At 72.5% G+C, this 114,451-nt stretch carries 92 protein-coding genes, 1 pseudogene and 1 riboswitch; of the genes and pseudogenes, 44 read left to right on the top strand and 49 right to left on the bottom strand.

Annotation, left to right across the window (positions count from 1 at the left end):
* Positions 1-192 precede the first annotated feature (192 nt).
* Positions 193-564, bottom strand: a complete 372-nt coding sequence (locus ACFVGW_RS32825) for a cupin domain-containing protein (protein ID WP_383221733.1) — start codon at positions 562-564, stop codon at positions 193-195.
* 272 nt (positions 565-836) lie between these two features.
* Here ACFVGW_RS32825 and ACFVGW_RS32820 point away from each other — a divergent pair, with 272 nt between their 5' ends.
* The 5 genes from ACFVGW_RS32820 (at position 837) to ACFVGW_RS32800 (ending at position 4,655) form a co-directional block, all read left to right on the top strand.
* Positions 837-1,271, top strand: a complete 435-nt coding sequence (locus tag ACFVGW_RS32820; protein ID WP_385854518.1) for a VOC family protein — start codon at positions 837-839, stop codon at positions 1,269-1,271.
* Positions 1,272-1,504: 233 nt separating this feature from the next.
* Positions 1,505-1,948 carry an SPW repeat protein gene (locus ACFVGW_RS32815; protein WP_352189232.1) on the top strand — a complete coding sequence of 148 codons (444 nt, stop codon included), beginning with the start codon at positions 1,505-1,507 and terminating at the stop codon, positions 1,946-1,948.
* Positions 1,949-2,160: 212 nt separating this feature from the next.
* Complete coding sequence (locus ACFVGW_RS32810; protein WP_383221735.1) at positions 2,161-2,517, top strand: DUF805 domain-containing protein; 357 nt, start codon at positions 2,161-2,163, stop codon at positions 2,515-2,517.
* Positions 2,518-2,718: 201 nt separating this feature from the next.
* Positions 2,719-4,011: an ATP-binding protein gene (locus tag ACFVGW_RS32805; protein ID WP_383221738.1), complete on the top strand. Its 1,293-nt coding sequence runs from the start codon at positions 2,719-2,721 to the stop codon at positions 4,009-4,011.
* A 65-nt stretch (positions 4,012-4,076) separates the two neighbouring features.
* On the top strand, positions 4,077-4,655 hold the full coding sequence (locus tag ACFVGW_RS32800) for a YdeI family protein (protein WP_385854517.1): 579 nt from the start codon (positions 4,077-4,079) through the stop codon (positions 4,653-4,655).
* 19 nt (positions 4,656-4,674) lie between these two features.
* Here the strand turns inward: ACFVGW_RS32800 and ACFVGW_RS32795 are convergent, their stop codons facing one another.
* Positions 4,675-5,175, bottom strand: a complete 501-nt coding sequence (locus ACFVGW_RS32795; RefSeq protein ID WP_383221740.1) for a GNAT family N-acetyltransferase — start codon at positions 5,173-5,175, stop codon at positions 4,675-4,677.
* A 140-nt stretch (positions 5,176-5,315) separates the two neighbouring features.
* Here ACFVGW_RS32795 and ACFVGW_RS32790 point away from each other — a divergent pair, with 140 nt between their 5' ends.
* Positions 5,316-5,966 carry an NADPH-dependent F420 reductase gene (locus ACFVGW_RS32790; protein WP_385854516.1) on the top strand — a complete coding sequence of 217 codons (651 nt, stop codon included), beginning with the start codon at positions 5,316-5,318 and terminating at the stop codon, positions 5,964-5,966.
* Between the two features lie 13 nt (positions 5,967-5,979).
* On the opposite strand, the gene ACFVGW_RS32785 is transcribed toward ACFVGW_RS32790, so the two are convergent.
* Positions 5,980-7,158, bottom strand: a complete 1,179-nt coding sequence (locus tag ACFVGW_RS32785; RefSeq protein ID WP_385854515.1) for a hypothetical protein — start codon at positions 7,156-7,158, stop codon at positions 5,980-5,982.
* Between the two features lie 198 nt (positions 7,159-7,356).
* Here ACFVGW_RS32785 and ACFVGW_RS32780 point away from each other — a divergent pair, with 198 nt between their 5' ends.
* The gene (locus tag ACFVGW_RS32780; protein ID WP_385854514.1) at positions 7,357-8,826 is read left to right on the top strand and encodes a PP2C family protein-serine/threonine phosphatase; all 1,470 of its coding nucleotides are present in this window, start codon (positions 7,357-7,359) and stop codon (positions 8,824-8,826) included.
* Positions 8,827-8,999: 173 nt separating this feature from the next.
* On the opposite strand, the gene ACFVGW_RS32775 is transcribed toward ACFVGW_RS32780, so the two are convergent.
* Complete coding sequence (locus tag ACFVGW_RS32775) at positions 9,000-10,493, bottom strand: hypothetical protein (protein ID WP_385854513.1); 1,494 nt, start codon at positions 10,491-10,493, stop codon at positions 9,000-9,002.
* 234 nt (positions 10,494-10,727) lie between these two features.
* Between ACFVGW_RS32775 and ACFVGW_RS32770 the strand changes: the two genes are divergently transcribed.
* The 3 genes from ACFVGW_RS32770 to ACFVGW_RS32760 all read left to right on the top strand — a co-directional run bounded on the left by ACFVGW_RS32770 (position 10,728) and on the right by ACFVGW_RS32760 (position 16,456).
* Positions 10,728-11,852 (top strand): aminoglycoside phosphotransferase family protein, encoded by a 1,125-nt coding sequence (locus ACFVGW_RS32770; RefSeq protein ID WP_352189241.1) that lies wholly within the window; start codon positions 10,728-10,730, stop codon positions 11,850-11,852.
* A 332-nt stretch (positions 11,853-12,184) separates the two neighbouring features.
* Positions 12,185-14,107 (top strand): N-acetylmuramoyl-L-alanine amidase, encoded by a 1,923-nt coding sequence (locus ACFVGW_RS32765; RefSeq protein WP_385854512.1) that lies wholly within the window; start codon positions 12,185-12,187, stop codon positions 14,105-14,107.
* A gap of 159 nt (positions 14,108-14,266) precedes the next feature.
* On the top strand, positions 14,267-16,456 hold the full coding sequence (locus tag ACFVGW_RS32760; protein WP_385854511.1) for a germacradienol/geosmin synthase: 2,190 nt from the start codon (positions 14,267-14,269) through the stop codon (positions 16,454-16,456).
* A 66-nt stretch (positions 16,457-16,522) separates the two neighbouring features.
* On the opposite strand, the gene ACFVGW_RS32755 is transcribed toward ACFVGW_RS32760, so the two are convergent.
* From ACFVGW_RS32755 to ngcE, 3 genes are read right to left on the bottom strand one after another with little or no spacing between them, the layout of a single operon-like run.
* Complete coding sequence (locus ACFVGW_RS32755; RefSeq protein ID WP_385854510.1) at positions 16,523-17,446, bottom strand: carbohydrate ABC transporter permease; 924 nt, start codon at positions 17,444-17,446, stop codon at positions 16,523-16,525.
* Between the two features lie 19 nt (positions 17,447-17,465).
* Positions 17,466-18,377, bottom strand: a complete 912-nt coding sequence (locus ACFVGW_RS32750) for a carbohydrate ABC transporter permease (protein WP_385854509.1) — start codon at positions 18,375-18,377, stop codon at positions 17,466-17,468.
* Positions 18,378-18,390: 13 nt separating this feature from the next.
* The gene (gene ngcE / locus ACFVGW_RS32745; RefSeq protein ID WP_385854508.1) at positions 18,391-19,821 is read right to left on the bottom strand and encodes an N-acetylglucosamine/diacetylchitobiose ABC transporter substrate-binding protein; all 1,431 of its coding nucleotides are present in this window, start codon (positions 19,819-19,821) and stop codon (positions 18,391-18,393) included.
* 274 nt (positions 19,822-20,095) lie between these two features.
* On the opposite strand from ngcE, the gene ACFVGW_RS32740 reads away from it, so the two are divergent.
* A complete protein-coding gene (locus ACFVGW_RS32740) occupies positions 20,096-21,244 on the top strand; it encodes an ROK family transcriptional regulator (RefSeq protein ID WP_385854507.1) in 1,149 nt (382 codons plus the stop codon).
* A gap of 47 nt (positions 21,245-21,291) precedes the next feature.
* Positions 21,292-22,545: a Gfo/Idh/MocA family protein gene (locus ACFVGW_RS32735; RefSeq protein WP_383296175.1), complete on the top strand. Its 1,254-nt coding sequence runs from the start codon at positions 21,292-21,294 to the stop codon at positions 22,543-22,545.
* A gap of 9 nt (positions 22,546-22,554) precedes the next feature.
* Here the strand turns inward: ACFVGW_RS32735 and ACFVGW_RS32730 are convergent, their stop codons facing one another.
* The 9 genes from ACFVGW_RS32730 to ACFVGW_RS32690 form a co-directional block, all read right to left on the bottom strand.
* Positions 22,555-22,920: an RNA-binding S4 domain-containing protein gene (locus ACFVGW_RS32730; protein WP_385854506.1), complete on the bottom strand. Its 366-nt coding sequence runs from the start codon at positions 22,918-22,920 to the stop codon at positions 22,555-22,557.
* A gap of 16 nt (positions 22,921-22,936) precedes the next feature.
* On the bottom strand, positions 22,937-23,437 hold the full coding sequence (locus tag ACFVGW_RS32725) for a hypothetical protein (RefSeq protein WP_352189247.1): 501 nt from the start codon (positions 23,435-23,437) through the stop codon (positions 22,937-22,939).
* A gap of 244 nt (positions 23,438-23,681) precedes the next feature.
* On the bottom strand, positions 23,682-26,813 hold the full coding sequence (locus ACFVGW_RS32720) for an ATP-binding protein (protein ID WP_385854505.1): 3,132 nt from the start codon (positions 26,811-26,813) through the stop codon (positions 23,682-23,684).
* A gap of 111 nt (positions 26,814-26,924) precedes the next feature.
* Positions 26,925-27,335, bottom strand: coding sequence for an ACT domain-containing protein (locus tag ACFVGW_RS32715; protein ID WP_385854504.1), 411 nt, complete (start codon positions 27,333-27,335; stop codon positions 26,925-26,927).
* A 56-nt stretch (positions 27,336-27,391) separates the two neighbouring features.
* Entirely contained in the window at positions 27,392-27,634 is a 243-nt protein-coding gene (locus ACFVGW_RS32710) for a DUF397 domain-containing protein (RefSeq protein ID WP_352189250.1), read from the bottom strand.
* 78 nt (positions 27,635-27,712) lie between these two features.
* Positions 27,713-28,879 carry a thiolase domain-containing protein gene (locus ACFVGW_RS32705; RefSeq protein WP_352189251.1) on the bottom strand — a complete coding sequence of 389 codons (1,167 nt, stop codon included), beginning with the start codon at positions 28,877-28,879 and terminating at the stop codon, positions 27,713-27,715.
* Positions 28,872-29,948, bottom strand: coding sequence for a thiolase domain-containing protein (locus ACFVGW_RS32700; RefSeq protein ID WP_383221760.1), 1,077 nt, complete (start codon positions 29,946-29,948; stop codon positions 28,872-28,874). Before ACFVGW_RS32700 ends, ACFVGW_RS32705 begins: the two co-directional genes overlap by 8 nt.
* On the bottom strand, positions 29,945-30,904 hold the full coding sequence (locus ACFVGW_RS32695) for a Zn-ribbon domain-containing OB-fold protein (protein WP_385854503.1): 960 nt from the start codon (positions 30,902-30,904) through the stop codon (positions 29,945-29,947). Before ACFVGW_RS32695 ends, ACFVGW_RS32700 begins: the two co-directional genes overlap by 4 nt.
* 99 nt (positions 30,905-31,003) lie before the next feature.
* Complete coding sequence (locus tag ACFVGW_RS32690) at positions 31,004-31,804, bottom strand: crotonase/enoyl-CoA hydratase family protein (protein WP_383221763.1); 801 nt, start codon at positions 31,802-31,804, stop codon at positions 31,004-31,006.
* 176 nt (positions 31,805-31,980) lie between these two features.
* Between ACFVGW_RS32690 and ACFVGW_RS32685 the strand changes: the two genes are divergently transcribed.
* The gene (locus ACFVGW_RS32685) at positions 31,981-33,618 is read left to right on the top strand and encodes an acyl-CoA synthetase (RefSeq protein WP_385854502.1); all 1,638 of its coding nucleotides are present in this window, start codon (positions 31,981-31,983) and stop codon (positions 33,616-33,618) included.
* A 269-nt stretch (positions 33,619-33,887) separates the two neighbouring features.
* Here ACFVGW_RS32685 and ACFVGW_RS32680 read toward each other — a convergent pair whose 3' ends face one another.
* Positions 33,888-35,408, bottom strand: a complete 1,521-nt coding sequence (locus tag ACFVGW_RS32680) for an alpha/beta fold hydrolase (RefSeq protein ID WP_385854501.1) — start codon at positions 35,406-35,408, stop codon at positions 33,888-33,890.
* Between the two features lie 101 nt (positions 35,409-35,509).
* Here ACFVGW_RS32680 and ACFVGW_RS32675 point away from each other — a divergent pair, with 101 nt between their 5' ends.
* Positions 35,510-36,316 carry a pentapeptide repeat-containing protein gene (locus ACFVGW_RS32675; protein WP_385854500.1) on the top strand — a complete coding sequence of 269 codons (807 nt, stop codon included), beginning with the start codon at positions 35,510-35,512 and terminating at the stop codon, positions 36,314-36,316.
* A 59-nt stretch (positions 36,317-36,375) separates the two neighbouring features.
* On the opposite strand, the gene ACFVGW_RS32670 is transcribed toward ACFVGW_RS32675, so the two are convergent.
* Both ACFVGW_RS32670 and ACFVGW_RS32665 read right to left on the bottom strand, forming a co-directional pair.
* Complete coding sequence (locus ACFVGW_RS32670; RefSeq protein WP_385854499.1) at positions 36,376-37,152, bottom strand: GNAT family N-acetyltransferase; 777 nt, start codon at positions 37,150-37,152, stop codon at positions 36,376-36,378.
* Positions 37,153-37,294: 142 nt separating this feature from the next.
* Positions 37,295-38,110, bottom strand: a complete 816-nt coding sequence (locus ACFVGW_RS32665) for a DUF4239 domain-containing protein (protein WP_385854498.1) — start codon at positions 38,108-38,110, stop codon at positions 37,295-37,297.
* A gap of 161 nt (positions 38,111-38,271) precedes the next feature.
* Between ACFVGW_RS32665 and paaK the strand changes: the two genes are divergently transcribed.
* On the top strand, positions 38,272-39,561 hold the full coding sequence (gene paaK / locus ACFVGW_RS32660) for a phenylacetate--CoA ligase PaaK (RefSeq protein ID WP_385854497.1): 1,290 nt from the start codon (positions 38,272-38,274) through the stop codon (positions 39,559-39,561).
* 36 nt (positions 39,562-39,597) lie between these two features.
* Here the strand turns inward: paaK and ACFVGW_RS32655 are convergent, their stop codons facing one another.
* From ACFVGW_RS32655 to ACFVGW_RS32635, 5 genes are all read right to left on the bottom strand, one after another.
* The gene (locus ACFVGW_RS32655; RefSeq protein ID WP_385854496.1) at positions 39,598-41,100 is read right to left on the bottom strand and encodes a fatty acyl-CoA synthetase; all 1,503 of its coding nucleotides are present in this window, start codon (positions 41,098-41,100) and stop codon (positions 39,598-39,600) included.
* A gap of 138 nt (positions 41,101-41,238) precedes the next feature.
* Entirely contained in the window at positions 41,239-42,336 is a 1,098-nt protein-coding gene (locus ACFVGW_RS32650; RefSeq protein WP_385854495.1) for a calcium:proton antiporter, read from the bottom strand.
* A 92-nt stretch (positions 42,337-42,428) separates the two neighbouring features.
* Complete coding sequence (locus ACFVGW_RS32645) at positions 42,429-43,454, bottom strand: aldo/keto reductase (protein ID WP_385854494.1); 1,026 nt, start codon at positions 43,452-43,454, stop codon at positions 42,429-42,431.
* 68 nt (positions 43,455-43,522) lie between these two features.
* Positions 43,523-45,070, bottom strand: coding sequence for an acyl-CoA synthetase (locus tag ACFVGW_RS32640; RefSeq protein ID WP_385854493.1), 1,548 nt, complete (start codon positions 45,068-45,070; stop codon positions 43,523-43,525).
* On the bottom strand, positions 45,067-46,176 hold the full coding sequence (locus tag ACFVGW_RS32635; RefSeq protein ID WP_385854492.1) for an NAD(P)H-dependent flavin oxidoreductase: 1,110 nt from the start codon (positions 46,174-46,176) through the stop codon (positions 45,067-45,069). The genes ACFVGW_RS32640 and ACFVGW_RS32635 overlap by 4 nt, the downstream gene beginning before the upstream one ends.
* Before the next feature lie 170 nt (positions 46,177-46,346).
* On the opposite strand from ACFVGW_RS32635, the gene ACFVGW_RS32630 reads away from it, so the two are divergent.
* Entirely contained in the window at positions 46,347-48,137 is a 1,791-nt protein-coding gene (locus ACFVGW_RS32630; RefSeq protein ID WP_385854491.1) for a serine hydrolase, read from the top strand.
* A gap of 159 nt (positions 48,138-48,296) precedes the next feature.
* Here ACFVGW_RS32630 and ACFVGW_RS32625 read toward each other — a convergent pair whose 3' ends face one another.
* From ACFVGW_RS32625 to ACFVGW_RS32590, 8 genes are all read right to left on the bottom strand, one after another.
* On the bottom strand, positions 48,297-49,196 hold the full coding sequence (locus ACFVGW_RS32625; RefSeq protein ID WP_385854490.1) for a proline iminopeptidase-family hydrolase: 900 nt from the start codon (positions 49,194-49,196) through the stop codon (positions 48,297-48,299).
* Between the two features lie 81 nt (positions 49,197-49,277).
* Positions 49,278-50,186, bottom strand: a complete 909-nt coding sequence (locus ACFVGW_RS32620) for a LysR family transcriptional regulator (protein ID WP_383221789.1) — start codon at positions 50,184-50,186, stop codon at positions 49,278-49,280.
* 4 nt (positions 50,187-50,190) lie between these two features.
* On the bottom strand, positions 50,191-51,390 hold the full coding sequence (locus ACFVGW_RS32615) for a glycine C-acetyltransferase (RefSeq protein WP_385854489.1): 1,200 nt from the start codon (positions 51,388-51,390) through the stop codon (positions 50,191-50,193).
* A gap of 20 nt (positions 51,391-51,410) precedes the next feature.
* Positions 51,411-52,439: an L-threonine 3-dehydrogenase gene (tdh, locus tag ACFVGW_RS32610; protein ID WP_352189275.1), complete on the bottom strand. Its 1,029-nt coding sequence runs from the start codon at positions 52,437-52,439 to the stop codon at positions 51,411-51,413.
* Positions 52,440-52,607: 168 nt separating this feature from the next.
* The gene (locus ACFVGW_RS32605) at positions 52,608-54,146 is read right to left on the bottom strand and encodes a phytoene desaturase family protein (protein ID WP_385854488.1); all 1,539 of its coding nucleotides are present in this window, start codon (positions 54,144-54,146) and stop codon (positions 52,608-52,610) included.
* Positions 54,147-54,237: 91 nt separating this feature from the next.
* Positions 54,238-56,544, bottom strand: coding sequence for a tetratricopeptide repeat protein (locus ACFVGW_RS32600; protein WP_385854487.1), 2,307 nt, complete (start codon positions 56,542-56,544; stop codon positions 54,238-54,240).
* Positions 56,526-57,422 (bottom strand): oxygenase MpaB family protein, encoded by an 897-nt coding sequence (locus ACFVGW_RS32595; protein WP_385854486.1) that lies wholly within the window; start codon positions 57,420-57,422, stop codon positions 56,526-56,528. Before ACFVGW_RS32595 ends, ACFVGW_RS32600 begins: the two co-directional genes overlap by 19 nt.
* 136 nt (positions 57,423-57,558) lie before the next feature.
* Entirely contained in the window at positions 57,559-58,653 is a 1,095-nt protein-coding gene (locus ACFVGW_RS32590; protein ID WP_385854485.1) for a GNAT family N-acetyltransferase, read from the bottom strand.
* Between the two features lie 236 nt (positions 58,654-58,889).
* Between ACFVGW_RS32590 and ACFVGW_RS32585 the strand changes: the two genes are divergently transcribed.
* Genes ACFVGW_RS32585 through ACFVGW_RS32575 form a run of 3 tightly spaced genes read left to right on the top strand, consistent with a single transcriptional unit; the run spans position 58,890 to position 61,815 of the window.
* Positions 58,890-59,156 carry a ferredoxin gene (locus tag ACFVGW_RS32585; protein WP_385854484.1) on the top strand — a complete coding sequence of 89 codons (267 nt, stop codon included), beginning with the start codon at positions 58,890-58,892 and terminating at the stop codon, positions 59,154-59,156.
* Positions 59,146-60,540 (top strand): NAD(P)/FAD-dependent oxidoreductase, encoded by a 1,395-nt coding sequence (locus ACFVGW_RS32580; protein WP_385854483.1) that lies wholly within the window; start codon positions 59,146-59,148, stop codon positions 60,538-60,540. Before ACFVGW_RS32585 ends, ACFVGW_RS32580 begins: the two co-directional genes overlap by 11 nt.
* A gap of 24 nt (positions 60,541-60,564) precedes the next feature.
* The gene (locus ACFVGW_RS32575; protein ID WP_385854482.1) at positions 60,565-61,815 is read left to right on the top strand and encodes a cytochrome P450; all 1,251 of its coding nucleotides are present in this window, start codon (positions 60,565-60,567) and stop codon (positions 61,813-61,815) included.
* Between the two features lie 9 nt (positions 61,816-61,824).
* Here the strand turns inward: ACFVGW_RS32575 and ACFVGW_RS32570 are convergent, their stop codons facing one another.
* Both ACFVGW_RS32570 and ACFVGW_RS32565 read right to left on the bottom strand, forming a co-directional pair.
* Complete coding sequence (locus tag ACFVGW_RS32570) at positions 61,825-62,715, bottom strand: aminoglycoside phosphotransferase family protein (protein WP_385854481.1); 891 nt, start codon at positions 62,713-62,715, stop codon at positions 61,825-61,827.
* Between the two features lie 152 nt (positions 62,716-62,867).
* Positions 62,868-63,497 (bottom strand): TetR/AcrR family transcriptional regulator, encoded by a 630-nt coding sequence (locus tag ACFVGW_RS32565; RefSeq protein WP_385854480.1) that lies wholly within the window; start codon positions 63,495-63,497, stop codon positions 62,868-62,870.
* Between the two features lie 89 nt (positions 63,498-63,586).
* Here ACFVGW_RS32565 and ACFVGW_RS32560 point away from each other — a divergent pair, with 89 nt between their 5' ends.
* The gene (locus ACFVGW_RS32560; protein WP_385854479.1) at positions 63,587-64,000 is read left to right on the top strand and encodes a DUF4345 domain-containing protein; all 414 of its coding nucleotides are present in this window, start codon (positions 63,587-63,589) and stop codon (positions 63,998-64,000) included.
* Positions 64,001-64,060: 60 nt separating this feature from the next.
* Here ACFVGW_RS32560 and ACFVGW_RS32555 read toward each other — a convergent pair whose 3' ends face one another.
* A complete protein-coding gene (locus ACFVGW_RS32555) occupies positions 64,061-65,239 on the bottom strand; it encodes an acyl-CoA dehydrogenase family protein (protein WP_385854478.1) in 1,179 nt (392 codons plus the stop codon).
* A gap of 230 nt (positions 65,240-65,469) precedes the next feature.
* Positions 65,470-65,670, bottom strand: coding sequence for a hypothetical protein (locus ACFVGW_RS32550; RefSeq protein ID WP_383221816.1), 201 nt, complete (start codon positions 65,668-65,670; stop codon positions 65,470-65,472).
* Positions 65,671-65,865: 195 nt separating this feature from the next.
* On the opposite strand from ACFVGW_RS32550, the gene ACFVGW_RS32545 reads away from it, so the two are divergent.
* The gene (locus ACFVGW_RS32545) at positions 65,866-66,756 is read left to right on the top strand and encodes a siderophore-interacting protein (RefSeq protein ID WP_385854477.1); all 891 of its coding nucleotides are present in this window, start codon (positions 65,866-65,868) and stop codon (positions 66,754-66,756) included.
* A 60-nt stretch (positions 66,757-66,816) separates the two neighbouring features.
* Here the strand turns inward: ACFVGW_RS32545 and ACFVGW_RS32540 are convergent, their stop codons facing one another.
* Positions 66,817-70,266 carry an ATP-binding protein gene (locus tag ACFVGW_RS32540; protein WP_385854534.1) on the bottom strand — a complete coding sequence of 1,150 codons (3,450 nt, stop codon included), beginning with the start codon at positions 70,264-70,266 and terminating at the stop codon, positions 66,817-66,819.
* 96 nt (positions 70,267-70,362) lie between these two features.
* Between ACFVGW_RS32540 and ACFVGW_RS32535 the strand changes: the two genes are divergently transcribed.
* Both ACFVGW_RS32535 and ACFVGW_RS32530 read left to right on the top strand, forming a co-directional pair.
* Positions 70,363-72,450, top strand: a complete 2,088-nt coding sequence (locus ACFVGW_RS32535; protein WP_385854476.1) for a SpoIIE family protein phosphatase — start codon at positions 70,363-70,365, stop codon at positions 72,448-72,450.
* Between the two features lie 13 nt (positions 72,451-72,463).
* The gene (locus tag ACFVGW_RS32530) at positions 72,464-73,477 is read left to right on the top strand and encodes a PHP domain-containing protein (protein WP_383221822.1); all 1,014 of its coding nucleotides are present in this window, start codon (positions 72,464-72,466) and stop codon (positions 73,475-73,477) included.
* 165 nt (positions 73,478-73,642) lie between these two features.
* Here ACFVGW_RS32530 and ACFVGW_RS32525 read toward each other — a convergent pair whose 3' ends face one another.
* On the bottom strand, positions 73,643-75,034 hold the full coding sequence (locus tag ACFVGW_RS32525; protein WP_383221824.1) for an NADP-dependent succinic semialdehyde dehydrogenase: 1,392 nt from the start codon (positions 75,032-75,034) through the stop codon (positions 73,643-73,645).
* A gap of 242 nt (positions 75,035-75,276) precedes the next feature.
* Positions 75,277-75,957: a ThuA domain-containing protein gene (locus ACFVGW_RS32520; RefSeq protein ID WP_385854475.1), complete on the bottom strand. Its 681-nt coding sequence runs from the start codon at positions 75,955-75,957 to the stop codon at positions 75,277-75,279.
* Positions 75,958-76,100: 143 nt separating this feature from the next.
* Here ACFVGW_RS32520 and ACFVGW_RS32515 point away from each other — a divergent pair, with 143 nt between their 5' ends.
* Positions 76,101-76,907 carry a class II aldolase/adducin family protein gene (locus ACFVGW_RS32515; protein ID WP_383293125.1) on the top strand — a complete coding sequence of 269 codons (807 nt, stop codon included), beginning with the start codon at positions 76,101-76,103 and terminating at the stop codon, positions 76,905-76,907.
* Between the two features lie 27 nt (positions 76,908-76,934).
* Here the strand turns inward: ACFVGW_RS32515 and ACFVGW_RS32510 are convergent, their stop codons facing one another.
* Complete coding sequence (locus tag ACFVGW_RS32510) at positions 76,935-77,555, bottom strand: TetR/AcrR family transcriptional regulator (RefSeq protein WP_385854474.1); 621 nt, start codon at positions 77,553-77,555, stop codon at positions 76,935-76,937.
* Positions 77,556-77,645: 90 nt separating this feature from the next.
* On the opposite strand from ACFVGW_RS32510, the gene ACFVGW_RS32505 reads away from it, so the two are divergent.
* The 3 genes from ACFVGW_RS32505 (at position 77,646) to ACFVGW_RS32495 (ending at position 82,193) form a co-directional block, all read left to right on the top strand.
* A complete protein-coding gene (locus ACFVGW_RS32505) occupies positions 77,646-80,414 on the top strand; it encodes an FHA domain-containing protein (RefSeq protein ID WP_385854473.1) in 2,769 nt (922 codons plus the stop codon).
* 103 nt (positions 80,415-80,517) lie between these two features.
* Positions 80,518-81,189, top strand: a complete 672-nt coding sequence (locus ACFVGW_RS32500; RefSeq protein ID WP_383221834.1) for a hypothetical protein — start codon at positions 80,518-80,520, stop codon at positions 81,187-81,189.
* Positions 81,189-82,193 (top strand): serine/threonine-protein kinase, encoded by a 1,005-nt coding sequence (locus tag ACFVGW_RS32495; protein WP_385854472.1) that lies wholly within the window; start codon positions 81,189-81,191, stop codon positions 82,191-82,193. The genes ACFVGW_RS32500 and ACFVGW_RS32495 overlap by 1 nt, the downstream gene beginning before the upstream one ends.
* An 18-nt stretch (positions 82,194-82,211) precedes the next feature.
* Here the strand turns inward: ACFVGW_RS32495 and ACFVGW_RS32490 are convergent, their stop codons facing one another.
* The gene (locus ACFVGW_RS32490; RefSeq protein ID WP_385854471.1) at positions 82,212-83,180 is read right to left on the bottom strand and encodes an NAD(P)-dependent oxidoreductase; all 969 of its coding nucleotides are present in this window, start codon (positions 83,178-83,180) and stop codon (positions 82,212-82,214) included.
* Between the two features lie 49 nt (positions 83,181-83,229).
* Between ACFVGW_RS32490 and ACFVGW_RS32485 the strand changes: the two genes are divergently transcribed.
* Complete coding sequence (locus ACFVGW_RS32485) at positions 83,230-83,817, top strand: TetR/AcrR family transcriptional regulator (protein ID WP_385854533.1); 588 nt, start codon at positions 83,230-83,232, stop codon at positions 83,815-83,817.
* 64 nt (positions 83,818-83,881) lie between these two features.
* On the opposite strand, the gene ACFVGW_RS32480 is transcribed toward ACFVGW_RS32485, so the two are convergent.
* Positions 83,882-85,219: a streptophobe family protein gene (locus tag ACFVGW_RS32480; RefSeq protein ID WP_385854470.1), complete on the bottom strand. Its 1,338-nt coding sequence runs from the start codon at positions 85,217-85,219 to the stop codon at positions 83,882-83,884.
* Between the two features lie 119 nt (positions 85,220-85,338).
* Here ACFVGW_RS32480 and ACFVGW_RS32475 point away from each other — a divergent pair, with 119 nt between their 5' ends.
* Positions 85,339-86,658: a DUF6777 domain-containing protein gene (locus tag ACFVGW_RS32475; protein ID WP_385854469.1), complete on the top strand. Its 1,320-nt coding sequence runs from the start codon at positions 85,339-85,341 to the stop codon at positions 86,656-86,658.
* Between the two features lie 7 nt (positions 86,659-86,665).
* Entirely contained in the window at positions 86,666-87,205 is a 540-nt protein-coding gene (locus ACFVGW_RS32470; RefSeq protein WP_385854468.1) for an FBP domain-containing protein, read from the top strand.
* A 31-nt stretch (positions 87,206-87,236) separates the two neighbouring features.
* On the opposite strand, the gene ACFVGW_RS32465 is transcribed toward ACFVGW_RS32470, so the two are convergent.
* Positions 87,237-88,442, bottom strand: coding sequence for an acyl-CoA dehydrogenase family protein (locus tag ACFVGW_RS32465; protein WP_385854467.1), 1,206 nt, complete (start codon positions 88,440-88,442; stop codon positions 87,237-87,239).
* 144 nt (positions 88,443-88,586) lie between these two features.
* On the opposite strand from ACFVGW_RS32465, the gene ACFVGW_RS32460 reads away from it, so the two are divergent.
* The 5 genes from ACFVGW_RS32460 to ACFVGW_RS32440 all read left to right on the top strand — a co-directional run bounded on the left by ACFVGW_RS32460 (position 88,587) and on the right by ACFVGW_RS32440 (position 93,447).
* Positions 88,587-89,762 (top strand): CaiB/BaiF CoA transferase family protein, encoded by a 1,176-nt coding sequence (locus ACFVGW_RS32460; RefSeq protein WP_385854466.1) that lies wholly within the window; start codon positions 88,587-88,589, stop codon positions 89,760-89,762.
* 93 nt (positions 89,763-89,855) lie between these two features.
* Positions 89,856-90,521: a GntR family transcriptional regulator gene (locus tag ACFVGW_RS32455; RefSeq protein WP_385854465.1), complete on the top strand. Its 666-nt coding sequence runs from the start codon at positions 89,856-89,858 to the stop codon at positions 90,519-90,521.
* 135 nt (positions 90,522-90,656) lie between these two features.
* On the top strand, positions 90,657-91,217 hold the full coding sequence (locus ACFVGW_RS32450) for an exonuclease domain-containing protein (RefSeq protein WP_385854464.1): 561 nt from the start codon (positions 90,657-90,659) through the stop codon (positions 91,215-91,217).
* A 129-nt stretch (positions 91,218-91,346) separates the two neighbouring features.
* The gene (locus ACFVGW_RS32445) at positions 91,347-92,597 is read left to right on the top strand and encodes a glycoside hydrolase family 64 protein (RefSeq protein ID WP_385854463.1); all 1,251 of its coding nucleotides are present in this window, start codon (positions 91,347-91,349) and stop codon (positions 92,595-92,597) included.
* A 115-nt stretch (positions 92,598-92,712) separates the two neighbouring features.
* Positions 92,713-93,447, top strand: coding sequence for a CBS domain-containing protein (locus tag ACFVGW_RS32440; RefSeq protein ID WP_385854462.1), 735 nt, complete (start codon positions 92,713-92,715; stop codon positions 93,445-93,447).
* Positions 93,448-93,504: 57 nt separating this feature from the next.
* On the opposite strand, the gene ACFVGW_RS32435 is transcribed toward ACFVGW_RS32440, so the two are convergent.
* The 3 genes from ACFVGW_RS32435 to ACFVGW_RS32425 form a co-directional block, all read right to left on the bottom strand.
* The gene (locus ACFVGW_RS32435) at positions 93,505-93,804 is read right to left on the bottom strand and encodes a DUF1876 domain-containing protein (RefSeq protein WP_352191809.1); all 300 of its coding nucleotides are present in this window, start codon (positions 93,802-93,804) and stop codon (positions 93,505-93,507) included.
* Positions 93,805-93,855: 51 nt separating this feature from the next.
* A complete protein-coding gene (locus ACFVGW_RS32430; RefSeq protein ID WP_385854461.1) occupies positions 93,856-94,902 on the bottom strand; it encodes an ion transporter in 1,047 nt (348 codons plus the stop codon).
* A gap of 153 nt (positions 94,903-95,055) precedes the next feature.
* Positions 95,056-95,481 (bottom strand): MarR family winged helix-turn-helix transcriptional regulator, encoded by a 426-nt coding sequence (locus ACFVGW_RS32425; RefSeq protein WP_385854460.1) that lies wholly within the window; start codon positions 95,479-95,481, stop codon positions 95,056-95,058.
* Positions 95,482-95,661: 180 nt separating this feature from the next.
* Here ACFVGW_RS32425 and eno point away from each other — a divergent pair, with 180 nt between their 5' ends.
* The 5 genes from eno (at position 95,662) to meaB (ending at position 103,672) form a co-directional block, all read left to right on the top strand.
* Positions 95,662-96,969, top strand: coding sequence for a phosphopyruvate hydratase (gene eno / locus ACFVGW_RS32420; protein WP_385854459.1), 1,308 nt, complete (start codon positions 95,662-95,664; stop codon positions 96,967-96,969).
* A gap of 294 nt (positions 96,970-97,263) precedes the next feature.
* Positions 97,264-98,589 (top strand): nicotinate phosphoribosyltransferase, encoded by a 1,326-nt coding sequence (locus ACFVGW_RS32415; RefSeq protein ID WP_385854458.1) that lies wholly within the window; start codon positions 97,264-97,266, stop codon positions 98,587-98,589.
* A 96-nt stretch (positions 98,590-98,685) separates the two neighbouring features.
* Positions 98,686-100,494: a methylmalonyl-CoA mutase family protein gene (locus tag ACFVGW_RS32410; RefSeq protein ID WP_385854457.1), complete on the top strand. Its 1,809-nt coding sequence runs from the start codon at positions 98,686-98,688 to the stop codon at positions 100,492-100,494.
* Positions 100,494-102,668: a methylmalonyl-CoA mutase gene (gene scpA / locus ACFVGW_RS32405; RefSeq protein WP_385854456.1), complete on the top strand. Its 2,175-nt coding sequence runs from the start codon at positions 100,494-100,496 to the stop codon at positions 102,666-102,668. Before ACFVGW_RS32410 ends, scpA begins: the two co-directional genes overlap by 1 nt.
* Positions 102,665-103,672: a methylmalonyl Co-A mutase-associated GTPase MeaB gene (gene meaB / locus ACFVGW_RS32400; protein WP_383221882.1), complete on the top strand. Its 1,008-nt coding sequence runs from the start codon at positions 102,665-102,667 to the stop codon at positions 103,670-103,672. The genes scpA and meaB overlap by 4 nt, the downstream gene beginning before the upstream one ends.
* Before the next feature lie 98 nt (positions 103,673-103,770).
* Here meaB and ACFVGW_RS32395 read toward each other — a convergent pair whose 3' ends face one another.
* Positions 103,771-105,516, bottom strand: a complete 1,746-nt coding sequence (locus ACFVGW_RS32395; protein WP_385854455.1) for an Ig-like domain-containing protein — start codon at positions 105,514-105,516, stop codon at positions 103,771-103,773.
* A 46-nt stretch (positions 105,517-105,562) separates the two neighbouring features.
* Positions 105,563-106,657: a hypothetical protein gene (locus ACFVGW_RS32390; RefSeq protein WP_385854454.1), complete on the bottom strand. Its 1,095-nt coding sequence runs from the start codon at positions 106,655-106,657 to the stop codon at positions 105,563-105,565.
* A 319-nt stretch (positions 106,658-106,976) separates the two neighbouring features.
* Here ACFVGW_RS32390 and ACFVGW_RS32385 point away from each other — a divergent pair, with 319 nt between their 5' ends.
* From ACFVGW_RS32385 to metE, 4 genes are all read left to right on the top strand, one after another.
* Positions 106,977-107,441 (top strand): DUF5709 domain-containing protein, encoded by a 465-nt coding sequence (locus tag ACFVGW_RS32385; RefSeq protein ID WP_385854453.1) that lies wholly within the window; start codon positions 106,977-106,979, stop codon positions 107,439-107,441.
* Positions 107,442-107,949: 508 nt separating this feature from the next.
* Positions 107,950-109,947 (top strand): hypothetical protein, encoded by a 1,998-nt coding sequence (locus ACFVGW_RS32380; protein WP_385854452.1) that lies wholly within the window; start codon positions 107,950-107,952, stop codon positions 109,945-109,947.
* Positions 109,944-111,485 carry a hypothetical protein gene (locus ACFVGW_RS32375; protein ID WP_385854451.1) on the top strand — a complete coding sequence of 514 codons (1,542 nt, stop codon included), beginning with the start codon at positions 109,944-109,946 and terminating at the stop codon, positions 111,483-111,485. The genes ACFVGW_RS32380 and ACFVGW_RS32375 overlap by 4 nt, the downstream gene beginning before the upstream one ends.
* A gap of 117 nt (positions 111,486-111,602) precedes the next feature.
* A riboswitch (cobalamin riboswitch) is annotated at positions 111,603-111,820 on the top strand.
* Between the two features lie 161 nt (positions 111,821-111,981).
* Positions 111,982-114,306 carry a 5-methyltetrahydropteroyltriglutamate--homocysteine S-methyltransferase gene (gene metE / locus ACFVGW_RS32370; RefSeq protein WP_385854450.1) on the top strand — a complete coding sequence of 775 codons (2,325 nt, stop codon included), beginning with the start codon at positions 111,982-111,984 and terminating at the stop codon, positions 114,304-114,306.
* A 55-nt stretch (positions 114,307-114,361) separates the two neighbouring features.
* On the opposite strand, the pseudogene ACFVGW_RS32365 reads toward metE, so the two are convergent.
* A pseudogene (locus tag ACFVGW_RS32365) lies at positions 114,362-114,451 on the bottom strand (ectoine/hydroxyectoine ABC transporter ATP-binding protein EhuA); the annotation flags it as partial.

The following is a 114,451-nucleotide window of genomic DNA, read 5'->3' as shown; positions in this document are numbered from 1 at the left end:
CGGGCGACGATAACAGGCCAATGCCCCCGTTGATCAGGGCTTTTCGCCAGCCGTTAGGGGGCGGACGTCCAGCCGTGTGCCAGTCCAGCGGTGCGGCGGTGTACCGGTCCAGCGGTGCGGCGGTGTGCCAGTCCGGCGGTGCGGCGGTGCGGCGAGGTGATCTCCTCCCCCGGCCGCCGTCCGCCGCGCCCGTCAGCTCTTCTTCGGTGCCGCGTAGTTCAGGAAGCCGGCCCAGTCCACCACGACGCAGGGCTCCTCGCCGAGGACCCACGCGTCATGTCCCGGCTTGACGGCCATGAAGTCGCCGGGGCCGATCTCGGCCGACTCGCCGTCGTTCATCACGACCTTCATCCGACCGCTGACGACATACCCGACATGCGACGCCTCGCAACTGTCCGTCCCGGCGATGGGCTTGACATGCTGGGACCACTTCCAGCCGGGCTCGAACACGGCACGCCCGACCGGACCGCTCTCCGCGTTGATCAGGTCGAGCCTGCCCTTGGAGTCCTCGAAGGGACGCGTCTCATCTGCGGAGTCGAAGCTCCGGGACACGATTCCGGTCATGTTCGTCCGCCTCCCGGGCGGTGGGACGTTGCAGCACCCGAGTCCATTTCCAGGTTACGCCGGGGGGCTCGGCGGGACCTCTCGCCGCCCGGCCCGGGAACGCCGTTGCCCGCGCCGATGATCATGGGTTAGCGTGCTCGTATGACTGCCGGGTCGGCCATGGGCCGTGAGCGAGTGAGGCACCCGGCCTTGGCGTGACCGCCGCCGGGCGGGCGCGAGGCCCGCCTCGGTCGTCTTCCACGCACGCGTACGCGTTCCTACGCCACGTACGCATGCGACGAGCCCCATCAGGAAGACACCGACGCAGCCTTTCGAGAGGACCCTTCGTGGCCATCGAGCTCAACCACACCGTCGTATACGCCCGCGACAGGCGGGCTTCCGCCACGTTCCTGGCCGAGGTGCTCGGCCTGGAGGTCGGCGCACCCTTCGGCCCGTTCCTGCCGGTGGAGACCGGCAACGGCGTCACCCTCGACTACTACGAGTCGGCGGACGCGTTCACCCCGCAGCACTACGCCTTCCTCGTGCCCGACGAGGAGTTCGACGCCATGATCGGTCGGCTCGAGCGGATGGGGGTCACGTACTACGCGGACCCGAACCACACCGAGGCCGGGCAGGTCAACCACCTCTTCGGCGGTCGCGGCGCCTACTTCGACGACGCCGACGGTCACAACATGGAGATCATCACCCGTCCGTACAGCCGCGGCTGACGACCGGCGCCGCGGCCGACCGCGCAGGTGACACGGCGATGCGCGTGACCTCGGGAAATGTTCATTCAATGATCATTTCTTTGGCGGTTACGCGCATTTCCGTGGCGCTATTTCTGTGCGAATCCCCCATCGGGCACATCTACACATAAAGGCCAGATAAGCGCACAATGAAACCGCGGCCTCACGCCGCAAGCGCGATCAGACGTGCAAGACGCCAGAAGGAGGCGAGTCGTATGTCTGACGTCTCTCACCGTGCCGGTGACATCAGCGGACACCCCGACGCATCGGAAATGCGGGAGCGCTACTCCCGAGTGCTCCAGACCCGTGGTGTCGCCGCGGTCGAGGAATTGATCATCGTGGCCGGCATCTGGGCCGCGATCTCCGCCTACACGGTTCACTTCGCGGGCCTCCACCCTGACCTCGCCCTCAGCAACCTGATCGTCGGCATCGCTCTGGCGGGGCTCGGACTCTGCATGTCGATGGCCCCGGAGCGGGCGCAGGACCTGAACTTCGTCGCCCTGCTCGCCGGCGTGTGGCTGATCATCTCCCCCTGGGTGGTCGCCCGGGACGTGGACACCGGCGCGATCGTCAGCAACGTCATCACCGGCGCGTGCGTCTGCCTCTTCGCTCTCACGGCGGGCGGCCTTCTCATGAGCAAGTCCAGGAGAACGGGATAAAGCTCTGATCCTCTCCCAGAACGGCGCCGTAATCCCCGCACGGGATACGGCGCCGTCGCCGTGCCCCATTCGCACAACCAGTCACATCAGCCACCAACGCCCCACCTCAGGTAACGAATTGCTCCTCGGCGTTTCGGCCACATAAGTTCTGCGTAAGCTTCCTCCAGTGGGACAGGCTCCCGCTCGCATTTCCCAGTCATTGGGGGGACTAAGTGAACTGGTACCTCGACGTTCTCAAGAAGTACGCGGTATTCACCGGCCGTGCGCGCCGCCAGGAATACTGGATGTACATGCTGTTCAACCTCATCGCGTACATCGTGCTGGCGATTCTCGACGCCGTCCTCACCACGGCCCCGCTGCTGACCGCCGTCTACGCCCTGGGCGTGTTCCTGCCGACCCTGGGCGTGACCGTCCGCCGTCTGCACGACACGGGCCGCTCCGGCTGGATGATCCTGCTCGGCCTGATCCCGCTGGTCGGCGGGATCATCCTCATCGTGTTCTACGCGACCGAGGGCAGCCAGGCGGAGAACGCCTACGGCCCGAACCCGAAGCTCGCGCCCGCGTACTGAGCCCGCACCACGACGAAGCCCCCGGAGGATTCCCTCCGGGGGCTTCGCCCGTTCCGGACGCGCACGGGGCGCCGTACGGCCAGTGACGCTTCGTAGCACTTGCCTCGCGCTCCTTGTGCACCGTGGCACACGCCCCGTCTCCTCCCCCGCCCCTAGCCTCGCCGCAACGGTTCGAAATCCAACGAACGAGGGGCGGTACCGGTGAACTGGCTCATCCACGACTACCGCGAGAGCGATCTCGCCGCGGTCGTCCATCTGATCGACACCACGGCCGAACTCGGCCAGGAGTCCGTGTTCTCCCTGGCCGAGTGCATCAGCGCCCTGACCTCCCGCCAGCCCGCCGTCGTCGCCGTCCATCAGGGCGTCCCCATCGGGGCCGCCCTCGCCTGTGTCTCGGGCGAACGGGCCTGGGTGATGCGGATCGCGATCTCCTCCGCCTGGCGGGGCCGTGGGCTCGCCAGCGCCCTGCTCGTCGAGCTGGAGCGGCGGCTGGTGGCAGCGCGGGTCGGACGGATCGCGTACGTCCTGCCCGAGGAGGACCTGCTCGGCGAGGGACTCCTCAACGCGGGGTACACCCGTCAGCCGGCCGTCGCGTACTTCGAGAAGGTCGAGCCGCTGCACGGCCCGGCCGCCAATCTCCTCGACGACCTGGGGGGCCGGCTGCTCCCGGGCGACCTGTGGGCCAAGGTCGCCGGCATGGAGCGGGAGAAGGACCTGATCGAACGGCGCGTCGTGCTTCCGCTGGCCGAGCCCGAGCGGGCGGCGCGGCACGGGGTGCGGCCGCCGCGTGCGGTGGGGCTCTTCGGTCCGCCGGGCACCGGTAAGACGACGTTCGCGCGGGGCATCGCCTCGCGACTGGGCTGGCCGTTCGTGGAGATCCTGCCGTCCCGGCTCGCCGACGAGGGGAATCTCGCCGCCGCCCTGCGCTCGGCGTTCGCGCGGATCGCCGAACTGGAGCGGGTGCTCGTCTTCATCGACGAGGTCGAGGAGATCGCCCCGGTCCGTCAGGAGCCCGCACAGCCCGGTGGTATGCACGGCGTGACCAACGAACTCCTCAAGCTCATCCCGGGGTTCCGTGAGCGGGACGAGCGGCTTCTCGTCTGCGCCACCAACTCGATCCGCTCGCTCGACCCCGCCTTTCTGCGCCCGGGACGCTTCGACTACCTGATCCCGATCGGCACACCGGACAAGGCGGCCCGCGCCGCGATCTGGGCGCGGTACACGGAGGGCCGGACCGACGTGGACATCGACGAACTGGTGACGGCGAGCGATCTGTTCACACCCGCCGACATCGAGCACGCCGCGCGGATCGCCGCCCAGAACTCCTTCGAGCGCGATCTGGTCGCCGTCGGCGGCCGCACCACGGGAGACGACCGGCTGCCCGGCGCGACCACGGCCGACTACCTGGAGGCGATCGGCCAGTGCCGGCCGACGGTGACACCGGAGATGATCACCCAGTTCGAGTCGGACATCACCACCCACGCCCGGTTCTGACGCATCGTCATCGTCCCGGAGACAGGAACCGCCGGTCTGTCGGAGCCGGCGCATATCGTGGTCCCATGGAGCGGTACGAGGGACTCGAACTGATCACCTTCACGAAGACTGCGGAGCTGGAGGCGTGGCTGGAGACCCGCCACGCCGACACGCCCGGGGTCTGGCTGCGGATCGCCAAGAAGGGCGGAGGAGGCGAGTCGCTGACGATTCCGGAGATCCTCGACTGCATGCTCTGCTTCGGCTGGATCGACGGGCAGCGCAAGGGCGGGGACGGGGTGTACTACGTGCAGAAGTACACCCCGCGCAGGGCGGGCAGTCTCTGGTCGCGGGTGAACGTGCGCAAGGTCGAGGCGCTCACGGCGGCGGGCCGGATGCGGACGCCGGGACTCGCCGAGGTGGCGGCCGCGCAGGCGGACGGCCGGTGGGAGGCCGCGTACCCGTCGCAGGCGGAGGCGACCGTACCGGACGATCTGGCGGCGGCCCTGGCGGCCGACGAGCGGGCGCGGCTCTTCTACGAGGGGCTCGGCAAGACCGATCAGTACCTGGTGATCCTGCGGCTGTGGCAGGCCCGCACACCGAAGGGCCGGGCGCAGCGGCTGGAGCGGATGGTGGCGAGGCTGGCGGCGGGTGAGAAGGTCCGGTGAGGGGCGCGGGGCGGAGGGGTCAGCGCCGGCGCCGGTAGAGGACCTGGTGGGCGTCGTGTTCGACGAAGGACGAGGCGTGGGTCATGCCGACGGCTTCGAGGAGCCGCCGGGAGGGGTGGTTCGCCTCCTGCGTCAGGGCGACGACACTGGGCGTGTCGCGGAGCGTGGCGTCGAGGACGGCGGCGACGGCCTCGCGGGCGTAACCGTGCCCCCAGTGCTCGGGCAGGAACTGGTACGAGATCTCCGTCTCCCCGTCCCGCGCCCCGGGCTCGACGGTCACGAGCCCGAGCAGCAGGCCGTCGGCGGCCCGCACCACGGCGTGCACGCCGGGCGCGCCGACGACTCGCCGCTGCCGGATCCGTACGACCTGCTCGGTCACCGGCCCGCCCAGGTGCCGCCGCACGTCGGGGTCGGTCCACAGCCGGGTGACGGCCGGGACGTCGGCCGCGCGCACGGGGCGCAGCAGCAGGCGCTCGGTGCTCAGGGCGTCGGACGGCGCGGAGGAGGAAGAGGCGGGCATACGTACGATCATCTCAGCCCCGACGGTCCGGCCGGGCGCCGCCGGTCGCGACGTAGGCCACCGGGCCTACGTCCGTGCGCCGCGCGGGCCCGACCATCGTCCGATGCGGCACCGGGACGGTGGCGCCTAGCGTCGTGGCCATGCGAATCGGAATTCTCGGCACAGGGAATGTGGGACGGGCACTGGCGGCGGGCTGGGCCCGCGGGGGCCACGACATCGTCCTCGGGTCACGGCGGCCCGAGGACCCGGAACTGCTCACGGAGCTGAAGGAGCTGCTGGACGCGGGGGTTCGGGTCGGTGATCCGGCGGCCGCCACGGCCCACGCGGAGGTCCTCGTGAACGCCACGCCGGGGACGGCTTCGGTGCCGCTCCTGGAGTCGGTCGGCGCGTCCGCGCTGGAGGGGAAGGTGCTGCTGGACGTCGCCGTCGGCTTCCTGGAGGACGAGACGCTCTCGCACCCCGTGGTCAGCCTCGGCGAGGAGATCCAGCGCGCGTTCCCCGCGACGAGGGTCGTGAAGACGCTCTGCACGGTCGACCGGGTCGTGATGGTCGCACCGCAGTCGCTCGAGGGGCCGAGCACGCTCTTCCTCTCCGGCGACGACGCCGAGGCCAAGGAGACGGTGAGCGGTCTGCTGCGCGATCTGGGCTGGCCGCAGGACTCGCTGCTCGACCTCGGCGGCATCGAAACCGCCCGCGGCCAGGAGCACTTCGCCCTCCTCTTCATCGGTATCGCCCTGTCGACGAAGACCTTCGGCTTCGGCATCCGCGTGGTCCGCCCGGCCGCCGCCTAGGGCGCGTTGCGCCCTAGGCGACCGGCCCGCCTCCGGGGGTGAGCGCGGGGGCGGCGGGGCCTTCCATCCTGCGTTGGAGCGCGGCGAGCGCGCCGGCCGTGCGGCCCGGTACGCGGTGGCGCAGCTCGACGAGGGCGGGGCCGAGCGCGCGGGCGCGCGAGGGGTCCGTGATGCGCTCCCACTGGTGGTGCGCCCGGTCCACGGCGCCTTCCACGTCCGGGTCCCGCGGCGCCTGGCCCAGGTCGAGCCTGGCCTGGGCCGCGCCGGTCCACAACTCGCAGCTGCGGGCCGGCTCCCCGGCGAGCCGCGCGAGGTCGGCACGGACCTCCAGCCAGTGCACGGCCTCCCCCGACCGCGGCCCGTACCGCCGCAGCGCCTCCTGCTCCCAGGCCACGGCCACCGCCACGGCCTCCCCGTGCCGCCCCGCCCGCGCGGCGGCGAGAATCGCGGGGTGGGGGTCGGGGCAGGGATCCGGGTCGCGGCCGGCGGCCGGAGCCACCGCCTGAGCAGGAGTGCCCGGTCCACCGTGCGCGAGCGGTGCCGCCGTCCCCGGCGTCAGGTACAGCGCGGGCCCCGGGCCCATCCGGGCGGCCGCGGCCGCGTGCAGGTCCGGGAGCGGGGGCCGGGCGCCCGTGCGCCAGACCGTGGCGAAGTGACGGAGGTAGTCGGGCGTCGCGGGGTCGCCCCGCCTCGGCGCCGGGGCGACCCGCCCGTACAGCTGTACGTCCGGCCCCAGGGAGAGGAGGCCGGGCGTGGAGCCGAGGCGCTCCCACAGCTCCGCGTCCGCGACCAGATCGGCCACCACACTCGTCGTTCCGGGCCGTCGGACCGCGAGTTCGCCGGCGAGCCAGTGCCACGGCAGGCCCGTGTAGCGCAGGGTCGTCGCCGTGCTCCGCGCCAGCGCCAGGTGCGGCAGGTGTTGACGGCGGTCAAGCTGGAGTTGACCCGCGAGGTGGACGGAGAGCGGTCCCGGTGCGGCGGCGGCCGCGCGCACACGCGTCAGGACGGTCTGCGGGTCCAGCGGGTCCGCCAGTTCGACGACCGTCGCCACCGGAGTGCCGGTCAGCGCGCCGGGCGGCACCGCCGCATATGCGGGGAGTACGGACGCCGCGTCGATCGCCCGCCCCCTGCCCGCCGGCGCCGCCGCGAGCAGCAGCGCTGTCCCCACCGTGTCCACCTCGTCGTTCACCACACGAGCACCGTAACCTTCCCACGGTGTGGTTCCGTTACCACCTCGATGGCCGATAATCGACGGGCCGTTGGCATATGTCAGAAGCACCACCGTATCGAGTGTTGCCAAATCCCTTACGGGGTGTCGTCGCCTGTGCAACAGTCGTATCCGGGCCTTGTTCCACCGCTCGCCCGCGTCGCGCCTGTATCGGAGTACGACATGCCGTCCCCTCTCTACGCGGACCGTCCAGCCCAGCCGCCGGAGCCCGGCACCGTGGACGCGCTGATCTCGCAGACCCGCCGTCTGCGCGGTGACGTGGACGCCGTGCGCCGGGACGCGGTCATGGACGAGGACGACCCGACGAACCGCTGGCAGCGTGCGCTCTGCGACCTGGCCGTACATCAACTCGACGATCTGGGCGCCCACTTGGGCCAACTCAAGGCCGGCGTCCCCGACGAGCTTCCCGCAGCGCCCGGCGCCGATGTCATCGAGGCCGAGGCCGAAGGCGTCTCCGACCCCGGTGCCGCCTACGGCGTCCCGGCCCCGCGCACCGGGTCCCTCCTCAGCCGCGTCGGCAGCGCCGAGTGGAACCTGCTGAACGACGAGGTGAGCTGGTCCGAGGAGCTGTACCAGATCTTCGGACGGGACCCCGAGAGCGACCCGATGTCGCTGGACGAGCTTCCTTCGATGGTGTTCGCCGAGGACCAGTCCGTACTCCAGGCGATGGTGACGGACTGTCTGATCGACGGAAAGCCCATCGACGGGGAGTTCCGCATCGTCCGTACCGACGGCCGGGTCCGTACGCTCCACATGATGGGCGAGCCGGTCCTCGACTCCGACGGCTGCACGGCCTCCATGTGGGCCGTCCTGCGTGACGTCAGCGAGCTGCGCCGCAGCGAGCGCGCCGTCCGCGAGTCCCGGGACAGTCTGCAGCGCCGTCGCCACATCGAGCGCACCGAGCGCCGAGTCGCCGTCGAGTTCCAGGAGGCCGTGCTGCCTCCGTGGCGCGGCTCCCTGCGCTTCGCCCACGGCGGCCCGGGCGCCCCGCTCGACGTGGCCGGCCACTACCTGCCCGCCGCCTCGACCGGTCTGATCGGCGGCGACTGGTACGACGCGCTGGCACTCCCCGACGGCGACGCGCTGCTGACGGTCGGTGACCTCACCGGACACGGGGTCTCCGCGACCTCGTCCATGGCGATGCTCCTCGGCGCGCTGCGCGGTATGGCCGTGGCCGGAATTCGCCCTGGCGCCCTGATGAGTCATCTGAACCAACTGCTCGAATCGGCCGTGCAGCCGGCGCTCGGCAGCGCGATGTGCTGCCGTTACGAACCGGTCAGCCAGACCCTCTCCTGGGCTCAGGCGGGACACCCCGCCCCGCTGCTCTTCCGCGACGGGACGGGGCGCGCCCTGAAGCGGCCCGACGGTGTGCTCCTGGGAGCGACGGCCGGGGCCGCGTACGAGGAGGCCGAGATCCGGTTGCTCCCCGGAGACCTGCTGATGCTGCACACGGACGGGCTGACCCGCCGCGGCGGCATGGACGACACGGGTACACAGCGGCTGCTGGCCCTGGCTCCGCGGCTGGCCGGGGCCCGGGACGCGCAGGACTGCGTACGGTCGGTGGTGGAGGAGTTCGGTGAGGCACCGCGCGAGGACGACGCCTGCGTGATGGTGGTCCGCGTCGGCCACTAGCTCGGCACCGGCTGCCGTTCGGCACCGGCACCGGCTCGCGCCGGCCCGTGTCCACGCGCCACGGTGTCACCCCGCGGCGACGAGCGAGCACCCTTGGCGAGCACCCCTCAGGAGGGCATACCGGCGCGCGCCGGTGTGCCCTTTGGTCGTACGGTCGGGAGTCGGATCGGCCCTCAGATCCCGCGGGCCCTCGGCCGCTTCGCCGCAGGCTCGGGCAGGGCGAGCGCGATCTCCTCGCGCAGGTCCTCGATCTTGGCGTAGCCGGCGTACTGCCCGGTCAGCCGGTACATCTCGCGCAGCCGGTCCCAGGTGCGGTGGGACGAGGTCTCGCCCATGGAGACCAGGGCGAGCCGCGCGTACCGGTCGGCCTGCTCCGGGTCGTCGGCGATGAAGCAGGCCGAGGCGAGCGAGATGTAGTCGAAGAGCTTGGACCGGTTGTGACCGCTGCGGCGCAGCTCCAGGGCCAGCTTGGCGTGGCGCTGCGCGGGAACCGCGGCGGCGGGGTCGTGTTCGGCGAGAGTGCGGTACGCGAGGGCCTGCATGCCGTGCATGTCGGCGTCGTCGAAGTTCTGCATCCAGCTGGGCGGCGGCACGTCCGTCCGGTCGGAGACGAACAGGTCCTCGGCCTCGCCGAGCGTACGGCGCATGGCCTGGCCCTTGCCCATGGACGCCTGCGCCCACGCCTCGATGGTGCGCAGCATCGCCTGCGTGCGCGGCAGAACCTCCTCGCCGGAACCGGACTTGGCGAGCTTCATCAGGTCGAGTGCGTCGTCGGGCCGGCCCAGGTGGACCATCTGACGTGCCGCGCGGGACAGGGCTTCCCCGGCGCGCGGCCGGTCACCGCCCTCACGGGCCGCGTGGGCAGCGATGACGAAGTACTTCTGGGCGGTGGGTTCCAGGCCCACGTCGTGGGACATCCAGCCCGCCAGGACCGCCAGGTTGGCGGCGACGCCCCAGAGGCGGCGCTGGAGGTGATCGGGGTGGCGGTAGGCGAGCATGCCGCCCACCTCGTTCAACTGGCCCACGACCGCCTTGCGTTGGAGGCCGCCGCCACGGGAGGCGTCCCAGGCGCGGAACACCTCCACCGAGCGCTCCAGTGCTTCGATCTCCTCCGACCCGATGGGGGCGGCCTCGTAACGGTCGAACCCAGCGGGGTCGGCGTGGAGGGGATCGTTCGCACGGGGGGCCTGCGCGGCGCGTGCGGGGTCGGTGTGGAGCCAGTCGTGCATGGCGCTGCTGAGTGCGGAGCCGGCGGCGAGCACGGCGCCCGCGCCCACCAGGCCGCGTCGGTTGAGCATGAGGTCCATTCCCGTGAATTCGGTGAGGACCGCTGCCGTACGCTCGGGCGCCCAGGGCAGCCCGTCAGGGTTGTCGGTGTTCCTGACGTTCTGCCGTCTCCCGGCGCGCCCGTGTCGTACGAACCCGAGGTCCTCGATGGTCACGACACGGCCGAGTCGCTCGGTGAACAGTGCAGCCAGCACCCGGGGTACGGGGTCGCGCGGGGTCTCCCCCATGTCGATCCATCGCCTCACCCGTGAGGTGTCGGTCGACAGTTGCGGATGGCCCATGGCCGCCGCCTGCCGGTTGACGAGCCTCGCGAGCTCTCCCTTGGACCAGCCGGCGAGGCCGAAGAGGTCTGCCAGGCGGGTGTTGGTCTGTCCGGTCACGTCTAAGCCCCCAGGTTCTCGGCTGAGTTGACAGTAACCCCCTGTCATAGGGCTGGCGACTATTCGCCAGGCTTCGCCAGGGTGCGCCCGATGTTCCGCCACCCGCGCCGCGGTGTCAGGTAGGAACGCGCCACCCCGCCCCGGCAACCGGCCCACATTCCCCAGGGTGCGGCCCGGAGGTCGGGCGGGGCGACGCACGCAACTTGTCGGCACACGAAGGGATCTGTCTCCTCCATGTACACAGCATCGTCCTCCGTGTCCGCCCCGCCCCGGCCCCAGCACCGTTCCGTACCGGTCGGTGGCGGACCGTACCTCGCCCCCGTCGTTCCGGCGGCCCGTGCGAGGCGATGGGCGGGCAGTGCCGCTCAGCCGCTCAGCGGAAGAATCGACCTGTCCGGCCCGCAGGGGGCCCAGGTGCGGATGGCCATCGCGTCCGTCCACCGGATCTGCCCGGAGTTCAATCCCGTGCAGATCCTGCGGCGGAGCGGGCGTTCCGTGCTGATCGTCGGCACCACCGGGCGGGCGACGGCCGTCGCGAAGTGTTTACTGGACCACTCCCCCGCGTGGGTCGAGCGGTTCCAGCACGAAATAGCTGCCTACCGCTCCTTCGTCCGGCACCGTCCCCCGGTGCGAGCACCCCGGCTGATCGCCGCGGACCCGGAGAACTGCACGCTGGTGATCGAGCGGATGCCGGGCCGGGCGGCGGCTCTGACGCGCCACCCCGTCGAGGCTCCGCCGCGCACGGATCTGCGCGCCGCGCTCGGCGCCATCGCCCGGCTGAACGCCTGGCGGCCGCCGGCCGGCACCTTCGACGCACCGCTGGACTACCCGTCCCGGATCGCGCGCTACCACGAGCTGGGCCTCTTCACCGACCGTGACCGGGACGACCTGCAGAAGCTGCTGCACGGCCTGGCGCACGCCGGTGGACGGCAGGGCATGGGGCAGTTCTGTCACGGTGACGCCCTGCTCTCCAACATCCTGCTCTCGCCCGCGGGACCGGTGCTGGTCGACTGGGAGCACGCGGGCTGGTACCTGCCGGGCTACGACCTGGCGACGCTGTGGTCGGTGCTCGGTGACGCGCCGGCGGCCCGGCGCCAGATCAGTCAGCTCGCCCAGCAGGCGGGGCCGGCGTCCCGGGACGCCTTCCTGGTGAACCTGATGATCGTCCTGACCCGCGAGATCCGTACGTACGAGACGGCGGTGCAGCGCACCATCAAGGAGGCTCCGCCCGCCGGTTCGGTCCCCGTCCCTTCCGGCGCGGTCTCGCCGGGCGAGGAACAGCGGCGGCTGCTGCGGCGGCTGCACGACGACTGCGCCATGGCACGGCGGGCCGTGCGCGCCGCGGTCGGTACGCGCTGAGGCCGCGCCGACCGTTCCACGGGGGTGGTGACACGCCGTGCGCCCGGTGCCGACACACCGGGTGCGCGGCGTTCCGCCGTCCGCCGCGACCCGCGCCCATTGGTCCATGCCACTGACGCGCCGCAGGCCCGCGCGCCGCCGTCGCGAAACTCCGTGAGACAGCCCCGGCATCCCCTCTGACATGGGAACTCCCGTTCAGAGGCAAGTGATTGACGGATCGTCCGGAAGCCGATACCCCTGTACGGGTCCGGCCCCGCACGCCCCGTCATCACCCCTGGTACCCGGAGGCTGCCTTGCACCGTTCCGCGTCGCGTACACGGGTTCCCCGAGCGGTGGGCGCCGCGGCGTCCGCCGCCCTGCTTCTCCCTCTTCTGTCCGCCGCGCCGTCGGCCACGGCCGAGCCGGTGGAAGCCGGCTCGCTCCAGCGGCAGTTCGCGGCAGCCGCCGAACGCCAGGGGGTGCCGCAGAGCGTGCTGCTGGCGGTGTCGTATCTCCAGTCCCGGTGGGACGCGCACGGCGGCGCCCCGAGTGTGACCGGCGGCTACGGCCCGATGCACCTCACGGACACGGCGACCGCGCTGGCCGAGGCCCCGCACCACGCGCACGGCGAGGAGGACGCGCGGGGCGACGGTTCCCGCGCGCCGCGGGCCGGATCCGACGCGCGGACCGCACCACCCACGGCGGCGCAGCTGCCGGAGCGGCTGAGGACGCTGGACCGGGCGGCGGCATTGACCGGGATCCCGGCGCGGGAGCTGCGGACCAGTACCTCGGCGAACATCGAGGGCGGGGCGGCACTGCTCGCCGCCGCCCAGCGTGCCTCGGGCCGGCCGCTCAGCGCCGACCCGGCCGACTGGTTCGGCGCGGTGGCACGCTACTCCGGAGCCGACGACACGGCGACGGCGACGACGTACGCCAACGACGTGTTCGACGTGATGCGGGCCGGTGAGTCCCGGCGTACGGACAGCGGGCAGGTGGTCACGCTGGCCGGGGACGCGGACCTCGTGCCCCAGACCGGCCAGGTGGCGTCGCTGGGGCTGCGGACGGCGGACGCGGGCCGGACCGAGTGCCCGAGGACGGTGGCCTGCGAGTGGATCCCGGCGCCGTACGAGGAGTTCGGTGACGGGGACTACGGCAACCACGACAAGGCGGACCGGCCCGCGTCCCAGTCGATCGAGTACATCGTGGTCCATGACACCGAGGCGACCTGGGACGTCACGCTCCAGCTGGTGCAGGACCCGACGTACGTGTCGTGGCAGTACTCGCTGCGCTCGTCGGACGGTCACATCGCGCAGCATCTGCCGCTGAAGGACGTCGGCTGGCACGCGGGCAACTGGTTCGTGAACGCCAAGTCGGTGGGTCTGGAGCACGAGGGCTTCCTGACCGCGCCGGACTCCTGGTACACGGAGGCGATGTACCGCACCTCGGCGCGTCTGGTGCGGTACCTGGCCCAGCGGTACGACATCCCGCTCGACCGGCAGCACGTCCTCGGACACGACAACGTGCCCGGCACGACGGCGTCGACGATCCGCGGGATGCACACCGATCCGGGGCCGTACTGGGACTGGGCGCACTACTTCCGGCTGCTCGGCAGGCCCTTCACGCCGACCGCGGGCCCGCACGCGGCAGTGGTGACGATCCGTCCGGAGTACAGCGCGCACCAGCCGGTGTACACGGCGTGTGTGAAGGCCGGCGAGGCGTGCGCGCCGCACGGCAGCGGCGCGGTCCGGCTGCACACGGCGCCCGACGCGGACGCCCCGCTGGTGAAGGACATCGGGCTCCGGCCGGACGGCCAGGACTCGACGACCGGGGTCAACGACACCGGGGCGCGGGCCTCGACGGGCCAGCAGTACGCGGTGGCCGAGCGGCGGGGCGACTGGACGGCGATCTGGTACCTGGGCCAGAAGGCCTGGTTCCACAACCCGGAGGGGCAGCGTACGGCGGTGGGATCCCGGGGGCTGGTCCTGACCCCGAAGGAGGGTCTCGCGGAGGTCCCGGTGTACGGGCGGGCCTATCCGGAGGCCTCGGCGTACCCGGCCGGGGTGCCGGTCCAGGCGGTGTCGCCGCTGCCGTACAGGCTGCTCGCGGGCCAGTCGTACGTGGTGGGCGGCCGCACCCCGGGCGAGTACTACTTCGCTCCGGTGTTCGACACCACGGGGCACCGGGTCGTCCGGGGCCAGGAGGAGTACTACGAGATCCAGTTCGGTCACCGGGTCGCCTTCGTGAAGACAGCTGACGTGCGGGTATCCCGGGTCTGAGCGGGAGCCGGCGGGAGCGCGGAGGGGTGTCGCCGGAGGAGGGGACCGGCGACACCCCTCCTGCGTTCATATGACTACTTCCGGTGTCGCGTGGGTCATCGGGGTCAGGGGTAGAGCTTGGCCGGTCGACGCCCACGCTCATCGAAAGGCCCCGCACGCATGGCTCAGCCCTTCGTCCTGCCGGATTTCTATGTCCCGTATCCGGCGCGGCTCAATCCCCACGTGGAGGCCGCCCGCACGCACACCCGGGAGTGGGCGCGGGAGATGGGGATGCTGGAGGGCTCCGGCATCTGGGAGGAGCACGACCTCGACTCCCACGACTACGCGCTGCTCTGCTCGTACACCCATCCCGACTGCGACGCCGAGGCGCTGTCCCTCGTCACCGACTGGTACACCTGGGTCTTCTTCTTCGACGACCACTTCCTGGAGGTCTTCAAGCGCACCCCGGACCGCCCGGGCAGCAAGGCGTACCTGGACCGGCTGCCGCTGTTCATGCCGAAGGACCCGTCGTCACCGGTACCCGAGCCGACCAACCCGGTGGAGGCCGGCCTCGCGGACCTGTGGCGGCGTACGGTCCCGTCCATGTCCGCCGCCTGGCGGGAACGGTTCGCCACGGCCACCGAGGCGCTGCTGTACGAGTCCCTGTGGGAGCTCGACAACATCGACGAGGGCCGGATCGCCAACCCCGTCGAGTACATCGAGATGCGCCGCAAGGTGGGCGGGGCGCCCTGGTCGGCCGGGCTCGTCGAGTACGCGGCGGGCGCCGAGGTGCCGGAGGAGGTGGCGCACTCCAGGCCGCTGCTCGTGCTGCGCGACACGTTCTCCGACGCGGTGCACCTGCGCAACGACCTCTTCTCCTACCAGCGGGAGGTCGAGGACGAGGGTGAGAACAGCAACGGCGTGCTCGTCCTGGAGAAGTTCCTCGGTTGCACGACGCAGGAGGCGGCCGAGGCCGTCAACGACCTGCTGACCTCACGGCTCCACCAGTTCGAGAACACGGCGCTGACCGAAGTCCCGGGCCTGTGCCTGGAGAAGCGGCTGACCCCCGCACAGTGCGCGGCGGTCGCGGCGTACACGAAGGGGCTGCAGGACTGGCAGTCGGGCGGCCACGAATGGCACCTGCGCTCCAGCCGGTACATGAACGAGGGCCTGAGCAGCGGGACTTCACGGTTCGAGGGGGTGCTCGGCACCTCCGCCCTCGACATCGCGACGCTCTTCGGCCGCCCCGCGGCCGCTCGCCTGCGCGCCCTGACGCACGTCCCGCACCCGCGGGTGGGCGCGTCGCTGCTGCCCGACTTCGATCTGCCCTACCCGCTGACGCTCAACCCGCACCACCTGGAGGCGAAGCGCCGGTCCGAGGACTGGGCGGATCGGATGGGGCTCCTGGACGACATCTGGGACCGGCCGACGATGGAGGGCTTCGACCTCGCGCTCTGCTCCGCGGGGCTCGATCCCGACGCCACGGTGGAGGAGTTGGAGCTCAGCGCGGAGTGGCTGACGTGGGGCACGTACGGCGACGACTACTACCCGCTGGTCTTCGGCCGGCCACGGAACCTGATCGGCGCCAAGGAGTACACCGAGCGTCTCAAGTCCCTGATGTCGGTGACCGACCCGGACGCGGCTCTGGCATCGGCCGTGAGTCCGATGGAGCGTTCGCTCGCCGATCTGTGGACGCGGACGGCGGGGCCGATGAGCCCGGACGCCAGGGCCCGGCTGCGCGGAACGATGGACGGGATGCTCGACAGCTGGATGTGGGAGCTGCACAACGAGGCGCAGCACCGGGTCCCCGACCCCGTCGACTACATCGAGATGCGGCGCCTCACGTTCGGCTCGGACATGACGATGCTGCTGGGCAGGCTGCGGCGCACGGACGGACTGCCGCCCGGGATCTTCGACAGCGGCACGGTCCGGGCCCTGGAGAACTCGGCCGCGGACTACGCGGCCCTTCTCAATGATCTCTTCTCGTACCAGAAGGAGGTCGAGGTGGCGGGGGAGGTCCACAACGGCGTCCTCGTCCTGCAGAAATTCTTCGACTGCGACTACCCGACGGCCGTCTCGATGGTCGACGACCTGATGCGCGGGAGGCTGCGTCAGTTCGAGCATCTGAAGAGGCACGAACTGCCCCTGCTGTACGAGGACTTCGGGCTGGACGCCGAGGGGCGTGCCGCCTTCGGTGCGTATGTGCGCGGGCTGGAGGACTGGCTCGCGGGAATCCTCAACTGGCACCGCGGCGCGCGGCGTTACGGACCCGACGACGTGCGCCGCGGCAGTGGTACGTCGCTGGCCCGGCGGGGCCCGACCGGAATCGGCACCTCGGCCGCGCGGCTGACGGCGCTGTTCGCGCCGTAGGCCGCGACGAGCGGCCGTCCCGGAGGCGCCGGCCCGCGGCCGGCGCCTCCCTCCGGGCATCCTGGGTCACTTGAGCGCGCCGGCGGTGAGGCCGGACTGGATCTGGCGCTGGAAGACGACGTAGATGACGAGCATCGGAATGATCGAGATGGTCAGGGCGGCGAACAGCGCGCCCCAGTCGGCCTGGTTGCCCGCGGCGGTGGAGATGGACGCGATGCCCTGGGGCAGGACCCACTTGTCCTCGGCGTCGCCGGGGAGGAGGACGAGCGGCAGGAGGTACTGGTTCCACTGCCCGAGCACGTTGAAGATCGTGAGGCTGACGACGGCCGGCTTCGCCATGGGCAGCATGACCTGGAAGAAGGTGCGCGTGTGGGAGCAGCCGTCGACCACCGCCGCCTCCGCGATCTCCTTCGGAAGTGTCTTGAAGAAGGCGGCGAGGAAGAAGACGGTGAACGGCAGCGAGTAGGCGATGTAGACGAGCACGAGTCCCGTGTGGGTGCCCAGGAGACCGAGGTTCTTGACGACGAAGAACAGCGGTACCAGGGCGAGGAAGACGGGGAAGGTCAGGCCCGAGACGAACATGTAGTAGAGGATCCGGTTGCCGGGGAACTCGTACCGGGCCAGCACGTAGGCGGCCATCGAGCCCAGCAGCATCGTGCCGGCGACGCCGAAGAAGACGACCACGACGCTGTTGAGGAGGTACTGCCCCACGTGGGCGGTGTCCCAGGCACGGGTCCAGTTCTCCCAGCGCAGCGAGGCGGGCAGCGTGAAGGGGTCGCCGAAGAGTTCCTCGGTGTTCTTGAAGGAGCCGAGGAAGGTGAAGAGCAGCGGCACGATCACCACCAGCGCCCAGAGAGCGAGGGAGAGGTGGGCCATACCGGCGAGGAGGCCGACCTGCTCCCGGTCCGCGCGTGCTCTGGACGCGGGCCGCTGATCAGGGCCGGGTTCGGACGCTTTGGAGACCGCCGGGGCTTCGGTGCGCGTCGGCATGGCCGTCGTCGCTCCCTTCTCAGTACTCGAGCTGCTCGCGCCGCGTGAGGCGCAGGGTGAGGGCGGTGAAGGTCATGACGACGAAGAACATCACGACGCCCATGGCGGAGGCGTAGCCGAACTTGTAGTAGGTGAAGGCGTTCTGCCAGACCTGGAGGCCGGCGACGGTGGTGGCTCCGTCCGGGCCGCCCATGTTCACCGAGAGGACCTGGACGAGCGCGAAGCCGTCGAGAACGGCGATGCCGAGATAGACCCAGGCCACCTGCACGGTGCCGCGCAGCAGGGGCAGTGTGATGGAGAAGAAGGTCCGGATCCGCCCTGCCCCCTCCAGCTCGGCCGCTTCGTACAGCTCTCTGGGAATGGCGGCCATGCCCGCCGCGAACAGGACGAGGTAGAAGCCGACACCGCTCCAGACCATGACGGCCATGACCGCCCACAGGGCGACGGCGGGCTCGGTGAGGAATCCGACCGGTTCGATGCCGAACCGGGTCAGCAGGCCGTTGAGGACACCCGATTCGTCGGGGCGGTAGACCGCCTGGAAGAGCACGCCGACGACCGCGATGGACAGGACCTGGGGGAAGAAGAACACCACCCGGTAGACACCCGCGCCGGGGAGGCCTCGGGTGCCGTCGGAGCTCCTCCGGCCGGCCACGTTGAGCAGGAAGGCGAAGACCAGGGCGAGACCGATCGTGCACAGCGGCACGGCCAGCAGCATCAGACCGTGGTTGCGCATCGCCTTCCAGAACATGTCGTCCTGGAGGAGCCGGGTGAAGTTGTCCAGGCCGACGTAGTCCGCCTGCTCGGAGACACCGCGCCAGTTCGTGAGCGCGATCTGGAAGGCCTGGGCGTAGGGGCCGAGTACGAGGACGACGTAGAGGATCACCGGGGCCACGAGGAACCCGGCGATGAACGGGTATCTGCCATGCCGCATGTCCGGCCTCCGCTCAGCGCCTGAACTTCTTCACCGACGGGTCCTTCTTCAGCTCGTCGGCCTTCTTCTGCATGCGCTTGGCGAACGCGTCACCCGACCCGCCCTGGAACATCAGCTCCAGCGTGGCGTTCTTCAGCTCCTCCGCCAGCGGCTTGTACCACACGGCGTACTTGCCCTCGACCATGGACTTGTCGGCCGCGGCCGTGTCGAGAGCCCGCTGGGACGAGGCCATTCCCGGGGGAAGGGGGACTCCGTCCGCCGCGCCCTGGACGGTGGTCAGCCAGCCGCTCGCGGCGGTGAAGGCCCTGGCACCCTGGCGGGAGAAGATCAGCCGCATGTACTCCATGGCGGCCGCGGGGTTCTTGGCCCTGGCAGGGACGAACGTCTGACCGCCTCCGACGGCCGTCTGGATGGCGTGCGCCGGAAGGGCGTCCGAGCCGGTGACGCTGGGGACCGGCATCATCGCGTAGGTGAAGTCCTTGGGCGTGGACAGCTTCTGCTCCGCCTCCAGCCAGTCGCCCGACGGATAGAGGGCGATCCTGCCCTGGTTCTGACGGAGCTGCACCTCGGTGTGGATCAGACCCTGACAGCTCTTGTCGGTGTACTTGGCGCCGATCTCCGCCCATGCCGCGGCCGCCTGTCTGACGGCGGGCGCGGTCCAGGCCCCCGGTTCGAGGTTGTCGATCGCGCGCAGCACGTCCTGCCCACCGGTCTTCGTGGCCGAGGTGAGGATGACCTGGGAGTGGTAGTCGGCGGCGTTCTTGCCGGCGAAACCGTAGGGCGTGATGCCGGCCTTCTTCATCTCCGCGCAGAGCGACAGGAAGGCGTCCCAGGTGGTGGGCACCTTCCACCCCTCCTTCTCGAAGAGCTTCGCGTCGTACCACAGGCCGAAGGCACGGGCGTAGAAGGAGAGCACGTAGGGCTTGCCGTCGATCAGCGCGTTCTCGTAGGCGCCCGGCAGAAGGGTGTCCTTGACCTTCTTCTTCGGGTCGTCCACCGAGGGGGCCTCGTACAGCTCGGTCAGGTCGAGCACCTGCCCGCCCTGGATCAGCGCGCCGAGATCGAGACTGTCGGCACCGACGTTGTCCACGTAGTCCGGCGGGTTGCCTCCGACGAAGCGCGGCTGGAGCGTCTGCGACATCCGTTCCGTCGCGCCGCGCTTCAGCGTCACCTCGGGGTACCTCTTCCGGAAGAGGGGGTCGACCGAGTCCGGCAGGTAGCTCGGGTTGCCGCCCTTGAACCACACCAGCTCCACCGTGGAGCCGTTCTTGACCCCCAGGGGGTTGTCCGCCGTCTTCTCCCCCTCGGCGGTCCTGGGCGCGGCATCCGACCCACCACCGCCCATGGCGCAACCGCCCAGGGACGCACCGGCGGCCAGGGTGGTGCCCACGGCCATCGCGCCTCTGAGCACGGCTCGACGATCGGGGTTCGGAAGTCCGGTCATGGCACGCCTCCAGCGAGAGTCAGGATTGACGAGTGATCAGGCTGTGCGGGTCGCATCGCGATCAGGTAGGTCACGTGTCGTGGGCCGGGGGTGAGGTTGCGCAGGGGGAGCATGGCTCTCCCGCGCCACCTCGTCAAGAAGGTAAGCGAAGTCTCCTGGATAACCCCGGTCACCACACCTGATCGCCCCATGGACGGCCATTGACGTCCCCCGCCGAGGTTGTGTAACTCTCTTTCATCGACCGACCCACGACGGGCTGATGGAGGACGCGGACGTGCCCAGTGGCATACGGGGAAAGGACCTGGCCGGTCTCCGGAAGATGAACGCCGCCGTGGTGATCCGCGCGTTGCGCGCCCGCAGTCCGCAGACGGTCAGTCAGCTCACGTCCGCCACCGGACTGTCCAGGCCCACGATCGAGGGCCTGGTGGAGACGCTGTCCGCGCGCGGATGGGTGGCGGAGACCGAGGGGAGTCCCTCGGGAAGAGCCGGCGGCAGGCCTGCCCGCTCCTTCCGGTTCCGGAGCGAGGCGGGCCTCGTCGTGGGCGTGGACATCGGCCTGCACAAGGTCGTGATGGACCTGTCCGATCTCGCGGGCGAGACGATCGCCCGCGTACGGGAGGACACCGATCCGGAGATGACGGGGCTGGCGCGTCTCGAGTTCCTGCGCACCCGTCTCGCCGCCCTCCTGTCCGCACACTCCGTGACCTCCGACCGGCTGCTCGCGATCGCCGTCGGCGTGCCCGGCATGGTCGACTCCACGGGCCGGTTCAGATCACAGGTGATCCCGGACTGGAACGACGTCGACCTCGCCCGGCGCCTCGCGGACACGTTCCCCTGCCGGATCCTCGTCGAGAACGATGCCAATCTGGCCGTGGTCGCCGAGCATTGGCGCGGCTCCGCCGCGCTGGTGGACGACGCCGTCTGCATCCTGGCCGGTCGCCGGATCGCCGCCGGGCTGCTGCTGTCGGGGCGCCTGCACCGAGGGCGTCGCGGCGGCGCGGGCGAGATGAGCACGCTTCCCCACCTCGGCCTGGGGCCGGCCCACGAGTCCCTGCGCTGGAGCGGTGAGCGGCTGCCCGGCGAGTCGGACATCGAGGCGCTCACCCGCGCGGCGGCGGAGAAGGATCCGCGGGCCCTCGCGGCCGTCCATGACTTCGCACGGCGGCTGGCTCCGGCGATCGCCGCCCTGATCCTGGCGGTCGACCCCGAGCTCGTGGTCCTCGCCGGCGGGATCAGCCCCTTGGCCGACGCCCTGGTCCCCTCGCTGACCGAAGAGCTCGACCACATGACCCAACACGTACCGCCCATCACCGCCAGCACTCTGGGCGAGGCGGTGGTGGCGCGCGGCGCCGTCCGCAGGGCTCTGGACGCCGTGAACCGCGAACTGCTCGACGATCCCGAGTCCCTCACACCCATGACCTGACGAACGGCCGTCCCTCCCCCGGCTGTCCGCGAAAGAAGGAGCGAGACATGCCCGACGCAACAACGCTGCTGGTGGTCGGCGCGGGTGACCGCGGAACCCGTCACGCCCGCTACGCCCTGCACCATCCGGACCGCGCCCGGGTCGTGGCCGTGGCCGAGCCCCTGCGCGTACGGCGCGAACGGTTCGCCGTCGAGCACGGCCTCGCCGCCGACGCCGCCGTGGCGGACTGGCGCCAGATCGTGGAGCGCGGGCGCGTCGCGGACGCGGTCCTGCTCTGCACCCTGGACCGCGACCATCTGGAGCCCGCTCTGGCGTTCGCCGCACAGGGTTACCACATCATGCTGGAGAAGCCCATGGCCCTGGACGAGGAGTCCTGTCGCGCCATCGTCGACGCCGTCGAGCGGGCCGGAGTGATCCTGGCCGTGGGTCACGTCCTGAGGTACACCCCGTACACCCGGGTGCTGAAGCGCCTCGTCGACGCGGGCCGCATCGGGGACGTCATCAGCGTGCAGCACCTCGAACCGGTCGGTCACTGGCACCAGGCGCACTCGTACGTCCGTGGCAACTGGCGGCGCACGGACGAGTCCACGTCCATGCTGATGGCGAAGTCGTGCCACGACCTGGACTGGCTGCAGCACATCGTCGGCGAGCCGCCGGCCCGCGTCTCCAGCTTCGGCCGCCTGACGCACTTCACACCCGCCAACCGCCCCCAGGACGCCGCCGACCGCTGCGTGGAGTGCCCTGTGCGCGGCGAGTGCGCCTTCGACGCCGTGCGGTTCTACGGCGACCGGCTCGCCGCCGGCGACAAGGGCTGGCCGCTGTCGGTCGTGCTCGACGACTTCACCGGGCCGGCCCTGGACGCAGCACTGCGCACCGGCCCGTACGGGCGCTGCGTGTACGCCTGCGACAACGACGTCGTCGACCATCAGGTCGTCGCCATGGAGTTCGCCGGTGGCGCCACCGCCACCTTCACCATGACCGGCTTCACGGAGATGGCCAACCGGCGCACCCAGATCTTCGGCACCCGTGGCGAGATCCGCGGCGACGGCCGGATGCTGCAGATCCACGACTTCCGCACCGGGGACACCGAGGAGATCGACACCCGCCCCGCCGGGGACATGTCCGCCTCGGGCGGTCATGGCGGCGGCGACGAGGGCCTCATGGAGGCCTTCGTCGCGGCGGTCGCCGCCGAGGACCCCTCGCTCGTCTCGTCAGGTCCGCGTGAGTCGCTGCTCAGCCACCTGTCCGTGCTCGCCGCGGAACGTGCCCGCGAGACGGGCACCGTCGTCGAGGTGTCCTGAGTCCCGAAGTCAGGCGGAACGGCCGCGCAGTTGGTCCAGTTCGCGGCGCTCACGCTTGGTCGGACGGCCGGCGCCGCGGTCGCGGAGGGCGGCCACGGCCACCTGCTCGCGCGGGGGCGGCGGGGGGCTGTTGTCGACGTACGCCTCGGCGGCGACGGGCGGGCCGACCCGCTTGGTGAGGAGCTGCTTGACCTCGACGATCCGCTCCCGGCCGCCGTGGAAGAGGCGCACCTCGTCGCCGGGCTTCACCGGCTGTGCGGGCTTGGCGCGGTCACCGTTCACCTTGACGTGCCCGGCCCGGCAGGCGGCGGCCGCCTGCGAGCGGGTCTTGGTGAGGCGGACCGCCCAGATCCAGCTGTCGACGCGTGCGCTCATCGGCCCCCGCCCCTCGTCAGCCCTGCTGGAACAGTTCGGCGGGCAGCGGCTTGAGCAGCGCGTAGAGATCGTCGGTGATGGGACGGTCCCAACTGGCGATCGTCACGAGGACGTTGTCGCTGCGGTCGAACTGCACGCAGGCGATACGGCTCTCGGAGAGCTTCAGCCGGCGCACGATCAGCAGGTTGTCGCCCTGCATCACCGGCATGTCCTCGGTGTCGAGCACCTCGACGGGCTCGTCGTTGTCCAGCGCCGCGAGGAGCTGGGCCACCTCGAAGGGGATCTGGCCCTCGGCGAGCTCGCGGGCCGGGGAGCCCTCCGGGAGGTTGCCGATGATCATCGCGGGACCGCGGCCGCCGAACAGGTCGTAGCGCAGGAAGACGCCCTGGCAGCTCCCGTCGGGTGCGGGCAGCAGCCCGGCGCCGAGATTGCCGGGCCAGTCCCCCGGGTCCATGGCGAGGACGTCGAAGTCCGGGCCGGCGGGGGTGGCGGCGCTGCGGCGGCGGAGGAAGGACATACGGCCATGGTACGTGCCCCGGCGCCCACCGCGACGCGCCGGGGCGGGTCCGCCGGAGGGGCCCGCCGACGCGCCGTGGCGGGTCCGCCGGAAGGGCCCGCCGACGCGCTGTGGCGCTTGCGCCCGGGTGGACCGCGACCGTGTCGCGCACGGGGTCGTGCCGGCCCCCGTGCGGCGGCTCGGCGCGAGCGCCGGGGTCCCCGCCCACCCCCGGTGAGCAGGGACGACGAGTGCCCCGGGAGGGTCAGTCGGATCGGCCGGGGCCGCCGCTGTCGCGGGGCTCCCGGCCGGGCTTTCCGAGGGCCTGGGCGAGACCGGCGCGATCCGTGCCGAGCTTGCGGTAGACGGCGGACAGCAGCTGGGTCACGGCAGCGTCGTCGGCGCCCAGCGCCGCCGCCGCGTCCTCGCCACGGACAGTGAGCTCGGCCGCGGTGTGCTCACGCGCGGTGAGTGTGTCCGTGCCCGCCGGGTGGAGGGTCCGGGGCCGGAGCCCGGCGGCGGCGAGCTCCGCCCTGGCCTCGTCCCCCAGCCCGTCCGCCCCGCACGTCTGGGCGGCCTCCAGGCCCCGGTAGAGGTAGTCGGCGGCCTCGCCGGTGCGTCCGGTGCGGCGCAGCGCTCCGCCCAGGGCCACGAGGGAGCGGGCCAGCTCGTACGCGGCGGGTGACCGCTCCAGCCAGTCGACGGACTCCTCCAGGAGCTTCACGCGCTCGTCGCCGCCGACGACCTCGGCCGTCACGCGGAGCGCCTGGCCGATGGTGGAGGGCGCGCCGTACTGGCGGGCACGGGCCACGGCTTCCAGGGCGGTCGCGGTGGCCCGCTCGGGGGTCTCCCGCGCCTCGGCGAGGGCGAGGTGGAGCTGCCAGGGGCACCAGGCCGGGTTGCGCATGCCGCGCGGGTCGAGGCGCCGGCCGACGGCGGCCAGCTCGGCCGCCGCCTCCTCGACGCGTCCCGTGGCGAGGAGGAGTTCGGCGTGGACGGTCTGGGAGTCGGGGAAGGTGACGGCGGCGGGGAACGGCTCGCCGAAGTCGTGTGTCCGGGCGATCCGCGCGGCCTCCTCGACCCGGCCGCGGGCGAGCAGCACCTCGATCGTGACACCCACGGCGTACCAGAGGGCGGGGGTGCGGGGGCCGACGCGCTCGGCGAGCATCAGACCCGCGCGGACGAAGTCCTCCGCCTCGACGAGGCGGCCGCGGCGCAGCCGGATGTAGCCCTGGAGTGTGTATGCGAAGGAGAGGTGGGCCCCGCGCCAGCCCTGGCGCTCGAACTCGGCGGTGCCGGCCGCGAAGAGCTCCTCGGCACGGCCGGGCCGGTCGGCGTAGAGGAACGTGAGGGCGACCAGGACCGGGACCTCGAAGCCCCGGCTCTCGTCGGCCCAGCTGAGGCCGCCTTCCAGGGCGCGTTCGGCGTGGTCGACGGCGACGGCCGAGGGTTCGGCGCGCAGCGTGGCGTCCCAGGCGCGCAGGCCGATGACGTACCGCTCCGTGAGGTCGCGACCGGTGAGCCGGTCGGCGAGCCGGGCCAGCCGGCGGGAGCGGGCCGGCGAGTCGGGTTCGTCGGCGCGGAAGGCGTCCCACATGAACTTCTCGGCCTGCATGCGGAGGCGGCTGCGGGCGTCGGTGGTGAGCCGGGCCTCGCGGCCGAGGAGTTCGGAGGCCTCGACGAGCCGGTCGCTGTGGGCGAGGACCTGGGAGAGGCGGTAGACGATGCCGTGGCGCAGGGCCGGGTCGGAGACGGGCTCCTCCAGGGCGGCGCGGAGGTGGTTGACGGTGGTGGCGGGCTCGGTGAGCAGGGAGGCGCTGCCGAGTTCGAAGAGGACGGCGGCGCGTTCCTCGTCGGCGGGAGGTTCGCGCAGGGCGCGGGCGAGGAAGCGGCGGGCCGCGTCGGGGGCGCCGGCGCGCAGCGTCTCGCGTGCGGCCTCCCGCAGATGGCCGACCACCCAGGGGTCGCCCTCCGGGTGGGTCTCCAGGAGGTGGCGCGCGGCGGCGGTGGCGCCGAGTCCGGCGTCGATGACGCACCAGGCGGCCTGCCCGTGCAGGGCGACACGGGTGGCGGCGGGGATGGCCTTGTAGACGGCGGTGGCGATCAGCGGGTGGACGAACTCGAGGGTCTCGGTGCCCGCGAGGACGCGCGCGTCGCGCAGCCGTGCGGCGCAGTCGGCGACCGCCTCTCCGCCCAGCCCCGCGACGGCGCCGGCGAGCTGGGGCGAGATCTCGGTGCCGAGGACGGCGCAGGCCCACGCGAGGCGGACCGTGGCGGTGCCGAGCCGTTCGAGGGTCGCCACGAGGCCGCTGCCCTTGACGGCGGCAGCGAGGTCGCGGAGTTCGTGGGCGGCCTCGGCCCGGGGTTCGAGGCCCCGCTCGCGGACCTTGGCGGCGAGTTCGACGGCCTCGAAGGGGTTGCCGGAGGTGACGGTCCAGCACTCCCGGCAGAACGTGTCGTCGGCGTGCGAGCCGACCCGGTCGCGGACGAGGCTCGCGATGGCGGAGGAGGTGAGCGGTTCGAGGCCGAGGGGTCGCCTGCCGGACCGGCGTCCGGTGAACTCGTCGCCGCTGTCCGGGAGTTCGTCGGGGCGGTAGGCGACGACGAGGAGCATGGGCAGTTCCTCGGCGCGCGGCGCGAAGGCGGAGAGCCAGCCGAGGGATTCCGGGTCGGCCCAGTGGGCGTCGTCGAGGACGACGACGAGCGGGGCGCGCCGGAGGGCCAGGTGGGTCAGGACCCAGTCGAGCCCGTCGCGCAGGCCCTGCGGGTCGGGCGGTCCGCCGTCGCCGGCGGCGCAGAGTCCGAGGGCGGGGCCGACGATGTCGTACCAACTGCCGAGCTGGGCCCGGAGTTCGGTGTCGGAGGCCGCGGCGAACTGCGGCTGCAGGAGCTGCCGCGCCACGTGGAAGGCGACACGCTGCTCCTGATCGCCGCCGCGCGCCGCGAGCACGGTGCATCCCTTGTCGGCGGCGCGCCGCCGGATCTCGGCGAGCAGCGTCGTCTTCCCGAGGCCGGCGGGCGCGGCGTAGGCGAGGACGCCGCCGCGGGGGGTACGGGAGGAGGGCGGGGTGGCGTGTCCGGTCGACGGGTGCGCCCGAGGGGCCCGGGTCGCCGCTCCCTCCTGGGGGCCGATCGGTTCGGGCACGCCGCGCAGGAGCCGCAGCGCCGGGCCTCCCGGTGCGGCGGCGCTCTCGCGCGGGCGTCCGCCCGGCGCTTCGGGTTCCGGTGCCTCGCGCGGGAGCGGGACCTGTTCGTCCGGGTCGTCCGGTTCCGGCCACGGCTCGTCGTCGCCGAGGCCGGTCAGCTGGTTCAACGCCTCTTCCGCCGCGGCGAGTTCCGCCTCGCGCTCGAAGAGGCCGATTCCCCGGCGGCCCGCCCTGTCACTGTTCACTGCCACGTGCTTCCACCCCCACGCCGGGGGCGCACACCCGGCGCGCGGATGAGTGCGGCCGGGCCGACGGGCCCCGCGAAGACCCCAGCGTACGCCCGTATGCGCCCTCTGTGAGGGTCAGACGGCGGACCGGTCCGGGTGTTCCGCAAGTTCTTGCAGCACGGCCAACGCCAGGTCCGCCCGGGCGTGTTCGACGAAGAGGTGGTCGTGGTGGAATCCCGCCACGACATTGCAGCTCAGCCCCGCCCTGGCGAGCTCCCGCGAGACCGCCGCGGTCAGTCCGACCGCATCGAGCGCGGAGTGGACCCGCAGCGTGATCCAGGCGGCCACGTAGTCGTACGCCAGACCGGCGGCGTCCGCCTCCTCCTGGCGTACGACCAGCGTGAGCCCCTCGCTCTCGGCGACGGTGGCGACCGGGGCGACCCCCGCAGGGGCGGGGCCGTCCACGGTGGTGAAGACGTAGCGGCCGGAGTGGAGCTCCGGCCGCATCCCGGCGACGAGCCGGGTCAGATCACGTTCTGCGCTCATGATCACCACCCTAGGACGGGCGGGACCGGGTGAGGGGCACCGACGATGTGAGGCCGTCAGGTCAGGTCGAACTCGCCCTCGCGCGCGTTGACCACGAACGCCCGCCACTCGGCCGGCGTGAAGATCAGCGACGGTGCCTCCGGGCGCCCGCCGTTCCGCATCGCGATGAAGCCCTCGACGAAGGCGATCTGGACGTCTCCCGCGCCCTGGCTGCCCGACCTCCAGTCGGCGCCGCTGAGGTCGAGTTCGGGCCTGTCCCCACCCGTGAAGGCCTGCTGAGTGGTGGTGCTCTCCGCCACGTCCGTGCTCCTCCCGCATAGCGCAACGTCGTCGTTCCGGGGCTCAGGGTAGCGAGGGGGAGCGGGCGCCGACAGACCTCACGCGCCGGGCGGACGGTCGCCCACGAGCCACATGGCGAAGAACTGGGCGCCCCCTCCGTACGCGTGCCCGAGCGCTCTGCGTGCGCCCTCCACCTGATGCTCGCCCGCCTGCCCGCGCACCTGCAGCGCGGCCTCGGCGAAGCGGATCATGCCGGAGGCTCCGATGGGGTTGGTGGAGAGCACCCCGCCCGAGGGGTTCACCGGGAGGTCGCCGTCGAGTTCGGTCACGCCGGCCTCGGTCAGCTTCCAGCCCTCGCCCTCCTCGGCGAAGCCGAGGTTCTCCAGCCACATCGGCTCGTACCAGGAGAACGGGACGTACATCTCGACCGCGTCGATCTCGCGGCGCGGGTCGGTGATCCCGGCCTGCCGGTAGACGTCGGCGGCGCAGTCCTTGCCCGCCTGCGGCGAGACGAAGTCCTTCCCCGCGAAGAGCGTGGGCTCGCTGCGCATCGCGCCGCCGTGCACCCAGGCGGGCGGCCGGGGCGAACGCTCCGCGCCCGCCCGGTCGGTGAGGACCATCGCGCAGGCGCCGTCGGAGGACGGGCAGGTCTCGGAGTAGCGGATGGGGTCCCAGAGCATCGGCGAGGCCTGGACCTTCTCCAGGGTGATGTCGTGCTCGTGGAGGTGGGCGTACGGGTTCTTGAGCGCGTTGCGCCGGTCCTTGTACGCGACGAGGGAGCCGACGCTGTCCGGGGCGCCGGTGCGCCGCATGTAGGCGCGGACGTGCGGGGCGAAGAAGCCGCCCGCCCCGGCGAGCAGCGGCTGCTGGAAGGGGACGGGCAGGGAGAGACCCCACATGGCGTTGGATTCGGACTGTTTCTCGAAGGCGAGGGTCAGGACGGTGCGGTGGACGCGGGCCGCGACCAGGTTCGCGGCGACGAGTGCGGTGGACCCGCCGACGGAGCCGGCGGTGTGGACGCGGAGCATCGGTTTGCCGACCGCTCCGAGCGCGTCGGCGAGGTACAGCTCCGGCATCATCACGCCCTCGAAGAAGTCGGGGGCCTTGCCTATGACGACGGCGTCGATGTCCGCCCACGTCAGTCCGGCGTCCTCCAGGGCTCGCCGGGCGGCCTCGCGGACGAGTCCGGCGATCGACACGTCGTGCCGGGCGGCGACGTGCTTGGTCTGGCCGATCCCGACGACGGCCACGGGCTCTTTAGGCACGGGAGTCCCCTTCCAGAACGGCGACCAGGTTCTGCTGCAGGCAGGGCCCGGAGGTGGCGTGGGCGAGGGCGCGGTCGGAGGCGCCCCGGTGGATGCGGGCGGCGGCCTCGCCGAGGCGGATCAGGCCGGCGGCCATCATCGGGTTGGCGGCGAGCGCTCCGCCGGACGGGTTGACCCTCACGCTCTCGTCGAGGTCGAGGGCCCGGCGGAGCACGACCTCCTGGGAGGTGAAGGGCGCGTGCAGTTCGGCGGTGTCGACGGGCCGGTCGAAGACCCCGGCGCGTTCGGCGGCGAGGCGGGTGGAGGGCGAGTCGGTGAGGTCCCGTACGCCGAGCGAGTGGGCCTCGATGCGGTGGTCGATGCCGCGGATCCAGGCCGGGCGCTCGCACAGTTCCCGGGCCCGGTCGCCGACGGCGAGGATGACGGCGGCCGCCCCGTCGCCGACGGGCGGGCAGTCGCCGGTGCGCAGCGGTGCGACGCGGTACTCGCCCTGGTCTCGGGCGCCGGGCAGCTGGGCGTGCGGGTTGGCGGTGGCGTCCTGGCGGCTGCGGGCGGCGACGGCGGCCAGCGCGGGTTCGTCGGTGTGACCGGCGTCGATGAGCGCCTGCGCCTGGAGCGCGGCGAGGGCGACGCTGTCGGGCCAGAGCGGGGCGACGTAGTAGGGGTCGAGCTGCCGGGTGAGGACGTCGCGCACGGAGCCGGGTGAGGACTTGCCGTACGCGTAGACGAGCGCGGTGTCGGCCTCGCCCGTCAGCAGCTTCACCCAGGCCTCGTGGAGCGCCCAGGCACCGTCCATCTCGACGTGGGACTCGGAGATCGGCGGCCAGGCGCCGACGCCGTCGAGGGCCATGGTGAAGGAGAAGGCCCGTCCGGCGAGGTAGTCGGAGGAGCCGGAGCAGGTGAATCCGATGTCGGAGGTCCTCAGGCCCGTCTGGCGCAGCACGTCGTGGAGGACGGGCATGAGCATCTCGACCTCGGAGAGGTCGTCCGTGCGCCGCCGGTGGTCGGTCTGGGCGAAGGCGACGATCGCCACCTCGCGGTCCGGTCGGTCCGATCGGTCCGGCGTCACAGCAGCTCCTTGTACGTGTCGTAGTCGGCGTCGGGTTCGCCGGTGGGCCGGTAGTGATCGGGGAAGCGGCCGTCCTCGCTCCAGACGGGTTCGACCCGGAGCCCCATCCGGACCTGGTCGTAGGGGATGCCGCCGATCCGGCCGTGGAGCGCGAGCCCGGCGCCGTCGAGGGCGATGTGGGCGTAGACGTACGGCACCTCGATGTCGAGGCCGCGGGCCTTGATGTTGACGATGCAGAAGGTGGTCACCGTGCCGCGCGGGCCGACCTCGACCCGTTCGGTGGTGGCCACGCCGCAGGTGGGGCAGGCGCCGCGGGGCGGGACGTAGACCTTGGTGCAGGACGGGCAGCGTTCGCCGACGGTCCGGTTCTCGGAGAGTGCGTGGAGATAGGCGGTCTGGGCGCGGCCGGGGCTGTACGTGTAGTCGAGCCGGGCTGCGGCGACGATGCCGGTGACGGGGTCGTCGAAGGTGCCGTCGTGATGGCGCGCCTCCGTCACGGCTTCGCCGTCGTACGGCTCGAAGCAGGCGATGTCGGTGATGGCGCCGGCCCGTTCGGGGGCCCAGCGGATCCTGACCCGCATCCCGGTGCTCACGGCTTCGGGCCCGGGCGCGTCCAGGGCGTGGAGGAGGGCGGTGTCGGCGCCGTCGAGCCGGACGAGGACCCAGGCGAAGGGGGTGGCCAGGGGCTGTCCGGGGCGGGGTTCGGGGTTCCAGGCCCAGGTCGTGACGGTGCCGGCGACGCCGACCTCGACGAGTTCGCGGAGTTCGGCGGCGGTGACGGGGTCGTACTCGACGGGCGGGACGAGCACGCGCCCGTCCTCGGCCCGGACGCCGAGCACGGTCTCTTCGCGCAGCCCGGTCAGGAAGGCGGACTGCACGGGCCCGAGGGACCGGGTGAAGGGGAACTCGACGACGAGGGGCGCGCGGAGGGTGTCCGGCGCGGGGGCGACTGACATGGGGCTCCTTGGTCGGGGGACGAGGGCGGGTGAGAATCCGGCCCCGCCGGCGTGTGAGGGGCGGGCTCCGGGGCGGAGCCCCGGTCCGCGCGAGGGAGGTCACTCCCGGCGGTACACCGGCGGGCGTTTCTCCGCGAACGCCCGCGCCCCCTCCTTCGCGTCCGCCGTCTCGAAGATCGGCCAGCCGCGCTTCAGTTCCGCCGCCAGCCCCTCCCCTTCGGTCATCTCCGCCGTCTCGTACACCGACGCCTTCACCGCCTCGACCGCGAGCGGCCCGCAGGCGTTGATCTGTTCGGCGACGGACAGGGCTGCTTCGAGTGCGGTCCCGTCGGGGACGACGCGGCCGACGAGTCCGATCCGGGCTGCCTCCTCCGCGCCGTACGGACGGCCGGTGAGGAGCATCTCCAGTGCGTGGGTCCGCGCGATCTGACGGGGCAGCCGGACCGTCGAGCCACCGATCGGGAACAGCCCCCGCTTCACCTCGAAGAGCCCGAACGTCGCGGTGGCACCCGCGATGCGGATGTCGGTGCCCTGGAGGATCTCGGTGCCGCCCGCGACGCAGTACCCCTCGACGGCGGCGATGACGGGCTTGCGGGGGCGGTGGTGGCGCAGCATCGCCTTCCAGTGCAGATCGGGGTCGGCCTTCATCCGGTCCCGGTACCGCTCGCCCTCCATCCCCTTGCCCGCCAGCGCCTTGAGGTCCATCCCGGCGCAGAAGGAGCCACCTGCGCCGGTGAGGACGACGGAGCGGACCGTGTCGTCGGCGTCGGCCTCCAGCCAGCCGTCGTAGAGCCCGACGAGCATGGGCAGTGAGAGCGCGTTCTTGGCCTCAGGCCGGTTGAGCGTGAGCACGAGTGTGGCGCCTTCGCGCTGCACGGTGAGGTGTTCTGTCCCACCCATGACGTTCTCCCGTCTCCAGACCTAGAACAGGTTGCAGGAGGTGCGGGTCCAGTTCAATAGTTTCCTGACACTCAGTCAGATTCTTCTGCGCGACCCCTTCCCACCTCCGCCGCCCGGCGCTCTAATGACCGCCGAGTCAGTTCGGGCCCGGACGACCAGCGAGGTCAGGAGGAACGGTGGAGTACAACCTTGCCGACCTGTTCGAATCGGTCGTGGACGTGGTCCCGGAGCGCGAGGCGCTCGTCTACGTCGACCACCCGGGCACGGGGGCGGAGCGCCGGCTCACGTACGCGGAGCTGGACACCGCCGCCAACCGTCTCGCCCACCATCTGACCGACGCCGGGATCCGGCCGGGCGAACACCTGGGCCTCCACCTCTACAACGGGATCGAGTACCTGCAGACCGTCCTGGCCTGCCTCAAGGCACGGATCGTCCCGGTCAACGTGAACTACCGCTATGTGGAGGAGGAGCTGGTCTACCTCTACACGGACGCCGATCTGGCCGCCCTCGTCTTCGACGCCGAGTTCAGCGGACGGGTCGCGGGCGCGCTGCCGCAGACGGAGAAGCTGCGGCACCTCGTGCGGGTGGGGACCCCTCCCGAGGACGCGCCCGCGCTCGACTGCGTGCCGTTCACGGAGGCGGAGGCGGCCGGTTCGCCGGAACGGGGCTTCGCCCCACGCTCCGCCGACGACCTCTTCATCATCTACACCGGCGGTACGACGGGGATGCCGAAGGGGGTCATGTGGCGCCAGGAGGACCTCTTCTTCGCCGGGCTCTTCGGCGGCGACCCGGCGGGCGAGCCGGTCAAGCGGCCGGAGGAGCTGGCCGAACGCGTGGCGGCGGGCGGCTCGGGGATCACGTTCTTCCCCGCTCCCCCGCTGATGCACGGAACCTCGACGCTGACCTCGTTCATCGCCTTCAACTACGGCCAGCGGGTGGTGATCCACCGCAAGTACGCGCCCGAGGAGGTGCTCCGGACGATCGAGAAGGAGAAGGTCTCCAGCGTGTCGCTGGTGGGTGACGCCATGCTCAGGCCGCTGATCGACGCGCTCCACGGCCCGCTCAAGGGCACGGACCTCTCCTCCCTCTTCAGCGTCTCCTCGTCCGGGGCGATCATGTCGGAGACGGTACGGGCGCAGTTCCAGGCGCTCGTGCCCGACGTCCTGCTCCTGAACAACTTCGGCTCCTCCGAGTCCGGCTCCAACGGCAAGGCGACGGACGACTCGGGTCCGGAGAAGGGCTTCCGACTGGAGGTCAACGAGCGGACGCGGGTGGTCGACCCGGCGACGTACGCGGAGGTCGCGGTCGGCGAGGTGGGGCGTCTCGCCCAGCGTGGCCATGTGCCCCTCGGCTACTACAACGACCCGGCGAAGACGGCCGAGACCTTCTTCCAGAAGGACGACGAGCGGTGGGTTCTGCTCGGCGACATGGCGACCGTCGACGAGCACGGCATCGTCACGGTCCTCGGCCGCGGCTCTCAGTGCATCAACACGGGCGGTGAGAAGGTCTATCCGGAGGAGGTCGAGCAGGCGCTGAAGTCCCATCCGGACGTGTACGACGCACTGGTCGCCGGCGTTCCCGACGCGAAGTGGGGCAACCATGTGGCGGCCGTCGTCCAGCTGCGCGCCGGGGCCCCCGCGCTCGACCTGGAGACCGTCCAGACCCATTGCCGTACCCGGCTCGCCGGCTACAAGATCCCCCGCCAGCTCGTGATCGCCGACCGCATCGAGCGCTCTCCCAGCGGCAAGGCGGACTACCGCTGGGCCCGCTCGGTCGCCGCCGCCGAGGACACCGGGGCCCCCTCACACCCCTGAGCGACGACGCGGCGCCCCGGGGCCCGCTCCCCCGGGACGCCGCGTCGTCCCAGGCCCCGCGAGCGCCCCGTGGCGCCCTGGGCGGCCCGCGAGCGCGCCATCGCGCCCGGGGCCCCCGCCTCACTCTCGGACACGTGTCCGCGATCCCGACGGCGCTCACGGTCACCGGAGCGGGTCGTCTCCTCATCGGGACCCGCGACGGCCGCGTTCTCGTCTGTCACCCCCGCACGTGATGCCTGTTCGACCTCGACCGCCGTCCACAACGCGCGTCAGATGCCGAACTCCCTCAGCGCGGCGAGGAATTCGACCGGTCGGGACGTGTGGATCTCGTGGCCCGTCCCGATCGTGACGAGGTGGCCCTCGGGCAGGCGGTCCGCCATCCAGAGCAGCCGCTCCTGCGCGAGATGGCTGCTCTCGCCGCCGGCCACGATCAGGGTCGGGGAGGTGATATCGGCGACGCCCTCGCGCCAGGCGGGGTCCGGCTCGTTCAGCTGGGCGTTCGTCGCGAGGACGACGTCCCAGTCCAGGACGGGGGGACCTTCGGGGCGGGCCGCGTGGCCGCGCGGCGGGTCCAGCGGGAAGAAGACGGGCGCCTCCTCCAGGACCAGCCGGCCGACCAGGCCCGGTTCGTCCATGGCGAGGAGGTAGGCCGCGGCGCCGCCCATCGAGTGGGCGACGACGTCGGCGCCGCCGAGATCCAGCGCCTTCATGAACCCGCGCAGCTCGTCCCGGAACACGTCGAAGCCGTAGGGGCCGGTCCAGTCGCTGAGACCGTGCCCGCGCAGGTCGACGGCGTACACGCGGCGGTCGCCGGCCAGCCCCTCGGCGATCCTCGTCCAGTCGGCGCTGTTCCCGCCGCGCCCGTGGACCAGTACGACGGGCGGGGCGCACTCCTCGCCCCACACCCGGTACGCGAGGCGTACGCCGTCCACGGCGACCGTGCGCACCTCCGGGTCGAGGAACGCGGCGACCGGGCGGGCGAAAGCGCCCGCGTCGTCCACCCACGGGAAGTGCCCCGCACCGCGCTGGACGGCCACCTCGGCGTGCGGGAAGCACTCCGCGAGCTCCGCCGCCCGCGCCGGGGACGGGCCGCCGTCGTACTCCCCCGCCAGGATCAGGACCGGCGCGGTGAGGGCGGTCAGCGCCGCCCGGGTCGTCCCGGGGTCGAAGGCACCGGGTGCGTAGTAGGCGGCCGCCGCGTCCCAGTGGATCTCGTCGGTCATCGCGGCGGCGTGGGCCCGGGCGGCCTCGTCCCACCGTCCGTAGGCGAAGGGGGCGGCGATCTCCATGACCCGCGCCATGGGTGTGCCGGGGCCGATCGTCGCGAGGGCGGCCCGCGCCCCGGCGTACCAGGGCTGGTCGGCGAAGACCTCGCCGGCCCTGTCCCACTCCTCGTCCGTGATGTCGATGCCCACCGCCCTCGTGCCCGGGGTGACCAGGACGAGGGAGCGGACCCGCTCGGGGTGCGCCGCCGCGTACAGCGTGGCCAGGTTCCCCGCGGCCGAGTGGCCGAGCAGGTCGACGCGGTCCAGGCCGAGGTGGAGCCGGAGCGCCTCGACGTCCGCCACCTGCCGGTCGCAGCGGTACGAGGCGGGGTCCGCGGGAGCGGCGCTGGCGCCGGTGCCGCGGAGATGGAGCACGATCAGCCTGCGACGCGCGGCGAGGCCGCCGAGCTCGCCGAAGTAGGTGGCATCGCGCATGGGGCCGCCGGGCAGACAGACGAGCGGCTCACCGTCCCCTCGTACGTCATAGGCGAGTTCGGTCCCGTCGTACGTCGTGAAGGTCGGCATGGCACCGATCGTCGGCGAGGCCCGATGATCTTCGCAACCGATTTCACCCACGGCGCGATACGGTGGGTGTCCACCCCCGCCGACGAAGGATCAGCACACCCATGCCCGAGACCCTCCGAGGCGACTGCGCCCACTGCTTCGGACTCTGCTGCGTCGCGCTCCCCTTCGCGAAGTCCGCGGACTTCGCGGTGAACAAGTCCTCCGGCGAGCCGTGCCGGAACCTCCAGGAGGACTTCCGCTGCGGCATCCACACCAGGCTGCGGCCGAGCGGGTTCTCGGGGTGCACGGTGTACGACTGCTTCGGGGCGGGCCAGAAGGTCTCCCAGGTCACCTTCCACGGGGTGTCCTGGCGCGAGGCGCCGGAGACCTCACGGCAGATGTACGAGGTGTTCCCCGTCATGCGCCAGCTCCACGAGCTGCTGCGCTACCTCACCGAGGCCCTCGCCCGGCCCGCCGCCGGTCCGGTCCACGGCGAGCTGCGGGGTGCCCTGGCCCGGGTGGAGCGGCTGACGGAGGGGTCGGCGGACGCCCTGGAGAAGCTCGACGTCGCCGCCGTGCGCGGCGAGGTCAACCCGCTCCTCCTGAGGACGAGCGCGCTGGTGCGGGCGACGGCGGGCGGCAAGGCCAGGAGCCGGCGGGGCGCGGACCTGATCGGGGCACGGCTCAGGGGGGCCGGGCTGCGGGGCGCGGACCTGCGCGGCGCTCTGCTGATCGCCGCCGACCTGACGGGCGCGGATCTGTCCCTCGCCGATCTGATCGGCGCCGATCTGCGGGACGCCGATCTGTCCGGGGCGGACCTCACCGGCGCCCTGTTCCTCACCCAGCCGCAGCTGAACGCGGCCCGCGGCGACGCCACGACCCGCCTGCCGGACGGCTTCGAGCGCCCCGCCCACTGGGGACGCCCCTAGGCCACCGGGCCGTGGTACCCGGCGTGATCCGCACGACAGGCCCTGGGGCGCAACACGCCCTAGGGGACGTACAGGTACGGCGTGGTCGTCGTAAGGGCGCCGAAGCCCAGGCGCTCGAGGATGGGCCGGCTCGTCTCGGCCGCGTCGACCTGGACGAAGCGGTGTCCTCGTTCCAGGGCGATCCTCGTACGGAAGGCGACGAGCGCCCGGTACAGGCCCTTGCCGCGCCAGGGCTCGACCGTGCCGCCGCCCCACAGGCCGGCGAAGTCCGTGCCGGGGTAGAGCTCGAGGCGCGCGGCGCTGACGGGTTCGTCGCCGGCCATGGCGAGTACGGCGGCGACGGTGTCGGGCGTGGCGGCCAGCTGGTCGAGGAGCTGGCGGCCGAAGTGGGAGCTGTCGCCGCCGAAGGCCCGGTCGTGGACCTCGGTCACCAGCTTCACGCCTGCCGCGTCGGTGACGGGGACCAGCTCGACGCCTTCGGGAAGGTCCACGGAGGTGGGCAGCGTGGCCGCCTCGGCGACCATCAGGGTCTCCGGATCCTCGGCGGTGAAGCCGGCGGCGAGCAGGCGCGCGACGAGGTCGGCCGGGCCGTCGTGTCCGTACACCTTCCACTCGAAGGGCAGGCCGTGCTCGGTGAAGTGCCGGATCTGTCCGGCGATGGCCTCATCGGCGTCCGTCTCCTGGAGACCGGACCAGAGGACGCCGTTCCAGGCATGGGCCGGGCCGGTCTGCCGGACGACCCGGCCGTCGCGCTCCACCCGGGCGCCGGGCCCGTCGGGGCGGGCGCCGAGGCGCAGCTGACGGTCGAAGAGGGCGCGTAGCGCTGCGTGGTCCATGCACGGCACTCCAGCAGCCGTGCCGGGACGCGGCAAGTGGATTTCCGCGCCCCGACGAGCCGGGAGGGGTGAGCCGGCGGTCAGGCCCGCGGACGCACTTCGACGTTCTCTAGTCCGGGCGTCGTCGCACGACGGACGCCGCTCATCGCACGCCCGACGTCTCCCCGGCGGGCTCCCAGAACTGCGCCAGCGCGCCTTCCCGGTACGGAGCGGGGCTGACGCTCAGCTCCCCCGCGAAGGGCCGGTCGAGGACGACGACCAGGAGGAGGCTGAAGCCGATGAGCGCCGCCACCGCCGCGACGAACAGCATCTGCATCCGCCGGCTCCGCATCCCGTAGAGGAAGGTCAGCGGGATGATCACCAGCGCGCCGCCGACGGCGAGGACCTGGAGGAGCGGCGGAAGTTGCTGGCCGGCCATGGTGAGGCGGGCCCGGCGGTCACCGGCCACCTCGTCCAGCGTGGCGACGGCCTGCGCGTAGAAGGCCTTCTGCGACTCGGTGACGGGCTCGTACGCCTGCAGGGCGTCGTACAGCTCCTCGAGTCTCCGCCCCGTGACGGAGTAGTCCGCGATGCCCTCCCGCATGAGCGGCCACTGCACCTCGACGACGGTGTGCACATAGCCGGAGGCCGCCGCGTTCACCCGGGCCTGCTCCGCGGGCGGAAAGGCGCGGGCGTCCCGCACGATCAGCGCGACGCCGGTGGCCTCGGCCGCGACGACGTTCTGGGTGTTCTCCATCTGGGTCCACAGCGTGACGATCACGAAGGCGAGGATGATCCCGTAGATGGCACCGAACATCCCGAGGACGACGCCCACCATGTCGTTGTGCTCGCCGTCGGCGAGCCGGGGATGTCTGCGGCGCAGCAGGACGCTGCCGGTGAGTGCCGCGAGGACCGTGCCGCCGACGATCAGGGCGGCGAGGCTGAGGGTTCCGAGGTGGTTGAGCAGCCAGAGAATCACGATCACCGAGCGTAGGGGCACGATCACGGGATCAGAAAATCGGCGCCACCCTCTTGCCATGGGCCGGGTCCGGCCGGATTTACTGACCTCGGCTACATCTACCGAATGATCGGTAGTCCGATTTCAGACGTTCAGGGCGTTCGGACGGGAGTGGGCGGCACATGACGGATCTGCTGGACAGCGGCGAACGGCTCGGACGCGCGGAGCTGGAGGCGCTCCAGCTGGAGCGGCTGCGCTCCACGCTGCGTCACGCGTACGAGAACGTGGGCTTCTACCGGCAGTCCTTCGACAAGGCGGGGCTGCACCCCGACGACTGCCGCTCACTGGCCGACCTCGCCCGCTTCCCCTTCACCGTCAAGACCGACCTGCGGGACCACTACCCCTTCGGGATGTTCGCGGTCGACCAGTCCGAGATCCGGCGCATCCACGCCTCCAGCGGGACCACGGGCCGGCCCACCGTGGTCGGCTACACCGAGCGCGACCTGGACACCTGGGCCGACGTGGTGGCCCGCTCGATCCGCGCGGCGGGCGGCAGGCCGGGGCACAAGGTCCATGTGGCGTACGGATACGGCCTGTTCACCGGCGGGCTCGGCGCGCACTACGGCGCGGAGCGGCTCGGCTGTACGGTCATCCCCGCCTCGGGCGGCATGACGGCCCGTCAAGTGCAGCTGATCCAGGACTTCAAGCCCGAGATCATCATGGTCACGCCCTCGTACATGCTCACCCTGCTCGACGAGTTCGAGCGGCAGGGCGTGGATCCGCGGACGACCTCGCTCAAGGTCGGGATCTTCGGCGCCGAACCGTGGACGGAGGCGATGCGCCGGGAGATCGAGGAGCGCTTCGCCATCGACGCCGTCGACATATACGGGCTCTCGGAGGTGATGGGCCCGGGGGTCGCGCAGGAGTGCGTGGAGACCAAGGACGGCCTGCACGTCTGGGAGGACCACTTCTACCCGGAGATCGTGGACCCGTTCACGGGAGAGGTGCTGCCGGACGGCGAGGAGGGCGAGCTGGTGTTCACCTCCCTCACGAAGGAGGCCATGCCCGTCGTCCGGTACCGCACCCGGGACCTGACCCGGCTGCTGCCGGGCACGGCACGGGTGTTCCGGCGCATGGAGAAGGTCACGGGCCGCAGCGACGACATGGTGATCCTGCGCGGGGTGAACCTCTTCCCCACCCAGATCGAGGAGATCGTCCTGCGGACGCCGGCGGTGGCCCCGCACTTCCAGCTGAAGCTGACCCGGGAGGGGCGGCTCGACGCGCTGACCGTACGGGCCGAGGCGCGCCCGGACGCCTCCCCCGAGCAGCGGGCGGAGGCTGCCCGGAGCATCGCGCAGGCGGTGAAGGACGGTGTCGGGGTCTCGGTCGGGGTCGAGGTGGTCGACCCCGAGACGCTGGAGCGGTCGGTGGGCAAGATCAAGCGGATCGTGGATCTGCGGGGCGGGCACTGACCGGCTCTCCGCAGAGGGAGCCGGTCGTCTACGCCGTCAGGAGGCGGCGAAGCGGTCGCGCAGCTCCCGCTTGAGGATCTTTCCGCTGGCGTTGCGGGGCAGCTCGTCCACGAAGAGGACCTTCTTCGGGGCCTTGAAGTGGGCGAGCTTCTCGCGGGCGTGGGCGAGGAGTTCGGCCTCGGTCACCTCGGCCGCACGGGGGACGACGACGGCCGTGACCGCCTCGATCCAGCGTTCGTCCGGCAGACCCACGACGGCGACCTCGGCGACGCCCGGATGGGTGTAGAGGGCGTCCTCGACCTGGCGTGAGGCGACCAGCACTCCCCCGGAGTTGATGACGTCCTTCACCCGGTCCACGACCGTGTAGTAGCCCTCCGCGTCGCGCACGGCGAGATCGCCCGAGCGGAACCAGCCCCCGCGGAAGGCGGCCCTGGTCTCCTCGTGCTTGTCCCAGTAGCCGTCGCACAGCTGCGGTGAGCGGTAGACGATCTCGCCGGGTGTGCCGTCGGGGACGTCCGCGCCGTGCTCGTCGACCACCTTGGCCTCGACGAACCGGACCGGCTTCCCGCAGGAGTCCATCCGGCCCTCGTGTTCGTCGGGGCCGAGGACGGTGGCGAGCGGACCGATCTCGCTCTGCCCGAAGCAGTTGTAGAAGCGCAGCCCGGGCAGTCGTTCGCGCAGCCGCTCCAGTACGGGCACGGGCATGATCGAGGCGCCGTAGTACGCCTTGCGCAGGGCGGAGAGGTCGCGGCCGGCGAACTCGGGGTGGTTGGACAGCCCGATCCACACGGTCGGCGGCGCGAAGAGGCTGTCGGCGCGGCCCGCCTCGACCAGGTCGAAGAGCGCCTTCGGATCGGGTCCGTCGACGATGGTGTTCTCGGCGCCGACCGCGAGGTAGGGCATCAGGAAGACGTGCATCTGCGCCGAGTGGTAGAGCGGCAGCGAGTGGACGGGCTTGTCGTCCTCGTGGAGGTCGAGGGCCTCGATGGCACTGGCGTACTCGTGGACCAGGGCACGGTGGGTCATCCGGGCGCCCTTGGGCAGGGCGGTGGTGCCGGAGGTGTAGAGCAGCTGGACGTACTCGCGGGCGTCGCGGTCGGTGTCGAAGGTGTCGGGCTCGGCGAGCGCCGCGAGGAAGGAGTCCTCGGTGTCCCGCAGGGCCCGCACCGCCAGGTCGGGCGGAACCCGGTCGGCGAGCGCGGGGTCCGCGAGGACCAGCGAACTGCCGGACTGGCGCAGGATGTAGTCGAGGTCGTCGCCGGTGAGGTGGTGGTTGACGGGAACGTGGATCAGATCCGCGCGGGAGCAGGCGAGGAAGGCGATGAGGTACGCGTCGGAGTTGTGGGCGTACGTCGCGACGCGGGCCCGCTCCTCCAGTCCGTACCGCTCGCGCAGCACGGCGGCCGCGGTGCTCACGGCCGCGTCCAGCTCGGCATAGGTCCAGGCGCGGTCCGCGTACCGCACGGCGATCCGCTCGGGGGTGCGCTGGGCGCTCATGCGCAGGACGCCGTCGACCGTCCGGGTGAGGAGTCGTTCCATGACGGGATCCTCGACGGCCCTGTGCGACGGGTCAAGTACCGGAGCCGGGACGGCGGGCCCGGGCGGCGGGCCGGGGGACGGCGGGCCGGGAGGGCTGGGCCGACGCCGCGTCACCGATCGCGCGTCACCGACCCCGCGTCAGGGGCTGAACGACAGGAAGACGAACGCGGCGAAGATCGCGAGGTGGACGCCGCCCTGGAGCAGGGTGGCGCGGCCGGGCACGACGGTCAGCGCGCTCACGACGGCGGTGAGCACGAGCAGCACCATGTGGACGGCTCCGACACCCAGGACCAGGGGTCCGGAGAGCCAGATCGAGGCGAGGGCGATCGCCGGGATGGTCAGGCCGATGCTGGCGATCGCGGAGCCGTAGGCGAGGTTGAGGCTGGTCTGCATCCGGTCCCGGCGCGCGGCGCGCACGGCGGCGAGCGTCTCGGGGAGCAGCACCATCAGGGCGATGATCACGCCGACGACGGCCTTCGGCAGGCCGGCCGACTCGACGCCGTCCTCGATGGTCGGCGAGATGATCTTGGCCAGGCCCACCACCGCGACGAGCGCCAGGAGGAGCAGTCCGAGGCTCGCCCCGGTCTCCCGGACGCTCGGCGGCTCGGCGTGGTCCTCCTCGGATTCGTGCCCGGGACGCGCGACGGGGAGGAAGTAGTCACGGTGCCGGAAGGTCTGGACGGCGACGAACACTCCGTACAGACAGAGCGAGGCGACGGCGGCGAAGACCAGTTGCGCCCCGGAGAACTCGGGGCCCGGGTGGCTGGTGGTGAAGGTCGGCAGGACCAGCGTCATCGTCGCCAGGGTGCAGACCGTGGCGACGGCGCCGCCGGACCCCTCGGCGTTGAAGACGGCGACGCGGTTGCGCAGGGCGCCGACGAGGAGGGAGAGGCCGACGATGCCGTTGCAGGTGATCATGACGGCCGCGAAGACGGTGTCGCGGGCGTAGGTGGAGGCCTTCTCTCCGCCGCCCGCCATCAGGGTGACGATCAGTCCGACCTCGATGATGGTGACGGCGACGGCGAGGACGAGCGAGCCGAAGGGCTCACCCACGCGGTGGGCGACGACCTCGGCGTGGTGGACGGCGGCCAGTACGGCGGCGAACAGACAGACCGCCACGACACCGACGACGAAGCCTGGCAGACCACGCCCCCACGTGAGCCCGAGGGCGACGGCCGCCAGGACCGGTCCCCACGTCGTCCACTGCCGCGCCAGCCCCGCCTCGCTCGAACTCATGCCCTGCATCCTGCCATATAGGAGACTTTCACCGACTTGCGGCCTATGCTCTCGACGGCCGGGGGACCGGCGGCGCATCGGGACGCCGGTGGTCAGCCGAGCTGTCGCCCGTCGACGTCCGGGAAGCTGTCGCCGAACACCCAGGGACTCGTCCCGTCGATGAAGTCGTGGGGGAAGCCGCGCGTGAACTCCGTCGCCGTCTCCAGCCGCTCGACGGTCTCCTGGGGCAGCGTGACGTCGAGTGCGCCGAGGTTGTCCTTGAGCTGGTCCGCCGAGCGGACGCCGACGATCGGGAGCACGGCCCGGGACCGGTGCCGCACCCAGGCGAGCGCGACCTGCGAGGCCGTGACTCCCAGGTCGTCGGCGGCGTCCTGCACCGCGCGCGCCACGGCGAGGTCCCGGTCGGAGAGGGAGTCGACGGAGTACCGCGAGGTCGCGCCCGGTCCGCCCGGCCGGGTGTACTTGCCGGACAGGACGCCGCCGGCCAGCGGACTCCAGGCGGTGACGCTCATGCCGAACGCCTCGGCCATCGGCAGCAGTTCGCGCTCGACGTCGCGCTGGAGGAGGCTGTACGGCACCTGAAGCCCCGCGAAGGGCTGCCAGCCGCGCCACTCCGCCAGGGTGTTGGCGCGGGAGACGAGCCAGGCGGGGGCGTCGGAGATGCCGACGTAGAGGACCTTGCCGGCTCGCACGGCGGCGTCGAGGGCGCTCATCGTCTCCTCGATCGGCGTGTGCCGGTCCCAGATGTGGACCCAGTAGACGTCGACGTAGTCCGTGCGCAGCCGCCTGAGGCTCGTCTCCAGGGAACGGACCAGGTTCTTGCGGTGGTTGCCGCCCGCGTTCGGGTCGGTGGCGTCGCGGGTGACGGTGTACTTGGTCCCCAGGACGAACCGGTCGCGGCGTCCTGCGAGCAGCTCGCCGAGGATCGTCTCGCTCTCGCCGCCCTGGTAGTTCACCGCCGTGTCGATGGCGTTGCCGCCCGCGTCGGCGTACAGATCGACGATCCGGCGCGCCTCTTCGGGCGAGGTGCCGACGCCGCCCTCCTCACCGAAGGTCATCGCGCCGAGCATCAGCTCGGACACGCGCAGGCCGGTTCGGCCGAAGAGTCGGTAGCGCACAGCGGGAACACACCTTCCGGGGCCGGAGCACGACAGTTCGACTGTACGTGACCCGGCCCGGTGGCCGCCTAGAGCGGGCGCTCGTGGCCCTCCCAGTAGGGCTCCCTGAGCCTGCGCTTGTAGAGCTTGCCGTTCGGATCCCGGGGCATGGCGGCGATGAAGTCCACCGACTTCGGGCGCTTGTAGCCGGCGAGGCGCTCTTCGCAGTGCGCCAGGATCTCCGCGGCCAGCGCGTCACCCTCCTCGTGGCCCTCGGCCGCCTCGACGACGGCCTTCACCTCCTCGCCCCAGTCGGCGTGCGGGATGCCGAAGGCCGCGGCGTCGGCGACCGCGGGATGGGTCAGGAGGGCCGACTCGATCTCGGCGGGATAGATGTTGACCCCGCCCGAGATGATCATGTCGATCTTGCGGTCGCGGAGGAAGAGGTAGCCGTCCTCGTCCAGGACGCCCAGATCGCCGACGGTGAAGAAGTCGCCGATGCGGTTCTTCGCCGTCTTCGCCTCGTCCTTGTGGTACGAGAAGCCGCCGGTGCTCATCTTCATGTAGACGGTGCCGAGTTCGCCGGGCGGGAGGCGGTTGCCGTCGTCGTCGAAGACGGCCAGTTCGCTGATGGGCCAGGCCTTGCCGACCGTGCCGGGCTTCTTCAGCCAGTCCTCGGCGGTGGCGAAGGCGCCGCCGCCCTCGCTGGCCGCGTAGTACTCCTCCACGCAGCTCCCCCACCAGTCGATCATCGCCCGTTTGACGTGGTCGGGGCAGGGCGCCGCGCCGTGGATGGCGTGGCGCATCGACGAGACGTCGTACCGGCTCCGTACCGCCTCGGGCAGTGCGAGCAGCCGGTGGAACTGGGTGGGGACCATGTGCGTGTGGGTGCAGGCGTGGGCGTCGATGAGCCGCAGCATCTCCTCGGGGGTCCACTTGTCCATGAGGACGAGCGGATGGCCGATGTGGAGCGCGGCGCCGGCGAACTGCAGCACGGCCGTGTGGTAGAGCGGCGAGCAGACGAGGTGCACGTTTCCGTCGAAGGGCCTGATCCCGAAGATGCCGAGGAAGCCTCCGAGGTACGTCTCCTCGGGGAGCTTGCCCGGCAGCGGGCGGCGGATGCCGCGGGGGCGGCCGGTGGTGCCGGAGGTGTAGTTCATGACCCAGCCGAGGGTGCGGTCCTCCGGGACGGACTCGGGTTGTCCGTCGAGGAGTTCGGCGTACGGCCGGAAGCCCGGCACGGCTCCCACGGCGTAGCGGTGCGTGGCGGGCAGGCCCGCCTCGTCGGCGGCGGCCGTCGCCGCGGGCCCGAACCGCTCGTGGGCGACGAGGACCTTGGCGCCGGAGTCCGCGACGATCCAGGCGATCTCGGGCCCGACGAGGTGGTGGTTGACGGGGACGAGGTAGAAGCCGGCCTGGGAGGCGGCGAGATGGGCGGTGAGGAACTCGACGCCGTTGGGCAGGACGACGGCGAAGGCGTCGCCCCGCTCCAGGCCGGCCGCGCGCAGTCCGTGGACCAGCCGGTTCACGTCGGCGTGGAGCCGTCCTGCCGTCCACTCCTCGCCGTCGGGTGCGATCAGCACCGTACGGGAGGGGTCGGCGGTGGCCTGGGACCAGAACCCGTTCGTCTCACTCACGAGGCACTCCGTCCGGCGATGCGGTTGATGCGGTCGACGGCCTTCTCGAACCCGCTGGTGAGCTCGTCGAAGACCTGCTGCACACTGCGCTCGGAATTCATCCGGCCGACGATCTGTCCGACCGGTGTGCCGAGCAGCGGCTCGACCTCGTACTTCTGGATACGGGAGACGGCCTCGGCGACCAGCAGTCCCTGGAGCGGCATCGGAAGCGTGCCGGGCCCCGCCGGGTCGTCCCAGGCGTCGGTCCACTCGGTGCGGAGCTGGCGGGCGGGCTTGCCGGTCAGGGCGCGGGAGCGGACGGTGTCGCCGGAGCCGGCGGCGAGGAGCTTGGCGGTCAGGGCGCGCGAGTGGAGGTCGGCCTCGGTGGTGGTGAGCCAGAGCGAGCCGAGCCAGACGCCCTGGGCGCCGAGCGCGAGCCCGGCGGCGATCTGCTCGCCGCTGCCGATGCCGCCCGCGGCGAGGACGGGCAGCGGGGAGACGGCGTCGACGACGTCGGGGGTGAGGACCATGGAGGCGATCTCGCCGGTGTGGCCCCCGGCCTCGTACCCCTGGGCGACGACGACGTCGATGCCGGCCTCGGCGTGGTGGCGGGCGTGCCGGGCGCTGCCCGCGAGCGCCGCGACGAGGACGTCGTGGTCGTGGGCGCGCCGGACGACATCGGCGGGCGGGGAGCCGAGGGCGTTGGCGAGGAGCTTGATGGGGTAGTCGAAGGCGACGTCGAGCTGGTTGCGGGCGACCTGCTCCATCCAGCCGGTGATGCGCCAGCCGGAGGCCTCGCCCGCGGCGAGTTCGGGGACGCCGTGCTTGGCGAGGGTGGTGCGGACGAACTCGCGGTGCCCTTCGGGGATCATTGCCTCGACGTCGGACTCGCTCACGCCCTCGACCTTCTTCGCGGGCATGACGACGTCGAGCCCGTACGGCAGTCCGTCGGTGTGGTCCTGCATCCAGTCGAGGTCGCGCGCGAGCTCGTCGGGCGCGGTGTACCGCACCGCGCCGAGGACGCCGAACCCGCCGGCTCTGGTGATGGCGGCGGCCACCGCGGGGAAGGGCGTGAAGCCGAAGATGGCGTGCTCGATCCCCAGTTTTTGGCTCAGCTCCGTCTTCATGGGCGGCAGGATGCCGCAGGGGATCGGCCGAGGGAAGAGATTTTCTGATGCAGTGTCAGATTCTTTGCCCGACCGCCCGCTTCCTTGACGCACCCTCACCCCGGTAAGAAAGTTTCAGCCGTTGCGCGTGTGGCCGAAGGATTCTTTCAGAGGCGTGGGAGAGGGTAGGGATGACGGAGGAATCGGCAGGAGTCTCGGCGGGCCGGGCAATCGGCCGCCGGACGTTCGGCGGCCGGGTTCTCGCCCTGGGAGGTGCGTTGATGGTCGGCTCGGTTCCGGGGGCCGCCGCGGCCTCCCCGCCCGGGGGCGGACGGACGACCCTGCGGCACGGATCCGCGGAGCGGGCCGGGCTGCTGCCGGAGCACCTGGACCGGCTGGTCGCCGACGCCGAGGCGTTTCTCGGCCCCTCCCCCCAGCACCCGTGGTACGCGGGAGCGGTGCTGCTCGCCGGAAGAGGCGGAACGGTCGCGCTGCACCGGCCGATCGGGGCGGCGGTGCGGTACGCGGGGTACGACGAGACGACGGACAGCGGGATCGAGCTGCCCGCCGAGCAGCAGATCGCGATGGCGAAGGACACGGTCTTCGACCTGGCGTCCGTCTCGAAGCTGTTCACCTCGATCCTGGCGGTGCAGCAGATCGAGCGCGGCGCGCTCGATCTGGAGGCGAGGGTCACGAGCTACCTGCCGGAGTTCGGGGGCGGCGGGAAGCAGGACATCACGGTCCGTCAGCTGCTGACGCACACCTCGGGGTTCCGGGCCTGGATCCCGCTCTTCAAGGAGCCGACGCGGGAGGGGAAGCTGCGGCTGCTCTGGGCGGAGACGCCCGCCAACCCGCCCGGGACCCGCTACCTCTACTCGGATCTGAACCTGATCTCGCTCCAGCTGATCCTGGAGGAGATCACCGGCCGCACGCTGGATGTACTGCTCCGGGACGAGATCACCGCTCCGCTCCGGATGCACCGCACGCGTTTCAATCCCCCGCTCTCCTGGCGGCCGAAGATCGCGGCGACGGAGGACGCCCGGCTGCCCTGGTCCGGCCTCGACCGCGGCATGGTCCGGGGGGAGGTCCACGACGAGAACGCGTACAGCATGGGCGGGGTGGCCGGCCACGCGGGCGTGTTCTCCTGCGCCTGGGACCTCGCCGTCCTCGCCCGCACCCTGCTCAACGGCGGGGCGTACGGTGACGCCCGGATCCTGGCCCCCGAGTCCGTGGAGCTGATGTTCACCGACTTCAACACCGGCTTCCCGGGCGATGAGCACGGTCTCGGCTTCGAGCTCTACCAGCACTGGTACATGGGCGCGATGGCGACCCCGCGCTCGGCCGGCCATACCGGGTTCACCGGTACGAGCCTGGTCCTGGACCCCACGACGGACGCATTCCTCGTCGTACTCGGCAACTCCGTCCACCCCGTCCGTTCGTGGCGTTCCGGCTCGGCGCCCCGGGTCGCCGCGGCGAACAACCTGGCCCGGGCGGTGCCCGTCCGCCCGGCGCACGGCCGGACGGCCTGGTTCTCGGGCATGGCGAGCGCGACGACCGCCACGCTCACCCTGCCTCCGCTCGGCGGTACGGGCCGGCTGGAGTGCGCCCTGTGGTGGGACACCGAGCCGGGTGTGGACGCCGCCTTCCTGGAGGCGTCCACGGACGGCGGCGCGACCTGGGGGCCGGTCCCGTTCACCACCGTACGAAGGGGGCAGGAGCCGCGGGAGCGCGCGGCCGGCTCGGTGAGCGGCTGGTCCGGGCGCGCCTGGCACGAGGCGGTCGCCGACCTGACGGCCCTGGCGGGCGCCCCTTCCGTACGCCTGCGGTGGCGGTACACGACCGACAGGCTCTACGTCGGACGCGGCGTGTACGTGGACGACCTGCGGGTCCTCGGCCGCGCCGGGCGCCCGCTCTTCGACGCGTCCCGCCCCGCGGACGCGGCCCGGATCGAGGCCGTGGGCTGGGCCAGGTCGGCGGACTGAGGCGGTGCCGCGCGGCCGGGTCGCGGATGCGGCTTCCGGGTCCGGCCGCGGCCGGGTCGCGGATGCGGATGCGGCTTCCGGATGGAGGCCGCGACCGGGTGGAGGCCGCGACCGGGTGGAGGGGCCGGCCTGGCGGAGACCGCGGCCCACGGGCCCGGGTCAGGCCGCGACCTGTCCGGCCTCCACCCTGGAGAGGAAGCTCTCCACCACCTGGCGATAGTGCTCCGGCTCCTCGACGGAGGCCATGTGGGCGCTCTCCTCGAACAGCGCCCACACGGCGCCCGGAATGCTCTCCACCACGGGGCGGACCACCGCGGGGGTCACCATGTCGTGGCGGCCGGACGTCACCAGGACCGGCAGGTCGATCTCGCCCAGCCGGTCGGCGACGCTCCAGTCCTTCAGGCTGCCCGTGATGTTCCACTCCGGGCCCCACAGCGCCGCGTTCACGTCCTCCCGCATCGAGAGCACGGAGCGCACGAGATGCTCGGGCCAGGGGTCGAGGCGGCAGAGCCAGCGCTGGTAGAAGGCCATGGTGGCCCCGAGGTAGGCGTCGTCGTCGGTCGTCCCCTCCGCCTCGCTCCGGTCGATGACCTCGCGGACCTCGGTGGGGAGGGAGTCCTTCAGCCGCCGCGCCTCGGCGGCGTACGCGGGCGCGTCGGCGACGACGCCCGCCAGGACGAGGCCCGCCACGCCGGACGGCCTGCCGAGGACGTACTCAAGCGCCACCTGGCTGCCCCAGGAGTGGCCGAGCAGATGGATGCGGTCGAGCCCGAGCTCCCGGCGCAGGGCGCCGATCTCGGCCACGAAGGTGTCGAGGGTCCACAGCGCGGGGTCCTGCGCCTGCTCGGACCTGCCGCAGCCGAGCTGGTCGTAGAAGACGACGGCGCGACCGCCTCCGTCGGCGAGCGCCCCGAGGTCCTCCAGGTAGTCGTGCGACAGGCCGGGGCCACCGTGGACCACGAGGAGCGGCGGCTTCCCGTCGGGGCCGGGGAGCCTGCCGACGACCCGGTACCAGGTGTGGAAGCCGCGGAACGGCACGGTGCCTTCGGTGACGGCCATGGCGCCTCCTGAGGAGATCCGGCGTTCCTCCCATCATGGGCAGGGCGCGCGGGACCGCGCACGCCGACTCCCCCGGGCTCCTCAGCCCGCAGGTGCGGCCGCCGCCCTCAGGGCCGCGAGGACCGGGCTGATGAGGGGGTGCTCCTCGGCTCCCCTGCGGACGGCGGCGAAGACGCGGCGGGTGGGCGCCACGCCGTCCACCGGGCGGATCACCACCTCGTCGAGGGGCGTGCCGCGCAGCGCCGAGCGCGGCACGAGCGCCACGCCCGCGCCCGCCGAGGCGAGGGCGACCACGGCCCGGAAGTCGTCGGAGGAGTGCTCGAGGCGGGGCGCGAAGCCGGCGTACTCGCAGGCCAGGACGGTCACGTCATGGCAGGGGTTCCCGGCGGACTGGCCGATCCAGGCGTCCTTGGCCAGATCGGCGAGGGCCACTCGCTCGTCGCCGGCGAGCGGGTGCCCGAGCGGCAGGACGGCGTCGAACGGCTCGGCGTACAGCGGTACGCGGGTGAGGCGGGCGTCGTCCTCGCCGGGAGCGCCCCGGTACTCGACGGCCACGGCGACATCGACCTGGCGGTCCAGGACCATCAGCAGGCTCTCGTCGCCCTCCGCGTCCCGCACCCGGACCCGTATGCCGGGCGCCGTACGGGCGAGGCCGCTGATGGCGGGGGCGACGACCAGGCCGATGCCGGTGGCGAAGGCCGCGACCGTGACCGTGCCCGCCTCGCCCGATCCGTACGCGGCGAGTTCGGACTCGGCCCGCTCCAGCTGGGCGAGGACCGCGTTGGCGTGGCTGAGGAGGATCTCCCCGGCCGGGGTGAGCCGCGCCCCGCGGGCGTTGCGCTCGACGAGGCGGTGGCCGGTCTCCTGCTCCAGGGCGGCGAGCTGCTGGGAGACGGCCGAGGGGGTGAGATAGAGCGCGGCGGCAGCCGCCGTGACGGTGCGGTGGTCGGCCACCGCCCGGAGGATGTGCAGCCGCCGCGCTTCGATCATGCCCCTAGTTTCGCAGGGCGGCGCGCGCGTCGACGAACGCGTCCACAGCCCGGTTCACATCATCGGACGAATGGGCCGCCGAGAGCTGGACCCGGATACGGGCCTGGCCCTGCGGGACGACGGGGTACGAGAAGCCGATCACGTACACACCGCGCTCCAGGAGCAGCTCCGCCATCCGTCCGGCCTCGGACGCGTCGCCGATCATGACGGGCGCGATGGCGTGGTCGCCGGGGAGGACGTCGAAGCCCTCCGCGGTCATCCGGGTGCGGAAGAGCTCGGTGTTGGCGCGCAGCCGCTCGCGCAGGTCACCGGCCGACTCCAGCAGGTCGAGGACCTTGAGGGAGGCGGCGGCGATGACCGGGGCCAGGGTGTTGGAGAAGAGGTACGGGCGCGAACGCTGGCGCAGCAGCGCGACGATCTCCGCGCGGGCGGCGACATAGCCGCCGGAGGCGCCGCCGAGGGCCTTGCCGAGGGTGCCGGTGATGATGTCGACCCGGTCCATGACGCCGTGCAGCTCGGGGGTGCCACGGCCGCCGGGGCCGACGAAGCCGACGGCGTGGGAGTCGTCGACCATCACCATGGCGTCGTAGCGCTCGGCCAGGTCGCAGATCTCGCCCAGCGGGGCGACGTAGCCGTCCATCGAGAAGACGCCGTCGGTGACGACCAGCTTGCGCCGGGCGCCGCCCTCCGTGGCCTCCTTGAGCTGCTGCTCCAGGTCGGCCATGTCGCGGTTGGCGTAGCGGAAGCGGCGGGCCTTGGAGAGGCGGATGCCGTCGATGATGGAGGCGTGGTTGAGGGCGTCGGAGATGACGGCGTCCTCGGGGCCGAGCAGCGTCTCGAAGACGCCGCCGTTGGCGTCGAAGCAGGAGGAGTAGAGGATCGTGTCCTCCTGGCCGAGGAACGAGGAGAGACGGGCCTCCAGCTCCTTGTGCACCTCCTGCGTACCGCAGATGAAGCGGACGGACGCCATGCCGTAGCCCCAGCGGTCGAGCGCCTCGTGGGCGGCGGCGACCACCTCGGGGTGGTCGGCGAGGCCGAGGTAGTTGTTGGCGCAGAAGTTGAGCACCTCGCCCGGCCGGCCACCCGCGGTGACGGCGACGGTCGCGGACTGGGGCGTGCCGATCACGCGCTCGGGCTTGTGCAGCCCGGCGGCGCGGATCTCGTCGAGGGTGGTACGGAGGTCGTCGCGTACGGAAGTGAACATGGTTCGGTCCTTTGAGGGGATCAGACGGTCCAGTCGAGGATGATCTTGCCGCCCTTGCCTGACGCGGCGTCGTCGAAGGCGGCCTCGAAGTCGGTGTACGCGTAGCGGCCGGTGATCACCGGGGCGAGGTCCAGTCCGGCCTCCAGGAGGACGGACATGGCGTACCAGGTCTCGAACATCTCGCGGCCGTAGATGCCCTTGATCGTGATCATGGAGGTGACGATCTTCGCCCAGTCGACGGAGAAGTCCTCCGCGGGCAGACCCAGCATGGCGATCTTGCCGCCGTTGGTCATGTTCGCGACCATGTCGCGCATCGCGCGCGGGTTGCCGGACATCTCCAGGCCGACGTCGAACCCCTCCTTGAGGCCGAGCGTGCGCTGGCCGTCGGCGATCGTCTGCTCGGCGACGTTCAGCGCGAGCGAGACGCCCGCCTTGCGGGCGAGCGCGAGGCGCTCCTCGCTGACGTCGGTGATGACGACGTTGCGCGCGCCGGCGTGCTTGGCCACCGCCGCCGCCATGATGCCGATCGGACCCGCGCCGGTGACGAGGACGTCCTCGCCGACGAGCGGGAAGGAGAGCGCGGTGTGCACGGCGTTGCCGAAGGGGTCGAAGATCGCCGCGACGTCGAGGTCGACGGGGACGCGGTGCACCCAGACGTTGGACGCGGGCAGGGCGACGTACTCGGCGAACGCGCCGTCGCGGCCGACGCCGAGGCCGACGGTGGCGCGGCAGAGGTGACGGCGGCCGGCGAGACAGTTGCGGCACTTGCCGCACACCAGGTGGCCCTCGCCGCTGACCAGGTCGCCGACGGCGATGTCGGCGACGTCACGGCCGGTCTCGACGACCTCGCCGACGAACTCGTGGCCCAGCGTCAGCGGCGTGGCGATGGTCTTCTGCGCCCAGCCGTCCCAGGAGCGGATGTGCAGGTCCGTCCCGCAGATACCGGTCCGCTTGACCTTGATCAGTACGTCTCCGGCGCCGATCTCCGGCTCCGGTACGTCCATGAGCCAGAGTCCCGGCTCCGCGTTCTGCTTGACCAGCGCCTTCAATGCCATGGCTCCCGACGTGTGTGTCCTGTGACCTTCGGGGTCCGGGCGCGGGTCCGCGCCCAAGATCCCCGAAGGAAATCTTCCGTACGTCAGGCTCCCGGTCCATCGAGGTTTTCTTAAGCACCGCCACAGGTGAGCTTCACGCCGCCGGCCGGACGCGGCTTCCCGTCAGCGTCCGAGGGCCGCCATGGCGGCGTTGTGGCCGGGGATTCCGCTCACTCCGCCGCCCCTGACCGCGCCCGCGCCGCAGAGGAGGACGTTGGCGTGCGCGGTCTCCACGCCCCAGCGGCCGGTGCCCTCGTCCCCGTAGGGGAAGGAGAGGTCGCGGTGGAAGATGTGGCCGCCGGGCAGCCGCAGGTCGCGTTCGAGGTCGAGCGGGGTCTTGGCCTCGATGCAGGGCCGGCCCTCGTCGTCGACGGCGAGGCAGTCGGCGAGCGGCTCGTCGAGCACGGCGTCGAGTTCGGCGAGGGTCGCCTTGAGGAGGGCGGCGCGCGCGGAGTCGTTGTCGGCGGCGAACAGCCGGGCGGGGGTGTGCAGTCCGAAGAGCGTGAGGGTCTGGTAGCCGCGCTCGGAGAGGTCCGGGCCGAGGATGCTCGGGTCGGTCAGGGAGTGGCAGTAGATCTCGGAGGGCGGCGCACTCGGCAGCCGGCCCGCGGCGGCTTCGGCGTAGGCGGTGGCCAACTGGCCGTATCCCTCGGCGATGTGGAAGGTGCCGGCGAACGCCTCGCGCGGGTCGACGGACCGGTCGCGGAGCTTCGGCAGCCGGGTGAGGAGCATGTTGACCTTGAGCTGGGCACCTTCGGCGGGCGCCGGGGGCGTCTCGCCGAGCAGGGCCGCGAGGGCCTGGGGTGAGGCGTTCACCAGTGTGTGACCCGCCGCGACGACGCCCTCGCCCTCGGCCGTGCGGTAGGAGACCTCGGCGCGCACGCCGTCGGTCTCGATCCGGGTGACCTCGTGACCGGTGCGGATCTCCGCGCCCGCGGCGCGGGCGGCGGCCGCGAGGGCGTCGGTGAGGGCGCCCATGCCGCCGACGGGGACGTCCCAGTCGCCGGTGCCGCCGCCGATGACGTGGTAGAGGAAGCAGCGGTTCTGGAGCAGTGAGGGGTCGTGGGCGTCGGCGAACGTGCCGATGAGGGCGTCGGTCAGGACGACGCCCCGGACGAGGTCGTCGGCGAAGGTCTCCTCGACGGCGGCGCCGATCGGCTGCTCGAAGAGCATCCGCCACGCGGTCTCGTCGGCCACGCGGGCGCGGAGCTCCTCGCGGGAGGGCAGCGGCTCGGTGAGCGTGGGGAAGACGCGCTCGGCGACCTCTCCCGTACGACCGTAGAAGGCCTGCCACGCCTCGTACTCCCGGTCGGAGCCGGTGAGGGCGGCGAAGGAGGCACGGGTGCGCGCCTCGCCGCCGCCGACGAGCAGGCCGCCGTCGCCCTTCGGGGTGTACGAGGAGATGGACCGTTTCCGCACCGCGAACCGCAGCCCCAGCTCGCGCACGATCTTCGGCGGCAGGAGGGAGACGAGGTACGAGTACCGGGAGAGCCGGGCGTCGACCCCGGCGAAGGGCCGGGTGGAGACGGCGGCTCCACCGGTGGAGCCGAGGCGTTCCAGGACGAGGACGGTACGTCCGGCGCGGGCCAGGTAGGCGGCGGCGACCAGTCCGTTGTGGCCACCACCGACGATGACGGCGTCGTACGAGCGCTGTGCGGTCATGTCTCTTGCTAACACGCGAAGATCGCCCGCGGAACCCCGCGTGCGGGGACCGGCCGGACTTCGCGGCCCCGCCGGCGGGCCTCGCGCGGAGCTAGGGCGTCTTCTCCGGGGCGGCCGCGGAGCCGGCGGCGTCCTGGGGGGCGGCGACCCGGCGGTACAGCTCGACGGCCTCCGTGTGAAGGCCGAGGCGTTCGAGGCAGTCGGCCTCGTCGTGGCGGCTGGAGAGGGTGTCCGGGTGGTCCTCGCCGAGCGCACGCGCGCGTGCCCGGGCGACGTGCCGGTAGACCGCGAGCGCGTCCTCCCAGCGGGCGAGCCAGCCCAGGCCCACGGCGATCTCGCGCCGGCTGACGAGCGTGTCCGGGTGGTCCTCGCCGAGGACCCGCTCGCGGATCGACCACACTTCGCGGGCCTCCTCCACGGCCTCCCCCCACCGGGAGAGACGGCCGAGGTTGACGCCGAGGCCGTGACGGGCGCGCAGCGTCTCGGGGTCGTCGGGGCCGAGGGCCCGCGTGCGGGCTTCGACGAGGTCGCGGTAGACGTCCAGCGCCTCGGCGCTCCGTCCGAGACGGCCCAGACAGATGCCCACCTCGTAGTGGGCGGCGAGCGTGTCGGGGTGTTCCGGACCGAGGACGGCGGACCGTGCCGCGGCGACCTCTCGGTACGTGGTGAGCGCCTCGGACCAGCGCCCCAACCGGCCCAGGTTGTAAGCCACTTCGTACCGCGTCACCAGCGTGTCGGGGTGCTCGTCGCCGAGCAGCCGGGCGCGCGCCCCGGCCACCTCAGCGGCCATCCGGTACGACTCGTCGAGCCGCCCCAGCCGGCCCAGGTTGAACGCCAGGTTGTGGCGGCAGCGCAGGGTGTCGGGGTGCTCCGCGCCCATGGTGCGCTCACGCGAGGCGAGCACCCCCGCGTACACCTCGTGCGCCTCGGCATGGCGTCCCAGGCGGCCCAGGACGTACGCCGTCTCCTGACGCGCGGCCAGGGTGTCGGGGTGGTCCACGCCTAGGACCCGCTCGCGCGCCTCGGCCACCCGGCCGAACTCACGCAGGGCGTCGGCCGGGCGGGCGAGCCTGCTGAGCGTGAACCCGAGTTCGTACCCGCTGGTGAGCGTGTCGGGGTGGTCGGGTCCGAGGGCGCGGCGACGGTCCTCGACGACGGACCGGTGGACGTCCTCCGCCTCGTGCCAGCGGCCGAGCCGGCCGAGGCTGAGGCCCGCCTTGTGCCGACTGGCGAGCACGGCGAGGAGTTCCGGCGGCGGGGCCGGGCGTTCGGCGGTCCGCCGGGGCGGCACCGGCGAGGCGGTCGTCCACTCCCCCGTGAGGCCGCCGGCCGGGTCGAACGTCATGGTGCGCGACGCGAGGGAGTCCGCGGTGACGCGGTGCCCGGTGGTCATCCCCCTGGCCCAGGAGGGAAGCGGGCGGGAAGCCGGCTCACGCGGCCCGCCGTGCGCCGGGGCGAGCCCGGGGCCGGTGGCGTGACCGGCGCCTCCGTGCCCCGCCACCGGGCCGTACTCCGGCACCGGGCCCGGGCCCCGGCCCGGCCCCGGGCCCGTACGGGCGGTGACGATCCTGCGGCGCAGGTCGCTCGCGTCCGTGGGCCGGCCGTCCGGCGTCTTCGCGAGCAGGTCGAGGACGATCCGGTCCAGGTAGTCGGGAAGCTCCGCCCGGTGCGTCCGCAGCGGTTCGGGCGGGGTGTCGCGATGACCGACGAGGATGGCCCAGGCGTCCTCAAGGTCGAAGGGCGGGGCGCCGGTGGCGATCTCGTACAGCACGCACCCGAGCGAGTACAGGTCGCTGCGGTGGTCGATGTCGCCGCCGCTGATCTGCTCCGGCGACATGTAGTGCGGTGTGCCCATGGCGATGCCCGTGCCGGTGAGCTTGGAGGTGAAGCCGATGTCGGCGCCCAGGCGCGCTATCCCGAAGTCGCAGATCTTCACCGCCCCGTCGCCCAGCCGCATGATGTTGGCGGGCTTGAGGTCGCGGTGGACGATGCCCTGGCGATGGGTGTAGGCGAGGGCCTCGGCGACCTGTTCGGCGATGTCCACGACGTCGTGCACCGGCAGCGGGTGCTGCTCGTTCTCCTCCAGGAGCTGGCTGAGGTTGTGGCCCTCCAGCAGTTCCATGACGAGGAAGAGCACCCCGTCGTACTCGCCGAAGTCGTGGACGACGGTGACACCGCGGTGCTGGAGGGAGGCGGCGACCCGGGCCTCCCGCCGGAACCGTTCGCGCAGCACCGTCATGAAGGCCGGATCCCGCTGCGGCCCCAGCGGCTTGAGGCACTTGACCGCGACCCTGCGGCCGAGCGACTCGTCGGTGGCACGCCACACCTCGCCCATACCGCCCCGCCCGATCACGTCGTGCAGCCGGTACCGGCCCTGGATCAGCCTGGTGTCCGCCATCGCGTGCTGTCGCCCCCGTTGATGTTCCGCGCCCTCCCCGGCGGGTCCAGTATGGCCGCCTTGTGCCTGAGTGTGTACGGCGCGGGGCGTGCTTCGGGGCCCAGGCGGGCCATCGCTTTCAAGATGTGACCTGGCGGCAGCCGCCAGCGGAGCCGGGCCGGGACGGAGCGCAGCAGGTTGGCCGCGGCGGTGAGCCGGTACGTGACGGTGTCGGCCGGCGGCGCGGCCCTGCCGTAGAGCTCGTGGGCGTAGGGGGGCAGGGAGTCGTACGCGAGTGCTGCCACGCGCCGCCAGATGATCTCGCGCGCCGGGACGAGGGCGGGCTTGACGGGTGGACGGCGCAGGAAGGCGTCGACCGTGCGGGCGTCCTCGCCCGCCGCGAGCCGCGGCCGGACGTCCTCGAAGTAGGAGGCGAGTTCGGCGGCGGTGGCGGGGACGGTACGCGGGTCGAGTCCGACGAGCCGGGCGGAGACGCGGTGTTCGTCGATGTAGCGGTCGGCCTGGGCGTCGGTGAGGGGGATGCCCGAGCGGCGTACGACCGATAGGTAGGAGTCGACCTCGGCGCAGTGCACCCAGAGGAGGAGATCGGGGTCGTCGACCCCGAGCAGCCGGTGGATCTTCCGTACGCGTGCGCCGGCCGCCTCGGCGGCGTCGGTGGTGCCGTAGCTGATCGTGCCGACGAAGTCCGCCGTGCGCAGCAGCCGGCCCCAGGCGTCGTTCCTGAAGTCGCTGTTGATCATGACGCCGCGTACGGCGACGGGGTGCAGCGCCTGCAGGTACAGGGCGCGGACCCCGGCGATCCACATCACCGGGTCGCCGTGCAGCTGCCAGGTGACGGAGTCGGGACCGAAGAGCCCGGGGTCGGCGTCCTGCCTCATGACGTTCAGGCTACGGGTGGGGACGCCGGATCGTCCCGGGCGGAGCCGAAGGAGAGTCGGGCGTTCCGGTTTCCGGTGTTCTCGCAGCAGCGGACGCGCCTGCCGCGCCCGCCTCCCGAGCGTCGCCGGGTCTGTCTCAGCCGCGGACCTCGGGGTCGTCGGTCCAGGTCACGGAGTCGATGAGCCACTCGTCGCCGACCCGCTTCACCTGGGTGTGCTTGCGCCCCCACGCCGAGAAGGAGACCCCGCCGCGGATGCCGCGCTTGTGGTAGAGCGAGGTCCGCAGGGCGCGGTCTCCGGCGACGACGGTCGAGTACTGGACCTCGTACTCCTCGAAGTCGGTCAGCTCAGGCCCGTTCAGATACTCCTGACGAGGTGCCAGGAACTCGTCGACGTCCATCCGGGTGACCTTCCCGTCCTCCGCGACGTACGCGATGACGGCTTCCGGCGCGAGCACCGCGCGGGCCGCGTCGAGGCTGACCGGCTCTCCGGAGCGGCGGGTGAAGGCGGCGAGGAAGACGGTGAGCGCCGTGTCGACGGCTCGCTCGTCCGCGGAGCGCTCCGGGGTCCTGCGCCACTCGCGGGCGAGGGCCGCGAACACCGAGTCGCTGCACCATTCGTCCTTGAGGAAGGTGGCGTCGCGGAGGACGGACTCGTGGCGCATGCCGATGCGGCGCATGAGCGCGGCGGAGGCCCGGTTGCGAATGTCGCAGATCCCCATCACGCGGTGCCAGCCGAAGTGGTCGAAGGCGATGTCGAGCGCCGCGGCGACGGCCTCGGTGGGGATGCCGGTGCCGTGCACGTCCGGGTGGAAGGCGAACCCCAGCTGTCCGGTGTCCGGTTCGTCGGGCTCACGGCGCAGCAGCACCTCGCCCACGACCCGGCCGGACTCGTCCTCCACCGCCAGGTCGAACCAGTCGCCGGGCCTGGCGAGCGACTCCCCCGCGATGACACGCTCGACGACCTCGGCGGTCACCTCCCGGGTGTGCGGCTCGTGCGGCAGGTAGAGGGCGACCTCGGGCAGCGAGCGATGGGCGTGGATGGCCTCGACGTCGTCCATGCGCACCGGCCGCAGGCTGAGCCGCTTCGTGCGCACCGGGTACGGCGGGTGGTGGACGGGCGTACCGTCGACAGCCGGGTCGGCGGTCGGGGCGACAGCCGAGTCGGCGGTCGGTTCGGCGGCCGGGGCGGATGGTTCGGCCGGCTGGGGAAGGTCGGGTACGTCCGTCATGGGGGCTCCGTTCGCGCGGTGAACTGCACAGTCTGCCGTGGACGGTTCGGGCCGCCCCACGGCGGGTCACCGAGGCCTCGGTCCGGGCCGCCGGTCCGGGGGCCACTCCTTCGGCGCTCCTCGGCGCGCGCGGTCCCGCTGCGGCTCTCATGCTGGTCCGGGGGAGATGACCGCTGTCCGAGGCCGCCGTCGAACCCCGGCTTCCTGGGACCTGGCCGCGGAGGACCGGAGCGCCGATGAGGCTTGTCGTCGATCTCAACAGATGCCAGGGGTACGCGCAGTGCGCCTTCCTGGCGCCCGAGGTGTTCACCATGCACGGTGAGGAGACGCTCGTCTACGACCCGGCCGCCGAGGACGAGCACCGGGAGAAGGTGGCGCGCGCCGTGGCGGCCTGCCCGGTGCGGGCGATCACGGCCGAGGGCCCGGACGACACGCCACGCACCGCGACGGCGAACGCCACGCCGTCCGCCGGATCCCGGCCGGAGTCGTCCGATGCCGGTTGAGGACTACCACGCGTGGCTCAGGCGCGAAGGCCGGATCGTGATCGTCGGGGCGTCCCTGGCGGGACTGCGGGCCGCGGAGACGCTTCGCGCCGAGGGCTTCGCCGGCTCGCTGACGCTGATCGGGGACGAGCCGTACGAGCCGTACGACCGGCCCCCGCTCTCCAAGGCCGTCCTGCTGGGCAAGGCCTCGCCCGCCCGCACCGAGCTGCCCCGGCGCCGGGAGATCGACGCCACCTGGCGGCTCGGGGTGGCGGCGACGGGCCTCGACATGGCGGCCAGGCGGGTGCGGCTGGCCGACGGGGACGCGGTGGGGTACGACCGTCTGCTGATCGCGACCGGCGTACGCGCCCGGCCCTGGCCGCACGAGGAGGAGGCCCGGCTGGACGGGGTCTTCGCACTGCGGACCCGGGACGACGCGGTCGGTCTCCACCGCCGCCTCGAGGCCTCGCCCCGCCGTGTCCTGGTGGTCGGCGCCGGGTTCACCGGTTCGGAGATCGCCTCGGCGTGCCGGGACCGGGGCATCGACGTCACCGTCACGGAGCGCGCCGGCGCTCCGCTGGTGGGGGCGCTCGGCGGAGTGGTCGGCGCGGTCGCGGCGGACATGCACCGCGAGAACGGCGTGGATCTGCGGACGGGTGTCACGGTCACCGCGCTGGAGGGCGACGGGGCGGGGCGCGTCCGGGCCGCCCATCTCTCGGACGGCGGCGTCGTGGAGGCGGATGTGGTGGTCGTCTCCCTCGGGGCGATGCGCAACACCGAGTGGCTTGCGGGCTCGGGCCTCGGGGCGGGCCCGCGCGGTATCGCCTGCGACGCGGGCTGCCGGGCCTTCGACGTCCGGGGCATCGTCACGGACGACATCTACGCCGCCGGTGACGTGGCCCGGTCCCCGAACGCCCTGTTCAACTACCAGTTCCTGTCCCTGGAGCACTGGGGCAACGCCGTGGCGCAGGCCGAGGTGGCGGCGCACAACATGATCCACGCCAGTGCGGAGCGCCGTCCCCACATGGGAGTGCCCGCCTTCTGGTCCTCCCAGTTCGGCGTGAACATCAAGTCCGTCGGCGTGCCCCCGATGGGCGACGAGATCATGATCACGCAGGGCACGCCGGCCGAGCGGCGCTTCATCGGCGTGTACGGCCATCAGGGCCGTGTCGTCGCGGCCGTCAGCTTCGACAACTCACGGTGGCTGGACTTCTATCGGCGGCTGATCGAGACGGGCGCGCCGTTCCCCGTGGAGTTCCCGACGGTGGACCGGCGGCCCGAGGGCCGCAGGCCGGTCCCGGCCGACTTCCCCGACCCGTCCCTGCCGACGCACGGCCCGACGGTGACCCTCAGCGGTTACTCGCCGACCGACCAACAGCTGGTCTTCACACCGGCCCACCGCTGACGGACCACGCCCCAAGGACACCTCATGACCGACACCGTCCCGCTCCTGCACCAGATCACCGACTACGCCAACCGCGCCAACCCCTACCCGCTGTACGAGAAGCTCCGCGAGACACCCGTGCTCCAGGAGGAGGCGGGCGGCCCGTTCGTCATCAGTGCGTACCACGACATCCTCGGCCTGCTCCACGACCCGCGCATCAGCTCGGAGGCCGCCAACCTCGCCACGCCGGGCGCCGGCGGACGCGCCGCGGACATGGGCGGCGCGGAGGAGTCGGGACTGCCGCCGAGCTTCATCCGGCTCGATCCGCCCGAGCACGACCGGCTGCGCCGCATGGCCAACCGCCCCTTCGGTCCCCCGCACAGCCCCCACCGGATCGACTCCATGCGCGACGAACTGGCCGAGATCGTCGCCGGGCTGCTCGACGGTCTGGGGGATGCCACGGAGATCGACCTGGTCGACCAGTTCGCGTACCCGTTCCCCGTGACCGTCATCTGCCGGCTGCTCGGGGTGCCGCGCGAGGACGAGCCGCGCTTCCGCTCCTGGGTCGACCCGATCGTGGCCGGTCTGGACCCGGACGACGGCGGTGACGTCGACGCGCGGCGGCGGGACGCGCGCGACGCCCGCCTCCAGTTGGGCATGTACCTGGCCGGGCTGGTCGAGCAGCGCGGCAGGGAGCCCCGTGACGACATGCTGTCCGCGCTGGTGACGAGTCAGGGCGAGGACGGGCCCATGACGACGATGGAGGTGCTCAGCACCTCGGTCCTCCTGCTGATCGCGGGTCACGAGACGACGGTCAACCTCATCACCAACGGCATGCTCACCCTGCTCCGTCACCCGGACGTCCTGGACAGGCTGCGCGACGACCCGGGCCTTGCCGTCAACATCGTGGAGGAGCTGCTGCGGTACGAGCCTCCCGTGCAGCTCGTGCCGCAGCGCACGTGCCTCACGGACATCGAGGTGCGCGGGGTGACGATTCCGAAGGGCTCGACGATCTGGCTCGTACTCGCCTCGGGCAACAGGGATCCCGAGCGCTTCGCGGACCCCGACCGCTTCGACCCGGACCGCGAGGACATCCAGCATCTCGGCCTGGGCAGCGGCATCCACTCCTGCTTCGGCGCGCCGCTGGCCCGGCTGGAGGCCCAGATCGCGCTCTCCACGCTGGCCCGCCGACTCGTCGGCCCACGGCTCCTGGAGGACCCGCCGCCGTACCGTCACAACGCGGTGCTGCGCGGCCCGCGCCATCTGCGCATCGGCGTGGACGGGGTACGGCCCTGAGGCCGGTGGTCAGGCGGTGGCCTGGACCATGCGGGTGAGGATGGTCCGGCCGCGGTCGGCGAGCTTGGGATCCCGCCGGGCGATGCCCGTGTCGAGGTAGGAGACGCCCAGACGCGCGGTGAAGAGGGGCAGGGCCCGCCGCTCGGTGTCGGAGAGCCCCCGGCCGTATCCACCGAGGAACGCCGGCGCGAGCTCCGGGCGCGGGGGCCAGGCCGCGCAGCACAGCCACACGAGGTCCTCGACGGCGATGCCGTGGTCGGACTTCTCGAAGTCGATCAGGCTGTGGGTGCCGCGCCGGGCGTCCCAGAGCCAGTTGCGGGTCGAGTAGTCGCCGTGCCGGAAGACGATCGGGAGGTCCTCGGCCAGCCGGGGCAGCTCGTCGCAGACCCGCTGGACGAGGGCGCGCTGGGCGTCGGTGAGCCGGTCGGCGGTGCGCTCCAGACAGGCCGCGGCCTCGTCCGCCTGCCGGGCCACCGCGGCCCGGATCTCCGCACGTTCCCGGCCCGTCCTCGGCACCGGGTGATCGTGCCACCGTCGGAGCAGCCGGCCGGCGAGTTCGTGGACGCGGGTCTCCTCCCCGGCCGTGAGCGGGAGGCCCCGGACGACCCGTCCGGGGAGCGGCGAACTCAGGATGGCCCGCAGATCCGGATCGCAGGCCAGGAGCCGAGGGGCCTCCCCGTCGGCGAGCGAGCGTGCCGCATGGTCGTAGCCGCGCACCTCGCGCGCGAAGTTCTCCGGGTTCGGGCTCAGCTTCACGAACGCCGCCTCGGTCCCGGAGTCCACGCGCCAGACCTGGGAGTCCCCGCGGGACCAGGAGACGTCCAGGACCTGGGTGAGCCCGGGCAACCGGCGCGTGACCCATTGCCGCAGATCCGCGGGGAGGGGGGCGTCGACCGGCACGTAGGGGCTCTTCTCGGTGGGGGACGGGGGCACTCGGAGTACCGGTCTACCCGCCCCACCACCGCCCCTACGCGACCCGCGCCCAGCTTTCATCCGAAAAGCACCGCGCTTCCGGCCGCACGGCCGCTCCGCGGCGCGGCGGCGCGGCGGCTCTAGGTCCGCGCGCCGGGCGCTTGGCGGGGCCAGTCGGGCGCGGGGTCCGCGGCGAGCAACGGCCGCAGAGCACCGAGGACGGCTCCGATGCACACGTCACGCACCTGGGTGCGGGTGCAGGTCTCGTGGGTGAGCCAGTCGACGCAGAGGACCTGGACGAAGACGAGCCAGCTCTTCAGGACGCCGGACAGGGCCTCGCGGGCGCCGTCGTCCGCGAGGGGGAGAACGGCCAGCAGCCGCGCGCGGAGCGCGTCCAGCTCGTTCGTCATGATCGTCTGGATCACCGGGTCGCCCGCGAGGACCCGGTTCGCGGCGAGGACGGCGTTGCGGTTCGCCACGAAGTAGTCGAGATGGACGTCCATCCCCTGGATGAGCTGCTCCACCAGGGAGTCGGCGGGGTCGAACCGCGTCCGGGCGAGCAGTTGGTCCGCCGCCTGCTGGTAGACAGCCGCGAACAGGTCCTGCTTGCCGGGGAAGTGACGGTAGAGCAGCGCCCGTGAGACGCCCGCCTCTTCGGCGACCTCTTCCATCAGCACGTCGGCGTACGGATGCGCGGCGAAGAGCCGTGCGCCGACGGCGAGGAGCTGGGCGCGGCGGTCGGCGGGGGTGAGTCGCTTGCGAGGGGTCACGAACGGATTCTAGTTGACATGTGTCTACTAGCGCTCCACTGTAGTAGACACACGTCAACTAGGCGCCGCCTCGGCGGCTTGGGGGGACCATGGCCAGGGTTCTGCGGGCACTTGCGCACGTGATGGGTTGGGCCTGCGTCGCGATCGGCCTGTTCCATGTGGCACTCGGCAACGCGGCGACCCCGGGAATCGGCGCCGCCGGTGCGACGGTGGACAGCTGGGGCCGGTTCATGGGGTCGGCCTTCGTCGGCTACGGACTGGCCTGGCTGTGGGCCGCACGGCAGCGCCCCGTCCCGGCCCGGGCGGTTCGGTGGCTGACCGCCGTCTTCCTGCTGGGCGGCGTGGGCCGGCTGCTCTCGCTCGCCGTCCACGGCCGGCCGCACGGTTTCCAGATCGCCCTGACGGTGATCGAACTCGGCCTGCCACCCGTCCTCTTCCTGCTGGCGGGCGCGGAGGAACGGGCCGCCCGGACCGCCCGGGACGCCGTACCCGCCGAGCGCTGAGCCCGCCGAGCGCCGGGCGCCCGCCCGGACCTGGTGCACGGCACTCGGCGCCGGACGGGCTCAGCGGCGGACGCGGGGCATGCCGAGGCCTATCCAGGAGATGATCTCGCGCTGGATCTCGTTGTTGCCGCCGCCGAAGGTGAAGATGACGGCCGAGCGGTAGCCGCGTTCGAGTTCGCCGTGGAGGACCGTGCCCGCCGAGCCCTCCTTCAGGGCTCCGGCGGAGCCCACGACCTCCATGAGCCAGGCGTAGGCGTCGCGGCGGGCCTCGGAACCGTAGACCTTGACGGCGGAGGCGTCCTGAGGGGTGAGGGTGCCCTGCTGGACGGCGTTCACCATCTGCCAGTTGAGGAGCTTCATCGCGTCGAGGCGCGCGTGTGTGCGGGCGAGGCTCCGGCGGACCCAGCCGAGGTCGATGACCCGTCGGCCGTCGGCGAGCTTGGTGTCGGCGGCCCAGCGCTGGACGTCGTGGAGGGCGCGGATCGCCATCGTGCCGTGGGCGGCGAGGGTCACGCGCTCGTGGTTGAGCTGGTTGGTGATGAGCCGCCAGCCCTTGTTCTCCTCGCCGACGCGCCGGGAGACCGGCACGCGGATGTTCTCGTAGTAGCTGGCCGTGGTGTCGTGCGAGGCGAGGGTGTTGATGAGGGTGCAGGAGTAGCCGGGGTCGCTCGTCGGCACGAGGAGCATCGTGATGCCCTTGTGGGCGGGAGCGTCGGGGTCGGTGCGGACGGCGAGCCAGACCCAGTCCGCGGTGTCGCCGTTCGTCGTCCAGATCTTCTGCCCGTTGACGACGTACTCGTCACCCTCCCTGACCGCCCGCGTCTTGAGCGCGGCGAGGTCCGTGCCGGCGTCCGGCTCGCTGTAGCCGATGGCGAAGTCGATCTCGCCGGAGAGGATCTTCGGCAGGAAGTACGCCTTCTGTTCGTCGCTGCCGAACTGCATGATCGTCGGGCCGACGGTGTTCAGGGCCATGAGCGGCAGCGGGACACCGGCCTGCGCGGCCTCGTCGAAGAAGATGAACTGCTCCATGGGGCTCAGCCCGCGCCCCCCGTACTCGACGGGCCACCCGACGCCGAGCCAGCCGTCGGTGCCGAGCCTGCGCACGGTCTCGCGGTAGAACCGCTTCTGTGCCGCGGGGTCGGCATAGCGCGCGTGGACGTCCTCCGGCACGAGCTCGGCGAAGTACGCACGCAGCTCCTCGCGCAGGCGGTGCTGGGCGGGCGTGTACTCGAGGTGCATGGGGCCTCCCGTGGCGGCGTCCTGGGTACCGTGCGCGCGACGGCGGCCACGGTAGAACGTGTTCCACAAATGGGGAAGCCCCACGACCGTCCGGGACGGCGGCGGGGCGGGACAGTGGTGGGGCGGAACGGTGGCAGGGCGGAACCGTAGGAGCGGAGGGCCGCGTACCGCCTCGGGCCGGTGGGGGATGAGGCCGGACCGAGGCGGTCGGGGATTCTTCGGGGCGTGGGTCAGGGCAGGAGCTCGTCCAGGGAGGCGCGTCCCTTCTCCGCCATGCGGCGCTCCGCCCACGCGATGCTCTTCGGATTCACGTCACGACCTGAGGCGAGGACGAGGTCCTCCGCCGTGTATTCGCCCTCCGACCCGGCATGCAAGAGGCGGTCGGGCGTCGGGCTGTCCCCCAGGGATGTCTTGTCGGACTCAGCGTTCATGCCGCCTCCTAGGACTTCTTCCGGTACCGGCCATTCTCGTGTCCGGGTCCCGGGACCGCATCCGGGCCGGGCCGCCGTGCCCTGGCGCCGTCGGCACGGGTCGCCGTGTCGGGTGGGCGTCGGCGGCGTGTCGGCGGGGGCCGGGAGGGTGGTGGCCCGGCATCCCCGTACCCACGCCGACGAACAGGAGCCCTCATGTCCCCTGCCCGGTCCCGGCCCCGGCCCGCGCCCCTCCCCCTGCGGCGTGTCCAGGTCCTCGCCGTCCGTTCCGTCACCCCGCGCCTGCTCAGGGTCACCTTCGGTGGCGAGTCCCTCGCCGGTCTCACCCTCGCCGGTCCCGACCAGCAGGTGAAGCTGTACTTCCCGCGCCCCGGCCAGTCCGAGCCCGTGCTGCCCGCCCCCGACCCGGACGGCGACATCATGCGCTGGTACGCGGCGTACGGAGCGATCCCGGAGGCCGAGCGCCCCTGGATGCGCAGCTACACGATCCGCGCCCACGACCCGGTCGCCGGGACCGTGGACATCGACTTCCACCTGCACGGCGAGGCCGGGACCGCGCACCAGGGCCCCGCGACACGCTGGGCGCGCGAAGCCGGGCCCGGCGACACGCTCGGGATGTTCGGACCGTCGGCGTACTTCGCCACACCGATCGCCCTCGGTTCGTCGGACTGGACGCTGCTCGTCGCCGACGCCTGCTCGCTCCCCGCCCTGGCCACGATCGCCGAGGCCCTCCCGCCCGGGCACCGGGCCGTGGCGTTCGTCCAGGTCGCCGACGCCGCCGAGGAGCAGATCCTGGTGACGGCCGGCGAGCTGAGCGTGCGGTGGCTGCACGGCGAGGGCTCGGCGGCCGGCGCGGTGGTCGAAGCGGTGCGCGGAGCCTCGCTGCCCTCAGGCACCCCGTACGTCTGGCTGGCGGGCGAGGCGGGGACCGTACGGGCGGTGCGCCACCTGGCCGAGGAGCGCGGGTACGACAAGCGCGCCGTGGACTTCACCGGGTACTGGCGCCACCGGCTCACCCAGGACGACGCGCCGACGTCCGAGGACCTGGCCGAGGCACGGGAGCGCCTGGAGGCGGCGGGCGCCTGAGCCTCGCAGGCGGTCGGGCCCGGCGCGGCGGCGGGCTCGATCTCGGCCTCGCCCTCGGGCTCAGACGAGGGCGGCGGCCTCCTCCACGGAGAGGCCGCCGCCTTCCGCGTACCGCCGCTCGTACGTCTCCCGGTCCAGCACCGTGCGCAGGGCTTCCTCCGCGCGTTCCCGTACCGACGACTCGGTCTGCTGGGTGAGAGGGCGGAAACCTCCGCCGCCGGGATCCGCGCCATGGGCGTCGTACGCGCCCAGGAGGCGGGCGCCGTCCTCGGCGTCGCCCGGCGTGCCGAGTCCGGCCTTGGCCCACGCGGCCGTCGCGAACTGGCCGACCACGAGGTAGGGGGCCACCAGGTAGGCGAGGCTCTCCACGTCCCGTACCGAACGGGCCAGCCGCGCCGCGGCCTCGTCGTACGCGCCTTCCAGACACGCGACCCAGCCGCGCAGTCCCCCGGTGAGCCCGATGAAGAGGTCGGGCGTGTCACCACTGAACTCCTCCTCGATGCGGTCGAGTTGCTCGCGGGCGAGGGCGGTGCGCCCGGTGTGTCCGTAGTGCTGGGCGAGGAGCAGGCGCGCCGTGCTGACCGGTTCTCCGCCGGGCTCCTTCGAAGCCTCCTCGGCGGCTTCGACGAGGAGCTGTTCGGCCGCGGACCGCACGGCGGGATCGGCGGGGATCCTCAGGCGTACGGCGGCGAGCCGGGCCTTGAAGGCGGGGAGCTGGGAACGGGCGCCGAGGCCGGCGGTCGCGTGGGAGGCCCGCTCGAAGTCGGCGGCGGCCTCGGCGAGCCGGCCCGCCCGCTCGTACGCCTCGCCGCGCGCGGAGAGGGATTCGGCGATGCCCCAGGCGTCCTGGAGCCGTTCGAAGCGGGTGAGCGCCTCCTCGGCGTCGTCGGGGCGGCCGGCGAGGAGTTTCGCCCGTACGAGGTGGGCGAAGGCGAGATCCCAGTCGAGGCCCTCGGCGCGGCAGGCGTCGAGAAGCGCGCCGAGCGTCTCGTCGAAGCTGCGGAACTCGCCGGTCATCAGACGGGCGAAGAACCACATGGTCCCCGGCTGCCGGCAGTTCTGCCGGAGGCCGGGGCGGTAGGCGGAGACGACGGCGTCGAGACGGGCGCGGATCCCGGGCCGCTGGAGGGCGGTGGCGCCTTCGCCGCCTTCGGAGGCGAGCACGAGCAGCCGGCATCCTCGTCGTGCCTCCCACAGCTGCTCCTCGGACCACGGCGGCGGCGTGTCGGTGCAGCGGTCGGCGAGGGGCACGGCGGGGCGTACGGGCGGGGCGAAGGGGTCGGGTCCGAGGGCGGCCGCGGCGAGGGCCCAGGCGCGGGCGTCGGCCTGCCGGGCGCGGAGCTGCCAGAACCAGCTCATGGAGTGGACGAGGCAGAGCGCCTCCTCCTCGTCGCCGTGGTCGACGGCGGTCCGCAGGGCGGCGGTCAGGTTGTCGTACTCGCGCTCGAACCGGCGGAGCCAGAGGTCCTGCCCGGGCCCCCGGAGGGCGGGGTCCCCGGTGCGGGCGAGCTCCCGGTAGTGGACGAGGTGCCGGTACTCGGCGTCCGCCCGGTCCCCGGCCTCGTCGAGCCGCTCGCCGGCGTACTCGGCGACCGTCTCCAGGAGCCGGTAGCGCATGGCCCCGTCATCGGCGGGCGCGGCGACGACGAGCGACTTGTCGACGAGCGAGCCGAGCAGTTCGAGAACGTCGTCGCACGACGCCTCGGCCCGCACGGGGGTGCCGGGAGCCGACACGCGTGGACCCGCCCCGGAACTGGCACCGGGCGTTCCGCGGCCCGGGCGGGCGCCGGCGCCCGGCACACCCGGTTCCTCACGTGGCCCGACGCCCGGGCCGCCCCCGTCGCCGGCCCACGGGCCGCCCTGCCCGGGGGTCCGGCCGACGCCTCTCGGGGTCGCGGGGGCAGCACCCTCGTACGTCGTCGGGCAGATCGCCTCTGCCGCCTGCAGGTCGCAGCCGTCCGCGAAGACCGACATACGGCGCAGCACGGCGCGTTCGGGTGCTGTCAGGAGGTCCCAGGACCAGTCGACGACCGCCCGGAGCGTCTGCTGCCGGGGCAGGACGGTCCGGGCCCCGGAGGTCAGGAGCCGGAAGCGGTCGTCGAGACGGTCGGCGATCTGGCGCGGGGACAGCAGCCGGAGCCGGGCCGCCGCCAGTTCGATCGCGAGCGGGAGCCCGTCCAGGCGCCGGCAGATCTCGGCACACGCCTCGGGGTCGTCGGCCGGTGCGAAGCCCGGGCGGGCGGCCGCACCCCGGTCGGCGAGGAGCCGGAGCGCCGTGTCCTGCGGCAGCGGCTCCACCGCTCGCACGAACTCTCCCGGTACGCCCAGTGGTTCGCGGCTCGTCGCCAGAACCGTCACCCCCGGGCAGCGCGCGAGCACGTGCTCCACCAGCCGCGCCGCCGCACCCACCACGTGCTCGCAGTTGTCCAGGAGCAGCAGCAGGCGTCGCGGCGCGCAGTACTCCACGATCCGGGTGAGCGTGTCACGGGCGGCACCGCCCCACAGCTGTGTCTCGCGGCCGCCCAGCGCCGTGAGGACGGTGTCGGCGACGTCGGACTCCTCGCGCACGGCGGCCAGTTCGGCGACGCGTACCCCGTCCGGCTCGCGCTCGGCCACGCCTCCGGCGGCCTCCAGGGCCAGCCGTGTCTTGCCCACCCCGCCGGGCCCGAGCAGGGTGACGAGCCTGCGCTCGCCCAACTCGGCCACCAGGGATTCGAGTTCTCCACCGCGCCCGACGAAGGAGGTCAGCCGGGCCGGGAGCGCCGGAGGGCGCCCCGCGGGCTCTTCGCCCGCGAGCAACTCCGCGTGCAACGCACGTAGTTCACTCCCGGGGTCCGCTCCCAGGCGGTCGGCGAGGAGGGTGCGTACCCTCTCGTAGGCCTCCAGCGCCTCGGCCGCGCGGCCCGCGGCCCGCAGTGCGCGGATACGGAGCGCCTGGAGGGGCTCGTCCATGGGGTGCTCGGCGGCCAGGGCCTCCAGTGACGGGAGAGCCGTGTCCGCCTCGCCCAGGGCCACGGCCGCGGCGAGCCGGTCCCGGCGGGCCTGCGCGTGGCGCTGTTCCACCCGTACGACCAGGGCATCGCCGTCCCGGCCCGGCAGATCGGCGAGCGCGGGCCCGTTCCACAGTCCGAGTGCGTCGTCGAGCAGCCGCGCCGCCCGTTCCGCCTCTCCGGCGGCCAGCGCCGCGGCCCCCTCGGCGGCCAACCGCTCGAACACGTACAGGTCCACGTCCTCGGGCTCCGCCGCGATCCGGTAGGCGCCGGCGATCGAGACCACGGCCTCCCGCCCCAGCGCCCGGCGCAGCCGCCCGACCAGCGCCTGGAGCGCCTCGGTGCCGTCGCCCGGCGGGCTGTCCTCCCAGATCACCTCGATCAGCTCACCCGTCCGGACGCCACGCCCGCCGGCACCGGCCAGCGCCGCGAGCAAGGCCCTCAGCCGGGCGCCGCCGAGCGGGGCCTCCCGGCCGTCGGGCAGCAGGGCCCGGCTCGGGCCGAGGACGCGGTACGGGATGATCACCGGCCCATTCTCCCCCGCTCGGTCACAACTCCGGCACGCGGTGTGTCGCCGCCATGGCGTCGGAGGGGTGCGGGTTCGACAATGGTGGGGATGACCGATGACGACCGGAGCACGCACAGCGGCGAGATCGGGCCCACCGAGCGGCTCGCCATGAACCGGACCGGCAGCTTCGACTGGGATCTCGACACGGGCACCATCGACGTCGACGAGGCCGGGCTGCTGGTCTTCGGGCTGGAATCGGGCGGGTTCGACGGGCGCCCGGCCACACTCATCCAGCGCCTCGACGAGGAGGAGCGGACCCGGCTCGGCCAGGTGATCCGCCATGCGATCACCAGTGGCGAGACCTCGTACTCCGCGCACTTCCAGACCGAGGACGAGGACGGTGCACCCCAGTGGACGCATGTGCAGGCGCGGATCCTCCGGACGCCCGACGGCATGGCGCACCGCATCGTGGGGATCGTCCGGGACACCACCACCGAGGTCGCGCACTCCGAGTTCGTCCTCGACCTGGAGAAGCGCCGCGAGGTCCAGACGAGCATCGTCGAGCGGACCACGCACGCGCTCTCCCGGGCCGTGACGGTGGACGACGTGACGGCGGCCATGACGGGGCCCGCCGGGCTGGCCCGCCTCGGCGCGGACGGACTCGCACTCGGCCTGGTGGAGAACGGCTCGCTCAACATCATCGCGCTCAGCGGCGAGTCCCTGGACGCGCTCAACGACTTCCGTTCGCGCCGTCTCGACCGGGGACTGCCGCTCGCCGAGACGGTGCTGAGCGGACGGCCGCGGTTCGTGCCCTCGTTCCCCACCATCGGGCGCGACTTCCCCGTACTCGCGCCGTACGTCGAACGGCTGCCGTTCAAGTCCGCCTGCTATCTGCCGCTCGTCGCGCAGGCGCGGTCGCTCGGCGGGATGGCGCTGTTCTACCGCCGCCGCTCGGCGTTCAACGCGGACGAACGCAATCTGCTGCTCGGGCTCGCCGCGATCGTCGCGCAGTCCCTGCAGCGCGCCATTCTCTTCGACGAGGAGCGGGAGCTGGCGACCGGACTGCAGGAGACGATGCTGCCGCGCCGCATCCCGGCCATCTCCGGGGGCGAGATCGCGGTCCGCTACCACGCGGCCTGGAGCGGACGGCAGGTCGGCGGTGACTGGTACGACGTGATCGCACTGCCCCGGAGCCGGGTCGGGATCGTCGTCGGGGACGTCCAGGGCCACGACACGCACGCGGCCGCGATCATGGGCCAGTTGCGCATCGCGTTGAGGGCGTACGCCGGCGAGGGCCACGCGCCCTCGACCGTACTGGCGCGGGCCTCCCGCTTCCTCGCCGAGCTGGACACCAACCGGTTCGCGACCTGCACCTACGCCCAGGTCGACCTGGGTACCGGGACCGTGCGCGCGGTGCGCGCCGGCCACCTGGGGCCGCTGATCCGGCACACGGACGGCCGGGTCGGGCAGCCGAAGCTCCGGGGCGGGCTGCCGCTGGGCCTGGCGACCGTGTTCGGGGAGGAGGAGTTCCCGGAGACCCGGCTCGACCTCGTACCGGGCGAGACGCTCGTGCTGTGCACGGACGGTCTCGTCGAACAGCCGGGCTCGGACATCCAGTCCGGCCTCGAGGCGCTGTCGTCGGCGATGAGCAGCGGACCGCCGCAGGCGGAGGCGCTCGCCGACCATCTGTCGGAGCAGCTGTGGGAACGGTGGGGCGCGGGCGACGATGTGGCGCTGCTCGTGCTGCGGCGCAGTCCGGACCCCGGAACGCCTCGTGCGCCCCGCATCCACCAGTACATCCACCAGGCGGATCCGCAGGGCCTCTCGGACGCGCGGGCGGCGGTGGGACAGGCGCTGCGGGACTGGAACATGGCCGAAATGGCCGACGACGCAGAGCTGTTGACGGGCGAGCTGCTCGTGAACGTGCTGCTGCACACCGAGGGTGGCGCGGTGCTCACGCTGGAGGTGCTGCCGGAACCGGTCCGTCGGGTACGGCTGTCGGTGCAGGACCGGTCGAGCGCCTGGCCCCGCAGGCGTACGCCGGGCGAGGCGGCGACCTCGGGGCGTGGACTGATGCTGCTCGACGCGCTCGCGTCGCGGTGGGGCGTGGAGCCGCGCGGCGAGGGCAAGGCGGTGTGGTGCGAGATCGGCCCGGTGCACGCGGAGGTCGCGCCCGGGCCGTCCGCCCGAGGGTGAGTGAGGAGCTTCTATGGACCCGGTGGCGGCGCTGGACCGGATCGCCTTCCTGCTGGAGCGCTCGCAGGCGCCCACGTATCGCGTACGGGCGTTCCGTACCGCGTCCGCCGCCGTCGCGGCCATGGGGGACGGCGAGGCGCGGCAGCGCGCCGCGGCCGGGACGCTGGAGTCGGTCAAGGGCATCGGGCCCAAGACGGCGGCGGTGGTCCGGGAGGCTCTGGACGGGCGCATTCCGGAGTATCTGGAGCGGCTGGAGGCCGAGATCCCCGTGCCGGAGGCCGTCGGTGGCGAGAACCTCAGGGCCGCGCTGCGGGGCGACTGTCATCTGCACTCGGAGTGGTCGGACGGGGGCAGCCCGATCGAGGACATGGGCCGTACGGCGGCGCGGATCGGTCACGAGTGGGCGGTCCTGACCGACCACTCCCCCAGCCTGAAGGTGGCCCGCGGCCTCTCCCCCGAGCGGCTGCGCGAGCAACTGGACGTGGTGGAGCGGCTGAACGGGGAGTGGGCGCCGTTCCGGCTGCTGACCGGGATCGAGTGCGACATCCTGGAGGACGGTTCGCTGGACCAGGAGCCGGAGCTGCTCGACCGGCTGGACGTGGTGGTCGGCTCGGTGCACTCCAAGCTGCGGATGGACGCCCCGGCGATGACCCGGCGGATGGAGAAGGCGGTACGCAATCCGCTGATGGACGTCCTCGGACACTGCACCGGGCGGCTGGTCAGCGGGGGGCGGCTGCGGCCGGAGTCGGTGTTCGACGCGGAGCGGGTCTTCGCGGCCTGTGCCGAGTCGGGGACGGCGGTGGAGATCAACAGCCGCCCGGAGCGGCTCGATCCGCCGCGCCGGCTGCTGCGGCAGGCGGTGGCGGCGGGCGTCTGGTTCGCGGTGGACACGGACGCGCACGCCCCGGGTCAGCTGGAGTGGCAGATCTTCGGGTGCGCGCGGGCGGAGGAGTGCGGGGTTCCGGCGGAGCGTGTGATCAACACCTGGTCCGCGGAGCGGCTGTTGGAGTGGACGCGGGACCGGTAGACCCTGCGTGGGGCGCGGGACCGGTGGACTGGTGGACCGGTGGACGCCTCGTGGACGCGGGACCGGTGGACCGGTGGACGCCTCGTGGACGCGGGACCGGTGGACCGCCGGGTGGACCGCCGTCTCCCGATGCCCCGCGGGGCATCGGGAGATGGTGGGAGACGGTCAGGAGCGCTGCCAGACCGTGGTCGCGTTGCAGAACTCGCGGATGCCGTGGCCGGAGAGCTCGCGGCCGTAGCCGGAGCGCTTCACACCGCCGAACGGGAGCGCGGGGTGGGAAGCCGTCATTCCGTTGACGAAGACGCCACCCGCCTCCAGGTCCCGCACGAAGAAGGCGATGTCCTCGTCGTTCCGGGTCCACACGTTCGAACTGAGCCCGAACGGCGAGTCGTTGGCGACGGCCACGGCCTCTTCGATGTCACTCACCGGGTAGAGCGTGGCGACCGGGCCGAAGGCCTCCTCCTGGTGGATGCGCATCTCGGGGGTGATGCCGGTCAGCACGGTCGGCCGGTAGAACCAGCCGCGCGGGAACTCCTCGGGACGCGAGCCGCCACAGAGGACCGTGGCACCCTTCCGTACGGCGTCGTCGACGAGCTCCTCCAGGTCGGCGCGGCCCTGCTCGGTGGCGATCGGGCCGACGTCGGTCGACTCGTCGAGGGGGTCGCCGACGGTCAGCGCGGTCATGGCGGCCGTGAAGCGTTCGGCGAAGTCGTCGTAGACGTCGCCGTGGACGATGAAGCGCTTGGCCGCGATGCAGGACTGCCCGTTGTTCTGGACGCGGGCGGTGACGGCGGTCTTGACGGCGCGCGGCACGTCCGCCGAGGGCATCACGATGTACGGGTCGCTTCCGCCCAGTTCCAGGACCGTCTTCTTGACCTCGTCGCCCGCGATCGCGGCGACCGAACGCCCCGCGGGCTCGCTGCCGGTGAGGGTGGCGGCGACGACCCGGCGGTCGCGCAGGACGGACTCGACGGCGCCGGAGCCGATGAGGAGGGTCTGGAAACAGCCCTCGGGGAAGCCGGCACGGCGGAAGAGGTCACCGAGGTAGAGGGCTGTCCTGGGCACGTTGGAGGCGTGCTTCAGAAGACCGGTGTTGCCCGCCATGAGAGCGGGCGCGGCGAACCGGATGACCTGCCAGAGGGGGAAGTTCCAGGGCATCACCGCGAGGACCGTGCCGAGGGGGCGGTAGTGGACCCGAGCGGTGTCGGCGCCCGAGTCCCGGACGTCTCCCGGGGCGGGGTGCTCGTCGGCGAGCAGCGCCTCGGCGTGGTCGGCGTACCAGCGCATGGCCTTGGCGCACTTGGCGGCCTCGGCGCGCGCGGACGTGATCGTCTTGCCCATCTCGGTGGTCATCGTGCGGGCGACGTCCTCGGCGTCCTCGTCGAGGAGGTCGGCGGCCCGGCGCATGAGACGGGCGCGTTCGGAGAAGGAGGTGGTGCGGTACTGCCGGAAGGTCTCGTGCGCGGCGTCGATCCGCCGCTCGACCTCGTCGTGCCCGTGCGCGTCGTAGGTGCGCAGTGTCTCGCCCGTGGCGGGATTCACGGTGGCGATGGCCATGGGTCTCCTCCTGCCCGTCCGTCCAACAGGAACCCTCCCGCGCCGGGGCGTCGATCGCAATCGGGGAGGGGGCACGGGGGTGACGGCCGGGGACGCACGGTGGATGCGGGGCCGGGGCGCCCCCGGACGGGTGAGCGGTGTCCCGTACGGGTGGGGCGGGTGTCCCGTACGGGTGAGGTGGGGGTCCCGTACGGGTGGGGCGGGGTTTGTACGGGTGAGGTCGGGTCCCGTCCGTCGGAGCCTCAGGGAGCGGCGGGCCCGCCCGTGCGGGACACCCAGATCAGCGCCCCGGCCAGGTGTTCCCGGAACACCTCGTCCTCGTACGCCTCCACCGCGTGCCCCAGCGCCGTGAAGAAGACCCGGCCGGCGCCGGCCTCGCGGCACCACACCAGGGGGTGGTCCGCGCCCAGGGTCCCGCCCCGGTACGTCGACTCGTCCGCGCGCGCCAGGACCCGTACGCCCTCGTCCCGGGGATTCGACGTGAAGTTGTACCACTCGTCCGTCCAGGCCCACCGGCCCGGCAGCGCGGCCGTCCCGGGGTGGTCGGAGGCCTCCACGCACACCACGCCCGGCTGGATCTCCGGGTGACCGTCGAAGCGTGTGCCGAGCAGTTCCCCGTAGAAGGGCCAGTCGGGCTCGGCGTTGGCCGCCGCATGGATCGCGAGGAAGCCCCCGCCTGCCCTGACGTACGCCTCGAAGGCCACCCGTCCGGACGCGTCGAGGACCTTTCCCGTCGTCGACAGGAAGACCACCGCCGCGCAGCTTCCGAGCCTCTCCGGGGTGAAGGCGGCCGGATCCTCGGTCGCCTCGGCCTGGTACCCCGCGGCGCCCGCGAGCTCCGCCAGCGCCCTCGCGCCCGCCGTGATCGAGTCGTGGCGGTAGCCCGCGGTACGGGTGTAGATCAGGACGTCCGCGATCGGCACGAGGTGGCCCCCACAGCTAGTAAGCGCTTTCCGGCCCGCCTGACGGTAGCGATCGACGTCCCCACGCCGCAACCATTGGCGAATCGGATACACCTCTGTATCTTTTGGCGGCATCGCGTCCCGCCACCGTGAGGAGCCCCCCCGTGAGCACTCTCCCGCCCGCCCTGGCCGCCGCCGTGGGCCCGCTGCCCGACGGGGTCACACTCCCCCTGCCTCCGACCTTCGACACCGTCGAGGAGGAGCGCCGGTACCGTAAGGAACAACTCGCCGCGGGATTCAGGCTCTTCGGGAGGTTCGGGTTCTCCGAAGGGGTCGCCGGGCACATCACCGTCCGCGATCCGGAGCACCTCGACGCCTTCTGGGTCAACCCCTTCGGGATGAGCTTCAGCCAGATCAAGGCCTCCGACCTGATCCTCGTCGGGCACGACGGCACCCTGCTCTCCGGCAACCGCCCTGTGAACCGCGCCGCGTTCGTCATCCACTCCCAGGTCCACGCGGCCCGCCCCGACGCGGTCGCCGCCGCGCACTCGCATTCGCTGCACGGCAAGGCGTTCTCCAGCCTCGGCGTTCCGCTGGATCCGATCACACAGGACGCGTGCGCCTTCTTCGAGGACCACGGCATCTACGACGACTACCGTGGCGTGGTCAACGAGCTGGACGAGGGCGAGCGGGTCGCGAAGGCCCTGGCCGGACACAAGGCGGTCATCCTCAAGAACCACGGGCTGCTCACGGTGGGCCATTCGGTCGCCGAGGCCGTCTGGTGGTTCATCACCATGGAACGCTCGTGCCAGGCCCAGCTGTTGGCGATGGCCGCGGGCACGCCGCAGCTGATCGACCGCGAGACGGCGCTGATCACGCGGGGGCAGGTCGGCACCCCGCTGGCCGGCTGGTTCCAGGCCCGCCCGCTGTGGGACCAGATCACCGCGTCGGACCCGGATCTCTTCGACTGACCTGCGCCGCGGCCACCGGACTTCGCCCTACTCCCGGGCGCCGGTCTCCCGCGTCGAGGCCTCCAACAGCGGTGCCAGGAATTCCCGTTCGAGCGTTCCCGGCGGAAGCTCCTCCGGCTCGACGTAGCTCTGCGCGAGCCCGCCCTCGCGCAGGGCGATCAGCATCCGGGCGAACCGGTCGGCGTCCACGGTCAGTTCGCGTCCCGCCCTGCGCAGGACGGTCGTCAGGCCCCGGGCGATCTCGGCCCGCAGCCGGGCGTCGTGCCGGGCGAGCACCCACGCGGCCTGCCGGTCCCGGATGGCGTGCAGGGTGAACTCGGTGGTGACGAGGTACCAGTCGCGCTCGTCCGGCTCGATGCGGGAGGCGAGTTCGGCGAGCCGCGCCAGGGTGCAGTCCTCGTCGGCGAGGTCGTCGATCGCCTCCGCGAGCCGTCGTACGGTCCGTTCGCTGTGCTCGTCGAAGAGGGCGAGGAAGAGCTCTTCCTTGCTGGCGAAGTTGGAGTAGTACGCACCCCGGGTGTAGCCGGCGCGCTCGCAGATCTGCTCGATCGAGGTGGCGTGGAAGCCGTGCTCGGCGAAGGTCTCCAGAGCGGCCTTCAGCAGGGCCGCCCGCGTCCTGGGCCGGCGCTTGGTGACACCTTTCGGCACGGGGTGAGCCTCCTTCGGTCGCGGTGGAGGCGCCCACGATACCGGCGGCTCTCGCAGGCACGGATCAGCCCCGGAAGATAAAATTCACGCATGGGAGAGCGGCCCGTCGCGCCCGCCGCACCCGAGCTCGTCCTCGAGATCGCAGGGGACGCGACTGTGATGAGTCCGAGCCGGGTCTACCGCATCGGGCGCGACCCCACCAGTGACATCGTCCTCGACGACGACCGGGCGTCCTGGCACCACGCGGTCCTGCGGGCCGTCGGCGACCACTGGACGCTCGCGGACGAGGGCAGTACGAACGGCACGTTCGCGGACAGCCACCGCATCGCCGTGCGCGAGGTCGGTCCGGGTACGGTCATACGGTTCGGGCACCCCGGAGACGGTCCACGGGCCGTCCTCTCCGGGGCGGCCGTGCGTGCGGCCCCACCCGAGCCCGAGGCACGGGCGCAGGCGCCGGTACGTGCCGAGCCCGAGCCCGGGAGACCCGAGCCGAGGCCCGTACCCGCCGAGCCGGAGGCACCGGCGGCGACGCCCCTGCGTGCCGAGCCCGAGGCTCCCGCGCCGGCGCCGCCTGAGCCCCAGCCCGCGGCACCTGTCGCGGACGTCCCTTCGACCCAGGCCCCCGCGGCGGAGGTGCCCGCGGCAGAGGCGCTCTCGCCGGAGCCCCGTTCCGCTTCCGCGGAGCCCCTCTCGGCGGAGGCCCGTTCCGGCGGATCGCCCGAGGCTCCCGCGCGGGAGCCCGGGCCCGCGACACCGGTGCCTCCGCCCGTACCGGGTCCGGAGACGCCACCCTCACCCCGTCCCGTACCGAGCCCGGAGCCGCCGGCCCCCGCCCCGCCGCGGACACCGCCCCGGCCCTCCTCCGTCTCGCATCCGGCCGCGACCGGCACCTTCCGGCAGCCCACGTCCGTGCGGCCGCTGCCGACGCGCACCGTGCGGATCGGGCGCGCGCCCGACAACGACCTGGTCGTCGACGACCTGGTCGTCTCCCGGCACCACGCCGAACTGAGGGCCCGCGGCGACGGCACGTACTGGATCCAGGACCTCGGCAGTCACAACGGCACCTTCCTCAACGGCCGTCCCGTCGCCGAGGCCCGCGTCACCCCGGACGACATCGTCGGCGTGGGGCACTCCGCGTTCTGCCTCATCGGAGGGCAGCTCGTCGAGTTCACGGACACCGGCGAGGTCTCCCTCGACGTGCAGGATCTGGCCGTCACGGTCGACCAGGGACGGAAGACCCTCCTGGAGGACGTGTCGTTCCCCGTCGGGGAGAAGTGCCTGCTCGCGGTGGTCGGGCCGTCCGGGGCGGGCAAGTCGACGCTGCTCGGGGCCCTGACCGGCCAGCGCCCCGCCGACCACGGCACGGTGCTCTACGACGGGAGGGACCTCTACCGGGACTACGCGGAGCTGCGCCAGCGCATCGGTCTCGTACCGCAGGACGACATCCTCCATCTCCAGCTCACCGTGAAACGGGCTCTGACCTACGCCTCCGAGCTGCGCTTCCCCGAGGACACGGCCGCCGACGAGCGCCGGGCCCGGGTCGACGAGGTGATCGGCGAGCTCGGCCTCGTCGAACGGGCGGACCAGCCCATCCACAGCCTCTCGGGCGGCCAGCGCAAGAGGGTCAGCGTCGCGCTCGAACTGCTCACCAAGCCGTCGTTGCTCTTCCTGGACGAACCGACCTCGGGGCTCGACCCGGGCATGGACCGGTCGGTGATGCACATGCTGCGCGGGCTCGCGGACGACGGCCGTACGGTCATCGTCGTCACGCACAGCGTGCTGAGCCTGGACGTCTGCGACCGGCTGCTCGTGCTCGCGCCCGGCGGCCGTGTGGCGTACTACGGACCTCCCGACGAGTCCCTGGACTTCTTCGGCTTCACCCAGTGGCCGGAGGCGTTCGAGGCCTTCGAGACCGACCGCGGCCGCGACTGGGCCGAGCAGTACCGCTCGTCGCGGCACCACCGCCGGTACATCGCCGACGCGATGCAGCTGACGGGGATGCCGCCCGAGGAGAGCGCGCCGGAGCCCGGTCCGCCGCGGAAGGCGCAGAGCTGGGGTTCCCAGCTCCGCACCCTGGTCCGGCGCTACTCCGCGGCCCTCGCCGCGGACCGGACCTTCATCGCCATCATGATCGCGCTGCCGTTCGTGATGGGCGCGATGGCCCGGGCGCTGTCGGAGGGCAGCCTCAACCCCGAGTCGACGCTGAACGTGCTGCTGATCCTCTGTGTCGGCGGCGTGCTCACGGGGGCGGCGAACGCGGTGCGGGAGCTCGTGAAGGAACGCACGATCTACCGACGGGAGAGAGCCGTCGGCCTGAGCCGCTCCGCGTACCTCATGTCGAAGGTCGTCGTGCTGGGCCTGATCACGGTCGTCCAGGCGGTGGTCCTGACGCTGGTCGCGCTGATCGGGGTGCCGCTCAACGTCCCGGACGGCAAGGGCGTGCTGATGCCGCCTCTCGTGGAGATCACGCTGGCGGTCGCGCTGCTGTCGTTCACGGCGATGATGCTCGGGCTCTTCGTCTCCGCCCTCGTGCGCAAGGAGGAGGTGACGATGCCGCTGCTCGTCCTCCTCGCCATCGTGCAGGTGGTGTTCTGCGGGGCGCTGCTGACCGTCACGGGGACGCCGGTCCTCGAACAGCTGGCGTGGCTGGTGCCGTCGCGGTGGGCGTTCGCGGCGATGGGGGCGACGATCGACATCGGGAAGATCGCACCGAGCGACAAGACGGCGGATCCGCTCATGGAGCACACCGCGAGCGCCTGGCTCTTCGACATGGGGATGCTGGTCGTGCTCTGTGTCGTCCTCGGGTTCGTCGTGGCGCGGCTGCTGCGGCGCCAGGAGCCGGTGATCATGCGGAAGTAGCCGAAGTTTCCCGACCCGGCGTCCAGGATTCTGGATCCACGATCCTGGATCAGATATCCAGGATGAAATATCCAATATCCGGAACAGTGAAGGCAGGCGGCCCATGGGCATCCCGGTCACTCCCCCGGTACCGGACGACATTCCGGACTTCCGTCCGACCCATGTCGTACCGCGCGACGGTCTGCCCACCTGGGAGACCCCCGACCCGGGCCTGCCGACCGTGCCGCTCGACGCGTTCCTGCCCGTGCAGCTCACGGACCGCGTCGGGGACTGGGGCCAGATCCTGTGCTCCAACGGGTGGACCGCCTGGGTCGACGCGCGCCTTCTCGTCTCCGTACCCGTGGATCCGCCGGAGGCCCGTCAGCAGCTCGCCAGGACCGCCGACCCCCGGCCGCTGATCGCCCGGGCGGAGGAGTCGCTCGGCCGCTACCGGCGGGCGGCGGAGGAGCTGGCGGCCGGGGCGGACGGGGACACCTTCGGGCGACGGACGCACGGACTGCGGGTGGGGATGGTGGTCGACGGGGAGTCGCTCTGGCTGTTCGACGCGGAGCACGAGCGCTGGGTGTACTGCGACGGTGCGGCGCTGAGTACGTACGCGGCCTCGGCCGGCCCCTCGGCGGCCGCGACCCCGCCCGAGGGCGGAGTCGCGGAGGCCGGGCACGAGCCGACGCGGGTGGTGCCCCGCCTCGACCAGGGCGACGGCCCGTCGGAGCCCCCGGCGGGACCGCCCCCCACCCGGATCGTGAACCGGGCGGACCAGCAGGGTGAGGGCTGATGGCCGGCGCGGCCCGTAACGCGGATCTGCCCGCCGGCCGGGAGTCGGGACTGGTCGGCAAGCAGATCGCCGGCTACGCGGTCGAGGCCGAGATCGGCCGTGGCGGGATGGCGGTCGTGTACCGGGCACGCGACCTGCGGCTGGACCGGACCGTGGCGCTGAAGCTGCTGGCGCCCGAGCTGGCCCGCAACGACACCTTCCGCAAGCGGTTCGCCCACGAGTCCCGGGTGGCGGCCGCGATCGACCATCCGCACATCGTGCCGGTCTTCGAGGCGGGAGAGACGGAAGGCGTGCTGTACATCGCGATGCGGTACGTCGCCGGACGGGACCTGCGGGCGCTCCTCGACCGCGAGGGTCCGCTGGAGCCGGTGACGGCGGGCCGCATCGCCGTACAGGTGGCGTCCGCCCTGGACGCGGCGCACGCCCACGACCTGGTCCACCGGGACGTGAAGCCGGGCAACATCCTGGTCGCCGAGGGCACCGACCGCGACCATCCGGAGCACGTGTATCTCACGGACTTCGGGCTGACGAAGAAGTCGCTGTCGCTGACCGGTCTGACGACGGTCGGCCAGTTCGTCGGAACGCTCGACTACGTGGCGCCCGAACAGATCTCGGGGAAACCGGTGGACGGCCGCTGCGACGTGTACAGCCTGGCGTGCGTGGTCCAGGAGACGCTGACCGGCATGCCGCCCTTCCGCCGCGACGACGACATGGCTCTGCTCTGGGCCCACCAGTACGATCCGCCGCCCCCGCCGTCCGCGGAACGTCCGGAGCTTCCGGAGGCGGCGGACGAGGTGCTGGCCAAGGCGCTGGCCAAGACTCCGGACGAGCGGTACGGGACGTGCCTGGAGTTCGTCGCGGCGCTGCGGGCCGCCCTGGAGCGGGGCGCTCCCGGTCCGGGCGGTGGTACCGGCCTGCTCGGCCCCGAACCCCCGTCACCGCCCCCCGAACCCCCGGCCTGGGCCCGCCCCGTCTTCCGGACACCACCCCCGACCTGGCACTGACCCCGGCCCGGCATCCGCTCAGCTCCGGGGCTGCCTCGCCGTCCCGCCCTTTGCGAACATCGCGATCAGACGGGTCAGGCTGTCCTCCCCGTACCCCTCGGCCGCCGCACGCCGGAAGGCCTCCAGCGTCGCGCCGGGCAGTGCCGGGTCCACGCCCGCGGCTCGCGTCGTGTGCACGACATGGTCCAGGCTGGCCACGGCCATGGAGATCCGCTCCACGTCACCGTCGTGCCGTCCCGCCTCGATCCGGGGCGTGTAGAAGTCGAGGAACTGGCTCATCCCGCCCAGCGTCTCGGCCGCGTACGGCTTGATCTCGGAGGCGCTGATGCCGTGCGCCTGCGCCAGCGCGACGGTGTGCAGCCACGCGGTCAGGGCGTTCCAGAAGAGGTCCATCTGGAGCTGGTAGTAGAGCGCGGCCAGCCCCGGGTCCTCGCCCCGGTAGTCCGTGCCGGTGATCACCTTCAGCGTGGCCTCGTACGCGTCGAAGAGGTCCCGGGGCCCGCTGTAGTAGGTGTCGAACTCCGTCGAGCCGATCCCCGAAGGCGGCGTCTGGACTCCGCCGGTGAGATGGCGGGCCCCGTGGTGTGCCGCCCAGGCGGCCCCCTCGCGGGCCCGGTCGGGGGTGTCCGAGCTGAGGTTGACCAGGACGCGCCCCTCCAGCGCCGAGGCGGCCGGCTCCAGGATGGCGTACATGGCGGCGTAGTCGGTCAGGCTCAGTACCACCACCTCGTTGGCCGTCAGCGCCTCCTCGACGGTGGCGGCACGCACCGCGCCCCGGGCGACCAGGTCGTCGGCGCGGCCTGGGGTGCGGTTCCAGACGGTGACGCGGTAGCCGGCGTCCAGGTAGGCACCTGCCATCGCCCGGCCCATCGGGCCGAGACCGATGACCGTCACGGACAGGGTGTTCACGGCGGACGTGCTCATGGATGTTCCCCTTCCCCAGAGCGCTTCTAGAACGAACGCTCTAACTAGAGAGGACCGTAGCACAGCGACTAGAACGATCGCTCAAGTTCGGTACTGTGACGGGGTGAAGACCATGACCCCCTACGACCCCGAGACCGCCGGAACCCGCGAGCGGATCGTGCGGACGACCTCCCGCCTGATGCAGCGCCAGGGCTACGAGGGCACCGGCATCAAGCAGATCTCGCGCGAGGCCGGGGCGACGCTCGGATCCGTGTACCACTTCTTCCCCGGCGGGAAGCAGGAGCTCGGCACGGCCGCCCTGCGGCTCGGCGACGAGGAGTTCACCGACTTCCTGCGGGAGGCGCTCGGCACGGAGCCCGAGCCGGAGAAGGCCCTCGTCGCGCTCACCGCGGCCCTCGCACAGGGTCTGCGGGACTCCGACTGGCTCGACGGATGTCCGGTCACCTCCACCGTCGTGGGTACGGCGACCACGGCCCCCGACATCCAGCGGGCGGCCGCCGAGGCGTTCGCCAGGTGGCGGGCGGTGGTCGCGGAGAAGCTGGCCGCGGCGGGGTTCGCCGAGGCGGACGCCGAGGAGCTGGCGCACACGGTGATCGCCACGCTGGAGGGCGCCGAACTGGCGGCGCAGACCGCCCGCAGCGCGGTTCCGCTGGAGGTCGCGGGACGCCATCTGGCGCGCCTCGTCGCCTCGTACCGCTGACTCGCGTACTCGCGTATTCGCGTACTCACGCACCTACCCGCGGCCGCGCGGAGGCAGGCCGGCCTCAGCCCTTCGGCCGCCGCTGATCGGGGGCGTCCACCTCCGTCTCCACCTCGCCGCGGCGGTGGACGCGCGAGGCGAGGAGCCCGCCGAGGAAGCCCGCGACGAGCCCCCAGAGCAGGGCGAAGCCCGCAATCCTCCAGACGTGCGGGCTCAGCACGACCTGGCCGCCGAGGGATTCGAGCTCGCCGATGCCGAGGATGGAGAGCCCGAAGCGCGCTTCGACGTTGGTGAGCGGAGCGACGACCAGCATGGTCAGGGCGAAGGCGATGCCCAGGTGGAGCGCGTGCTGCCAGAGCCGCGTGCGGGACGGCGAGCGGACGGCGGCCACGAACGCCACGGCCAGGACGAGGACGGCCGCGATCGGCAGCATCCACCAGGCCCGGGCGTCGTACGAGGCGAGGGAGGACAGGTCCACGGTGGAGAGGTTGCCGGTATCCGTGCGCAGCACCGCGTCGAGGATCGGGGGCATCGGCAGCCCGAACGGCCCCTCGACCGTCCCCTCCCAGGAGCCTCCGATGCCGACCCCGAGGGCGAGCCAGCTGACGTTGGGCAGGCCGAGCAGGACCACGGCGAACGTCTCGGACGCGTGCCCCCGGGTCGCCGCCACGACGATCCCGATGACCAGGCCGACGAGTACGTACGCGAGGAGCAGGAGCAGCATCGCGGAGGCGACCGGCCGTACGGACTCGTGGTAGCGGACCAGCCGGGGCGGAAGCGGGGTGCCGCGCGAGACCAGCAGGGCGATGAGGAGCACGCCGAGGATCCAGAGCAGGCCGAAGAACAGCGTGGGGCCCACTTCGGTGCGGAACCCGACGGTGGGATCCACCGCGTCGAGGAGTTCGCCGAAGAGGTCGGACATCGCGTCCTGGCTCTCGCCGCCGCCGATCGAGACGGGGAAGTCGTGGCGGGCGAGGGCCGAGAGACCGGCGAGCGCGGCCAGCCAGAGCAGGACGGTGCGCGCGACGCGGGCGAGCAGGTCACGGGTCCTGGCGACGGCGTGATGGCGCAGCGGAAGCAGAAAACAGAAGCCCGTGACCAGTGCGCCCACCAGGGTGACGGTGAGGGGCATGGCGGTGAGATCGGCGTTCGTGCCGGCGAGTGCGCCGGCGTCGCCGGAGAGACCGATCTGGCCGCCCGCGGCCATCACGACGACCGCGGCGACGATGTTCACGAAGCCGCCGGGCAGATCGGCGGCGCCCGCGGCCCAGAGGCCGAGCGCGGCGACGACCGCCATCGCGACGAACCCGGCGAGGACGGCTGCCAACGCCTCGCCCCAGTGACGGGCGAAGTGCTGGGCGTCGTGCGCCGGGCCGGATGTGGTGGGGAGCCGACTGCTCACGTTCTCCACGCTAGTACCGGTGGTTGACCTCCGCAGTCCCGATGGGTGGACGTCGTCCGCTTGCGGGCGGCCCGGGTTCCACGCACACAATGGGCCCGGAACGGAAGAAAGGGAAAAATGTGACTTCCCACCCGCCGTCCGATCGCCCCTCGGTACCCCCTTCGGGTCCCCCTTCGGGTCCGCTCTCGGGCCCGAGCACCAGACCGGGAGCGGCCGGACCCCCGCCGCCCTCCGGGCCGCCGCGCGGCGCCTCGGGGGGTGGTTCGAGCGGTCCCGGCGGCGGAACCGGGGGCGGTGGCGTGCCCGGCGGCGGATCCGGTGGCGGTGACGTACCGGGCGGCCCGGGTGACGGTGGGGCAGGTGGCGCGGGCGGCGGCGAAGGGGGCGGCGGGGGGCCCTGGTGGCGTTCCGTACCCAAGGTGGCGTCGATCGCCGCCGTTCTGGTCGCGGCCATCGCCCTGGTGGTCGTCCTCACCCGTCCGGACGGCAACGGCGACGGCGGTGGCGGCTCGGGAGGCGGCGAGGTGTTCCTGCAGAACGCCTCGGCCACCGGCCCCGATCCCTTCACCAAGTCGACGGCCAGCGCCACCGACACCTCGCAGTCCCCCGCCCCGCTGCCCAGTGCGACCAGGTCCGCGGACGCCACCGCCACGCGCAGCGTGTCGGGCGCGTCGGCGGGTCTGTACGGCGGAACGCGGAACGTGGCGAGCTGCGACGTCGAGCAACAGGTGAGCTACCTCGCCGACCAGCCCGCCAAGAACGCGGCCTTCGCCTCGACCCTCGGCATCTCGGCGAACGAAGTCCCGGGCTATCTGCGCTCCCTGACCCCGCTGCAGCTCCGCGTCGACACACGGGTGACGAACCACGGCTTCCGGGACGGCACCGCCACCTCGTACCAGGCGGTCCTCCAGGCAGGTACGGCGGTGCTCGTCGACGACCGCGGTGTGCCCCGGGTGCGCTGCGCCTGCGGCAATCCGCTGACACCTCCGGTCGCCCAGCAGTCGCCGAAGACGACAGGTACCCGGTGGGCGGGCTACCAGCCCTCCCAGGTGGTCGTCGTGGCGCCCTCGGTGACCGTCGTGAACGTCTTCATCGTGTACGACCCCGAGACCGACGGCTGGTTCGCCCGCGAGCCGGGGGACACGGGAGGCCAGGACAAGCCGACGACCCCGCCGACGGCACCTCCGTCGCCCTCCGTCTCGGACTCGGGGACGGGGACGGGATCCCCCACCTCGCCGGCCCCCTCGACCTCCACACCCTCGTCGCCGCCGGCCCCCGAGTCGCCCGCCTCACCGGATTCGCCCAGTACGAGCACGCCGTCGGGGCCGGCGACCGGCGACACGGCCACGGAAGGACCGGCCACCGGCGGCACGTCGGACCAGTCGGCATCCGGGGTGGGCCCACAGACGGCGGACGGCTCGGCACCTGCCGCCCGGTGAAATCCGGATGCCCGGGCCGCACGATCCGTGTACGGTCCACCGAGTGGAACCTCTCACCGACCGACAGATCCGCTCGTCCTTCGTGAACTGCACGAAGGGCGAGGCAAGCAGACTCAAGCTGCCGCTGGACTTCGCCGAACTGCCCTGGCATGACCTCGACTTCCTCGGCTGGGTCGACCCGGGCGCACCGCTGCGCGCCCACCTCGTGGTGGCCCGTGAGGACGGTCCGCTCGGCATCACCCTGCGGGTGCCCGCCACGAGCCGCACGAGCGCGGTCAAGTCCAGCCTGTGCCAGGTCTGCCTCACGGGGCACGCCTCGTCGGGCGTGACCCTGCTCGCGGCGCCGCTCGCGGGCACGCGCGGACGCGAGGGAAACACGGTCGGGATCTACATCTGCTCCGACCTGGCCTGCTCCCTCTACATCCGCGGCAGGCGCCGGCCCAAGCTGCGGGCCGGCCGCCAGGAGGAGTCGCTGACGCAGGAGGAGCGGATCGAGCGGACGACCTCCAACCTGGACGCGTTCCTCGCCAAGGTGACGGCCGGCTAGACGGCAGCGCCGGGGCGGCGCGGGGCGCTGCTCAGCGGAAGGCCTGCTCGCCCGTGAGCGCCTTGCCGATGACCAGGGAGTGGACCTCGCTGGTGCCCTCGTAGGTGAGGACCGACTCCAGGTTGTTGGCGTGGCGCATCACCGGGTACTCCAGGGTGATGCCGTTCGCGCCGAGGACGGTGCGGCACTCGCGGGCGATGGCGATGGCCTCCCGTACGTTGTTCAGCTTGCCCACGCTGACCTGCTCGGGCGTGAGGCCGCCCGCGTCCTTGAGCCGTCCCAGGTGCAGGGCGAGGAGCATGCCCTTGCCGAGCTCGAGGGACATGTCCGCCAGCTTCTGCTGGGTCAGCTGGTAGGCGGCGAGGGGCCGTTCGAAGACGATGCGGTCGCCCGCGTACGAGATCGCGGTCTCCAGACAGTCGCGGGCCGCGCCGAGGGCGCCGAACACGATCCCGAACCGTGCCTCGTTGAGGCAGCCGAGCGGGCCGGAGAGTCCGCGCGCCTCGGGCAGCATCGCGTCGGACGGCAGCCGTACGTCCTCGAGGACCAGTTCGCTGGTCACGCTCGCGCGCAGGGACAGCTTCTGCTTGATCTCGGGCGCGCTGAAGCCGGGGGTGCCGGCGGGCACCAGGAAGCCGCGGACGCCTTCGTCGGTACGGGCCCAGACGACGGCCACGTCGGCGACCGAGCCGTTGGTGATCCACATCTTGGTGCCGTTGAGCACCCAGTCGTCACCGTCGCGCCGGGCGCGGGTGCGCATGGCTCCGGGATCCGATCCCGCGTCCGGCTCGGTGAGCCCGAAGCAGCCGATGTACTCGCCCGCGGCCATCCCGGGCAGCCACTGCTGCTTCTGCTCCTCGGAGCCGAACTTCCAGATCGCGTACATCGCCAGGGAGCCCTGGACGGAGACCAGGCTGCGCAGGCCGGAGTCGACGGCTTCGAGCTCCAGACAGGCCAGGCCGTAGGCGACCGCGTTGGTGCCCGCGCAGCCGTAGCCCTCCAGGTGCATGCCGAGGACGCCGATGCCGCCCAGCTGCTTGGCGAGTTCGCGGGCGGGGATGGCGCCGGCCTCGAACCACTCGGCGACGTGGGGCCGCAGCTCCTTGTCCGCCATGGCGCGCACGGTCCGGCGGATCTCCCGCTCCTCGTCGCTCAGCAGACCGTCGATCGCCAGCAGATCGAAGGGGTGGACGGGAGTCGGCTTCGACGCGTTCGGCGACTGCGGCGACGGCTTCACGGACGGCCTCCAGGCTCGTGCGACTATGCGGCTATGCGGCGCTCCGAAGCGTATCGGCAGATCGGATTTTGGATCCAGTATTGAATATCGGATCTCCGATGCGTACGTTCCAGCTGGATCCGATCACCGGCGGAGGAGAGCGTGATGGGCGCAGACCAGCAGGTGACGCCCGGTCCCGGGGCCCTGTCCGGGATCCTGGTGGCCGACTTCGGGCGCGTTCTCGCCGGGCCGTACATGACGATGCTGCTGGCCGACCTGGGCGCCGACGTCATCAAGATCGAGCGGCCCGGTTCCGGGGACGACACCCGCGCCTGGGGTCCCCCCTTCGCCGACGGCCAGGCGACCTACTTCCTCGGGGTGAACCGGAACAAGCGCTCCGTGGCCCTGGACCTGACCGACCCGGCGGGTCTGGCCACGGCCCGGGCGATCGTCGAGCGCGCCGACGTCCTCGTGGAGAACTTCCGGCCCGGCACGATGGAGAGACTCGGCCTCGGTTACGAGGACGTACGCGCGTCCAACCCCGGACTCGTCTACTGCTCGGTCACCGGGTTCGGCGCCGCCGAGGGCGCCGGGCTGCCCGGCTACGACCTCCTCGTCCAGGCCATGGGCGGGCTGATGAGCGTGACCGGCGAGCCCGACGGGCCGGGCACGAAGGCGGGGGTCGCGCTCGTCGACGTGATCACCGGCCTCCACGCGGGCATGGGCGTCCTCGCCGCGCTGCGGCACCGGGAACGTACCGGCGAAGGCCAGCGGGTCGAGGTCTCGCTGCTCACCTCGCTCCTGTCCGCGCTCACCAACCAGTCCGCCGCCCACCTCGGCGCCGGCGTCGTTCCCCGGGCCATGGGCAACCGGCACCCGAGCATCGCCCCGTACGAGGTGTTCGAGGCGCGGGACCGCCCCCTGGTCCTCGCCGTGGGGAACGACCGACAGTTCCGGACGCTCTGCGCACACCTCGGCCTTCCCGGCCTCGCCGACGACGCGCGCTTCGCCACGAACACCACCCGCGTCGCCCACCGCGAGGAGCTGGTCGCGGCGCTGGCCGGTCCCCTCGCCGAACACACCGCCGACCACTGGTTCGACGAACTCACCGCCGCCGGGGTGCCCTGCGGGCCGATCAACGACCTCGCCGCCGCCTTCGGTCTGGCGGACCGGCTGGGTCTCGCGCCCCGGGTCCCCGCCGAGGCGGCCGGCCCTGGACAGGTCGTCAACCCGATCACGCTCGGCGTCACCCCGCCCTCCTATCGCGCCGCGCCCCCGCGCCTGGGCGAGCACACCGCCTCCCTGCTCCGCGAGTTGGAAGAGGCCCCCGACAGTCCGTAGGAAGATATAAGGATCACGTTCGGGGACACGGAACGCCGGAACCACCGAACGACCGAACCCACCGAACCACCGAACGACGGAAGGTCACAGGCGATGAGCAGCGCGGTGCGGAAGGGGCGGCCGCCGACCGCCCAGCAGTTCGTCCTGGAGGAGCTGCGGCGCGCGATCACCACCGGTGAACTGCGGCCCGGCGGACAGATCCGCCAGGACGCGCTCGCCGCACGCCTCGACGTCAGCCGCGTGCCCCTGCGGGAGGCGCTGAAGATCCTCGAGGGCGAGGGCCTCGTCGTCCACCACATCCACCGGGGCTACTTCGTCGCCGAGCTGTCGCTCGCGGATCTGGAGGAGGTCTACCGGATCCGGCAGCTCCTGGAGACCGAGGCGGTCCGCATGGGTGTCCGGCGGGGCGAGGACGGGCTGCTCGCCTCGCTGGAGAAGATCCAGCGGGAGGTGGAACGGGCGGCCGACGCCGGGGACGTGACGGTGATGGCCGCGGCCAACCGCCGCTTCCACTTCGCCCTGATCGAGGCCTCCGGGATGCCACGTCTGGTCCGGCTGATCACCACGCTGTGGGACGCCACCGACGCCTACCGTTCGCTGTACTACACGGAGGTGCCGCACCGGGAGTCGGCGGTACGGGAGCACCGCGCCGTGATCTCGGCGGTACGCAACGGGGACGAGGAGGCGGTGGTGCGCGGGCTCGACGAGCACCGGGCGCACGCGGTCGCCGCACTGCGGGAGATCCTGGACCTGGAGTGAACCCCCGGGGTTCGCAGGCCCGTTCACGCGCCCGCCCACCCGTACGTACGCACGGCCTGCGCGCCCATCGGCCCGCACGCCTGTCCGACGAAAATCGGGTGACCCCCTCCGTGCCCCCGTTCTAGCCTCGTCTCCATGAACCATGGACGCCTGCTGAACATCGTCGACGTCGAGGCCACCTGCTGGGACGGGAAGCGGCCGCCGGGGGCCGTGAGCGAGATCATCGAGATCGGGCTCACCGTCGTCGACCTGGACGCGGGAGAGCGGACGGAGCGCCACCGTATCCTGGTCAGGCCTGCCCGATCGACGGTCAGCCCGTTCTGCACCGAGCTGACCGGCCTCACGCAGGCGGAGGTGGACACGGGCGTGGACTTCGCCGCGGCCTGCCGGCTGATCGCCGTCGAGCACGCCGGCGGGCGGCGCCCGTGGGCCAGTTGGGGCGACTACGACCGCAAGCAGTTCACGGAGCAGTGCCGGGTGACGGGTACGGAGTACCCCTTCGGCCACCGGCACACCAATGCCAAGGCCGTCTTCACCGAGGCGAACGGCCTGGCCAGACGCCCGGGCATGGCCCGCGCGCTGCAGGTCGCAGGACTGCCTCTGGAGGGCCGGCACCACCGGGGCGAGGACGACGCCTGGAACATCGCCGCACTCGTCCTTCAGTTGAACGACCGCGGCGCCTGGCCCTCCGCCTAGGGGTACCTCGCATCCCGGACGCCCGAAAGCATTGACAGGGTCATCTCATTCTCACCATTCTGAGAGCGCTCTCAGAGCGCTCTCAGTCCCTTCTCAGCCCTCGCACCCCACACCCGAGGAGCCCCCACAGTGCCTTCCCACCGTCGTCGCCGCAGGCTTGCCCTGCTGGCGCCCGTCACCGCCGCCGCCCTGATCGGCACCGCCGTCACGCTGGCCGGCCCCTCCCCCACGGTCCAGGCCGCGTCCACCGGCGCCGCGAGCGACACCGCCGGGGCCGCCGCCGTCCCGGCCACCATTCCGCTCACGTTCACCAACAACTCCGGCCGCAGCGAGCAGATCTACGTCTACAACCTCGGTACCGAACTCTCCACCGGCCGCCAGGGCTGGGCGGACGCGAACGGCACCTTCCACCCCTGGCCCGCCGGAAGTCCGGTCCCGGTACCGGCGCCCGACGCGGCCATCCCCGGCCCCGCCCGCGGGCAGTCCATGACGATCCGGCTGCCGAAGTTCTCCGGCCGGATCTACTTCAGCTACGGCCAGAAGCTCGTCTTCAAGCTGGCGACCGGCGGTCTCGTGCAGCCGGCCGTCCAGAACCCCGGCGACCCCAACCGGAACATCCTCTTCAACTGGTCCGAGTACACGCTCAACGACTCGGGCCTCTGGCTCAACAGCACGCAGGTCGACATGGTCTCGGCCCCGTACGCGGTCGGCGTCCGGCGCCCCGACGGAAGCGTCACCACCACCGGCCGGCTCAAGCCCGGCGGGTACAACGGCTTCCTCGACGCGCTCCGCTCCCGCCCCGGCGGCTGGGCGAACCTGATCCAGACCCGTTCCGACGGCACCGTGCTGCGCACCCTCGCACCGGGCCACGGCATCGAGGCCGGCGCGCTGCCGGCCACCGTGATGGACGACTACATCAACCGCGTCTGGACGAAGTACAGCTCCTCGACGCTCACCGTGACCCCCTTCGCCAACCAGCCGTCCGTGAAGTACTTCGGCCGCGTCTCGGGCAACGTCATGAACTTCACCGACACCTCCGGCGCGGTCGTCACCTCGTTCCAGAAGCCCGACTCGGACAGCGTCTTCGGCTGCTACAAGCGCCTCGACGCGCCCAACGACCAGGTCCGCGGCCCCATCTCCCGCACCCTCTGCGCGGGGTACAACCGCACCACCCTCCTCACCAACCCCCAGCAGCCGGACACCACGTCGGCCGGCTTCTACCAGGACTCCGTCACCAACCACTACGCGCGCGAGATCCACGCGCGCATGGCGGACGGCAAGGCCTACGGCTTCGCCTTCGACGACGTCGGCGCGCACGAGTCCCTGGTGCACGACGGCAACCCGCAGCAGGCGTACGTCACGCTCGACCCGTTCAACTAGCGACGGACCGGGCCGGAGGCATCGGCTCCGACGCGCAGTGGAGCGTCCGCGGCACGGGCGATCCCGCCGAGTGAGGGATCATGGAAGGAGGAGCGGAGAAGGGACGGAACGGACGATGCGGAACCGCACTGTCGCCGACCTGATGACGCCGACCGCGGTGGCCGTGCAGCCGGGGACGTCGTTCAAGGAGATCGCGCGATTGCTCGACGAGTACGGCATCACCGCCGTGCCGGTCGTCGACGAGGCCAACCGGCCGGTCGGCGTGGTGTCGGAGGCGGATCTGCTACGCCGCCACACCGCCAAGGACGGCCCGAGCACCGCCGGGGCGATGATGTCCAGCCCCGTGGTGGTGGCCCGCCCGTCCTGGACGGCGGTGGAGGCGGCACGGCTGATGGAGCGGCACCGGGTGAAGCGGCTGCCGGTGGTGGACGCCGGCGGTCAGCTCATCGGGGTGCTCAGCCGGAGCGATCTGCTGCAGCTGTTCCTGCGCCGCGACCGCTCGATCCAGGAGGAGATCCTCGAGGACGTCGTCGTCCGCATCCTCGGCCTCTCCCCGGCCTCGCTCCACGTCGACGTCGACGAGGGCCGGGTGACGCTCAGCGGCACGCTGGCGCGCCGGAGTCTGTCACCCGTCTTCGTCCGGCTCTGCGAGAGCGTCGACGGCGTCGTGGAGGTCGTGGACCGGCTTTCGTACGAGGACGAGGACGAGGACGAGGTCGAGGACGACGTCAGAGTCGGAGTCGAGGGCGGGCGCCAGGACGGACGCGAGGCCCGGGGGCTCGGGCCCGAATTCGGCCGGGAGCCCGGTCACGGTGTCCCGGTCGAGGATCTGCGGCCGCCAGGGGTGTGACGCGGAACCGGGCCCGTCGGTGAGGTTCCGGCGGGCCCGGTGCGCGAGGCGGTCCCGCTACGAGACCGCCTCGGGCCAGCCGTAGCCGGGACCGGTGTGCTGGGGTACGGTCCCCGCGCCCACCGCCTCCATCTCGCGGTTGGCCTCGCGCATCAACTGCCCGGCCAGGTCCCTCATGGCCCGGCTCGCGGCGAGTTCGTCACCGATCGCCGGTACGTCCACGTCCGACGGGTTGCACCGTGCGCTGCCGTGGCCGGTGAGGGTCGACGTGCCGGTGTTGAGATGCGCCTCGGCCTTGGTCCTGCCGTCCTCTTCGACCAGTTCCAGGCCGACCGTCCACTCAAGGTTCCGTGTCATGGTCTGCCTCCTCGCACCGTCGGGACGCGTGGGGCCGCCGCGCATCCCTTGCTACTCCCATGGTCCGTCCGCGGGCGCGTGAGCGCGCGGCGGCGGGAGCGCGGAGAGGGCGGACTCGACGTCGTCCAGGGCGCGCCGGGCGGCCGCGATCCGCTCGCGCAGCCCCGCGTCGTCGACGGTCCCGACGACGGTCCCGACGGCGGTCCTGTCGACCGATCCCCGGGCCGCCGTGTCGACCACGTCCGTCCCGACCGCGTCCGTGTCGACCGCCTTCGTTGAGGCCACGCCCTTCACGACCGCCCGCGTCTCGACCGCCGCCTTCTCGGCATCCTTCTGCTCCACCGCCTCCATCTCCGCCTTCTCGATCTCCCGCGCCTCCTCCAGGGAATTGATCACGACGCCGATGAGTACGTTGACGAGCACGAACGAGGCGATGAGGACGTACGAGACGTAGTAGAGAAAGCTCCACCGGGAGATCTCCAGGCCGGCGTGGACCGCGTCGCCGAGCCCGTCGAGGGTCATCAGGAGGAAGAGGGTGAGCACGGCCCGCCCGATGGAGCCGAAGTGCTCGGGGTCGTGGCCGGCGAAGAAGACCCAGCCGACCATCGCGTACACGTACAGCAGCAGCGCGCCGACGAGCAGGAAGCTGACCGTGCCGGGCAGGCTCCGGCCGACGGCGACGAGGACGATCCGCAGCTGGGGAAGGAAACGCGCGGCGCGCAGCACGCGGGCGAGGCGGAGCAGTCGCAGGACGGTGGAGTTCTCGCGCGCGGCGGGGACGAACGCGGCGAGGACCACGACCAGGTCGAAGACGTTCCAGGGGTCCCGGAAGAAGTCCAGCGGGCGCGCGGCGTGCGCTCCGGCGCGGAGCACCATCTCGGCCGTGAACGCCGCCAGGAAGAGGTGCTCGACCGTCTGCAGCTCGGTGTGCCAGCGGGCGCTGACGCCGGCGTACGTCTCCACGCCGAGCACCGTGGCGTTGCCGAGGACGAGGAGGAAGACGGCGGTGGCGAACCAGCGGGCCTCGGTGATCTCGCGACATCGTTCCGCCCCGCGCACGCGGTGACTGCGGCCCACCACGGCCGACTGATCCGACATGTCGATGCTCCTCAACTCGTTGACCATGCTCACGTGGTCCAACGGCGAGGGCGCGCAAGGGTTCTGGGTACGGACCGCCGAGCGAGTGGCACCGGTGCCGGGCCGTCCGGTGCACCCGGACGGCGCTCGGCCGGGCCGTCTTGGGATCAGGCCCTAGCGTCGTGTGGCGAGCCGCTCCAGCAGGGCGGCGCTGCGCGCCAGCAACACCTGCTCCTCATCGGTGAGTTCGGCCTCGATCGCCTGCGCGAGCCAGCCGACCCTGCGGCCGCGCTCCGCCTCGAGCGCGGCGCGGCCCGCGTCCGTCAGCTCGACCAGCGACTTCCGGCCGTCCGTGGGGTGCGCCCGGCGCGTGATCAGGTCCTGGTCCATGAGCAGCCCCACCGCACGCGCCATCGACTGGGGGCGTACGCGCTGATCGGCCGCGAGGTCGCTGGTGGTCATGGCGCCGTTGCGGTCGAGCGAGCCGAGCACGGCGACCTGGCCGAGCGGGATGCGGTCCTCGTGCGTGACGCGTCGGGTGAGCTTGCCCATCGCGGTGCGCAGTTCTGCGGCGATGGCGGCGGCTTCCGAGGTGGGCATAGGGCACTTTACCCCGCTGGTCAGCAACGCATACGCCGCCCGAGGCGAGCTGCACAGCAATGCTGTACAGCCATACTGCTCAGCCAAACTGAACAGCATTGCTGTATGGTTTTGCCGTCGGGCTCGGCGCCAGCGTTGTCGCAGCAAGGGCACGGCACACGACAACGGGAAGGACCTCCCATGTCCGCACAGGCAGTCGGTACCGTCGACGCCACCATCGAGACCGTCACCGCACGCCGCATCATCGACAGCCGTGGCAACCCCACGGTCGAGGTCGACGTCGTCCTGACGGACGGATCACTGGGACGCGCGGCCGTTCCCTCAGGTGCCTCGACCGGTGCCCGGGAGGCCGTGGAACTGCGCGACGGAGACTCCGCGCGCTGGCACGGCAAGGGCGTCGACCGTGCTGTGGCCCACGTCAACGGGGAGATCGCGGCCTCCGTGCACGGCCGGGACGCGGTCGACCAGGCGGGGCTCGACGCGGCGCTGGTCGCCCTCGACGGCACGGCCACGAAGTCGCGGCTCGGCGCCAACGCGATCCTCGGCGTCTCCCTCGCCGTCGCCAAGGCCGCCGCGGCGGCGCACCGCCGGCCCCTCTACCGTCACCTCGGCGGGTCCGAGGCCCATCTCCTACCGCTGCCGATGATGAACATCGTCAACGGCGGCGCCCACGCCGACAATCCGCTGGACTTCCAGGAGTTCATGATCGCGCCCGTGGGCGCGGACACCTTCGCCGAAGCCGTCCGCATGGGCAGCGAGGTCTTCCACACCCTGCGCCGCGATCTGCTGGCCGCCGGGCACTCCACGGGCGTCGGCGACGAGGGCGGCTTCGCACCCGCGCTGCGCACCGCCGAGGAGGCGCTCGACTTCGTGATGACCGCCATCGAGCGCACCGGCTACCGCCCCGGCGCGGACATCGGCCTCGTCATGGACCCGGCGTCGTCGGAGTTCTTCCGCGACGGGGTCTACGACTACGCGGGCGAGGGGGTGCGCCGCACCCCCTCCGAGCACGCCGACCATCTGGCCAAGCTCGTCGACGCCTACCCGATCGTCTCCATCGAGGACCCGATGGCGGAGAACGACCTGGACGGCTGGCGCGAGCTGACCGCCCGTGTCGGCGACCGCTGCCAGCTGACCGGCGACGACGTGTTCTGCACCAACGAGACGCTGCTGCGCGAGGGCATTCGAACCGGCGTCGGCAACTCGGTCCTGGTCAAGGTCAATCAGATCGGGACCCTGACCGAGGCGCTGGCCGCCGTCGCCGTCGCCCACGAGGCGGGGTGGACCGCTGTGATGTCGCACCGCTCGGGCGAGACGGAGGACACCACCATCGCGGACCTGGCGGTGGCGACGGGGTGCGGCCAGATCAAGACCGGCTCGCTCTCCCGTTCCGACCGTACGGCGAAGTACAACCAACTGATCCGCATCGAGGAGGAGCTGGGCACATCGGCGCGCTTCGCCGGCCGCTCGGCACTGCGCCGGGCGTGAACGGCGGGCCGACTCCTCGCACGCACCGCGGCTGAGCAGACGCTCACCCTCACTCCGCTGGGCGAGGCGCCCGGCCCCCTCGACGGCGTCCGGACCCTGGTCACGGGCGGCAAGGGCGTCGGCCGCGGAGAGGGCCCCGGTCACGGGCGGCAAGGGCGTCGGCCGCGGAGGGGGCCCTGGTGACCCGGCAGCCGGTCGCCGGCTCCGGCCTGCGGCGGTGGACGACCGGCTGACACCGCCCGGCCGGCCGAGCGCCCCCGTGCGGGGTGCCGGCCGGCCGCGCATGCTCGAAGCATGCAGGTGACCACCACCGACCTGTACGAGGTCACGATGGCGCTCTCGTACCTACGGGAGGGCATGCGGGCGCCTGCCACGTTCAGCCTCTTCGTGCGCGACCTCCCGCCGGGTCGCGGGTTCCTCGTCTCCGCGGGTCTCGAGCCGGCCCTCGACCACCTCTCCCGGTTCCGGATCGGCCGGGCGGACGTGCGGGAGTTCGCCGAGGTGCTGGGGTGGCCCGTCGAGACGCTCGAACCGCTGAACGGCCTGTCCTTCGACGGGCAGGTCCGCGCCGTCCCGGAGGGGCGGCTCGTCTTCGCCGGCGAGCCTCTCGTCGAGGTCACCGCGCCGCTGCCGCAGGCCCAGCTCGTGGAGACGTACCTGCTCTCGCTGCTCTGCCATCAGACGACGGTCGCCTCCAAGGCGGCGCGGTGTGTGCTGGCGGCCGGCGGGAAGCCCCTGGTGGACTTCTCGCTGCGCCGGTCCCACGGGCCGGCGGCCGGCATGCAGGCGGCCCGGCTCGGCGCGCTGGTGGGCTTCGCCGGGACCAGCAACGTCGCCGCCGCGGTCCGGTACGGCATTCCCGGCTCGGGCACGATGGCCCACTCGTACGTCCAGGCGTTCCCGTCCGAGGAGGAGGCCTTCCGGGCGTTCGCCCGCTCCCATCCCGGCCCGGTGACGTTCGTCGTCGACACCTACGACACCGGTCGTGGCGTGGAGACGGCCGCGCGCGTCCTGGGTGAGCTGGAGCGCGGTCCGGGGTGCGCGGTGCGCCTGGACAGCGGTGACCTGGGCGAGCTCGCCCGCCGGGCCCGCGCCACGCTGGACGCGGCGGGGCTCCGGGACGTCGGGATCATCGCGAGCGGCGGTCTCGACGAGTACGCGATCGCCGGGCTCGTACGGGACGGGGCGCCGATCGACGTCTTCGCGGTGGGAACGCGGGTGGGGGTGGCCGCGGACTCCCCGTATCTGGACGCGGCGTACAAACTGGTCGAGTACGACGGCACGCCGGTCATGAAGTTGTCGCCGGGGAAGGCGACGGCGCCGGGTCCGAAGCAGGTGTTCCGGGGCCCGGGGCTCCGGGACGTCGTGGGCCTGGCCAACGAGGAGCCGCCGGCGGGTACGGAGCCGCTGCTGAGGACGGTGATGCGCGGCGGGCTCCGGACGGAACCGCCGGACACCCTCGACGCGGCGCGGGCCCGGTTCGAGGCCGACCTCGCGCTGCTTCCGGAGCCGGCCCGCCGGATCGAGGATCCCGAGGCCCCCGTCCCGGGCATGTCGACGCGCCTGGGTGTGCTGTCGACGATCGTCCGGCACCGGATCGAGGCACGGTCGGGGTCCTAGACGCCCCTAGCCCGGAATCGGCCCGTGCTTCAAGGAGGGCAAGGTCACAGCCGTGTGCCCTGCAGCTCCTTTGTTCGCCTGACCTAACATCCGAGCATGACAGTCCTTCCCGACGACGGGCTCAGCCTCGCCGCCGAATTCTCCGACGCAACCCGTGAGCAGTGGCAGCGCCTTGTGTCAGGCGTGCTGAGCAAGTCGGGCAAGGACGTGGAGGGCGCGGCGGCCGAGGACGCCCTGACGACCACGCTGGAGGACGGGCTTCGCGTCCGTCCCCTGTACGCGGCCGGTGACATCGCGTCCGATGCCGGCTTCCCCGGCTTCGCGCCCTTCGTGCGGTCCGGCCGCGCCGAGGGCAACACGCTGGGCGGCTGGGACGTGCGGCAGCGCCACACGGCCGCCGACGGCGAGGCGGTGCTGACCGACCTGGAGAACGGCGTCACGTCGCTCTGGCTGCTCGTCGGCGAGGGCGGCATCCCCGTGTCGTCGCTGGGCCGCGTCCTGGAGGGTGTGTACCTCGATCTCGCACCCGTCGTGCTCGACGCGGGCGCCGACGTCGAGGACGCCGCGCGGGAGTTGCTGCGCCTGTACGAGGAGCGGGGCGTCGCGAAGGAGACGGCGCGCGGCAGTCTGGGCGCCGATCCGCTGGGCTTCGAGGCGCGTACGGGCCGGCCGTTCGACTTCGCTCCCGTCGCCGCTCTCGCGCGCCGGTGCGCCGAGGAGTACCCGGGCCTGCGAGCACTGACCGTCGACGCGTTGCCGTACCACGAGGCCGGGGGCTCGGCCGCACAGGAGCTGGGGTGCTCGCTGGCCACCGGCGTCGCGTATCTGCGGCAGCTCACCGAGGCGGGGCTCAGCGTCGAACAGGCCTGCGGACAGCTTGAGTTCCGGTACGCGGCCACCGCCGACCAGTTCCTCACGATCGCCAAGCTGCGGGCCGCGCGCAGGCTGTGGGCCCGGGTCGCCGAGGTGTGCGGGGCGGGCGCGGCCGGCGCGCAGACACAGCACGCCGTGACGTCGTCGGTGATGATGACGCGTCGCGACCCGTGGGTGAACATGCTGCGTACGACGGTGGCCACGCTGGCCGCCGGTGTGGGCGGGGCCGACTCCGTCACCGTGCTGCCGTTCGACCACGCGCTGGGCCTGCCGGACGGCTTCGCCCGCCGTATCGCCCGTAACACCTCGACGATCCTCATCGAGGAGTCGCATCTGTCCCGGGTGATCGACCCGGCGGGCGGATCCTGGTACGTGGAGCGGCTGACGGACGAGCTGGCCGAGGCCGGCTGGGAGTTCTTCCAGGGCATCGAGCGGACGGGCGGTCAGGCCGCCACCCTGCGTTCGGGCCGTCTCGGGCAGGAGCTGGCCGCCACCTGGGAGGCGCGCAGCGCGAAGCTGGCCAAGCGGCGCGAACCCATCACGGGTGTCAGCGAGTTCCCGCATCTGACCGAGAAGCCCGTCGTCCGCGAGGCCGCGCCCGAGCGGCCGGCCGGCGGTCTGCCGCGCGTGCGCCGCGACGACGCGTTCGAGGTGCTGCGGGCCCGTTCCGACGCGCATCTCGCCGCGACCGGCGCCCGGCCCCGGATCTTCCTGGCCACGCTCGGCCCGGCAGCGGCGCACACGGCGCGCGCCACGTTCGCCGCCAACCTGTTCCAGGCGGGCGGCATCGAGCCCGTCGTGGAGGGCACCTTCGAGGAGAGCGGGGCCACCGAGGCCTGCCTCTGCTCCAGCGACGCGCTGTACGAGGAGCAGGCCGCGGCCCGGGCCGGTGAGCTCGGGGCGCTGGGCGCCCGCCATGTGTTCCTCGCCGGGCGGCCCGCCGCGTACGACGGTGTCGACTCCTACGTCTTCGCCGGCTGCGACGCCGTCGCCGTACTCTCCGCCACGCTCGACCGCATGGGAGTGTCCTGATGTCCATCCCCGATTTCTCCGCGATCGGTCTGGGGACTCCGACCGCCGCGGCCGGCGCCGACGAGTGGCGGACGGCCGTCAAGAAGGCCGCCGGGGGTGACGACCTGCTCTGGGAGACCCCGGAGGGCATCGCGGTCAAGCCGCTGTACACCGGGCAGGACCTGGAGGGCCTGGACTTCCTGGAGACGTATCCGGGCAAGGCGCCGTACCTGCGCGGCCCGTACCCGACGATGTACGTCAACCAGCCCTGGACGATCCGTCAGTACGCGGGCTTCTCGACCGCCGAGGAGTCCAACGCGTTCTACCGGCGCAACCTGGCGGCCGGTCAGAAGGGCCTGTCGGTCGCCTTCGACCTGCCCACGCACCGCGGCTACGACAGCGACCATCCGCGCGTGACCGGCGACGTCGGCATGGCGGGTGTGGCGATCGACTCGATCTACGACATGCGGCAGCTCTTCGACGGCATCCCGCTGGACAGGATGACCGTGTCGATGACGATGAACGGCGCGGTGCTTCCGGTGCTCGCGCTGTACATCGTGGCGGCCGAGGAGCAGGGCGTACCGCCGGAGAAGCTCGCGGGGACCATCCAGAACGACATCCTCAAGGAGTTCATGGTCCGCAACACGTACATCTATCCGCCGAAGCCGTCGATGCGGATCATCTCCGACATCTTCGCCTACACGTCGCAGCGGATGCCGCGCTACAACTCGATCTCCATCTCGGGCTACCACATCCAGGAGGCGGGTGCCACGGCCGACCTGGAGCTGGCCTACACCCTCGCCGACGGTGTGGAGTACATCCGCGCCGGGCGCGAGGCGGGCCTGGACGTGGACGCGTTCGCGCCCCGGCTCTCCTTCTTCTGGGCCATCGGCATGAACTTCTTCATGGAGATCGCCAAGATGCGGGCGGCCCGGCTCCTCTGGGCCAAGCTCGTGAAGCAGTTCGACCCGCAGAACGCCAAGTCCCTTTCGCTGCGCACCCATTCGCAGACGTCGGGCTGGTCGCTGACCGCGCAGGACGTCTTCAACAACGTCACGCGTACGTGCGTGGAGGCGATGGCGGCCACCCAGGGGCACACGCAGTCGCTGCACACGAACGCCCTCGACGAGGCGCTCGCCCTGCCGACCGACTTCTCGGCGCGCATCGCCCGCAACACGCAGCTCCTCATCCAGCAGGAGTCGGGCACGACGCGGGTGATCGACCCGTGGGGCGGCAGCGCCTATGTGGAGAAGCTGACGTACGACCTGGCTCGGCGGGCCTGGCAGCACATCCAGGAGGTCGAGGCGGCGGGCGGCATGGCCAAGGCCATCGACGCGGGCATCCCCAAGCTGCGCATCGAGGAGGCCGCGGCCCGCACCCAGGCCCGCATCGACTCCGGACGCCAGCCGGTGATCGGCGTCAACAAGTACCGCGTCGAGTCCGACGAGCAGATCGACGTCCTCAAGGTCGACAACTCCTCCGTGCGTGCGCAGCAGATCGAGAAGCTGCGCCGGCTGCGCGCGGAGCGCGACGAGCGGGCGTGCCAGGACTCGCTGGACGCGCTCACCCGGGCGGCCGGGGGCGAGGGCAACCTGCTGGAGCTGGCGGTGAACGCGGCCCGCGCCAAGGCGACCGTGGGCGAGATCTCCGACGCCCTGGAGAAGGTGTACGGGCGGCACGCGAGCCAGATCCGTACGATCTCCGGCGTGTACCGCAACGAAGCCGGCGAGTCCCCCTCCGTCGAGCGCACCCGCACCCTCGTGGACGGGTTCGCCGAGGCCGAGGGCCGCCGCCCCCGCATCCTGGTCGCCAAGATGGGCCAGGACGGCCACGACCGAGGCCAGAAGGTGATCGCCACGGCCTTCGCCGACCTGGGCTTCGACGTGGACGTCGGCCCGCTGTTCCAGACGCCGGCCGAGGTCGCGCGGCAGGCCGTCGAGGCGGACGTGCACATCGTCGGGGTGTCGTCGCTGGCCGCCGGACACCTCACCCTCGTGCCGGCGCTGCGCGAGGAGCTCGCCGCGGAGGGGCGCGAGGACATCATGATCGTCGTCGGCGGCGTGATCCCGCCGCAGGACGTGCCGACCCTCCTGGAGATGGGCGCGGCGGCCGTCTTCCCGCCCGGGACGGTGATCCCCGACGCGGCGTACGACCTGGTGAAGCGGCTCTCGGACGGTCTCGGGCACGAGCTGTGATCGACCGGGACGCGTATGTGAAGGGTGTACTCGGCGGGAAGCGGGCGGTCGTGGCCCGCGCGATCACGCTCGTCGAGTCCACCCGGCCCCAGCACCGCCTGCTGGCCCAGGAGTTGCTCACCGAGCTGCTCCCGCACAGCGGGAAGGCGCGGCGTATCGGGATCAGCGGCGTGCCGGGGGTCGGGAAGTCGACGTTCATCGACGCGTTCGGCACGATGCTGACCGGTCTCGGCCACCGGGTCGCGGTGCTTGCCGTCGACCCCTCGTCGAGCCGGACGGGCGGCTCCATCCTGGGTGACAAGACGCGGATGGAGCGGCTCGCGGTGGACCCGGCGGCGTTCGTGCGTCCGTCGCCGACGGCCGGGACGCTCGGCGGGGTCGCCAAGGCGACCCGCGAGTCGATCATCGTGATGGAGGCCGCCGGCTACGACGTGGTCCTGGTCGAGACGGTCGGTGTGGGGCAGTCCGAGACCGCCGTGGCCGACATGGTCGACTCGTTCCTGCTGCTCACGCTCGCGCGGACGGGTGACCAGCTGCAGGGCATCAAGAAGGGCGTCCTGGAGCTGGCGGACGTGGTCGCCGTCAACAAGGCGGACGGACCGCACGAGCGGGACGCCCGCGCGGCGGCTCGTGAGCTGTCGGGGGCGCTGCGGCTGATGCACGGCGCGGACGCCGCCTGGACCCCGCCCGTGCTGCACTGCAGCGCCCGTGAGTCGACCGGCCTCGACACGGTCTGGGAGCGCCTCGAACAGCACCGTACGCTGCTCGACTCGACGGGCCGCCTCGCGGCGCGCCGGCGCGACCAGCAGGTCGACTGGACCTGGACCATGGTCCGGGACGAGCTGCTGGGGCGCCTGCACGCCCATCCGGCGGTACGCGCTCTGGCTCCCGATCTCGAACAGCAGGTCAGGGAAGGCGAGTTGACGGCGACGACGGCGGCCGAACGCCTCCTCCGCGCGTTCGGGGAGCCGGGCGGGACGGACGGCGTGACGCAGGGAGCCTGACGTCGGCGAGGCGTGTCAGAGGTGTCGTGCCGGACGCGGGCCGGGGGACGTGCGTCCCCCGGCCCGCGTCGGCGTTCACGGACGTCGGTCCGCCGGTGTCAGCGGCACTGGCCGTGGCGGGGTCCGCGCACGGTGACGCCCGTCGCCTCGGGGGCGGGAGTGTTTCCCTCGCACCTCAACGGGCCGGTGACGGTGGTGCCGTGGAGCGTGGTGCCGCCCGTGTTGGACGCGAACGTGGCCGGGCCGGTGACCGAGCTCCCTTCGCAGAGGACGACCGGCCCCGTCGTCCCGCGCACCGTCAGCGGGCCGGTGAGGCGCGCACCGCACAGGGACAGGGCGAGAGCGCCGTCGGCCGAGAGCCCTCCGGTGACGACGGCGTTCGAGGCCGCCAGGGCGCCGCCCGGCTCGATGCGGACCGGGCCGGACTGCTGGGCCCCGGCCGCGAGGCAGAGCGATTCCCCCGCGCGGACCGTCAGCGGGCCCTCGTGGTGTCCGGTCAGGCAGGGACGGCTGAACCCGATGGTGACGGCGACCGGTTGGGGCGTGGCGCTCGGGCTGTGCAGCGGATCGCCCTCGTACCGGGCGGTGAGCGTGTGGTCGCCCGGCCGCAGGACCGGCGTACGCCACAGGGCCCGGCCGTCCGTGAGCGGCACGGTGCCGAGCGGGGCGTCGCCGTCGAGGAGGGTGACGCTGCCGGTCGGGGTGGCACCGGCGGGGGACGTGACCACGGCGGTGACGGTCGCGGAGCGCCCGTACAGCGGAGTGGTGGTGTCCACCGTGAGGGCGAGGCTCGTGTCGTATCGCCAGGTGAGCGCGGCCATGCCGTTGCCCCGGTGGACTCCGGACGTCAGACGCGCGCCGGTGGTGGCGGGACCGGCGTAGCCGCTGCCGCCGCCTCCGCCGGCGCCCGGGAGGTTGTCGGGATTGCCTCCGCCGGAGCCGCCGCCTCCGCCGAACCAGCCGCCGCCCCCTCCCCCGCCGCCGTTGCCGCCGCGCCCTCCGTTGCCGCCGGCGCCGCCGCTTCCGGGGTTGGGCAGTCCGGTGTTGGGGTCGGTGTCGCCGCCGGGCGCACCGGGGCCGCCCAGCCGGGAGTTGGGGCTGCCGGTGCCGTGGGAGGTCGCGGTCGCTCCGCCGCCGGCGACGCCGGAGCCCTCGGGCCCGTCGGCCTGTCCGCCGGGCTCGCCCGTCGGGCCACCGCCGTCGCCGCCGTGCAGCGTGGGCCCGCCGTTCCCGGCGCCGCCGCCACCGCCGGCGACCAGGATCCGCTCGGCCGGGCCGAACGCTCCGAGGCGGAGATCGGTGGCCCCGCCGCCGGATCCTCCTCCGCCGTGCGCGCCGCCGCCGCCCGCGCCGTGGCCGTACCCTCCCGGCCGGGCGTACTCCCCCCGCCTGGAGCTGCCGGGTATGCCGGCGGCGCCCACGGTGAGCTGGAGGACCTGGCCGGGGGTGACGTCCACGGTGGCGCGGGTGTGGCCGCCGAGGCCGCCGGGGGCTCCGGACGCGGGCGGGTTGGGGGTGACGTGTCCGGCGGCGCTGCCGCCCTCCGCGCCGTACAGGTCCACGGTGACGGAGCCGACTCCGGCCGGGACGGTGAAGGTGTCGGTGCCGGGCGCGGTCCAGGCGCATCCGGCTCCGGCACCGGTGGCGGGAAATCCTGTCGTGCCGCAGGCGGGTTCGGTGACGGTCACCGTCGCGGCGGCGGTCGCTGTCGTAGTGGTCGGGGTCGCGGTGGTCGCGGTCGCGGTGGCCACCGCGCTGGTCGGGTGGAACGCGTCGGCGACGAGCAGGACGGCGGCGCCGGACAGGGCGAGGGCGACCGTCCGCGCGGGGCGGGATGTGTTCATGTGTCAGTTCTTCTGCCGAGTCGGGAGAGTGGCGGGTGGTACGGGATCAGATGCCGTCGTCGGCGCAGAGCGCCCAGGAGTCGGTGTACGTGTTCGGGGAGCTGCCGCCGCCGGTGTGGGCGTCGGCGGTCCAGTACGCGGCCGTGGTCGTCCCGTCGCCGACGGGGCTGCCGCCCGAGGTGCTGGGGTAGCTGCCGTTGAGGTGGTCGCCGACCGAGCCGGGGCCGGTGAAGGCGGCGCTCGTGAGGCTGCCGCCGCTGATCGCCGCCCCGCCGGAGACCAGGGTGCCGTCGCCCTCGCCGCAGCCGACGGTGGCCGTCTGTCCGCTGGTCGCGGCGGTGGGGCCGCTCACCGAGGTGTGCCGGACGGTGACAGTGACGCCGCTGACGTCGATGGCGTCGCCGCTGCAGATGGCATAGGCGTAGGTGGTGTTGTTGCTGTTGCCGCCCCCGCCGTTCCAGCCGACCGCCGACCAGGAGTCGGGGTTGGTCTCGCCGTCGGCGGCGGCCTTCTGGCCGAATCCGTGAGCGGAGTCGTTGACGGTGGGGAAGCTCGCGATGGGCTTGAGACTGCCGACGCTCGCAGGGGTGATGCGGGCCCCGCCACCGAGGAGCCGGGTGTTCGCGGGGCAGGTGGCGGTGGTGAGGCCGACCGTGCCGCTGCTGGTGGGCCCGGCGAGCTTGTTCATCACGACCTGGGTGTGATCGACGAGGGTGCTGCTGAAGCACATGGCGTACGGGGTGCTGGAGAAGGACGCGTTGACCGCGCCTCCGCTTCCGCCGATGCCGAGCCAGTGGGTGACGTCGGTGCCGACGACGCCGGTGGAGCCGAGGTACTCGGTGCTGCCGTCGGGGCTGGGCACGGTGCCGTTGATCTTGTTGCCGTTGGAGGAGGTGCCGGTGCCGATGGCCTGGCTGATGCCGCCGCCGGAGATCAGGCCGCTGGAGCAGGCGGCGTCGGTGGTGATCTCGGCGAACGTGGACGCGGGGCCGGCGGTGGCACCGGGGGTGCGGACCGTGACGCCGACGGAGTTCGCGTACGCGGCGAACGGGACGGTCACGGCGAGGGCCGCTCCCGCCACGAGGGCGAGGGCCCTGGCCGTGCGCCGGGTCCGGGAGCGGCGGTGGACGACAGAGTGCATGGGATCCATCTCCTGGGATCTCCGCAGGGACGCAGCCCAGTGCGGTGGGCGGCAGCTGCGTACCGTAGCAGCCGGGGCGGTACGCATCTAGGAGGCGTTTGCCAGATGAAACCTGCCATATGCGAGGACACACCGAGAGTCCACGCCGCGGGCATGGGAGGGACGGGTCCGGGCAGGCGAGGACGGGGCGGGATCCGCCCTGTCGGCGCCGCCGGAGATACCCTGAGGATGCGGATCACCACGGGGACGGAAACGGGGACGGCCGATGGCCGGCCCCGGGCGGGGCGGGGCACGACCGCACCGAGAGGAGACCCGGACCATGTCCGAGAACCAGCCCACCTCCCGCGGAGACGACGTCTACCAGCCCGTGTACGCGGACGGTGCGGACCACCCCGACGGCGAGCTCGACCCCGACAACGCCCTCGGCACACCGGCCACGGAGGACATGGGCGAGCCCGGCTACTCCCCACCGGATCACCCTCGGGGCGTGACCCGGTACGGGACGACCGTACGGGAGCAACGCGAGGGCGAGTCCCTGGACGACCGCCTCGCCCAGGAGAGCCCCGACGTCGCGGCCCCGGACGGCGACGACATCGGCGACCTCCCGGACGGCGAAGGAGAGCCCGTCGACGCGGAGTCGGGCCTGTCCCTCGCCGGCCGTCTCGCCGTGCCCGCCGGAGGCAGTACGACCACGATCGTGGCCGACGACGTGGGCCCGGACGACGGCATCACCTCGGCGGAGGAGGCCGCGGTCCACGAGGAGACGGGCATCGACGGCGCCTGACCGCCGATCCGCGCCCGACCGCCGATCCGGAGGAGCGGCGAACCCGTGGCGCGCGTCGGGCATGGTCTCCACCGCGACGGAGCCCGCCCGGTATGACCGAAAACACCCGGAGACCGATCCGGACCCGACCCCGTACGACAGCAGGGCTCGAACCGGCCGGCGGGGTGCCGACCGGGGAGACTCCGCCCGCCGAGGCCGGCACCGCCGGGAGATCGTCGCCGACCTTGTGGGCGCCGTCCTCGCTGCCGAGCACGCAGACACGGGAAGCCACCTTGCCGTAGGTGGGCATCGGCCCTCGGCGCCGAGCCTCTCCGGGACGCGCCGGGCGATACCGGAGGGGTGGCCCGAGCCGGATCGGAGCCGTCGGCACCTTCACGGAAGCGGTTGCCGATTCCCCCACCGATCGCCCGCAACCCCACTGCCGAACAGGCGCATCTCGGGTAAGTTCCCCTTGTGCACGACCAGTTGATCTCTTGACGCGCGGCTCACAGGGGGAGGCGGTAGCGCCATGGGCGGGAGGTTGTACGGTCAGCAGGCCCTGCAGGAGGGGTTCGTCCCGCGGCTCGTGGGGCTGCATCACAAGGAGGGGTACCTCGTCCCCTTCGCCTATCCCAAGGGCTCGCCCGTCGTACGGATCGTCGGCGGCCGGGGCAGCGGCAAGACCGCCCTCCTGGGCGCCGTCCACGACGCGTACAACGGCCGGGTGCCGCTCGCCCGGGTCGACCTCGGGGCACCCGGGTTCGGGGAGCCGGGCGTGGCCGACGGTGACGACGACGTTCCCAACGCCTCCCGCATCACGCACCTGTTGTACCTCCTCGCGTACAAACTCGGCTTGGACGTACGGCACTTCGGCAGGCCGATGGTCTTCCCGCGGCTTTCCCTCGGTCTTCTCGTCGTCACCGCGTGGCGCCCGCTGAACAGCGACGAGACCGATGTACGGCCGCCCGACCTGCGTCGGGCGGAGGCCGATCTGCGTACCCTCATCACCGCCGAGGACCCCGACGTACGGCGCCGCAGGGAGAGCCTCGGCCGCTGGTTCGACGTCGTCACGGACAACCTCCCGCTGGTCCTGTCCGCCGTCCCGGGCCTCGACGCCATCGCCGGGATCGTCCTCGACACCGCTCGGGCGCAGCTCGTGCGGAGCGAGCCGGACAAGGGCGCACTCGCCTGGTGGGGCGGCCGGCTGCACGGCTCCCAGGGGTACCAGGGCGATTCGCTGCAGCGGCTCTTCCAGTTCGTCCGCGGCTTCCGCAGACTCGACGACCGCAGACGCACCGCGGAGGAGCACCTCGTCGCCGCGCTCCTGGACGACATCGACGCCAACTACGGGACGCTGCGGAGACTGAACAGGAAGCCCCGTCCGCTGCTGCTCCTGGACAACGCCCACAGCGACGTCGGGCGCGTCTTCCTCGACCTGCTGGACGCCGGGAACCCCGGACACGGCGACGCTCCCGGCAAGGCGCCGACGCGCCCCGTCACCCTGGCCACGCTGCTCGGCAGGGGGCACGGGCACCCTCCGCTGAGCGAGGTCGGGGGTGACGCCGTTCCGCGGGCGCGGCCGCTGGTCCTGAGCATCCCCGGCATCGAACCGGCCCACATCGCGGAGATGCTCAGCCCCGTCGACTATCCCGACCACCTGCCCCGCGTCGTCGCCCGCTACAGCGGCGGGCGCGCGGCGAGCGCCCGCATCCTGGCGGACGCGGCCGTCCGCCGGGTCGAGGACGTGGGCACGATACGGGGCGGGGAGCTCCTCGACGAGGCCGCGCCCGCGCTCCTCGCGAAGCTGCTGCCCGATCCCGTGTTACAGGAGCGACTCGTCCTGCTGTCCGCCGCCGCCGACGCGGGCACCCGGCGCGGACTGTGGACGTTCTCCCACCCGGAGGACCACTCCGAGGAGCTGGTCGCCGTCCGCGTCCGCGAGGCGGACGACTACCGGACCCGGTCCTGTCTCGACGGCGACCGTGCCCTCGATCTGCTGCTGCGGCACCGGCTGGCCGCCACCGTCTCCCACGAGCGCTGGCGCGACACCCAGCTGCGGCTGCGTTCCCTGTGCGACCCGCGCGGCGACACGTATCTGCACCACACGCTGGCGCTCGGCCGGGTGGACGAGGTGGTCAGTGCCCTGCACCACCGGTTCACGGTCGCTCCGCCGGGCGCATGGCTGGCCGCGCTCAACGTCATCTGCTCGGCCCCCCACCCCCGCACGGGGTACGAGCCCCCCGCCGGGAGCCCGTTCCTGTCGTGCACGGCCTGCGGCAGCGACCTTCCCGGGCCGCACCACGACGCGGTCGCCTCCCTCGTACCGCTGCTCTGGCGGCTCTCCGACCCGCTCACCCTCGCCCCGCGCGAGGACGAGCTGACCACCGTCCGCATCGCGCTGGAGACGCTGTACGGCAACAAGGCCGCGCACGCCGCCTACCGCGAGGCGTCCGCCGCCTGGCCCGCCCGTCTGCGGGCCGGTGCACAGGCTCCCGACCTGCCCGTCCAGGAAGGCGCCGCGTCATGACGTCGTTCATCGCAAGACTGCCCGGCGGACCGCTCACCAAGGCCGCGGCCCTCGTGGTCGCCCTGGCCGTGCTCGGCGCCGCCGTATGGGCCGGCATCGTCGTCCTCGGGCCCGATCCGGCCTGTGGCAAGGGCATCGAGGAGCGGGGCCCCGAGGGCTCGCGGGAGTGCACGGGCGTCACCGACGGCAGCTACGTCTTCGCGGACAATCTCCGAGAGGTCAGCGCGCGGATCAAGACGGAGAACGAGCGGATCAAGGGCGAACCGCACGTGTCCGTCGCCGTGATGCTGCCCATGGCACCGACGCAGGCGTTCGAGCAGCAGAAGACGCTCCACGAGGTGCAGGGCGCCTACCTCGCGCAGTACCGCGCCAACCACGACTCCAACAGCAAGAAGCCGGCGATCCGGCTGCTCCTCGCCAACCCCGGTCGCAGTCACGCGCACTGGCGGCCCGTCGCCGAGCAGCTCGGGGCCATGTCGGAATCCACGGCCGACAACCTCCGGGCCGTCATCGGCTTCGACGTCTCCACCGCCACCACCCAGGCCGCCATCGGCTACCTCACGCGCGAGCGAGGCATTCCCGTCGTCGGCGGTCCCATCACCGCCGACGACTCGGGCAACAGCGCCCAGCGGCCCGACGCGTACCCGGGTCTCGCCAGGGTGGTCCCCACCACCTCCGACCAGGCCAGGGCGCTGTCGCACTTCAACGCGGGCATCGATCCCCGGCACACCCTGGTCGTCGAGGACATCCGGACCGGCGACAACTACGTCGACGCGCTGAAGCGGGCCTTCGCCGCGCGGACCGTGGGCTCGCCCCGCGCACCCGAGCAGTACCGCGCGCCGGAGGAGTTCCACGAGGAGGGCACCACCGCCAACGCCTTCGACCAGATGGTCGACACCATCTGCACGTCGGCCGCCAAGGTCATCTACTTCGCCGGACGCCCGGTCCAGCTGCGGCAGTTCGTCAACGAACTGGGCAATCGGGGCTGCACCGAGAAGAAGTACACGATCATCACCGGCTCGGGAGCCTCCACGCTCTCCTCGGACAAGCTCCTCGACTGGAACGCCTTCCGCAAGGGGGTGACCCTCCAGTACGCCGCCGTCGCCCACCCCGATGCCTGGAGCGGGCCCAAGGCCCCCGCCACGGGCGGCTCCCCGGCCGCGTTCCGCGCCCTCGCCACGCTGGCGAGCAGCGAGGAGGTCGGGAACATCGGCCCGGTGGAGCTCACCGACTCGCGGACGATCACCTTCTACGACGCCGGGCTCACCGCGATCACCGCCATCCGGATGCGCGACGACGGCGACCCGGTCATCCCCACCCTCGGCCGCATCGGCGACTCGTGGCTGCGGCTGCACGGGATGGGCAAGGTCGACGGCGCGAGCGGCTGGATCTGCCTCGACAACTACGGCAACCCGTACAACAAGGCGGTCTCCGTGGTGGAGCTCGCGCCGGACGCGCCCGGCCGCATCCGCTTCGTCGGCCTCGCCTGGCCGACCGGCCGCCCCACACCGGCGGACTGCACCGCGAGCCGCAGCTGACACCACCCCTGCCGCCCTCGGATGCCGCCCGTCGGATGCCGTGAGGGCGGCGGGAAGGGAGGGCCCGGCGCGTTCCGTCATACGGGAAGGGCGTGCGGCGGCGCCGCCCGTCCGCCTAAGGTGGGCCTTGCAGCTGGTTCGCCCCGTCCGCCAGGCGGGATGCGTCGTAAGAGGGAACCCGGTGGAAATCCGGGACTGCCCCGCAGCGGTGAGCGGGAACGACCGCCGTCATACGCACTGGACCCGTACGGGTCTGGGAAGCGACGGCCACTAGGTGTCTGCCTCGGCAGGCGTGCCCGCGAGTCCGAAGACCTGCCCGTTGCCCGCGCGCGAACGTTCGCGTGCGGTGATCCCGGTGACCTCGTGGGCGGGTCGGCGCGCATATCGAGCGGCACGTGCGGCATGTCCGCGGCGTGGGCCGCCCGGTGGTTCGTTCCTTCGCGTCCACGTCCCGTCGCCGGGGCGTCCGAGGACACATCTCGCGAAGGAGAGTTCCGTGACATCGACGCCCGCACCCGCGGCGCCACGCGCCACCGTGTACGGCTACCCCCGGCAGGGTCGGAACCGTGAACTGAAGAAGGCCGTGGAGGGGTACTGGAAGGGCAGCGTCACCGCCGACGCGCTCCGGGAGACCGCGGCGGGCCTGCGCCGTTCGAACTGGCGACAGCTGGCCGACGCAGGTCTCCACGAGGTGCCGACCGGTGACTTCTCGTACTACGACCAGGTCCTCGACACCACCGTCATGGTGGGCGCCGTCCCCGAGCGGCACCGCGCCGCGGTGGACGCCGGCGCGCTGGACGGCTACTTCGCGATGGCCCGGGGCACCCAAGAGGCCGCCCCGCTGGAGATGACCAAGTGGTTCGACACCAACTACCACTACCTGGTGCCCGAACTCGGTCCCGGCACCGTCTTCTCCGCCGACTCGGGCAAGCAGGTCGCCGAGCTGAAGGAGGCCCTCGCGCTCGGACACGCCGCCCGGCCGGTCCTCGTCGGCCCGGTCACCTATCTGCTGCTGGCCAAGCCCGCGCCGGACGTGGCCCCGGACTTCGAGCCGCTGACCCTGCTGGACCGGCTGCTTCCGGTGTATGCGGAGGTCCTCGCCGATCTCCGCGCGGCCGGGGCCGAGTGGGTCCAGCTCGACGAACCCGCCCTGGTCCAGGACCGCACCCCGGCCGAGCTCAACGCCGCAGCCCGTGCCTACCGCGAGCTGGGTACGGCCACCGACCGGCCGAAGCTGCTCGTCGCCTCCTACTTCGGGCGGCTGGGCGACGCGCTGGGCGTCCTGGCCAAGGCTCCTGTCGAGGGGCTGGCCCTCGACTTCACCGGGTCGGGCGCCGCCAACCTCGACGACCTCGCCGCAGTCGGCGGACTGCCCGGCAGGCGCCTGGTCGCGGGCGTCGTCGACGGCCGCAACATCTGGATCAACGACCTCCAGAAGTCCCTGGGGGTGCTCGGCACGCTCCTCGGCCTCGCCGGCCAGGTGGACGTCGCCGCCTCGTGCTCCCTGCTGCACGTCCCCCTGGACGCCACTGCCGAGCGGGACATCGACCCTCAGGTCGCCCGCTGGCTCGCCTTCGCCCGCCAGAAGACGGCGGAGATCGCCGTTCTCGCGCGCGGACTCGGCCAGGGCACGGATGCCGTCGCCGTCGAACTCGCGGCGAACCGCGCCGACCTGGCCTCCCGGGCCGGTTCCGCCCTGACCAGCGACCCCGCCGTACGAGCCCGTACCGCCGCCGTCACCGACGCGGACAGCCGGCGCTCGCAGCCGTACGCGAAGCGGTCCGCATCCCAGCGGGACCGTCTGCGCCTTCCGCTGCTGCCGACGACGACCATCGGTTCGTTCCCGCAGACGAGCGAACTGCGAACCGCGCGGGCCGAGTTGCGGGCGGGACGGCTCGACGCCGCCGGGTACGAGGAGCGGATCAAGGACGAGATCCGTGAGGTGCTCGCCTTCCAGGAGAAGGCGGGGATCGACGTCCTGGTGCACGGCGAGCCCGAACGCAACGACATGGTGCAGTACTTCGCGGAGCAGCTGACCGGCTGCCTGGCCACCCGGCACGGCTGGGTGCAGTCCTACGGCACACGGTACGTCCGGCCCCCGGTGCTGGCGGGGGACATCTCCCGCCCCGAGCCGATGACCGTCCGCTGGACGACGTACGCCGGGTCGCAGACCTCGAAGCCCGTCAAGGGCATGCTGACGGGGCCGGTGACCATGCTCGCCTGGTCCTTCGTACGGGACGATCAGCCGCGGGCCGAGACGGCCAGGCAGATGGCGCTCGCGCTGCGCGACGAGGTCGAGGACCTCGAAGCGGCGGGCGTGTCCGTCATCCAGGTCGACGAGCCGGCCCTGCGCGAGACCCTGCCGCTGCGGGCCGCGGACCATGCCGAGTACCTCGCCTGGGCGACGGAGTCGTTCCGGCTCACGACCGGCGGGGTACGGCCGGACACGCAGATCCACACGCACATGTGCTACGCGGAGTTCGGCGACATCGTGCAGGCGATCGACGACCTCGACGCCGATGTCATCAGCCTGGAGGCCGCCCGCTCGCACATGCAGGTCGCAGGCGAGCTGGCCGCGCACGGCTACCCCCGCGAGGCCGGACCCGGTGTCTGGGACATCCACTCCCCGCGCGTCCCCGGTACGGAGGAGGCGGCTGCCCTCCTGCGCAAGGGACTTGAGGCCATCCCGGCGGAGCGGCTCTGGGTGAACCCCGACTGCGGCCTGAAGACCCGCGGTTGGCCCGAGACCCGGGCCTCGCTGGAGAACCTCGTAGCGGCGGCCCGCGAGATCCGCGCCGAACTGACCACCGGCTCCTCCTGACCACGAGGGCCGGGACGGACGCCGCCGACGTCCGTCCCGGCCCGGGGGCAGCCGGCTAGAGCACCTTGGAGAGGAACGCCTTGGTGCGGTCGTGCTGGGGGTTGCCCAGGACGTCGCGGGGGTGGCCGGACTCGACGACGACGCC

This window comes from Streptomyces sp. NPDC127129 (assembly GCF_042671585.1).
Lineage (GTDB): Bacteria > Actinomycetota > Actinomycetes > Streptomycetales > Streptomycetaceae > Streptomyces.
This window is presented reverse-complemented; position numbering and strand designations above follow the sequence as displayed.

What these genes read in the sequence shown, in the direction of transcription:
- ACFVGW_RS32825 (WP_383221733.1), bottom strand. Translation starts at nt 564, where the DNA reads ATGACCGGAATCGTGTCCCGGAGCTTCGACTCCGCAGATGAGACGCGT.
- ACFVGW_RS32820 (WP_385854518.1), top strand. Translation starts at nt 837, where the DNA reads ATGCGACGAGCCCCATCAGGAAGACACCGACGCAGCCTTTCGAGAGGA.
- ACFVGW_RS32815 (WP_352189232.1), top strand. Translation starts at nt 1,505, where the DNA reads ATGTCTGACGTCTCTCACCGTGCCGGTGACATCAGCGGACACCCCGAC.
- ACFVGW_RS32800 (WP_385854517.1), top strand. Translation starts at nt 4,077, where the DNA reads ATGGAGCGGTACGAGGGACTCGAACTGATCACCTTCACGAAGACTGCG.
- ACFVGW_RS32795 (WP_383221740.1), bottom strand. Translation starts at nt 5,175, where the DNA reads ATGCCCGCCTCTTCCTCCTCCGCGCCGTCCGACGCCCTGAGCACCGAG.
- ACFVGW_RS32790 (WP_385854516.1), top strand. Translation starts at nt 5,316, where the DNA reads ATGCGAATCGGAATTCTCGGCACAGGGAATGTGGGACGGGCACTGGCG.
- ACFVGW_RS32780 (WP_385854514.1), top strand. Translation starts at nt 7,357, where the DNA reads ATGCCGTCCCCTCTCTACGCGGACCGTCCAGCCCAGCCGCCGGAGCCC.
- ACFVGW_RS32770 (WP_352189241.1), top strand. Translation starts at nt 10,728, where the DNA reads ATGTACACAGCATCGTCCTCCGTGTCCGCCCCGCCCCGGCCCCAGCAC.
- ACFVGW_RS32760 (WP_385854511.1), top strand. Translation starts at nt 14,267, where the DNA reads ATGGCTCAGCCCTTCGTCCTGCCGGATTTCTATGTCCCGTATCCGGCG.
- ACFVGW_RS32755 (WP_385854510.1), bottom strand. Translation starts at nt 17,446, where the DNA reads ATGCCGACGCGCACCGAAGCCCCGGCGGTCTCCAAAGCGTCCGAACCC.
- ACFVGW_RS32750 (WP_385854509.1), bottom strand. Translation starts at nt 18,377, where the DNA reads ATGCGGCATGGCAGATACCCGTTCATCGCCGGGTTCCTCGTGGCCCCG.
- ngcE (WP_385854508.1), bottom strand. Translation starts at nt 19,821, where the DNA reads ATGACCGGACTTCCGAACCCCGATCGTCGAGCCGTGCTCAGAGGCGCG.
- ACFVGW_RS32735 (WP_383296175.1), top strand. Translation starts at nt 21,292, where the DNA reads ATGCCCGACGCAACAACGCTGCTGGTGGTCGGCGCGGGTGACCGCGGA.
- ACFVGW_RS32730 (WP_385854506.1), bottom strand. Translation starts at nt 22,920, where the DNA reads ATGAGCGCACGCGTCGACAGCTGGATCTGGGCGGTCCGCCTCACCAAG.
- ACFVGW_RS32725 (WP_352189247.1), bottom strand. Translation starts at nt 23,437, where the DNA reads ATGTCCTTCCTCCGCCGCCGCAGCGCCGCCACCCCCGCCGGCCCGGAC.
- ACFVGW_RS32715 (WP_385854504.1), bottom strand. Translation starts at nt 27,335, where the DNA reads ATGAGCGCAGAACGTGATCTGACCCGGCTCGTCGCCGGGATGCGGCCG.
- ACFVGW_RS32695 (WP_385854503.1), bottom strand. Translation starts at nt 30,904, where the DNA reads ATGTCAGTCGCCCCCGCGCCGGACACCCTCCGCGCGCCCCTCGTCGTC.
- ACFVGW_RS32690 (WP_383221763.1), bottom strand. Translation starts at nt 31,804, where the DNA reads ATGGGTGGGACAGAACACCTCACCGTGCAGCGCGAAGGCGCCACACTC.
- ACFVGW_RS32680 (WP_385854501.1), bottom strand. Translation starts at nt 35,408, where the DNA reads ATGCCGACCTTCACGACGTACGACGGGACCGAACTCGCCTATGACGTA.
- ACFVGW_RS32675 (WP_385854500.1), top strand. Translation starts at nt 35,510, where the DNA reads ATGCCCGAGACCCTCCGAGGCGACTGCGCCCACTGCTTCGGACTCTGC.
- ACFVGW_RS32670 (WP_385854499.1), bottom strand. Translation starts at nt 37,152, where the DNA reads ATGGACCACGCAGCGCTACGCGCCCTCTTCGACCGTCAGCTGCGCCTC.
- paaK (WP_385854497.1), top strand. Translation starts at nt 38,272, where the DNA reads ATGACGGATCTGCTGGACAGCGGCGAACGGCTCGGACGCGCGGAGCTG.
- ACFVGW_RS32655 (WP_385854496.1), bottom strand. Translation starts at nt 41,100, where the DNA reads ATGGAACGACTCCTCACCCGGACGGTCGACGGCGTCCTGCGCATGAGC.
- ACFVGW_RS32650 (WP_385854495.1), bottom strand. Translation starts at nt 42,336, where the DNA reads ATGAGTTCGAGCGAGGCGGGGCTGGCGCGGCAGTGGACGACGTGGGGA.
- ACFVGW_RS32635 (WP_385854492.1), bottom strand. Translation starts at nt 46,176, where the DNA reads ATGAAGACGGAGCTGAGCCAAAAACTGGGGATCGAGCACGCCATCTTC.
- ACFVGW_RS32630 (WP_385854491.1), top strand. Translation starts at nt 46,347, where the DNA reads ATGACGGAGGAATCGGCAGGAGTCTCGGCGGGCCGGGCAATCGGCCGC.
- ACFVGW_RS32625 (WP_385854490.1), bottom strand. Translation starts at nt 49,196, where the DNA reads ATGGCCGTCACCGAAGGCACCGTGCCGTTCCGCGGCTTCCACACCTGG.
- ACFVGW_RS32620 (WP_383221789.1), bottom strand. Translation starts at nt 50,186, where the DNA reads ATGATCGAAGCGCGGCGGCTGCACATCCTCCGGGCGGTGGCCGACCAC.
- ACFVGW_RS32615 (WP_385854489.1), bottom strand. Translation starts at nt 51,390, where the DNA reads ATGTTCACTTCCGTACGCGACGACCTCCGTACCACCCTCGACGAGATC.
- ACFVGW_RS32605 (WP_385854488.1), bottom strand. Translation starts at nt 54,146, where the DNA reads ATGACCGCACAGCGCTCGTACGACGCCGTCATCGTCGGTGGTGGCCAC.
- ACFVGW_RS32600 (WP_385854487.1), bottom strand. Translation starts at nt 56,544, where the DNA reads ATGGCGGACACCAGGCTGATCCAGGGCCGGTACCGGCTGCACGACGTG.
- ACFVGW_RS32595 (WP_385854486.1), bottom strand. Translation starts at nt 57,422, where the DNA reads ATGAGGCAGGACGCCGACCCCGGGCTCTTCGGTCCCGACTCCGTCACC.
- ACFVGW_RS32590 (WP_385854485.1), bottom strand. Translation starts at nt 58,653, where the DNA reads ATGACGGACGTACCCGACCTTCCCCAGCCGGCCGAACCATCCGCCCCG.
- ACFVGW_RS32585 (WP_385854484.1), top strand. Translation starts at nt 58,890, where the DNA reads ATGAGGCTTGTCGTCGATCTCAACAGATGCCAGGGGTACGCGCAGTGC.
- ACFVGW_RS32580 (WP_385854483.1), top strand. Translation starts at nt 59,146, where the DNA reads ATGCCGGTTGAGGACTACCACGCGTGGCTCAGGCGCGAAGGCCGGATC.
- ACFVGW_RS32575 (WP_385854482.1), top strand. Translation starts at nt 60,565, where the DNA reads ATGACCGACACCGTCCCGCTCCTGCACCAGATCACCGACTACGCCAAC.
- ACFVGW_RS32560 (WP_385854479.1), top strand. Translation starts at nt 63,587, where the DNA reads ATGGCCAGGGTTCTGCGGGCACTTGCGCACGTGATGGGTTGGGCCTGC.
- ACFVGW_RS32555 (WP_385854478.1), bottom strand. Translation starts at nt 65,239, where the DNA reads ATGCACCTCGAGTACACGCCCGCCCAGCACCGCCTGCGCGAGGAGCTG.
- ACFVGW_RS32550 (WP_383221816.1), bottom strand. Translation starts at nt 65,670, where the DNA reads ATGAACGCTGAGTCCGACAAGACATCCCTGGGGGACAGCCCGACGCCC.
- ACFVGW_RS32545 (WP_385854477.1), top strand. Translation starts at nt 65,866, where the DNA reads ATGTCCCCTGCCCGGTCCCGGCCCCGGCCCGCGCCCCTCCCCCTGCGG.
- ACFVGW_RS32535 (WP_385854476.1), top strand. Translation starts at nt 70,363, where the DNA reads ATGACCGATGACGACCGGAGCACGCACAGCGGCGAGATCGGGCCCACC.
- ACFVGW_RS32530 (WP_383221822.1), top strand. Translation starts at nt 72,464, where the DNA reads ATGGACCCGGTGGCGGCGCTGGACCGGATCGCCTTCCTGCTGGAGCGC.
- ACFVGW_RS32525 (WP_383221824.1), bottom strand. Translation starts at nt 75,034, where the DNA reads ATGGCCATCGCCACCGTGAATCCCGCCACGGGCGAGACACTGCGCACC.
- ACFVGW_RS32505 (WP_385854473.1), top strand. Translation starts at nt 77,646, where the DNA reads ATGGGAGAGCGGCCCGTCGCGCCCGCCGCACCCGAGCTCGTCCTCGAG.
- ACFVGW_RS32500 (WP_383221834.1), top strand. Translation starts at nt 80,518, where the DNA reads ATGGGCATCCCGGTCACTCCCCCGGTACCGGACGACATTCCGGACTTC.
- ACFVGW_RS32495 (WP_385854472.1), top strand. Translation starts at nt 81,189, where the DNA reads ATGGCCGGCGCGGCCCGTAACGCGGATCTGCCCGCCGGCCGGGAGTCG.
- ACFVGW_RS32485 (WP_385854533.1), top strand. Translation starts at nt 83,230, where the DNA reads ATGACCCCCTACGACCCCGAGACCGCCGGAACCCGCGAGCGGATCGTG.
- ACFVGW_RS32470 (WP_385854468.1), top strand. Translation starts at nt 86,666, where the DNA reads ATGCCCGGGCCGCACGATCCGTGTACGGTCCACCGAGTGGAACCTCTC.
- ACFVGW_RS32460 (WP_385854466.1), top strand. Translation starts at nt 88,587, where the DNA reads ATGGGCGCAGACCAGCAGGTGACGCCCGGTCCCGGGGCCCTGTCCGGG.
- ACFVGW_RS32455 (WP_385854465.1), top strand. Translation starts at nt 89,856, where the DNA reads ATGAGCAGCGCGGTGCGGAAGGGGCGGCCGCCGACCGCCCAGCAGTTC.
- ACFVGW_RS32450 (WP_385854464.1), top strand. Translation starts at nt 90,657, where the DNA reads ATGAACCATGGACGCCTGCTGAACATCGTCGACGTCGAGGCCACCTGC.
- ACFVGW_RS32440 (WP_385854462.1), top strand. Translation starts at nt 92,713, where the DNA reads ATGCGGAACCGCACTGTCGCCGACCTGATGACGCCGACCGCGGTGGCC.
- ACFVGW_RS32435 (WP_352191809.1), bottom strand. Translation starts at nt 93,804, where the DNA reads ATGACACGGAACCTTGAGTGGACGGTCGGCCTGGAACTGGTCGAAGAG.
- ACFVGW_RS32430 (WP_385854461.1), bottom strand. Translation starts at nt 94,902, where the DNA reads ATGTCGGATCAGTCGGCCGTGGTGGGCCGCAGTCACCGCGTGCGCGGG.
- ACFVGW_RS32425 (WP_385854460.1), bottom strand. Translation starts at nt 95,481, where the DNA reads ATGCCCACCTCGGAAGCCGCCGCCATCGCCGCAGAACTGCGCACCGCG.
- eno (WP_385854459.1), top strand. Translation starts at nt 95,662, where the DNA reads ATGTCCGCACAGGCAGTCGGTACCGTCGACGCCACCATCGAGACCGTC.
- ACFVGW_RS32415 (WP_385854458.1), top strand. Translation starts at nt 97,264, where the DNA reads ATGCAGGTGACCACCACCGACCTGTACGAGGTCACGATGGCGCTCTCG.
- ACFVGW_RS32410 (WP_385854457.1), top strand. Translation starts at nt 98,686, where the DNA reads ATGACAGTCCTTCCCGACGACGGGCTCAGCCTCGCCGCCGAATTCTCC.
- scpA (WP_385854456.1), top strand. Translation starts at nt 100,494, where the DNA reads ATGTCCATCCCCGATTTCTCCGCGATCGGTCTGGGGACTCCGACCGCC.
- ACFVGW_RS32395 (WP_385854455.1), bottom strand. Translation starts at nt 105,516, where the DNA reads ATGAACACATCCCGCCCCGCGCGGACGGTCGCCCTCGCCCTGTCCGGC.
- ACFVGW_RS32390 (WP_385854454.1), bottom strand. Translation starts at nt 106,657, where the DNA reads ATGCACTCTGTCGTCCACCGCCGCTCCCGGACCCGGCGCACGGCCAGG.
- ACFVGW_RS32385 (WP_385854453.1), top strand. Translation starts at nt 106,977, where the DNA reads ATGTCCGAGAACCAGCCCACCTCCCGCGGAGACGACGTCTACCAGCCC.
- ACFVGW_RS32380 (WP_385854452.1), top strand. Translation starts at nt 107,950, where the DNA reads ATGGGCGGGAGGTTGTACGGTCAGCAGGCCCTGCAGGAGGGGTTCGTC.
- ACFVGW_RS32375 (WP_385854451.1), top strand. Translation starts at nt 109,944, where the DNA reads ATGACGTCGTTCATCGCAAGACTGCCCGGCGGACCGCTCACCAAGGCC.